Source organism: Arthrobacter sp. 24S4-2, from assembly GCF_005280255.1.
Lineage (GTDB): Bacteria > Actinomycetota > Actinomycetes > Actinomycetales > Micrococcaceae > Arthrobacter.
Map to the genome: position 1 here is coordinate 1,427,570 of NZ_CP040018.1, position 115,343 is coordinate 1,542,912.

Here is a 115,343-nt window from a genome sequence, read left to right on the forward strand (position 1 = left end):
ACAGGAGTGTCATGCCCACCCGCCGTCCCAAGGTTCCCCGGGCTACGCCCGCGGTGCGTCAGTCCAAGGACGCCGACGACGGCGCTGACGTCATCCGCGCGGATTTCGGCGCGACGCGGCACCTGCCCGCCGCCGAGGCCAAGCCGCCTGCTGCGCCCGGGAAAGCCACCACAGCAAGCCGCCTGGGGACGTCGGTCAAAGCCGGGGTTGCTGCCGGCAAGCAGGCCGCCGGCCGTCCGACTGGCAGCCAGCCAGCGGGCCAATCCACCCGGGCGTCCGGGAAAAATGCAGCGGATGAGAACCTCGATCCCGTCCCTGCCAAGGCGTTTTCCGGACGGATGCTGGCCCTGGCCGTCGTCATGATTGCCATCACCATTATGCTGGCCCCCACCGTCAAGATCTTTATCGACAAACGGGCCGAGATCGCCGCACTGCAGGCGGATATCGCGTCGCGGAAAGCCGAGCAGGACAACCTGAAGCTCCAGGTGTCGCGCTGGCAGGATCCGAACTACGTGAAGCAGCAGGCCCGGGACCGCATTAACATGGTTATGCCGGGTGAAACCGGCTACTGGGTGTTTGGCAGCGATCTGCCGGCCGGGACCACCAGTAGCCAGGCCGGTACAGGATCAGCAGAGGACCCGGCAAAACTGCCATGGGTGGACTCGCTTTGGGAGTCCATCAGGCGTTCGGCAACAGACTAGAGGCGGTGCCCTCCGCCGGCTGTCCCAGGGGACGGCCCACCAAGGGCAGGAAGGCGGCCGCGCCAGTGGACCAGAATTTAGTGGGCGAAAACGCTCCGGGCGGGAACCCGGCGGAAGGCGAAGCCACAGCCTCCCCGGCTTACAGCCACCCCTCGGCCCGGGACCTGGACGTCCTCAGCCGGCAGCTGGGGCGCCCCGTCCGCGACGTCGTCGAAATCCCGGCCCGCTGTGTCTGCGGCAACCCCCTGGTCGCGGCGACATCGCCGCGTCTCAGCAACGGAACGCCGTTCCCCACGACGTTCTACCTGACGCACCCGGTCATCACATCGGCAGTGTCGCGGCTCGAGGCCGCGGGCCTGATGAACGACATGAACGAGCGCCTCACCGAAGATTCCACCCTGGCTGCCCATTACCGGGCAGCCCACGAGGCCTACCTCGTTTCCCGGGCGGAGATCGGGGAACGGTCCGGCATCGGCGCAGTCCCCGAGATTGACGGCATCTCCGCCGGCGGTATGCCCACCCGGGTGAAGTGCCTCCACGTCCTCGTGGGTCATTCCCTGGCGGCCGGTTCCGGGGTCAACCCGCTGGGTGACGAGGCCATTGCCGCCATCAGCGAATGGTGGACGGCAGACCGCTGCTACTGCGACGGCGCCTGGGACACCGGGGGAGAGGCGCCCTCAAAGGACCTCAGCCGCCACGGACCGCAAGGCCTCCCCGACATCGTCGGCCGTCCTGCGCCGGTGCGCAAAACCCAGCAGCATGCTGAAAACTCCACGGAGGCAGCCCAGTGACGCGCGTTGCCGCCATCGACTGCGGCACCAATTCCATCCGGCTCCTGATCGCCGATGTTGACGGAAACGGGAGCAGCTCCAAGCTGACCGACGTGGTGCGTGAAATGCGGGTTGTCCGGCTGGGCCAGGGCGTGGACGCAACCGGTGAACTGGCGCAGGAGGCCCTTGACCGCACGTTCGCCGCGACATTGGACTACGCGGCACTGATCCGTGAACACGGGGCGGGAAAGGTCCGTTTTGTTGCCACTTCCGCCACTAGGGACGCCAGCAACCGGGACGTCTTTGTTGCCGGCATCCGCGAGATCCTTGGGGTCGAACCTGAAGTGATCACGGGCGACGAAGAGGCGGCACTTTCCTTCGCCGGCGCCAGCAGCGTGCTTCCGTCCCGCGGGTCGGACCCCGTGCTGGTGGTGGACCTTGGCGGCGGAAGCACCGAATTCGTGCTCGGCGACGCCAGCGGCGTCATCGCCGCCAAATCGGTGGACGTCGGCTGTGTCCGGATGACGGAACGCCACCTTCGCAACGATCCGCCGTCGCCGGAGCAGATCGCTGCGGCAGAGGCCGACGTCGACGCCGCCATCAGCGAGGCGGGACTGGCCGTTCCGCTGGAACGCACCGCCGCCGTCGTCGGCGTGGCAGGGTCCGTCACCACCATTACGGCCCACGCGCTCCGGCTGCCGGAATACTCGCCCGCAGCGATCCATGGCGCGGAACTCCCGCTCAGCGCCATTGACGAAGCCTGCACGGACCTGCTTGAGATGTCCAAGGCCGCCCGCGCCGGACTGCCCTACATGCACCCGGGCCGCGTTGACGTCATCGGTGCCGGCGGACTGGTCTGGCGCCGTGTCTTGGATCGCCTGGCCGAGGTCACGGACGGCAGGATCACCTCGGCCGTCGCCAGTGAGCACGATATTCTCGACGGGATTGCCTTGAGTATCAGCTAGCGAACGGGCTTCAGCCAGAGAATGGCCTCAGCCAGAATTCTTCCCGGCCGGTGCGCCCCCACGGAACCGCCGACAGCAGCCCTTCCGCGCTGCACCATCAGATGCAGACCCGATTGGACCCACATGACCAGAGCAACAGCCCGCCGGAGCCGGATAGCCCCTGCCCTGACGGCTATGGCCCTTGCCGCAGGAACCTTGGCGGTGTCGCTGATCGGCGCTCCGGAGGCCAGCGCCGATTCCTGGCGGGACAAGGAATACTGGCTGTCCGAGTCCGGCATCACCAAAGCCTGGGAAGTTTCCAAGGGCGCCAACGTCAAAGTCGCCGTCATCGACAGCGGAGTTGATGCCAAGCACCCCGACCTGAAGGGTGTGGTTGTTGGCGGGAGCGACACCTCGGGCGCAGGAAGCGCTGACGGGCAGAAAAGCATCGGTTCGAAGCCGGAGCACGGCACGCTGGTGGCAACCATGCTGGCCGGGCGGGGCCACCAGCCGCCGAAGTCCACCGCAACCCCGACACCAGGTGCTAAGCCGGCGCCCGGTCCCGACGGGATCGTGGGGGTTGCGCCCGAAGCGCAGATCCTTTCGGTTTCCACGTGGCTTGGATCGCAGAATCCCGGCGGCAAGACGGACCAGGAACAGATTCCTGCGGCAGTGCGCTGGGCGGTGGACAACGGTGCCCGCGTGATCAACATTTCGCTGGGCAGCACCTCGCCGGAATGGCCGCAAAGCTGGGACGCGGCATTCCTGTACGCAGAACAAAAGGACGTGGTGATCGTGGCCGCCGCAGGCAACCGGGTGGGCGGCAATGTGCAGGTGGGCGCCCCCGCCACCATTCCGGGCGTGCTGACAGTTGCTGGCGTGGACCGCAAGGGGTCCGCCAGCGTCGATGCCTCCTCCCAGGGCATCAGCATTGGTGTGGCAGCGCCGGCCGAAAACCTGGTCGGCGGCATGCCGGGCGATGGCTATGCGGAATGGGCTGGCACCTCCGGAGCCACACCGATCGTGTCCGGCGTGGCGGCGCTTATCCGCTCCAAGTGGCCCGAGATGTCAGCGAGCCAGGTGATCAACAGGATTGTCACCACAGCCAAGGACGCCGGCGCACCGGGCAAGGACCCGATTTACGGCTTTGGTGTGCTCAATGCAGAAGCTGCCCTCAAGGACGACGTGCCGGAAACCAAGGTGAACCCGCTGGGCACCGTCGCGGACTGGATCAGGGTCCATCGCCGCGGAGAGTCGGTCGCCACCACACCGGCCGCGGAGCCAGGCGACAGTCCCTCGAGTGCCGCGCCCACGCTGCCCAGCGCCGCCGTTCCGGTGGCTGAGGCGCCGTCCCCCTTGGACAGCGCCGTGCCGGCCATGGTGGTGATCGGCTTCGGCGTGCTGTTTGTGGGCATCATCGGAGGAGCTGTTTTCCAGCTTCGGAAGGCCTCAAGGAACCCGCGCGGATTGCGGGATGACCCCGAGACCGGAGTGCTCGACGCCGTGGACTCGAAAGGGCCGTAGAGACGCCGGTAATAGTTAGTGAAGATTTTCACAAACTACTGTATTCTTGAAGCATGGCAACAACCCCACAGCTCCAGGACCGTCCCAGGGTACTCGTCGTCGGCGGCGGGTACGTCGGCCTGTACGTAGCCCTCAAACTGCAGAACAAGATCGCGAATGCCGGTGGCATCGTCACCGTCGTTGATCCGCTGCCTTACATGACTTACCAGCCCTTCCTGCCGGAAGTTGCCGGCGGAAACATCGAGGCGCGCCACGCTGTCGTCTCCCACCGTCAGCACCTGAAGCAGACGGAACTCATCCAGGGCCGCGTCACCTCGATCGACCACGCCAACCGCACGGCAGTGGTTGCGCCGGCCGACGGCGGCCCGAACTTTGAGGTGCCGTACTTCGACGTTGTGGTTGCCGCAGGCGCAATTACCCGCACGTTCCCCATCAAGGGCCTGGCGGACAAGGGCATCGGCCTCAAGACCATCGAGGAAGCCGTTGCACTGCGCAACAAGGTCCTCGACCGGATCGAAGCCGGGTCGCTCATGACGGATCCCGTCGAGCGTGCACGCGCCCTGACGTTCGTGGTTGTGGGCGGCGGTTTCGCCGGCATCGAGTGCATCACCGAGATGGAAGACCTCGCCCGGGCAGCCGTCAAGAACAACCCCCGCGTCAGGCAGGAGGAAGTCCGCTTCGTCCTGGTTGAAGCCATGGGCCGCATCATGCCCGAAGTCACCGCCAAGCAGGCGGAATGGGTTGTTGAGCACCTGCGCAGCCGCGGCATCGAGGTGCTGCTCAACACGTCCCTGGACAACGCCGAGGGCTCCCTGAAGCTCATCAACCTGCCGGATAAGACCCCGGCCCAGGAATTCGAGTCGGACACCCTCGTCTGGACTGCCGGCGTGCAAGCCAACCCGATGGTTCGCTCCACCGACTTCCCGCTGGAGCCGCGCGGACGTGTCCGGGTCCTGGCGGACCTGCGCATCGCCGGTGACGAAGGCATCATCGAGAACGCCTGGGCAGCCGGCGACGTCGCGGCTGTGCCGGACCTCACCGGCAGCGGCCTGCCGGACGGTACCTGCGTACCGAACGCCCAGCACGCCCTTCGCCAGGCCAAGCGCCTCGCCAAGAACCTGTGGGCCTCCCGCTGGGACAAGGAGCTGAAGGACTACAAGCACAAGAACCTGGGCGCTGTTGCCGGCTTCGGCGAATGGAAGGGTGTCGCAAACATCAACCTCCTGGGCCGTATCGGACTCAAGGGCCCCCTGGCCTGGCTGGCGCACCGTGGCTACCACGGCCTGGCCATGCCCACGGTTGAGCGCAAGATCCGTGTGATCGTCGGCTGGATCCTTGCCCTCATCATGGGCCGGGACACCACCCAGCTGATGGACCTGGACAACCCTCGCGGGGCGTTCGTCACGGCCGCCACGCCGGCACCCAAGCCGGCTGCGGCTCCGGCCGCACCGGCAGCTGAGAAGCCGGCCGAGTCCGGGAATGCCGGCAGCAACAGCCAGCAGAAGCAGACTGTGTCGGCTGACAACAAGTAGCCGGCAATCGCCGTCGACGGCGGCCGTTCCCCGGGGAATGGCCGCCGTTGTTGTTTAATGGCCCAATGACTGGTGAAAAGGACATCCGGACCCTCTTGGCATCGATCCGCCCTGTAGTGCGGGAGGGCGAGTTCGTGTACGTCCTCTGGCCGTACGGCAGGCCGCTGGTTGCCGGCATTGAGGCTGCTGTCCGGGAAGCGGAGGGGCTAACGGCTGTCCTGCCCCGGGCCGAGGCGGACAGGCTGGAGCTGCCCTACGACTTCGTTGCCGCGTGGATCACCCTACAGGTGCATTCCCCACTCGAAGCGGTTGGGCTCACAGCCGCAGTAAGCGCAGCCCTCACCGACGCCCGCATCAGCTGCAACGTCCTGGCCGGATTCCACCACGACCATTTGCTGGTGCCGGTGGCAGACGCCGACCGCGCCCTGGAGATCCTGCATGAGCTTGCCGCGGAAAGCTCGGACCATCCTGCCCTGAGCTCGTCCTGCGCAGCGAACGGCCGGAGGACAGGCCGGCCATCCTGCAACTGACGGCGGCGGCCTTTGCGATATCGCCGGCCACTGGGCTTCCGGTCGACGGCGAACCCGCGGAAGTCGGGCTGCTGCAGCAGCTCTTCGAGTGCGAGGAGTACCTGCCCCAGTTCAGCATCGTTGCCGAGAAGGACGGCGAAGTGGTGGGCCATGTCATCAGCACCAGGGGCTGGGTGGGGGAACTGGAGCTGCTGGGGCTGGGCCCCATCGGGGTTGTGCCGCGGCTGCAGCGGCACGGCATCGGCTCGGCATTGATGCAGGAGACAGTATCGCGTGCGAATGCGGCGGGGGAGAGGGCTATCGCCCTGCTCGGCGGTCCGGAGTACTACTCCCGCTTCGGCTTCGTGCCGTCGGTCTCCCTGGGCATCGAACCGCCGGAGCCCAGATGGGGTGACCATTTCCAGTTGCTCCCGCTCGCCGTATGGCCAGGCGGCGTCCATGGAACGTTCCGGTACGCCGGGCCCTTTGAGCGGCTCTGACGGGATACCATTGACCGGGCGCCCCAGTAGCCCAATTGGCAGAGGCAGCGGACTTAAAATCCGCGTGTTCCGGGTTCGAGTCCCGGCTGGGGCACTTTCCTCCTGCGCTGCGCCGTCCTTCCGTGCGCCTTTTCCCGCCGGCTCCTTCGCAATTTCACGCCTCCGGCCCGTGGTTTCCCATATGCAACGACTGTTATGAGGATGTGACCATAGTCACTTATGTTCGCGGAGATTTTGCACTAGCTTGAAGTTAAATCAGGAACACCTGGTAATTCGCATCAAAGGCCGTTCGCACCTTTCGATCGAGGAGACTCTAAATGATTTCACTCCCCCAGGCGGCGCCGCGCATCGCTAAGCTGACAGCGCTTAGCATCGGCGTCGCCCTTCTGGCTACGGCTTGTGGCGGCTCGTCCACCCCGAGTTCGACAGGCTCCACCACCCCGGCAGCGTCCGGCATTGCCTGCCCGGCGCCCAGCGCCAGCGGTGGAAGCACCACTGCGGCGGGCGCGGGCGGTTCGGTTCCGGCCGCGACGACCACCACTCCCACCCCCCTCAAGATTGGATCGCTTCTGCCGACAACGGGGTCGCTGGCGTTCCTTGGCCCACCCGAAATTGCCGGCGTCAACCTTGGCATCAAGGAAGTTAACGACGCTGGCGGCGTACTGGGCAAGCCCGTTGAAGTTATCCACCGCGACTCCGGCGATACCAAGACCGACATCGCCACGCAGTCCACCACGGCGCTGCTTGGAAGCGGCGTCAGCGCGATCATCGGTGCTGCATCGTCCGGTGTTTCCAAGACCGTCATCAACCAGATCACCGGTGCCGGCGTTATCCAGTTCTCGCCCGCGAACACGTCCCCTGACTTCACCACCTGGGATGACAAGGGCCTGTACTGGCGCACGGCTCCCTCGGACGTGCTGCAGGGCAAGGTCCTGGGCAACTACATGGCCACCTGTGGTGCGCAGACGGTGGGCATGATCGTCCTGAACGATGCTTACGGCACCGGCCTGGCAAAGAACGTCAAGGCGGCCTTCGAAGCCGCCGGCGGCAAGGTGGTTGCGGAGGAGCTGTTCAATGAAGGCGACTCGCAGTTCAGCAGCCAGGTGGACAAGGTCATTGCAGCCAAGCCTGACGCCATTGCCCTGATCACCTTCGACCAGGCCAAGAGCATCGTTCCGCTGATGACGGGCAAGGGCATCAAGCCCACCCAGATGTTCATGGTGGACGGCAACACGTCGGACTACAGCAAGGACTTCCAGGCGGGCACGCTGAAGGGCGCCCAGGGCACCATTCCGGGCACGTTCGCCAAGGATGATTTCAAGAAGAAGTTGCTGGCCATCGACCCGGCCCTGAAGGACTACAGCTATGCAGGCGAGTCCTACGACGCCGTCAACCTGATTGCACTGGCAACCGAGGCCGCGAAGAGCACCAAGGGAACGGACATCGCCGCCAAGCTGAAGGAAGTTTCCGAAGGAGGCGAGAAGTGCAACGACTTCCCATCCTGCGTCACGCTGCTCCGCAACGGCAAGGATATCGATTACGACGGCCAGTCCGGTCCGGTGAGCTTCTCCGACGCCGGCGACCCGACGGAAGCCTACATCGGCATCTACGAGTACCAGGATGACAACACCTACAAGCCTGTCAAGGAAGAATTCGGCAAGCTGTAAAGCAGCCTCAACGTAGTCAGCACGAAAGCCCCCGTCCAACCGGACGGGGGCTTTCTGTTGCCTCGGGAAGCGGAGGCCGGCAGTAGGTCAGGAAATCGTCGTTCGGCAGCTTTCGACCGATGCTGACACGAAAGCCAAGGGGGCCGGAGGCAGGCACTTGTGAAAGCGCCGTTGTTGCGTGAGGAACGAGCGCAGGCGCCGAGCAAGTGGCTGCGGAGGCGCCCGGAGCCAGCACACGGCGGATCGGCAAGGCAGAAAGGCCCGGGCACGCAGAAGGGCCGCCACCACGCGGTGACGGCCCTTCTGCAGCTCCTGGACGGTGGCTAGACGCAGGCGGCTTAGACCTCGTCGGCCAAGGTGCCGAGGTACAGCTGGATCACCTTGGGGTCTTTCATGAGTTCCCGGCCGGTGCCCGTGTACGCGTCCTTGCCCTGGTCCAGCACATAGGCGCGGTCGCAGATCTGCAGGCAGCGGCGGGCGTTCTGCTCCACCATGATCACCGACACCCCGGCGCGGTTGATCTCGTGGACCCGCAGGAACGTCTCATCCTGCTTGACGGGGGAGAGGCCGGCGGACGGCTCGTCGAGGAGCAGGACGGCCGGTTCCATCATCAGGGCGCGCCCCATGGCCACCATCTGGCGCTCACCGCCGGACAGCGATCCCGCCCGCTGGGCGCGTCGCTTGCCCAGCTCGGGGAACAGACTGGTGACGAAGTCGAACCGTTTGGCGAAGTCCTTGGGCCGCTGGAACATGCCCATCTGCATGTTCTCCTCAATGGTCAGGGTGGCGAACACGTTGTTGTTCTGCGGGACGAAGCCCACCCCCTTGGTGACCAGCTTGTTGGCCTTGAGCCCGGTGATGTCCTGGCCGCGGACCACGACCGAACCTGAGTGGACCTTCACCAGGCCGAACATCGCCTTCAGGAGGGTGGACTTGCCTGCTCCGTTGGGTCCGATGATCCCGATCAGTTCGCCTTTTCGGGCCTCGATGCTGCAACCGTTGAGAATGTTTACGCCCGGGAGGTAGCCGGCCACCAGATCGGTGACCTTGACCACCGATTCCCCTGACGGTGATGCTGTGGCGGCCGCGGCCGCGCTCGTGGCACTCATTCGGTGTCCTTCTTCCTTGCCTCGGGCTCGTCCGACTCAGCGGCGACAACGTCGATGGCGATGATGCCGGCGTCTTCCGTACCGACGATCGACTCTTCGTCCGCCACCAGTTCGGCCGCCAGTTCCTTGATGCCCTCGGCGTCGCCCAGATCGACGTCGTGGTGCGCGCCAAGGTAGGCATCGATCACTGCGGGGTTCTTCATCACTTCGCCCGGCGGGCCCTCAGCAACGATCCTGCCCTCGGCCATCACCACCACCCAGTCGGCTATGTGGCGCACCATGTTCATGTCGTGCTCCACGAACAGCACGGTCATGCCTTCGGCTTTGAGGTTCTTGATGTGGTCCAGAAGCGACTGGGTCAGCGCCGGGTTGACCCCTGCCATGGGCTCATCCAGCATCACCAGCTTGGGCCTGACCATCAGGGACCGCGCCATTTCGAGCAGTTTGCGCTGGCCGCCGGACAACGATGCCGCGTAGTCGTCCTTCTTCGCATCCAGTTTGAACTTCTCCAGAAGAACATCTGCCTGGGCCGTGATCTCTTTCTCGCGGCCACCCCAGATGCCCTTGAACAGTGCCTTGGACAACCGTTCCCCGGGCTGTTCGGAGCCTCCCAGCCGCATGTTTTCCATCACGGTCAGTTTGCCCATGACCTTGGTCAGCTGGAACGTGCGCACCATGCCCATGCGGGCCACCTTGTACGGGGAGACGCCGGCGAGGCTGTTGCCTTCGAACTGCCACTTGCCGGAGTTCGGTGTGTCGAATCCCGTCAGGAGGTTGAAGAGGGTGGTCTTGCCGGCACCGTTCGGGCCGATCAGCGCGGTGATTTTGTGACGGGGGATCTCCAGGTACTCGACGTCGACGGCGTTGATGCCGCCGAAGCTGCGCGTCACGTTTTCGGCGACGACGATGGGGTCCCGCTTCTTGCAGCCCGGAGCCGTCTCGCCGGCCGCGATCGGCCGGGAGTCCGTCATGTAGTCAATTCCAGTTTCTTCACTATGCGTGCTCATGCGAACGCCAGCTCCTTCTTGTTACCGAAGACACCCTGGGGCCTGAAGATCATCAGCAGCATCAGCGCGACACCCACGAGGATGTACCGCAACTGGCCGGCCTGGACTGTGTTCAGCCAGGTCACGGCACCGGATTCGATCAGGCCGTAGAGGATGCCCTGGGTGAGCGAGAGCACCACCCAGAAAATCATGGCGCCTACCACCGGACCCAGCACCGTTCCCAGACCGCCGAGCAGCAGGCACGTATACAGGAAGAACGTCAGTTCGGTACCGTAGTTGGCCGGCTGGACTGCGCCGCGGGGAAGGGTGAAGATCATGCCGGCAAGGGCACCAAGGACGCCACCGATGATCAGGGCCTGCATCTTGTAGGCGTAGACGTTCTTGCCAAGCGAACGGACGGCGTTTTCGTCCTCCCGGATGCCCTTGAGGACGCGTCCCCAGGGGCTGCGCATCAGGAGCCACACGAGGGCGCAGCAGATGATGACAAGGCCCCAACCCACAACCCGGATGAAGAAGTCGCGGTTGTTCATGCCCAGGTAGGAGCCTTCGGGGAAGGGGTTCATGGCGTAGAACCCGCCTTCGAAGGCGGCAAGGCCGTTAGCTGAACCGGTCACGGAGGTCAGCTGGTTGGTGGTGACGATGTAGCGGACGATTTCCGCCGCGGCGATGGTCACGATGGCCAGGTAGTCGGCGCGCAGCCGGAGGGTGGGAATACCGAGCAGCATGGCGAAGATGGCCGAACAGACGACCGCGATGAGGAGGCCGACGAAGAACGGCACGCCGAAAGTAAGGGTGGAGACGGCGAAGCCATAGGCGCCCACGGCCATGAAGCCGGCCTGTCCGAAGTTCAGCAGGCCCGAGTAGCCGAAGTGAACCGCAAGGCCGAGGGCGGCGAGCGCGTACGCCGCCGTCGTCGGGCTGAACAGTTCACCGGCAGCGCTGGAAAGAATGAATCCAAAGTCCATGGCTGTCTCCTAACCCACACGCTCGCGGCGGCCCAGGATGCCCTGCGGCCGGAACAAGAGGACAACAATCATGATGAACAGTGCTCCCACATATTTGAGGTCGGCGGCGAGGCCGAAGACGGTGGTCAGCTCCACGAAGATGCCGACGATGACCGAACCGATCAGGGCACCGAAAACAGTGCCCAGCCCGCCGAGGGTCACGCCGGCGAAGATGAGCAGCAGGATCTGCGAGCCCATGTCGAAGGTGACGCCGGGCCGGTAGTACGCCCAGAGGATTCCGCCCAGGGAGGCAAGCATGCCGCCGGCGACCCAGACTATGCGGATCACGTTGTCGACGTCGATGCCGGAGGCAGCTGCGAGGGCCGGGTTGTCGGCCACGGCGCGCGTTGCCTTGCCCAGCCGGGTCTTGAGCAGGATGATGCCGATCAGGGCGATCACAACTGCACTGATGATGAGCGACCAGAGGTTGTTGGGCGAGATGGACACGGGCCCGATCTGGATTTCGGTGCTCTGTGCATAGGGCAGTTGCTGGGTGGAGCCGCCGAAGTAGAACTGGATGACGTAGCGGACTGCCAGGGCGAGGCCGATACTGACGATCATCATGGGCACCAGTCCCGTCCCGCGGCGCCGGAGCGGCTTCCATAGGCCGGCATCCTGGACGTATCCGAACAGGCCGCCGCCGAGGAGGGCCAGTATGATCGCCAGCCAGAACGGAAGGCCAATGGCATTGCAGGCGAACACAAGTACCGCTCCAAGCGTGACCATTTCGCCGTGGGCAAAGTTGGTCAGGCCCGTGGTTCCGAAGATCAGCGAAAGCCCGACGGAAGCCAGTGCCAGCAGGAGGCCGAAGCTAAGGCCGGCCACCAGCCTGTTGAGGAGGTTCTGGCCGAAGTCCTGCTGCTGGACGACGATGCCTTTGCCGAAGGCGAAAATCACCGAAAGGTTGGAGGTCTGGCTGAACGTGACTTTGCGTGGATTTTCCTGGCCGTCGGCGAGCTTGATGCCTTGGGGCAGGGTGGATTCGTCCAGCTCCACTTCATAGGTGCCCTGGACCGGGACTCCAATCGTCCAGGCGCCGTTGGCGCCCGACTTTGCTGTTCCGGTGAAATCACCGCTTTTGGCGGTGATGGTGACATCAGCGATAGGTGCACGGGCATCGTCCCGGAGGAAGCCGCTGATGCTGTTTTGGAACTGCTGGTTCGACGGGGATGGTGTCGGCGAGGGGGTGGTGGCCTGCGATGCCGGGGCGACGACAAGCAGAATTGCGATTACGGCGGCGAAAATAGCCCCCATAGCCCTAAGCAATCCGCCACGCCGTCTGTGCGGCAGGCCTCTCGGTGTACTTCTCAAAATGAAAACCTCCACATGGGGGTGGTCTGGGTTGCGCCTTTACAACCACTGCGAACGGAGCCGGGGATGCATCATGGTGCCAAATATGCGGTAGACAAACCGAACATCTTGTGATGTTTATCACCCTGCTTGCGCTTATGTTACAGCCAGCGGGTGCCAATGAACCCGCGGGCAGGCACGCCTAAGATAGCGATCGGATAACAACCGTGAAGCCCGGCCTCAGAATTAATTCAGTTCAGCTAAAGAAAACTTTTGTTGAGTCTGCGTGTTCCTAAACAGTCATTCTGGCGGCCAGCTCCGGGAAACACGTTCCGGACGCCGCCGGAACATGTCACGGTTGGGTTTCGGCTGACCGTGCGGGGGAACTATCCCTGCCTGCCGGACGTGGAAATTGGTACCTTGAACTATAAGGATCACCACTCACCCCCTTTATTTGGAGGACACCCGCAATGGCACTTGGCGGAAACCCGATCTTCAACGGAAAGAATTTCCGTGGAGCCACCCAGGCACCGCCTGTTCCGCAGGCCCAATACGGCCAGAATCCGTACGGACAGGCTCCTGGGCGCGCCCCCGGCCAGGTCATGGACGCGCAGGGTGGCCGGATGGCCCAGCAGCAGAACATGACCCATGACCAGCTGCAGCAGATGTACAACCAGCCGGCAGCCGGGCCCGCCGAAACCGGGCGGATGACCTTCGACGACGTCATCATCAAGACGGCGGCCTGCCTCGGCGTTCTGATGGCCGGCGCGGCCGTTACGCTCTTCGTGGCTCCCTCGCTTGCCATCATGCTCATGATCGTCGGCGCACTTGGCGGCTTCGTGCTCGCCCTCGTCAACACCTTCAAGAAGCAGCCGTCGCCCGCGCTGATCCTGGCCTATGCGGGGCTGGAAGGTCTCTTCCTCGGTGGGCTGACGCAGTTCCTCGACCGCCTGTACCCGGGCGTCGGCCTGCAGGCAGTGATCGGCACCCTGTCCGTCTTCGGCGTCACGCTGCTGCTCTTCAAGAGCGGCAAGGTCCGCGCGACCCCCAAAGCCATGCGGTTCTTCATGATCGCGATCATCGGCTACGCCGTCTTTGCCCTGATCAACATGGTCATGGTGATGACCGGTGCCGTAACGGAGCCGTTCGGCCTGCGCACCAGCGTTGAGATCTTCGGTATTCCGCTGGGCGTCTTCATCGGTGTGCTGGCCATCGGCCTCGCCGCATTCTCGCTGATCATGGACTTCACCAGCATCGAAGCCGGCGTCCGCAGCGGGGCGCCGGAACGGTTCTCCTGGACCGCAGCCTTTGGGCTCACTGTCACGCTGGTCTGGCTGTACGTTGAGATCATCCGCCTGCTGGCCATTATCCGCGGCGAGGACTAGGACCCAGGACGGCTAACGCCGTCGAACGTTAACTGAGAGTGGGTCCCGCCATACGGCGGGGCCCACTCTGCTTAAGTGAGGCGCTCCAGCACTATTGCCATTCCCTGGCCGCCACCGACGCACAGGGTTGCGAGACCCAGCGTGGCGTCGCGGTCGCGGAGTCCGTTCAGCAGCGTGGTGGTCATGCGGGCCCCGGTCATGCCGAACGGATGGCCCAGGGCGATGGCGCCGCCATGCACGTTGAGTTTGGCCTGATCGATGCCGAGTTCGCGCGCGCTGGCTACCACCTGCACGGCGAACGCCTCGTTGAGTTCCACCAGGTCGATGTCCCCGATACCCAGCCCGGCCAGGGCCAGCGCCCGGCGGGTTGCCTGGACAGGTCCCATGCCCATGAGTTCGGGGAGAGGGCGCTGACGCCCGTGGATACGATCCGGGCCAACGGTGTGAGCCCCAGTTCGCGGGCTCGGTCATCGCTCATCACCACAACAGCGGCAGCACCGTCGTTCAGCGGACACGCATTGCCGGCCGTTACCGTTCCTTCGCTGCGGAACACGGGCTGGAGTGCGGCCACTCCTTCAAGGGTGACTCCCGCGCGGGGGGAATCGTCGCGGTCCACCACGCTGCCGTCGCGGCGGGTGTACGGGGTGATTTCGCGGGCGTAAAATCCCGACGCTATGGCCGCTTCGGCACGGTTCTGGCTCAGGACAGCCCACTCATCCTGCTCGGCCCGGGTGATGCCGTACGTGGTGGCCACGTTTTCCGCGGTCTGCCCCATCGCAATATAGATGTCCGGCATGCGGCCGCCCAGCCGCGGATCCGTCCATGGCGTGTTGGACGCTGCCCGCGCCACGGTGCGCCGGCGGGCCGATTCGAACAGCGGGTTATGGGTGCCGGCGTCGGATTCCCCGGCACCGGTCCAGTTCGGATACCGGGACACGGCCTCGACTCCCGCAGCCACGAATGCGCTCCCTTCACCTGCCTTGATGGCGTGGAAGGCCATGCGGAGGGCCTGCAGGCTCGAGGCGCAGAAGCGGTTGATGGTGGCGCCCGGAACGTTGTCCAGTCCGGCCAGGACGGTGACCACCCTGGCCATGTTGGAGCCCGCCTCACCGCTGGGCTCGGCGCACCCCAGCAAGAGGTCGTCCAGGCCCCTGCCGCCTGGCTCAGCGGGGTCGAAGGCGGGGATCTGTGCCAGGGCGGCCGTGACCATGGCCGCGGCGAGGTCATCCGGCCGTTCGTCCTTCAACGAGCCCCTGAAGGCGCGTCCGATTGGGCTTCTCGCGGTAGAAACAATGACGGCTTCCGGCATGCGCCCAGCCTACGCCGGAGCTACGCGAGCCGCATTGCCCCGGCAGCCGGGGTAACGGTAAAGATGTCCGGCTTCCCGTACCCGGCCCGGGAAAAGGCCTGCTCGACGGCGGTGCGCACCTGCTGCTCCGCGGAAACCGGGGTGAGGGCAATGGCGGCGCCGCCAAAACCGCCTCCGGTCATGCGGGCGCCAATGGCGCCGCTTTCGCGTGACGCGTCCACGGCCAGATCCAGTTCGGGGCACGAAATTTCGAAGTCGTCCCGCATGGAGCGGTGGCTGGCGTCCAGCAGGGGGCCGATGGCGCCCGGCCCCGCCGTGCCGAGCAGTTCCACTGTCTGCAGGACGCGGTCGTTCTCGGTGACGACGTGGCGGACCCTTCGGAACGTGACTTCGTCCAGGAGCCCGCTCGCTTCGTCCAGGTCCTCAACGCCAACGTCACGGAGCGCCTTGACGCCAAGCACCTCGGCCCCGAGCTCGCACGAGGCACGGCGGGAGGCATACCCGCCGTCGGCGTGGGAATGCGACACCTTGGTGTCGATCACCAGCAGGACCAGCCCGGCAGGCTCCGTTTCGAACGGCACCAGGCGGACGCTCTGGTCGCGGCAATCGAGGAACACGGCGTGGTCTTTGGCCCCCGCAGTGAGGCCGACTGGTCCATGATGCCGGTGGGTGCTCCGACGAAGTCGTTTTCGGCGCGCTGCGTGGACAGCACCATTTCCTCGGCCTTCAGCCCGGCGCCGGTCAGATCGTTGAGGGCTGAGATGACCGCGCACTCGATGGCGTGCGAGGAGGAAAGCCCAGCGCCCAGGGGAACATCGGAATCCAGGAGCAGGTCAAGGCCCGGCACTTCAATGCCCCGTTCCTGCAATGCCCAGATGACACCCAGCGGGTACTTGGTCCATCCCTTGGCCAGTGAGCCGTCCAGTGATGAGGTGTCCGCCGTCGTCATGCCCTGGTCGCCGTAGGTGGACAGCAGCCGGAGTGTGGAATCGGGCCGGACGCGGACCGCCACCCGGGCTGTCCGATCGATGGCAAACGGGAGCACGAAGCCGTCGTTGTAGTCCGTGTGCTCGCCGATCAGGTTTACCCGGCCGGGTGCCTGCCACACTCCGTCCGGGGCAGCGCCAAAGGCGTCGTGGAATCGTGCTGCGAGGTCGCTGCTGCTCAGGTTGCCGTTGCTGAGTGGGGCGGTCATGCGTGTGCGCCTTCCGGGATTGGCTTGAGTGCTGAAGCCGGAACCGTGACGTTGCGCAATCGCTCGGCCACCAGCTCCGGGGTGGTGTCGTTAATGAATGCCCCCATGGCCGCTTCGGAACCGGCCAGGTATTTGAGCTTATCCTCCGCCCGGCGGGGGGAGGTCAGCTGGAGGTGGAGGTAGCCGGCCGGCCGCAGCAGTTCATCCAGGGGGGCCTGGTGCCACGCGGAGATGTAGGGCGTGGGCGTCGGGTAGAGGGCATCAAGCCGCTTCAGCAGGTTCAGGTACACATGCGCCAGCTCGTCCTTCTCTTCGCCGCTGAGTCCCGCGAGGTCCGGCACCTGGCGGTGGGGGACCAGATGGATTTCAAGCGGCCAGCGGGCAGCGAACGGGACGTAGGCGCTGAAGTTTTCGCCCTCGACCACCATGCGGCTGCCGTCCTCACGTTCGGACCGCAGCAGCGAACCCGTGAGCGTCTGCCGGCCGTCGGCGTCGTCGTAGAATTTCCGGGCAGCCGCCCCCATCACTGCTGCGCGGGGCGTGACGTACGGGTACGCGTAGATCTGGCCGTGCGGGTGGTGAAGGGTCACGCCGATGTCCGCGCCGCGGTTCTCGAACGGGAACACCTGCTGGATGCCGGGCAGCGCATTCAGCGCACCGGTGCGGTGCGCCCAGGCTTCAACGACGGTCCGTGCCCGGACTTCGCTCAGTCCGCTGAACGATCCGGTGTGGTCCGGAGTGAAGGACACAACTTCGCACCGGCCGAAGGCCGGGCCGGTGGTTCCCCAGCCGGCATCGTCCGGAACCGGCCCAAGTGCGGGCCCGAGCGACGGGAAGCGGTTCTCGAAGACGACGACGTCGTAGTCCGGTGCGGGGATTTCGGAGGGGTTGGCAGGAGTCGTCGGGCAGATCGGGCACTGGTCCGCCGGGGGCAGGTGGGTGCGGCTCTGGCGGTGGGCGGCGACGGCCACCCACTCGCCGGTGAGGGCGTCAAACCGGACTTCGCCGGGTTCGCTCCTGGCCGGCAGCTCGCGGCGGTCGGGGGTTTGCTCAGGCTTTCGGGTGTTGCCGCCGGCCGAAGCGTCATCGAAATAGATCAGCTCCCGGCCATCGGCGAGGTTGGTGCTGGTGATGTGTGTCATGCGTCTTGTCCTTTGCGAGCGGCGGCCTGTGAGCCCCGCCCCTGAGGGCGGAACAGCTGGCATTCCAATTCTCCCATAAAACGATCAAAAAGAAATAGTTTCGAACAAAAGTTAACACGATGTCTGGGATCCGGCAGGGTGCGGTAAGGCGTCAGCCGCGACCGGGTACGGTTAGCCCATGACTCCGAGCACCCCTGATTCCGGCCGGACTGACACCGACTCCGGCGTTACTGGCGCGACACCGCGCCGCTATGCCTCCGGCAGGCAATACGAGCTGCGGCGCGGCGACGCCCTGGCCGTGATCACGGAGCTGGCAGCGGGCCTGCGGCTCTTCTCCCGCGGTGGCGTCCAGCTGACGGAAACCTACGGTGACGAGTCCATCCCTCCGGGAGCCACGGGCATAACGCTGGCGCCCTGGGCAAACCGGGTCGAGGACGGCGTCTGGTACCTGGACGGCAAGAAACAGCAGCTGGACATCACCGAAGTGTCCCGCAACAACGCCAGCCACGGCCTGCTCCGTAATGCCTCCTACGAACTCGTGGACGAGTCCGAGTTTTCGGTGACGCTGGAAGCCCCCATCTTCCCGCAGCACGGATACCCGTTCCTGGTCCGGCACCGCGTCCAGTACATGCTGGCCGGCGACCTGGGCCTCGTGGTCCATCAGACGCTGCTCAATGATTCCGGTTCACGTGCCCCGTTCGTCCTCGGCTCCCACCCGTACCTCAGGCTGGGCGACGTGCCCGCGGGGGAGCTCGTGCTCACCGTGGGCGCCGCCAGCCGCCTTGTGGCGGACGAGCGGCTGATTCCCCGCAGCTCGGAGCCCGTCAGCGGGGACCTGGACCTGCGCAGCGGCCGGACGGTGTCCGAACTGGATATCGACGTCGCCTATACGGACCTGGCGTTCGACGGCGGTGTGGCGCGCCAAACGCTGCAGGCTCCCGACGGCCGGAGCGTCAGCCTGTGGCAGGACGAGAGCTGCCACTACGTCCATGTCTTTGTCACCGACCAGTTCCCGGGGCGCCCAAAGGCTGTGGCAATTGAACCCATGACGGGACCGGCCAATGCTTTCAACAGCGGTGATGGACTGCGCTGGCTGTCGGCAGGGGAGTGCTTCACCATGACCTGGGGCATCAGCGCGTCGCTTTAGGCCCGTATGCGGTGACCGGGCGCAAGGTGTTGGCCGGTGTTGGCCGGTGCTGCCGTGGCGGTTTCCCATCGGGGCCATGCTGGGGAAGTATTAGGCTATGACGCCAGCTGAGGACGCCACGCCAGACCATAGCCCCGATGCCCGGACCGGTGCTGCGTTTCCCGACACGGCAGCCGCGCCCACTTCAACGCCGGCTGCCGCTGCGCCGCTTCGGGTGATAACGGACCGCGAACTGGACCAGGACATTCCCTATGGTGTGCGGATTGCGGCGTCGTGGGCATGGCGGCTCGGGTTGATCCTGCTGGTCAGCGCAGCCTTGATCTGGTTGCTCAGCAAGGTCAGCTTCCTGATCATCCCGGTCATGGTGGCCGCTTTGCTGGCGGGGCTCCTGAGCCCGGTGGCACGGTGGCTGCGGTCCCGCCGCATCCCGAACGGCGCCGCTGTCGCCATCACGGTCGTGGGATTCCTGGGCCTCATCGTCGGGTCGCTGGCCCTCGTGGGCAGGCAGCTTGTTTCCGGGTTCGGCGAACTGTGGAGCGAGGCGCTGACAGGGGTCCAGCAGATCCAGGACTGGCTGGCTGACGGCCCGCTCCACCTGACGGCAGCCCAGATTGACGAGTATCTGCAGGAAGCCACGGCAGCCCTGCAGAACAACAGCAGCAGTATCCTCAGCGGCGCGCTGTCGTTCGGCAGTACGGCCGGCCACTTTGCCGCGGGGCTTGTCCTGTCGCTGTTCGTCCTGATTTTCTTCCTTCTTGAAGGCGAGCGGATCTGGGGTTTCCTTGTCCGGCTGCTGCCCAGGAAAGCCCGGGCCGCCGCGAGCGGTGCGGGCCGCAGGGGCTGGACCTCGATGGTCAGTTACGCCCGCATCCAGATGTTCGTGGCCTTCGTTGACGCGGTGGGAATCGGCGTCGGTGCCGCCATCATCGGTGTTCCGCTCGCGCTGCCGCTGGGAGTGCTGGTGTTCATCGGTTCGTTCATCCCCATCGTGGGTGCCCTCGTCACCGGCGCCGTGGCAGTGCTTCTTGCCCTTGTGGCCAACGGTTGGGTCAACGCCCTGGTCATGCTCGGCATCGTGCTGCTGGTCCAGCAACTGGAAAGCCACATCCTGCAGCCGCTCGTCATGGGCAAGGCTGTGGCGCTGCATCCGGTGGCCGTCATTTTGTCCGTCGCGGCAGGTTCGTACCTCGCCGGAATCCCGGGCGCACTCTTTTCGGTGCCCATCCTCGCCGTAGCAAACTCGGCGATTCGATATATTGCTGCCAGAACGTGGGAACATGAAGGAGAGCTGGCGGCGGCGGGCCCGGGCTATACCCGGGACTCCGAATCCAGCCGAGACAACACCTTCAAGGATGTCTACTTTCCCGGTGCGAATCCGGGCCGCGGCAATGGCGCCGCACAGTCATCGGGTGCCCCCGCCGGACATGCCGGCCCGGATGCCCCAGCCGAATTCCCCAAAGGAGAATAGTTCGTGAAAACCCTCAATAGCCTGCCCGTCACGCTGGACAATGTCCTGGAGGCGAAGAAGCTGCTTGAGGGGATTATTACGCGGACACCGGTGGAATCGTCGCGGGCACTGGGCAGCATGGTGGGCGGCGAGGTCTTCTTCAAGTGCGAAAACCTCCAGCGGGCAGGTTCCTTCAAGGTGCGCGGTGCCTATGTGCGCATGGCCAAGCTGTCTGCTGAGGAGAAAAAGCGCGGCGTAGTCGCGGCCTCGGCCGGCAATCACGCCCAGGGCGTCGCCGTCGCCGCCAAGAGCCTGGGAATCAAAGCGCGCATCTACATGCCGTTGGGCGTGGCGCTGCCCAAACTGGCCGCCACGCGCAGCCATGGTGCCGAAGTCGTCCTGCACGGGCACAATGTGGACGAGGCTCTGGCCGAAGCCCAGCGCTACGCCGACGAGTCCGGCGCCGTCTTCGTCCACCCCTTCGACAACGTGGACGTCGTGGCCGGCCAGGGCACGGTGGGCCTGGAAATCCTGGAGCAGGTCCCGCACGTGGACACCATCCTGATGGGAGTGGGCGGCGGAGGGCTCCTGGCCGGTGTTGCCGTTGCAGTGAAGGCGCGGGCCAGGGAACTCGGCCGGGAGATCCGGATCATCGGCGTCCAGGCCGAAAACGCTGCGGCCTACCCGCCGTCCCTTGCCGCCGATGCGCTGGTGCCGCTGAAGAAGGTCTCCACCATGGCGGACGGCATTGCCGTCGGCCGCCCGGGGCAGCTGCCGTTCAGCATCATCCGCGAACTCGTGGACGACGTGGTCACCGTCAGCGAGGATTCCCTGGCACGCGCGCTGATCTTCCTGCTGGAGCGCGCCAAGATGGTGGTGGAGCCGGCCGGTGCCGTGGGCGTCGCCGCCCTGATGGACGGCAAGATCGAGAACCCCGGCACCACTGCCGTGATCCTGTCCGGTGGCAACATTGATCCGATGCTGATGCTCAAGGTCATCCAGCGGGGTCTTTCCGCGGCCGGCCGCTATATGACGGTCCGCATGATGCTGGACGACCGCCCCGGTTCGCTGGCCACGATCGCCCGGATCATCGCCGAGAACGACGCCAACGTCACGGGCCTCGACCACACCCGGGTGGGCGGCTCGATCAGCATGGGCGACGTCTCCATCACCGTCAACCTGGAAACCAAGGGCCACGAGCACTGCGAGCAGGTCCTGGGTGCACTCCGCGCCGAGGGTTTCCAGCCGATCGTGGTCCACTAAGGGGGGCACCGATGCTGGACGTTCCTGGGCAACGCACGCCAACCAGGCACACGCCTGCTGCGCGGGCACAGGGGGGACTGCTTGTTCTGGGGCTGTTCGTGGCTCTGCTGTTCGGTATCGAACTGGTGAACGCCGCCACCTTCCATGCGCTGAACAGGACCTTCGGTTTGCGTCCCCGCAGCGCTGACGGGCTGCTGGACATCCTCACTTTTCCGCTGTTTCATGCCAGCCTCGGCCATGTCATCTCCAACGCGCTGCCGCTGGTCATCTTCGGCTTCATCGTCTTTATGTCCGGGCTCCGGGTTTTCCTCACCGCCGCTGCCCTCAGCTGGTTCGGTTCCGGCATCGTGGTGTGGCTGATTGGCGGCTGGGGAATCACGGTGGGCGCATCCGGGCTGGTCTTCGGCCTTTTTGCCTTCCTGCTGGTCCGGGGGTTCTTCAACCACAACTGGTGGCAGATTGCGCTGTCGGTGGTCCTGTTCCTCGCCTACGGCGGCATCCTGTTCGGTGTCCTTCCCAGCGTTGCCGGCTTCGTGTCGTGGCAAGCCCACCTGGGCGGCGCCATGGGCGGTGTTACCGCGGCCGTGCTGCTGCGGCCCCGCCCGGTACCGCAGGGAAGAACACCGAACAGGATGCCGGAGATTTAACCCACAACGCACGACGCCGGCCGTTCCCGCGGAGGGGACGGCCGGCGTCGTTGTTTAAATTGTGGGTAAAGCGTTAGTTGCCCGGTCCGGAAATTAGCCGACGTACGGCTTTGCGGAGATGATCTCCACGGCGATTTCCTTGCCGTTGGGGGCGGTGTAGCTGATTTTGTCGCCTTCCTTGTGGCCGGCGATGGCTGCGCCCAGGGGAGACTTTTCGCTGAAGACATCAATGGCTGCGTCGCCGGCGATTTCGCGGGAACCGAGCAGGAAGGTCTCTTCATCACCGGCGATTTTGGCAACAACCAGCATTCCCGGTTCGACGATTCCGTCATCCGCCGGGGATTCCCCGACGTGGGCATCCCGCAGCAGCACAGTGAGCTGGCGGATGCGGGCTTCGATCTTGCCCTGCTCCTCCTTGGCAGCGTGGTAGCCGCCGTTCTCCTTGAGGTCGCCCTCCTGGCGTGCAGCTTCGATCTTCTGAACGATTTCCGCCCGGCCGGGGCCGGAAAGGTGGTCCAGCTCTGCCTTCAGGCGGTCAAAAGCTTCCTGGGTAAGCCAAGCTGCAGGCGCGCTGTTGGTGGTAGACACGGACTTCTCCTCTTGTGGGTTTAACAAGCAAAAGACCCCGCCACGGTGGCCACTTGTGGGACTCAGTAACCAGCTCAGCGGGGTAAAGGTATTGATCCATTGTAGTCAATCCTGTGGACAAACCAAAGATGGCGTGCGGCGTGGGTCACAGGCGGCGGCTTCCGGGTGGCCGGAAATGGCTGCCGCTTACTTGTCCGCGTCCGGAATCCAGCAGCTGTCCACCACGCCGGACACTGACAGGGACTCGGTCCTGACCACGGCGCGGTGGACGGTGGTGCGTCCGCCGTCGGCGCTGGCGTCAGCCGGGTTCGGGCCCACGTCGACCACTTTCCATCCGACCACGGCGAACTTGGAGTCCAGGGCCTTGACCGCGCATTTGGCACCGGTTGCGGGCTCCTTGGTGACCTGGAAATCGATCTCCGCCTGCGTGGCGTCGGTGGTGCTGTACCCGATGTCCTTGAAAGACACAGTCTCATTGTTCAGGGAAGTGGAGATCCAGGCCATTAAGGCTATCCCGGCCGCGAGTCCCGCTATTCCGATGTTGCGCTTGGCCTTACGGGACAAGGCACGCTTTTGGCCCCCGTAGCGATTGGCTAGTGTGGTAGTTGCCGGCGCGGAAGCGCCCGGTTGATCCTCGGAAGTCACCATTCCAGTTTAGTGTGGATCCGACAGGGGTGAATTCCGCGCCCCGAAGCGGTAAATCCGCACCCCCCGGAATTCGAAGAAAGTGAGCCGTTTCAGATGACAGCGTCCGCAAGCCAGTCAAAACCGCTCCGTCTGCTGGCCGTCCACGCTCACCCTGACGATGAATCGAGCAAGGGCGCCGCCACCATGGCCATGTACGCCGCGGCAGGGGTCGACGTGCTGGTGGCCACCTGCACCGACGGATCGCGCGGCGGCATCCAGAACCCTGCCGTGGAGAACGAACCGCACCCCAAGCGCGACATGGCCGGTGCCAGGCGGCTGGAAATGAACAATGCAGCCCAGGTGCTCGGCGTCCGGCAGCGCTGGCTGGGATTCGTCGACTCCGGGCTGCCGGAAGGCGATCCGCTGCCACCGCTGCCGCCGGGATCGTTCGCCCTGCAGCCGCTGGAGCGGGCCGCGGCGCCGCTTGTGAGGCTGGTGCGTGAATTCCAGCCACAGGTGATCCTCAGCTACGACGAAAACGGCGGCTACCCGCATCCGGACCACATCATGGCGCATCGCGTCGCCGTGGAGGCCTTCGAAGCCGCCGGCGATCCGGGCCGCTACGTCGGAGCCGGTGAGCCCTGGGCTCCCAGCAAGCTCTACTATGACCGCGCCTTCAGCCCGGACCGGTTCCGCGCTCTGCACTTCGCGCTAGAAGAGGCGGGCCTGCAGTCGCCGTACGCGGAACGGCTGGCGGCGTGGCTCGAGACCGACGCTGAGGGCCACACGCCACCGCCGCCGACGCACGAAACCACCACCCAGATTGACTGCGGCGACTACTTCGAAGCCCGCGACGACGCGCTCCGGGCACACCGTACCCAGGTGGATCCGCTGGGATTTTTCTTCGCGGTTTCCCCGGAGATGCAGCGCCGTGCCTGGCCGTGGGAGGACTACTCGCTGATCCAGTCCCGGGTGCCCGCGGAGCTCCCGGAAAAGGATCTGTTCGCAGGGCTAAGATAGAGCCGAAGGACATTTCTATGCCCCGTAGAATTCAGGGCCAATAATCAGCTCCACAGAAGGTTTAACCGTGCATCACTTGCTCATCGCCCTCGCGACGGCGCCGGCACCCACCCCCACGCCGTCGCTGCGTCCCGGCCTCTCCGAGGACCAGGTGACCCCGGGCATGTGGGGCTTCATCATGACGGCATTCTTCGTGTTGGCCACCACGCTGCTGATCGTGGACATGGTGCGGCGCATCCGCCGGGTCCGCTACCGGGCCCAGGTGGAGGAAGAGCGCCTGGCCGCCTTTGGGGCCGCCAACCAGGACAACCTGGAGACACCCGGCGCCGGCGATTCCGGCGCGAACGGTGCGGACACCGGTCCTGGTACTCCGGCTCCCAATGTGCCTGCCTCCGGTGCCCGGGGCCCCGGCACACCGGGCAGTGAAGGGCTCCGGACGGAACCCAACGGTGATGAAGGCCGCGGACAGCGCTGACGGCGGAACCGGCGAAGCACGGTCCGGAGCAGCCAACGCCCTCGGCGGAGAACCGTCCGCCTACCTGAGGCAGCACGCGGGCAACCCGGTGCACTGGCGGCCGTTCGGCGATGAGGCGTTCGGCTTCGCGGCGGACCGCGATGTCCCTGTGTTCCTGTCCATCGGCTACGCCGCATGCCACTGGTGCCATGTCATGGCGCATGAATCGTTCGAGGACCAGGAAACAGCGGACTTCCTGAACACCAACTTCGTGTCCATCAAGGTGGACAGGGAAGAGCGCCCCGACGTCGACGCCGTCTACATGGCCGCGACCCAGGCCATCAGCGGCGAGGGCGGCTGGCCGATGTCTGTGTTCCTGACACCGGACGGGCGCGCCTTCCACGCCGGTACGTACTTCCCGCCCCGGCCCGTGCCTGGCCGTCCTTCGTTCCGCCAGGTGCTCGAGGCGGTCCGTGAAGCATGGCTTGAACGTCGCGAGGGCGTGGAGCAAAACGCGGAATCGCTGGCCCGGGGGATGGCCGAGTCCCAGCTTGCGGCGGCTGTCCGGTTGACAGGTTCGCCGGACCCCGTCGACGCCGGCCTGCTCTCCGAGGCGGTAGGGGTGCTGGCCCGCTCCGAAGACACGCACGACGGCGGCTTCGGCTCCGCGCCAAAGTTTCCGCCGTCGCCGGTGCTGGAATTCCTGATGCGGCACGCCGCCGTTGCTTCCGATACTGCTGAAGCCGCCAAGGACATGGCCGGACGGACCTTGGCCGCGATGTCCCGGTCAGCCCTTTTCGACCAGCTCGGCGGCGGGTTTGCCCGGTACTCGGTGACACGCGACTGGTCCGTCCCGCACTTTGAAAAGATGCTCTACGACAACGCCCAGTTGCTGCGTGCCTACGTGCACTGGGTCCGGCTCGGCGGGGATGCCGTCTACCCGGCAGGCGAGGCGGCTGACGTAGCCGCGCGCACCGCGGACTGGATGGTGGGGTCCCTGGGCGTCGGCAGTGCAGCCGGCAGCGTCCAGGCCTTCGCGTCGTCGCTGGACGCGGACACAGTGGTGGACGGCCAGCACCACGAGGGCGCCAGCTACCTTTGGACGCCGGCGGAACTCACGGAAGTCCTGGGGGCGGAGGACGGCGGCAGGGTTGCGCGGCTGATGAATGTCCGGGCCAAGGGTACCGTGACGGCGTCGGCTTCTCCGCTGCATCCGGGGCGGGTCCTGGGCTACGCCGACAGCGTCGTGTGGGACCAGGTCCGGCCTCGCCTGCTGGCGGTCCGTTCCGGGCGTCCGCAGCCCGCCAGGGACGACAAAGTGGTGGCGGGCTGGAACGGGCTGGCCGTGGCCGCGTTGGCTGAAGCGGGGGCAGTCCTCGACCGCCCTGACCTCGTTGCCGCCGCCGAGCAAGCGGCGGCCTACCTCCAGAGTGTGCACTGGCAGGCTCCGGGCGGGCAGGCACCTCGCCCGGCGCCCGGGCAGAACGCAGAACCCGGCAAACTGGTGCGCGTCTCGCACAGCGGCAGAGCCCGGGGGATCGGCGGCCTGCTCGAAGACTATGCGTTCTGCGCTGACGGGCTCCTGGCCCTGTACGGTGTCACCGGAGCTGAGCGGTGGTACCGGCTGGCCGAAGACATCCTGGCCGCAGCCCGCCTGCGGTTCGCGGCCGACGGGACACTGGTGGACACCGCCGGTGAATCCGGGCAGGTGTTCAACGCCCAGGGCCGGCGCCCCGGCCTCGAACCGTTCGACAACGCCACGCCCAGCGGGGCTGCCGCCTTCGCCGGAGCCCTGTTGAGCTATTCCGCACTGTCCGGATCCACGGACCACCGGATCATGTCCGGCAACATACTCTCGCTGCTCCCGCCGCTGGCAACGCGCGCGCCCAGGGCGGCGGGCTGGCTGCTGGCCACCGCGCAGGCTGCGCTGGCAGGCCCGGTGGAGGCCGCCGTCGTCGGACCCGGTTCTCCGGCGCGGGCGGAGCTGCACCATGCCCTGATGCTCTCCGCAAGCCCGGGCCTGGTTTTGGCGATGACGACCGACGCCGGGACGGTGTCCGGGGCGGGCGTCCACTCCGCGGTGCCTTTGCTGGAAGGCAGGACCCCCGCAGCTGACGGCTCACCCCAGGTGTTCCTCTGCCGCGGAATGGCGTGCCACCGCCCGGTAGGTTCCGTGGCTGAACTGCTGGACCAACTGGCTACCATGGCCTGATGACCTCCGCTACGCATGGTGCGTTCCAGGTTCCTGCGGTTCGGCGCGCTTTTGGGCTCGTGATTTTCGACTGCGATGGTGTCCTGGTTGACTCCGAGAGCATAGCCATCCGGGTGGACCAGCAGGTGCTCGCCGACCTGGGCTGGGAACTTGGCCTTGACGAGATTGTGGAACGTTTCGTGGGCAAATCCGACGCGCACTTCGTCGCGGAGACGGAACGGCACCTGGGCATCAAACTGGACGCCGACTGGGAGCAGAAGTACGAGCAGTGGTACCGGACAGCCTTCGCCAGGGAACTGAAGGCAGTGGACGGCATCGAGGACGCCCCGGCCCGGCTGCAGCTCCCGGATTGTGTCGCGTCCAGCGGAACCCACGCCAAGATACGGCGGACGCTCGGCCAGACGGGCCTCCTGCCGCGGTTTGAGGGCCGCATCTTCAGCGCCTCGGAGGTTGCCCGCGGCAAGCCGGCTCCAGACCTCTTCCTCCAGGCCGCCCGCGCGGCCGGGATGCACGTCTTCGCCTATGGCCGGGGAGTCACCCCGGCGGCCAGGCTTGCGGGTCCGGGCACCACGGTGTTCCGGCATATGGCGGAGCTGCCGGACCTCATCGCGGCGGGCCGCCCCGGGCGGACTTAGGCGGGTCTGCCGAGGACCGCGATGGCGATGGCGATGAAGTGGGCGGCGAAGGCGAACACGGTAAAAGCATGGAAGAGCTCGTGGAAGCCAAAGTGCTGATAGCTGAAGTTCGGTTTCTTCAGCGCGTAAAAGACGGCCCCCGCGATGTAGAGGGCGCCGCCCACGCAGATCAGGACGGCGGAGGCAACGCTGGCCGCAAAGAAGTCGGGCAGGTAGAACAGCGAACCGCAGCCCAGGGCAATGTAAATCGGCACATAGAGCCAGCGGGGCGCATCTGTCCAGAGCAGCCGGAAGAGGACACCCAGAATGGCGCCCGACCAGATCACCCAGAGCAGCACGACAGCTTTGGGCCGTTCCAGCAGCGCCCAGGCCAGCGGTGTGTAGCTGCCGGCGATTACCAGCATAATATTGGTGTGGTCCAGGCGCTTGAGGACGATCCTGACCCCGGGGGACCAATTACCGCGGTGGTACACGGCGCTGATGCCGAACAGCAGCACACCCGTGACCGCGTAGACGGCCGAAGCAATTTTCAGGTCTGCCGTGGGTGCCAGCAGGATCAGCACCAGACCCGCGGCGAAGGCCAGCGGTGCGGTTACCGTGTGGATCCAGCCGCGCCACTTGGGCTTGATCATCAGCAGCTCGGCGATGCGGACTGCGGCATCGTCCATCGGACCCGATTTGCGGCCGCGGCCTGCCCTCGGGCCCGGCTTGGGAGAGTTGCTTTCCATTGCTCAAGAATAAACTACGTTTCGGTAAGTTACTGATGAGTAGTGCGCGCGGGTGCCGATTTGTGGAAGTCCGCTGCACCGTGTCCCGGTTGCGGGCGGGTAGCCTAGGAATGCACTGCCGTCATACATCAAGGAAGTCAGGTGAGTCTCCGGATGGAGTTGCCCGGGATCCTCTATGGCTTCTATGAACGCAAGCTTCTGCGCTCGCTGGACAAGGACCGCATCCCCAGGCACATCGGCGTCATGGTGGACGGCAACCGCCGGTGGGCCAAGCAGTTCAATGCTCCCACCAGCCAGGGACACCAGGCGGGGCCGACAAGATCCATGAGTTCCTGGGCTGGTGCCAGGAACTGGGCGTCAAGGTGGTCACGCTCTACATGCTCTCCACCGACAACATGAACCGGTCCGGCGAGGAGTTGGACCTGCTGATGGGCATCATTGCCAACACCCTCGACCGGCTGGACGAAGATGCCAACATCTCAGTGCATGCCATGGGCGCCCCCGAGCTGCTGCCGGACTATCTGGCTGAACGGCTGAACAAGCTCACTGCCAGGACCCCGGTGCGCGAAAAAATCCACGTCAACGTGGCGGTTGGTTATGGCGGGCGGCGGGAAATCGTGGATGCCGTGCGTGAACTGCTGCACGACGCCGTGGCGAAGGGCCAGGACATCGGCAGGCTTGCGGACGAACTCAGCGTGGATGACATTTCCCGGTTTCTCTACACCCGCGGGCAGCCGGACCCGGACCTGGTCATCCGAACGTCCGGCGAGCAGCGGCTGTCCGGATTCCTTATGTGGCAGAGCGCCTACAGCGAGTTCTATTTCTGTGAAGCGCTCTGGCCTGCCTTCCGCAAGGTGGACTTCCTGCGGGCCCTGCGGGACTACGCCGGCAGGCAGCGGCGCTTCGGCTCCTGAGAGCACCCAGGCCGCCGGATGGCCCGGCCGTCATGGCCGGTTCACGAGGAGTTCACGTGCCCGCAACAAGAATCGCCGACGAATGGTTTGGGAAACAAAGCCGGGGGGAATTACGTTGATTCCATTAGCAGGCAAATTGTCGGCTAATCGGGGAGGCCAGTACATGGAGCGGATTTTCGCACCGGATGTATGGGAGGCCGGAACCGGCCTCGTGGCCGATCCGCCTCACCAATAAAATATCCGGGCGTGCGCCCCGGGGCTGGAGTCGATGTGGCTACTTCTGAACAACTGCCCGACGTCATTTCCGACCAGGGAGAGAAAGCTACCTCTCGCGCCAAGCGAGGCACCTCACAGACCGGTGCAGCGAACCATCATGCTGCGGCCGGTCTTGCTGTATCCGGCGAAAATGGTGCGTCAGAGGACACTCTGTGGAGCTTTGTCATCGACACCTCGGTATTGCTCTCGGACCCACGCGCGCTGCTGCGCTTCGCGGAGCACGAAGTCATTGTGCCGATCGTCGTCATCACGGAGCTCGAGGGCAAGCGGCACGACCCCGAGCTGGGATACTTCGCCCGGAAGGCGCTGAGGCTCCTGGACGACCTACGCATCCAGCACGGCGGACTCGACCGTCCCATTCCCCTGGGCGACGACGGCGGCACCCTCATAGTGGAGATGAACCACATCTCCACCGGGGTGCTTCCCGCGGGATTCCGCGGAGCAGACAACGATAGCCGCATTCTCGCCGTCGCGAAAAACCTCGCCAACGAGGGGCGCAACGTCACGGTGGTCTCCAAGGACCTGCCGATGCGCGTTAAAGCCTCGGCGATGGGACTGCTCGCGGACGAGTACCGGAATGAACTGGTGAAGGACTCCGGCTGGACCGGTGTGGCGGAGGTCGAAGCCAGCGAGGAGGAAGTCTCCACGCTCTACGGCCACGAGCCCGTCTTCATCCCGGCCGCGGCAGAGATGCCCGTCAACACCGGCCTGGTGATCCTCTCGAACCGGGGTTCCGCCCTGGGCCGTGTGGGCGCGGACAAGCAGGTCCGGCTGGTCAAGGGGGACCGTGACGTCTTCGGCCTGCACGGGCGGTCAGCGGAACAGAGGCTGGCGATCGACATGCTGATGGATCCTTCCGTCGGCATCGTGTCGATCGGCGGCCGTGCCGGCACCGGCAAGTCTGCGCTCGCGCTTTGTGCGGGCCTCGAAGCCGTGCTGGAGCGCCGCGAACACCGCAAGGTGATCGTCTTCCGCCCGCTCTACGCCGTGGGCGGCCAGGAACTCGGCTACCTGCCCGGTTCCGAAGCGGAGAAAATGAACCCCTGGGCGCAGGCCGTCTTTGACACCCTCGGGGCCCTGGTCAGCCAGGAAGTGGTGGAGGAGGTCATGGACCGCGGAATGCTTGAGGTCATGCCGCTGACCCATATCCGTGGCCGTTCGCTCCACGATGCGTTCGTGATCGTGGACGAGGCGCAGTCGCTCGAGAAGAACGTCCTCCTCACCGTGATGAGCCGGATCGGCCAGAACTCCAAGATCGTCCTCACCCACGACGTCGCCCAGCGCGACAACCTGCGCGTCGGCCGGCACGACGGCGTTGCCGCCGTCGTCGAGACCCTCAAGGGACACCCGCTCTTCGGGCACATCACCCTGACCCGCTCCGAGCGCTCGCCCATTGCGGCGCTAGTTACGGAACTGCTTGAAGGGGCGGAAATCTAAGCGGACCCATGCGTTTGGGGGCCGTGGCCGGGTTCGTCCGGCCACGGCCCTTCAGAGCCCCAGATATTTGGCCGTGGCTTCGTGGCCTTCCACTTTTAGGGTCCAGTCCGGGCGTTTGAAGGAGTCCGGGGTGACGCGGACTCTCTGGATGTCCTGCCGGATGCCGCCCCAGGAGGCCCGGGTGACGCCGTTCAGTTCGTAGCCGAGGGCGCGGGAGACGCCCAGGGATTTTTCGTTCCAGGCGGCCGCCTCGGATTCGGCGACTTCCGCCTTCAGATGGTCGAAGGCGTAGCTGACGACGGCGGCCCTCATCTCCTTGCCGAGGCCCTGGCCGTGCGCGGACTTCCTGAGCCAGGAGCCGGTGGTGACCGTCTTGAGCGTCGCGAAATCCCTGGCCTCAATGTCCTGGCAGCCGATGAAGTCGCCCTGGTGCCAGATGCCGAAGAGCATCATCCAGGCTTCCGGGGAGACCCCGGCACGGCAGCGCCAGTACCACTGCGCCATGTTGGGGCCCAGCTTCTCGGGAGGGAATTCGTTCCACGGCGTGCTGAACGGGCTGCGGCCCGGTTCGCTGATGCCGGAGAGGGCTGCTTCCACGGCGGCGGGGATGTCGTCGTCGCGGATCGGCCTCAGCATGAGCCGGGGTGTGGTCAGGGTGAGGCCCAAGGGCGGCCAGATGGCGGAGAGCTCGGTCATCAGGGAAGCCTACCGCCGGTCCGGCGCTCAGCCAGTCGCGCGCCCCCGGGAGATGTCCCAGCTGATGTGGCGGCGGACATCGGTCAGGTTCATGGACTCGGCAAGGAAGAGGTCGTCCAGCATGTACTCGTCCACGGCCAGGATCCGGAGCCAGTGGCCAAAATCCCTCGATTCGTCCTCCAGCCAGCGGCTTGAGACGCAGATTCCGGTGCCGAGGTCAACCCTTATCAGGTTGCGTCCCGGACGGCACAGCGGGCCCCCGGGGTCCGGCGGCGCATAAGCGGCGTTCGGGATCACGATTGTTTCCAGGGCGGGCCGTCCCTCGTGGTCCACTGCCGTAATGGTGCCCAGTTCCACCGCATTGGTGCCCGGGAATTCGATGGGGACGGGTGCATTGCCGGCCAGCTCCACCGGATCCAGTGCCGCGGCGAAGCGGCCGTTTCCGAAGCAGGGTTCGCCGTAGGCGGCCTCCGGGCGGCGGCGGACCAGCCCGCCGTCGTCATAGACCGGGGTGACCAGCTGCGGCGGCAGGAGCCACGACTTCCGGGTGGAGCTGACATAGAACCCGTCCTTGGAGTCATTGATGCCGGTGGTGCTGTGCAGCACCACGCCGGCCGCGGACTCGAGCCGCAAGGCGCCCGGGCGGCGCAGCCAGGCACGGACTGTGTTGTCCGGGTCAGGGGCGGGGCTGTCGGCGTACTCGAACCGGAGGCTTTGCCATTTCCAGGGCGAGGACCGGCAGAGGTTCCGGAACTTCGTGGCCATATCTGCGGGCCTGTTCTGCTGACCGGTTTCCCCCTGGCGCCTCGCGTCCCATGTCGACATATCCACAGTTTACGCGCGGGCTCAGCTGCGGGTCGGGAATATCCAGTAGCATCCGAGTGTGATCCAACGACTGGGCGAACTTTGGGAAGCAACCCCGCTGGCGTTCTGGCTCCTGCTGGCGGCCTGCGCCTATTTCGGCGTGATGGCCGTACGCCTTACGGTCATCGATGTACGGCACCATCTGCTGCCCAACAGGATTGTCTTCCCGTCCTACGCCGTGGGCGGCGTGCTGCTCGTGGCGGCGGCAGTCGCCGTGCTCGCCGTCGGCGCGGACGCCCGGGCAGTGCCCGACGGCGCCGCCCGCCTCTTCGGGCTCCCCGGGGTCCGGATTCCGGCCGGGGGAGCGGTGCTGTGGCTTTTCTATTTCATCCTGCGCATGGTCTATCCGCCGGGGATGGGATTTGGCGACGTGAAACTCGCCGGAGTGCTGGGAATGTACCTCGGCTACCTTGGCTGGGGGCACGTGTTCGCCGGGACTTTTGCCGCTTTCCTCCTGGGCGGCCTGTGGAGCCTGGGCCTGCTCGCCGCCCGGCGCGGGACGCTGAAATCGGACATCCCGTTCGGCCCCTTCATGCTGGCCGGCTCCGCCGCCGCAATGTTGCTGCTGCCGGCGGGCTGAGGGCCTGCGCCGGACTTGCTGCGATTAGGCTGAACGTATGCCAGCACCAGATTTCGTCCTCAAACTCCGCGAAAAAATAGGCCATGACCCGCTATGGATTCCCGCCGTGCGGGGTGTGGTGTTCAACGACGACGGCCACGTCTTGCTGGGCCAGCGTTCAGACAATGGCCGCTGGGCACTGATCTCCGGAATGCTGGAGCCGGGCGAGCACCCCGCGCCCGGCCTGATCCGCGAGATCTTCGAAGAGACAGCGGTGGTGGCCGAAACAGATCGGATGGTGCAGGTCGGCGTTGTGGGCCCGGTGACCTTCCCCAACGGCGACGTGTGCGACTTCCTGGACATAGTGTTCCGCTGCCGCCACGTTTCCGGTGAAGCGCGCGTGAACGACGACGAATCCCTGGCAGTGGGCTGGTTTGCCCTGGACGGCCTGCCGGAGCTCAGGCCCGGGGACCGCGAGTGCATCCGCAGGGCGCTGCAGCCGGAGGATTCGGTCCACTACGAACCGTAAACCCCCGGCAGCGCGCTTCTTGCCTGCGGTTTCCCAACCGTCCACGTCTAGACGGTGGTCTTCTAGACGGCGGCGGACTGCCGTTCCGCTTCGAGACGCTCAGCTTCCGCGCCGCCCACGGCCTCGCCCCGGGCCACCATGCCGGCAGTGCCCGACAGTGGGATCTGTTTCAGGGTCAGCGCCAGCACTAGCGCGATGCCCAGGAACGGCAGCAGGTACCAGAACACCGGTGCCAGCGAATCGGCGTAGGCGTTCACAATCGCGTCGCGGAGCTGCTCCGGGAGCTGGCTCAGCGCCTGTGGGTCCAGGGTCCGGGTGGACTGCGCGGCCTGGTCGGCGGAGGCGCCGGCCCCGGTGAAGGCGTTGGTCAGCGACTCGGCCAGGCGCGAGGTGAAGATGGAACCGAACACTGCCACGCCCAGGGACGCACCTACTTCCCGGAAGTAGTTGTTGGTGCTGGTGGCCGTGCCGATCTGCTCCGCGGGCACGGAGTTCTGCACCACCAGGACGATTACCTGCATGATGGAGCCCAGGCCGGCGCCGAAAACGAACAGCTGGACGCAGATGACCCAGATGGGGGTGTCGGCAGTCAGGGTGGTCAGCCAGAGCATCGCACCCATGGTCAGGGCGGCGCCCATGATCGGGAACATCTTGTACTTGCCGGTCTTGGAGATCCGGATACCCGAATAGATGGCCATGCCCATGAGGCCCGCCATCATGGGCAGCATGAGCAGCCCGGATTCGGCGGCGGAGGTGCCTGAGGACATCTGCAGGAACGTGGGGACGAACGCGATGGCGGCGAACATGCCCAGGCCCAGGGTGAAGCCGATGGCCGTGGAGTTCACGAAGATCCGGTTCCTGAACAGGCTCAGCGGAATGATGGGATCCTCGGCCCGGCGTTCCGCCATGACAAACGCGGCGGCGGCGAGCACCAGTCCGGCGCCGAAGGCCCAGGTCAGCGGCGAATCCCAGCCCTCGTCCTTCTTGCCGCCGAAGTCGGTGAAGAAAATCAGGCACGTGGTGGCCGCGGAGAGGAGCAGCACGCCCAGGATGTCGATCCGCTTTTCGGCCTTCTTGTTTGGCAGAGTGAGGGTGAACCAGGCGATGGTGAACGCGGCGATGCCGATGGGGATGTTGATGTAGAAGGCCCATTCCCAGGTCAGGTGGTCCACGAAGTAGCCGCCCAGCAGGGGTCCGGCGACGGCGGAGAGGCCGAATATTGCGCCCAGCGGGCCCATGTACTTGCCGCGTTCCTTGGCCGGAACGATGTCGGCGATGATTGCCTGGGACAGGATCATCAGGCCGCCGCCGCCCAGGCCCTGGATGGCGCGGAAGACCACGAAGCCCCAGAAGTCGGTGGCGAAGGCGCAGCCCACCGAGGCGAGGGTGAAGAGCCCGATGGCGACGAGGAACAGGTTCCGGCGTCCCAGGATGTCGCCGAACTTGCCGTAGATGGGCATCACGATTGTGGTGGCCAGCAGGTAGGCAGTGGTGATCCAGGCCTGGTGTTCCACGCCGCCGAGCTTGCCGACGATGGTGGGCATCGCGGTGGAGACGATGGTCTGGTCCAGGCTGGAGAGCAGCATCCCGGCGATCAGGGCCGAGAAAATGATCCAGATGCGTTTCTGGGTCAGCAGCAGCGGTTCGGCCGCTGCCTTGGGACTGACGGTTGTGCTCATTGTGGTCCTTCTGCGGAATGGGGTTCAGGGAGATTCAGGGGCTGTGAGAAAAGCAGGCGCGCGGCGGAGATGTTTTCCAGCAGCAGGTCCTGGTAGGACCGGGCATTGCCTTCGGAGAAATAGGCCATGCTGGTGTGCCGGGCAATGCTGCCCATGGCCACGACCGCCATCCGGACCACCGGATGGTCCGGGGCCACGCCTTCGCGGGCGGCGAGCACGCGGGCAAAATGGGCTTCCCGTTCCTCCGTGGCGCCGATGATCTTGAGCATCAGCTGGGGCTCTTTCTTGATGACCCCGATCAGCTGGCGGGTCTCCTCTTCGGAGGAACTCATCCGTTCCGACATCTTCAGTGCCAGCTCCACCAGGTCCTGGAGGAGGGTGTGGGAGATCCCGCTGGAACCGGAGCCGGAACCGGCGCCCCCGCGGATGAAGTCGGTGAAGATCTCCTCGGGGAGCCCGTCGTCGACGTGGCCGAGGATGGCGTCCTCTTTGGACGGGAAGTAGTTGAAGAACGTTCGGCGTGAGATGCCGGCCTGCTCGCACACTTCCTCCACGGTGTAGCCGTTGAGGCCCCGTTCGGCCGTCAGCGACCGGGCGATGGCGCTGATGGAACCGCGCGTGGCTGCCCGCTTGCGCTCCCGCAGGCTGCCATCACTATTTGCACTATTGATCATAAAGTGAAGTTTTGCATCAATCTAAGAATAGTGCAATTTCTGCCCTGAGCACTCCGGGCCGACCCGCACCGCCGACGGACACTCACGCCCCTGACCCGCCACGGCTTCCTTAAACGCCAACGGCCGCCCGCCTTCACGGGGAAGGTGGGCGGCCGCCGTCGTAGGCGGTGGGGACCTATGCCTTGTGCGGCGGGCGGGTCATGGACATGACGTCCAGGGCGGTGTCCAGCTGCTCTTCGGTCAGCTCGCCGCGCTCCAGGAAGCCCATGGCGACGACGGTCTCACGGATGGTGAGGCCCTCTGCCACGGCCTTCTTGGCGATCTTGGCGGCGTTTTCGTAGCCGATGTACTTGTTCAGCGGGGTGACGATGGACGGCGAGGCCTCGGCGAGGAAGCGGGCGCGCTCCACGTTGGCGGTGATGCCGTCGATCATCTTGTCTGCCATGACACGGCTGGTGTTGGCCAGCAGGCGCACTGATTCGAGCAGGTTGGCGGCCATGACGGGGATGCCGACGTTGAGTTCGAAGGCGCCGTTGGTGCCGGACCAGGCGATGGCGGTGTCGTTGCCGATCACCTGTGCGCAGACCATGATGGACGCCTCGCAGATGACCGGGTTCACCTTGCCGGGCATGATCGAGGAACCGGGCTGCAGGTCCGGGATGGCGATTTCGCCGAGGCCGGTGTTGGGGCCCGAGCCCATCCAGCGGAGGTCGTTGTTGATCTTCATGAAGGAGATCGCAATGTTGCGCAGCTGGCTGGAGGCTTCGATGAGGCCGTCGCGGTTGGCCTGGGCCTCGAAGTGGTCGCGTGCTTCGGTCAGCGGCAGGCCTGTGTCGGTGGCGAGCAGTTCGATGACGCGCTCCGGGAAGCCGGCCGGCGTGTTGATGCCGGTGCCCACGGCGGTACCGCCAAGCGGAACTTCGGCCACGCGGGGGAGGGAGGCGTTGATGCGCTCGATGCCGTAGCGGACCTGAGCGGCGTAGCCGCCGAACTCCTGGCCCAGGGTCACCGGGGTAGCGTCCATGAGGTGCGTGCGGCCGGACTTCACGACGTCCTTGAACTCGACGGACTTGCGGTCCAGCGAGTCGGCCAGGTAGCCGAGGGCCGGGATGAGGTCGTTGATCAGCGCGGACGTTGCGGCCACGTGCACCGAGGTGGGGAAGACGTCGTTGGAGGACTGCGAGGCGTTGACGTGGTCGTTCGGGTGGACAACTTTGTCGCTTCCGGCGGCCTTGAGGGCGCGGGAAGCAAGCTCCGCGATGACCTCGTTGGTGTTCATGTTGGAGGACGTGCCCGAACCGGTCTGGAAGACGTCGATGGGGAAGTCGCCGTCGTACTTCCCGGCAGCAACCTCATCGGCGGCATCCGCGATCGCCTTGGCCAGCTCGCCGTCGAGCACTCCAAGTTCTGCGTTCGCCTGGGCGGCAGCCTTCTTGACCCGGGCGAGTGCCTCAATGTGCGCGCGTTCCAGGGTCTTGCCGGAAATGGGGAAGTTTTCAACTGCACGCTGCGTCTGGGCACGGTACAGGGCGTTCACGGGGACGCGGACTTCGCCCATCGTGTCGTGTTCAATGCGGAATTCTTCAGTGGAAGTCATGGGGCTAGCTTAGGGCGATTGGTGGCCGCTTCGAAAACCGTGAAGGCCTTGCGTCGGCGCCGGATGGCGCCAACTGCGGTAGTCCCTTAGAGCTCGCCGATTCCGGAAACGAGGTCCGCCCGGCCCTGCGCGAGGCTATAGGAGAGTCCGATGACGGCGGCCGTCCCGGTTTCAATTGCGGTGGAGATCACACGCGAGCTGTCAACCAGCCGCTGCGACGTCTGCTTGACGTGCTCCACCACCATGTCGTTGACCTCGGTTTCGTTGTTGCGCAGGGAGGTCAGGACGGATGGCGTGATGCGTTCGACGAGGTCACGGATGAAACCGGTGGGCATCTGCCCGGTTTCCACTGCGGTCTTCGTCGCGCTGACGGCGCCGCAACTGTCATGCCCGAGCACCACGATCAGTGGCACGCCGAGAACGCCGATGCTGTATTCCAGCGAGCCGAGGACGGCGTCGTCGATGACCTGGCCGGCGGTGCGGACCACGAAGGCGTCGCCCAGGCCGAGGTCGAAGATGATTTCGGCAGCGAGGCGGGAATCCGAACAACCGAAGATCACGGCGAAGGGGTGCTGGTTCTCGACCAGCGAGGAACGGCGCGATGCGTCCTGGTTGGGGTGGGAGGATTCTCCGGCGACAAAGCGTTCATTTCCTTCGCGCAGTTGCCGCCAAGCCAGCGCGGGAGTCAGGTAAGTAGCCACGGGGCTACTTTACGGGGAAGGCGTGGCCGAGGGTGAAACTGTGGCGGCCGGGTTACTTTCCAGTGACTTCACGACGGCGTCTGCCAGGACCGCGAACTCGTCCAGTTGCGCCGTGCCCGTCAGCACAACGGTTGTGCCCTTGTGCGTGAGGACCATGCTCTTCTCACCCTTGCCGGCGTCCCGGAGTTCCCAGTCCAGTCCGCCGGCCTTGCGGCTACCCGTCACGGGAGCGTTCTTGGTCTGCTGGAGCAGCCACGTCGGGTTGGCCCGGGCAGTCTGGACGAGCCCGATGAAGGACTCCTTCGGTGTGAGGTAGCCGACCTCCCACGTAGGCACGCCATTGGCGGTTCCGGACTCCCAGCGGGCGTAATTCGCACTGAATGTGTCGCCGGTCCCGGGCGCCACGGGTGTGAATCCCGCCACACCGGCGGCGTTCTGCGCCACCGCGCTGACGTTAACGTTCGGCCGGTAACCGTCGGTCTTCGGGGAAGGGTTCATCAACACGATGGGGAGAAACGCGGCCACGCTAACGACCAGCGCGATGATCATCCCGATGACCGAGGCATTCGCCCTTTTTGCCGCAGCAGCGCGGATAATGGGCTTAACCACGGGCGCGTCGGGGGTGCCCGGGGCGCCCGCGGGGGAGTCCGGGCTTGCCGTCTGGGTCTCGGGGGTGGACTTGTCCTGCGTTTCGCTCACGCTTCTATAGTCGCCCATGTGAACGCAGTTCTCACATTCCGGCTGTCACCCCGGTGAGGAATCGCCGCGTTTCACGGGGTGGTCATCCCATGACCTTCGGATGCTGCCGCGACTATGATCAGTAGCAGAGGAATCACCGTGACGGACTGATACCGGCCGTACGGGTTCAATGATCGCCACTCGAAGAAGAGGTTCACGTGTCACCAGCGCCTATGACCCAGCAGTACTCCACGATTTCCCCGTCGCTTGCCGTTGGCATTGACGAGCCGGACCGCAACCTTGCCCTTGAACTTGTCCGCGTCACCGAAGCCGCGGCAATTGCCGGCGGCCACTGGGTGGGCTTCGGCGACAAGAACAAGGCTGACGGCGCAGCAGTCGACGCCATGCGCTCCTTCCTCCAGACCGTCCACTTCAATGGTGTTGTGGTTATCGGTGAAGGCGAGAAGGACGAAGCTCCCATGCTTTTCAACGGCGAGCACGTGGGTGACGGCACCGGCCCCGAGTGCGATGTCGCCGTCGACCCCATCGACGGAACCCGCCTGACCGCCCTGGGCATCAACAACGCCCTCGCCGTTCTGGCTGTCGCCGAGCGCGGCTCCATGTTCGACCCCTCCGCCGTGTTCTACATGGAGAAGCTCGTCACGGGCCCGGAAGCTGCGGACATGGTCGACCTGCGACTCCCCGTCAAGCAGAACCTGCATTTAATCGCCAAGGCGAAGGGCGTTAAGGTCAACCAGCTGAACGTCATGATCCTGGACCGGGACCGCCACCGTCCCCTCGTGGAGGAAATCCGCGAAGCCGGTGCCCGGACCAAGTTCATCATGGACGGCGACGTCGCCGGCGCCATCGCGGCAGCCCGTTCCGGTACCGGCGTTGACGCGCTCATGGGCATCGGCGGGACGCCGGAAGGCATCGTTGCTGCCTGCGCCATCAAGTCCCTCGGCGGCGTCATCCAGGGCCGCCTCTGGCCCACCAGCGATGACGAGAAGCAGAAGGCCATCGATGCCGGGCACGACCTCGAGCGTGTCCTCTCCACCAACGACCTCGTCTCCAGCGACAACTGCTACTTCGCAGCCACGGGCATCACGGACGGCGACCTCCTCAAGGGCGTGCGCTACTCCAAGGACAAGGTCCTGACCCAGTCGATCGTCATGCGCTCCAAGTCCGGCACCATCCGCTTCGTGGACGGCGAGCACCAGGCCAGCAAGTGGGAAGGCTACGCCCGCAAGAGCTAGTCCCTCCGTTGCACCCCTAGTTCAGCGCGAACTGGCAGCAAATGCCCTCGGATCCAACTTCTGAGGGCATTAGCTGCCAGTTCGCGCTTAAGGCTGGATCCCGTCCTGTGGATAACCGTTAGCGAGTCGGATCTCGGTTGAGAATGGACCATGTCCCGGACGCCGGCGCGCACCTGGCTGGACCTCGCGTCGGTGTTGGGCTTCGACGCACTGGTCGCGGCCGGCGACTCGGTCGTCGTCGAACACGGCGAAGATTTCCCGCTGCCGCGGCAGCCGCTGACCGCGGTCCCCGACTTACAGCGGATAGTCCGCCAACACCCGGGGATGCGGGGTGTGAAGAGGGCACGGCTGGCCCTGGACCTGGTCCGCGCCGGAGCTGACTCCGCACCGGAGACCATGTTGCGCCTGCCCTGATCGGGGCCGGACTTCCCGAGCCTGCCTTGAATGTGGTGCTGCGCAATGGTCTTGGCCATCCAGTGGTCTGGCCCGATGCGGCCGACCCGGAGCACCGGATCGCCCTTCAGCATGACGGTGTTCACCACGGCGATCCGGACCAGTACCGCCGCGACATCAAATGATGATTTTGAGGGCATCTGCTGCCAGTTCGCGCTCGGGTAGTCACCAAGGGGAGGGGTCAGCTGCGGAGGGCGCGGAGTTTTTCGCGGACCTTGCGGGCCAGCTGGTAGGCGCCGTACCGGACTTTCTTCACGGGGAGGTCCCAGGTGCCCGGGTAGGCGATCTCACGCCCGCCGAATGACTTCTTGAAGGCCGTGAAGCCGGCCCATTTGTGGTTCGGCTGGTCTGCCGGAGCCACCCCCAGAGATCCACGTATTTGAGGCCCTTATCCTTGGCGTCGGCCATGAGCGTGACCAGGAGGGGTATTCCGGCGCTGAGTTTGCGGTGGGAATCGTCCAGTGCCGCATGGGCGTAGGTGCGGGTGTCGGCTGAGTCGTAGGCCAGGGCCGCGGCTATCGGACCGCCGTGGCGTTCGGCGATGAACAGCGTGGCCGCACCAGCCGGCATGAGCGAACGGGCCACCTGGCTGAGGTACTCATCGCTCTGCGGCTTGAATGCGCTTCGTTTCGCGGTCATGTGCAGGAAGTTCAGGAGCACCCGGATGTCTTCCGGATCCTGCGACGTCCGGAAGGTCACGTCCTTCTTGTGGATGTTCCGGTACAGGTTCCGGTTCACCGGCTTCATGGCAGCCAGGACGTCCTTGAAGTCCTGTTCCAGGTCCACGATCCAGCTCAGTTCCGGCTGCTGGTTGACCGGAGCCGGCCGCAGGCCGCGGCTCCGCAGCAGGGTTTCGGACGCAGCAGCTTCGAATCCGGCACTGACCGGCTCGATCCGGACAAACGCTGCCCCGCTCTTGCGGGCCAAAGCCACGAGAGCCGCCAGCGCGGCGTCGAACGCTTCCAAGGAAGCCGCCACGGGACCGTACGGGGCATAGAGAACCTTCCCTGCCGGATTCTTCTCCTCCACGGCGAGGAAGCTCCAGCCGGGCCCGGACTGTTTGTGCACCGTGCGGCCGAGCGAACGCTGGAAGTCCGCCCAGGGTGCGGTCTGCAGGAAGTACTCCACCGGTCAGGCTTCCACTGCAGTGGTCACGGCGAAGGCAACGGCGGGTTCCGTGGAGCCGGCGGCACCGTGCACGTTGACGGGTGCCTCGGCGGCAGGGAGGAAGGCGCTGGCGCCGCGGTCCAGGTGGAGATCGCCCTTGGGGGAGTCCAGCAGGACGGAGCCGGACACCACAATGATCACGGCGGCACCGGACTGGGCCAGCGGGACCGGGGCCGCGTCGGGCTCCAGCACTATCCGCTGCAGCTGGAACTCGCGGAACGGCGGCCGGTAGAGCTCCTGGCCCAGCGCGGACGTTTCCGCCGCCAGCATCGGCACTCCCACCGACTCGAATTCGATGGTGTTCAGCAGTTCCGGAACGTCCACGAACTTGGGTGTCAGGCCGCCGCGGAGCACGTTGTCGGACGACGCCATGACCTCGATGCCGAGCCCGTGCAGGTAGGCGTGGACGTTGCCGGCGGGCAGGTACACGGCCTCACCGGGGGACAGGGAGATCCGGTTGAGCAGCAGCGAAATGAGCACGCCGGGGTCGCCGGGGTAGTGGCCGTGCAGGCTGACGGCCGTGGATAGCTCGGCCTGGTACGGGTCCGTCGGCAGGCCGGCTTTGAGGGCTGCCACGAGCTCGCGCACGGCGTGGGAGACGGCGTGCCCTCCGCCGATAAGCCTGGTGAATGCAGCCTTCAGGGCGTCGTGCTCAACCGGCGCGGACAGGTCCTCCATCACCTCCAGGAACAGGTGCGGGACTTCAACGGACATTTCACGCATTGACGCCGCAAGGTGCTCAAAAAGGGCGCGGGACGACGCAGCCGGGCGGAAGCCGCACAAGGCCTCGAACGGCGTCAGCGCGAAGATCATCTCCGGCTTGTGGTTGTTGTCCTTGTAGTTCCGTTCCGCAGCGGAACGGTCGACGCCGGCGGCCTCCTCGCGGTCGAAGCCCGCCCGGGCCTGTTCCAGCGTCGGGTGGACCTGGAGGGACAGCGGGCTCTCGGCCGCCAGGACCTTGAGTAGGAACGGCAGTCGGGGACCGAACTCCGCCACACTGGCACTGCCCAAATGGTGCTCGGGAGCGGAGCTGATGAGCACATCCAAAGGCAGCGGACCGCCGTCGGCCGCGACAGCCACGGACGGCGAGTCCGGGTGGGCGCCTACCCACAGTTCAGCTTCCGGCCCGCCGGACACCTGCCGGCCCAGCAGGCCGGCGATCGCGGTGGTGGAGCCCCAGGCGTAGGGCCGGAGGACGTTCTCAATTTCGTACACAGCCTGGTGTCCTTATCTCGTTGCAGCAGTCGGGCTGCCGCAGGTTCGTGGATGCGTGCTGGCGCCGTGGAGGGCGGCAGGCGGTTGGTGCCGGACGGTTAGAGCGGACGGCACTGGCCGTTGGTGGCCACCAGATCGCGGATCGCCTGCTCGTTTCCCTCGCGCTTGAACTGGTTGAGCATCTCTTCCGTGATGGGCTCGCCGTCAGGCGTTGTGGTCACGGGAGTGAAGTCCGACGACGACGTTGGCGACGGCGCGGGCTGGGTGAGGGGGGCAGCCGCGGCTGCCGCCATGAGACGGCCGGCAGAGGCTCCTGGCTGCACCACCGTGTCCCCTGCGGCACCGGCCGACTCGGACTTGGGTGCCAGCAGCTTGTCAACCTTGTCGTGGATCTGGTTGAAGTCCGGCACTGTGGAGAACGACGCATCGAAGTCCGGCGGCCCGATGGTCAGCCGGCTGACTTCCTGGCCCTTGGCCTTCATGGCCAGGTCCACGAAGCTGCCGAGCTGGCTGGCGGAAATGTTGGAATCCACCACCTTGGTACCCGCGTTGGCGATGTCCTCAAACTTGGAGAGCAGGGTCGCCGGGTCCAGCTGTTTCAGCATGGCCTGCTGGACGCACTGCTGGCGCTGGATCCGGGCGTAGTCGTCCACGAATTCGCGGGAGCGTCCGTACCAGAGCGCGTGGTAGCCGTCCAGATGCTGATCGCCGGCCGGGATCCAGCCTTCCGGCATGCCGTGGATGCCATTGGCCTCATCGGTCACGGGGCCGCTCAACGGCACCCAGCCGCCGGCCTTGATATCGATCCCGCCCATGGCGTCGATCAGTTTGGCGAACCCGTCCATGTCCACCAGCACGTAGGCCTGGACGGTGATGCCGAGAGTCCCGGAGACAGCCTCCAGAGTGGCCTGGGCACCGGGGTCGGCGACACCCGGATACAGGTCCTTGTGCTCGTTGGTCACTTCCGTGTTGATGGCGTTGATGAGGCATTCGTCGCCACAGTTGTAACCGTCAGGGTAGATCTTCCGCATCGGGGAGCCCTCGCTGAACTGGGCGTTCTGCAGGTTTCGCGGTACGGAGATGATGGCCGTGTGGCCGGTCTTGGCATCGACGCTGAGGACGGAGAGGCTGTCCGGACGCCGGCCCGTGCGGTCGTCGCCGGCGTCGCCGCCCATCATCAGGAAGTTGTAGCGGCCGTCCACGGGGTCCATCGCGGGACCTGCGGAGAAGATGCTGCCGATGGCGTTCCGGCCCACGTTCAGCACATAGGCCGCATAGCCCAGGGTGCCGCTGCTGAGCACCATGGCCAGGACCAGGGCAGCACCGACTATGGGCCGCATTCCGGGTGCCAGCAGGACAGGCCTGATGAGCCGGAGCGTGTTGATGAACAGTGCGGCCCAGCCCAGTGCGAGGGCGACGAGGATGATGATGATCAGCAGCGAAGCCACTGCGTTGGTGACGATCCCGATCAGGAGCGTGCGGTTGACCATCAGCAGCACCAGGGCCAGGACCACGAGTCCCCAGACGGCGAGCGTTACCCGGAGCGCAATCCTGCCCAGCTTGCGGTCGCCCGCCACGATCTGGGCACTGCCCGGAACGAACAGCGTCAGCAGCAGCAGGACGAACGCGCGTTTGGTCCTGACCGGCGCCGGTGCGGTCACTGGATTGCGGACGGGATCTGTCATGGCCGGTTGCGGCGCCTGGGAGCGGGAGTGGCTGGTGGTCATGTGCTGATTCCTAACGGCTACCCCGGGGAACGACGTTGCCGTCGGAGAACACTTCGCTTACTTTTTGCCGCAGGCTGGCACCCTTGCGGGTGGCGACGTCGTTGAGCTCCTGGGCGAAGTCGATAAGGTCATCGCGCAGGCTGAGGGCCAGTTCATCCGTGCCGGAGGCGAGCATCCGGACGGCAAGCAGGCCGGCATTGCGTGCGCCGGCGATCGAGACAGTGGCCACTGGAACGCCTGCCGGCATCTGCACGATGGAGAGCAGGGAGTCCATGCCGTCCAGCGTTTTCAGCGGGACGGGAACGCCGATGACCGGCAGCGGAGTGACGGACGCCAGCATCCCGGGCAGGTGTGCGGCTCCGCCAGCGCCGGCAATGATGACGCGCAGTCCGCGCTCGTGTGCCGTCTGGCCGTACCGGATCATTTCGGTGGGCATCCGGTGGGCTGAGACCACATCGGCTTCAAACGGGATGCCGAACTCGGCGAGGGCCTCCGCGGCCGCCTCCATCACCGGCCAGTCCGAATCGGACCCCATGACCAGTCCAACGATCGGCGCCGCCGGGTCAGCCCCTGCGGCGTGGATTGAAGCTGTGCGTGTGGTGGTCATGCGGTCTCCTCGGAGTTCCCTGGTGAGGTTCGGGCCGGCGCCCGGCCGTCACGGATGATGCTGGCGACGGTGGTGGCACGCTGCCGGACCGAATCGACGTCGCCGGCCGATGCCCCCACCAGGTTCACGTGGCCGATCTTCCTGCCCGGCCGGACGGCTTTGCCGTAGCAGTGGATCTTGGCGGCGGGCTCTGTGGCCATGGCCTGCGGAAAGGCGGAAAAAAGCTCCTGGTTCTCGCCGCCGAGGAAATTCTTCATCACAACCACCGGGCCCAAGGCGTCCGTGGCGCCGAGCGGGAGGTTCAGCACTGCGCGCAGGTGCTGTTCGAACTGGCTGGTTACCGAGCCGTCCTGGGTCCAGTGCCCCGTGTTGTGCGGACGCATTGCCAGTTCGTTGATCAGGAAGCCGGAGCCGGTGCCGGGGGTTTCGAAGAGCTCAACGGCCATGACGCCGGTGACTCCGAGTTCGTTGGCGATCCGGACTGCGGCGTCCTCGGCCGCAGCGGCCACCTCCAGAGGAATGTCCTGGGCGGGCGCAATCACCTCGTCGCAGACGCCGTCCACCTGGATGGTGTGGACCACCGGCCAGGCGCGGCATTCACCGTCCGGAGTCCTGGCGACAAGCGCGGCCAGCTCACGGCTGAACTCCACTTTGGCCTCGGCCAGCAGGGGAGCCATGGCCTCGAACCACTCGGCGGTTTCTGCGGCGTCCGCGGCGGATCCGACAATCCGGACACCCTTGCCGTCATAACCTCCGCGGGGCATCTTCAGGACCACCGGCCAGCCCGTGTTCTCGCCGAAAGCCACCAGGGCGTCGACGTCGGCAACCGAGGCCCACACCGGATTCGGGAGTTCCAGCCGGTCGATCGCTGCGCGCATCACGAGCTTGTCCTGGGCGTTGACCAGGGCATCCGGGCCGGGCTGGACGTTCACCCCCGCTTCCTGCAGGGCCCGCAGGTGCTCGTTGGGGACGTGTTCATGGTCAAACGTCATGACGTCCAGCCCCTTGGAAAACTCCAGGAGGGCGTCAAGGTCCTTGTAGTCGCCCACGGGCGACGTCGGCACTGCGGAGACCGCAGAAACGTCCTCCCCTTCGGCCAGGACGCGGAGTTCAAAGCCCAGGGCCGTTGCGGCGGGGGCCATCATGCGGGCAAGTTGGCCGCCGCCAACTACGCCGATTACTGGAAAAGTCACAAGAGCCAGCCTACAGAAGAGCGCGGGAGTTCCGGGCTTTCCGACCGTTTCGGGCAGGAAATTGCTTCATGTCGGCGGCAGCAGGAGGCTGCCGCGAAGGCACGTCGGGGCGGCTCCCAGCTTTCCGGGCTAAAATGGATTCTCGGCCCTGGTGGCCTGAAATCTCAGACGGCCATGGAGGGTCATGATTAACACACTTGCAGAACGTCTGCGCGGACTTGCCTCACTTTTCTGGCGTGAGGTGGCCAAGTTCGGTGCCGTCGGCGGTGTTGCCTTCGTTATTGACAACGGCTTGACCTATTACCTGATGCACGGCGCCATGTCTGACAGCGAAGCCAAAGCAAGGTTCGTTGGAGCTACGGTGGCCACTATTTTCTCGTGGATCGCGAACAGGTTCTGGACCTTCCGCCACCGCCGCCAGGACAACGTGATCCGCGAGTTCTTCATGTTCATCCTGATCAACGGCATTGGCATCGGCATTTCCACTGGGTTCACGGCCCTGGCCAAGTATTCGTTTGGCATCACGGACAAGAACATGTTGTTCCTGGCCGGCGTGGCCGGCATCCTGGTGGCCACCGTAGTGCGCTTCTTCGCCTACAGGTTCCTCGTGTTCAACAAGGAACTCGACGAAGAGCCGGCATTCTCGCACGACCACGAGATCATCGAGCTGCACCACCACCAGGGAAAGCACCCGGTTCAGGTTCCCAGCGCGGTTTCCGGGGAAGTTTCCGAGGAAAAGGTTGCGGATCCGGAGCTGCCGGGCCCTCCCCGCAGCTAGCAGCGGGCGGGGCCGTTTACTTTCCCTGCACGCGTTCGTCGTTGCGGAGCTTGTCGGTTACTTCGACATCGGGGTGGACCAGCACCACGGAACCGTCGCTGTTCCAAGCACCAAGTGACTGGACCAGGGCGGCTTCCAGGCCGTCCCCGGCCTGGACCAGCAGCCGCACGCCGGCGTCGTGGGTGGCTGCGAAGCCGCTGAGCAGGCCGGAGTGCGGATGGGCGGCCCCGGTAGCTGAAATGATCGCCCGGGCGGCCCCTTCCGGGTCCCCATGGGCCATGAACACGTCGCCGTGCGAGCGGACCTCTGCCGCGTAATCCACGACGCCGGCAGGCAGCTCTCCCGGCCAGCGCATGGCGAGCGCGGGCAGCGGTACGGCGATGACGGCGTCGAAAGCGGAGCTTTCGGGAAGGGACCCGGGTGCTCCCGTGGCGAGCAGCTCGGCTTCGCCGGCATCAAGGACAACTTCCATTCCAAGCTGCCAGGCCGCAAGGGCCAGGACCACTGACTTCCAGTGCGCCGGAAGATCCAGGCGCAACCGCATGCCGGGCTCGGCGTCGAGCTCGTCCTGGAGCAGGTTGCTGGTCTTTGCCACCCAGTTGTCCAGAACGCGGCCGGACAGCTCCACCCTCTCGGAGTCCGGCCCGTACCAGGTCAGTCGGGGGGATGTGGAGTGGCCGGACCGCAGGGCACTCATCAATTCGATCGCCGGGATGCTCATGCCAACATCTTGCCACGGGGGCCAACTGCGCGTCAGGACGGCCGCAACGCTGCCCGGCGGGCCAGGGTTGCGGTGGGATGTGTGATCTCCGACACCCCGGTTTTACTAACTTTGCTGGCCTAATGCGGGCGGCGGTGACGATTTCCCGCGGATTCCCGGCAAATACACAGGAAACTACTCAGTATGCTGTCAAATTTCCCGCGGCTGCGGCGAGTCGGCCCAAAAAACCCGGGCGTGGCGTGGCGGAGTATTCCGGCTGATGTTGATTATTATCCCGGCTGCCGCTTGACTCCCAACGACTTACACAAGTGTAATTAGTTATCGAACGCCATTGCGCTAATACAGGGCACACAACCGAGTGTCCAGGTATTCAGGCAGGGGCAGCAATTTGGGGAGGGACGCCATGGGGCAAGTTGAGCGTATCCATGAAAATGCCGTCGTCGCCGGTCAGGCGTCGGCAAAATATCGTTCTCGCGGCGTGCCAAGTGATTGGTACGTAGATCCGGCCGATCCGGATGCCGCAGAGCGCTACAACCAAAGCACCAACGATTTACTGCAGGACCAGGCCACGGCCTTCCTGGCAGCACATGAAGCGCTGCTGGCAGGCAGCCCGGACCAGGACAACGATCTGCATGATCCTCCGATGGAACTGCAGACACTTCATTCGGGAACCACCGCGCAGCCGGTATGGATCGGGCTTCCCTTCGAGCAGGACTTCGACGACGAAGGCGAGCTCGGATGGCAGACGGACGCATTGTGCGCCCAGACCGATCCCGAGGCCTTCTTTCCTGAAAAGGGAGGCTCAACCCGCGACGCCAAGAAAGTCTGCGGCGCGTGCAACGTACGCTCACAGTGCCTCGAGTATGCACTGTCGAACGACGAACGCTTCGGCATTTGGGGAGGCCTCTCCGAGCGCGAGCGCCGTCGGCTGAGGAAGCGGGCAGTCTAATTCTTCAAGTAGTACATGTCACCGCCGTTGTGGTCGCCCACAACGGCGGTGCCTATCTCCCCAGGACCCTGGCGGCTTTGTCGGAGCAGACCCGGCCCGTGGATGCTTTCATCGGCGTTGACACCGGTTCCCGCGACGATTCCGCGGCCCTGCTGGACAGGGCATTCGGCGAGGCCAACGTCACCACCTTCCAGCAGGGGAGGAGCGGGATGGGGGACGCGGTCAAGGCAGGCCTTACCACCTTGGCCCCCTGGGATCCGGACCGGACCGGCTCGGACGCCGAGTGGATCTGGCTGCTGCACGACGACGCAGCGCCGGCGCCCGAAGCCCTCGCCGAACTGCTGCACGCCGTGGAGCGCGCACCTTCGGTAACGGTGGCGGGTTGCAAGCAACTCGACTGGAACACCACGCGCCGCCTGATCGACGTCGGGCTTTCCACCAGCCGGTGGGCCGAGCGGCTCACGCTGATCGATGCGGACGAACTTGACCAGGGGCAGTACAACGGCCGCAGCGATACCTTCGCAGTGAACTCCGCCGGCATGCTGGTGCGCCGGGACGTGTGGGAGGAGCTGGGCGGCTTTGACCCGGCCCTGCCCGGAACCGGCGACGACGTCGACTTCTGCTGGCGCAACCGGCTTGCCGGACACCGTGTCGTGGTGGTTCCCACCGCGCGGATGTTCCACGTTTCACACCGGCCCGACGGGCTGGGTACCGCCGGCGCGGCGCGGAAGGCGCAGGTTCATCTGCGACTCAAGCACACCGTCTGGTGGAAGCTCCCGCTGCATGCCGCGGGGGCGCTCCTGGGCAGCCTCTTCAAGCTGGTGCTGAGCATCGCCGTCAAGGATCCGGGACACGGGTTCTCGCAACTCGCTGCGACGTTCGTGGCCCTCGGACGTCCCGGTGCGGTGCTCCGCGGACGCCGCGAGGCGGCACGGACGCGGAAGATCAGGCGCTCGGTGATCAAAGGCCTCCAGACGCCTCGCCGCGAGGTGTGGTCCCACCGGCGTTCCCTCATCGAGGCACTCGGTGCCGACGACACTGCCGGCGATTCAGCAGCCCCGGATCCGCTGGCTGAACAGCCCAGCGGAGACTCCACCGACGACTTTGCCGCACTGACCACGTCTGAGCGGGGCTGGGTGGGCAACGGCGCCCTGCTCGCCGTGCTCGTCACCATGGCCGCTTCGGTGGTCGGGCTCGTTGGGCTGTTCCGCGCCGAGGCCGTGGCCGGCGGGGCGTTGATCCCGCTCTCCTCGCAGGTTTCAGACATCTGGCACCACGCCACCACCTGGTGGATCGGGCTAGGCGCCGGGCTGCCCGGCCACGGCGATCCGTTCGCTTTTCTCCTCTGGATCCTCGGCCTCGCCGGCGGCGGGGATGCGAACGGCGCCCTGGCATGGCTTCTGCTGCTGGCCATGCCGCTCTCCGCGCTGACGGCATGGTTCGCCGCCGGCGGGCTGACCACGCGGCGGCGCTTCCGGCTTGTGGCTGCCCTTGTCTGGGGCGGGGCGCCTGCGCTGCAGGTTGCGCTGAACCAGGGCCGCCTGGGCGCACTCGTTGCCCACATCATGATTCCGCTGCTCGCGCTGGCCCTGCTTCGTGCCACCGGCACCGCGCGTGGACAGGGCCGCTTTGCGGTTCCCGAACCGGGTGACCGGCGATTCGCCGAGAAGCCGCCCGCGAAGCCCGGCATCAACGGCACCCCGTCCTGGACAGCCGCTGCGGCCGCGGGCCTGGCGCTTGCAGTGGTGGCAGCCGCTGCGCCGTCACTGCTGGTTCCGTCCGTCGTGGTGGTTGTCCTGTCCGGTATCCTGCTGGGCCGGCGGGGGCGCACCGTCTGGTGGGCGCTGCTGCCGAGCGCAGCACTTTTTGTCCCCTTCGGTGTTTCCGTGCTGGACCGCCCGCGTGCGCTGCTGGCGGATCCCGGCGTTCCGCTCGGGTTCGACGCCGCGCCGCTGTGGCAGCAGGTTCTGGGTCAGCCCCTCTACTTTGATGCCGACGGCGGAGTGGCCGGCCTTCCGCTGTTCGACGGAACGGCAGTCCCGTGGGCCCTCCTGCTGGCCCTGCTGATCGGGCTCCCGGTGCTGGTGCTTGCGACGGCGGCTCTGTTCGTTCCGGGCAAACGCACCCGGGTAGCCCGCGCCTTGTGGGTGGCCGGGCTGATCAGCCTGGCCGGGGGCTGGCTTGCGGGCCATGTCGCAACGGCTGCCAGCGCTGACGCACTCGTCACACCGTTCTCGGGACCCGCCGTCTCAGCAGGCGGTTTCATGCTGCTGGGTGCTGCGATGATCGGCGCCGAAGGGCTGCTGTGTTTCTCGGAAAAAGGGGCCGATGCCCCCGCAACCCGCAGGATCGTGCTCAGGTCCGCTTCCGTCCTTGCCATGGTGCTGCTGCTGGCGGGCCCCCTCGCCGGCATGACTGCGTGGGCTGCCCAGAATATGTTGCAGTCCACTGCGGGAGCGGCCCCGGTGTCGGGGGCCGTGCCGCTGGGGACACCGCGCCAGATCGCTCCCACCGCGCCCCGGACCTTGCCCGCAACAGCCATCGACCGCGGCGAGGGCCCGGAACAGACCCGGACGCTGGTGATCGACACGGGGGAGGACGGCACCTTTAGTGCCGCCTTGGTGAGGGGCGCCGGGACCACCCTGGACGGGCTGTCCACGATCGCTGCAGCCCGCAACATCCTGGGCGACCCTGGACAGGAAACTGTCCGGGACGACGACGCCGTCACGGCCGCCTTGCGCGGCGTTGTGGCCACCGTCGTCGCGGGCCAGGGCGTGGACCCGCGTCCGGAGCTGGATCGCCTCGGGGCAGGGTTCGTAGTCCTGAGGGCCACGGACACTGCCGCCCAACTGACCGCGAGCCGGATGGATGCCGTGCCCGGCCTGGTCGCCGTAGGCCAAACCGACGTGGGCTGGCTATGGCGCATCAGCCCGCTGAACCAACCGGTCATTGAGGCCGCTGATGTCGCGCACCGGGTCCGGATCGTTGACGGCACCGGCGCGGCAATCGGACTGTTGCCGTCCGAAACGGAAACCGTTGACGCCGCTGTCCCGGAAGGCCCCGAGGGCCGGCTGGTGGTTCTCGCCGAACGGGCCGATCCGGGCTGGTCTGCGTGGGTGGACGGCCGGCGCCTGACCTCCACGACCTCAGGCTGGGCCCAGGCCTTCACCCTTCCCGCCCAGGGGGCCAGCTGACCATCCGCTACGAGAATCCGTGGGCAGTCTGGACGGCAGTCGTCCAGGCAGTGGTCATCGGGCTCACAGTGTTGCTGGCGATTCCCATGCCTGCCCGCCGGCCGAACACCGGCCTCTCCCGCGACGAAGGCTCCTTGCGTAAGGAACATCAGCATGCATAACGACGAAAACGACGGCGTGCCGGAAGTCCGGCGGGCAAACGTGCCTGCCGTCTCCGGAAAGGCTTCCCGCGGATTGTCTGCCCGCGGAATGTCCGTTCGCGGCGCCGTGGCCGGCGTTGCCTCCGCGGTGGTGATTGTTGCCGCTGCCGCGGGCCTGGTCGCCGCATCGTCTATGGCTCCGCCCAGTGCCGGCAGCCGCCAGCTTGATGCACCGCTGGCGGCAGTTCCCGCCGGAAGCAACGTGGGGATCTGTCCCGGGCCGGCCAGGCTCCTGGAAGGCACGCCCGTGGGCACGGACCCGCAGTTCAGCCCGGAGTCGGCCACCGCCAAGAGTGCCGTGAATGCCGCAGTACTGAGCACCGGTGCCGGCCTGCTGCCGGCCAGCCGGCTGGCCGAACTGAAGGGCCAGTCCCTTGCGGAAATCGCCAAGGACCCCGGCACGCCCACCGCCTCAGCAGCTCCTCCGTCCTTGTTGGCCGGAGTGGTTTCGGAGCGTGCCGTGGACTCCGTCAGCGTCCTTAGTGCGGACGCGGTGGGCGACCAGCAGGCCACGGCCGGCGGCGTCATGAGGTACACGGCAACGGACGGCGACCTGCAGGGCTCGGCTGCTGCCGGCTGCCAGCAGCCTTCGAACGACCTGTGGCTCGTTGGAGCGAACACCTCTCTGGGCCGGACGGCGGTGCTGAACCTCAGCAACGCCTCGAGCACGCCGGCCACCGTGAGCCTTGACCTGTACGGCGCCAAGGGGCAGATCCAGGCGCCGGGAAGCCGGGGACTCCTGGTGGCCCCGGGGGCCACCCGTTCCATCGTGCTGGCGGGGCTGGCTCCGGAGCAGGACAAGCTGAGCATTCACGCGCGCAGCGCAGGCGGGCCGGTATCCGCCGTCATCCAGCAGAGTGTCCTCCGCGGACTAACACCCGGCGGCGTGGACTTCATCGTGCCGGGGTCGGCGCCGGCTACCCGGCAGGTGATGGCGGGACTCGATATCCAGGACCCGTCGTCGGCGAAGGCACTCACGGCCAAACAGGGATTCGCCGATGCCACTGCCGCGCTCCAGATCGCGGTACCCGGCCCGGCGGACGCCGTGGTGGAGATCAAGCTCTACGGACGCGGCGGACAGAGGGCGCTGCCGGGCGGTGGAGTGGTCACGGCCAAGGGGGGCTCGGTGACCGAAGTTTCCCTCGCCGGTGTCCCGGCAGGGTGGTACACCGTGGCGGCCACGTCGGACGTGTCGTTTGCCGCCGCTGCCCGGGTGGCCCGCGGCCAGAAGTCGGAGGGCCCCACGGACTTCGCGTGGTCACCGGCGTCCGCCAGGCTTGGCAGCCAGCACGTGGTGACGGTGCCGCGGGGCGGGGAGAGGTACCTCGTTTTCGGTGCACCGGATGACCGGGCAAAGATCAGCTACACGCCCATTACGGCTGACGGCAAGGTCCGGACAGCAGCGACTTTGGACATTGCCGGCGGCACCACAGCGGTCATCAAGGTTCCGGCGGAGGCCGCCGGATCAGCGGTGCTGGGCTACATTGTGTCGGCGTCGGGCGACGCCGCGTACGGCACCGTGCTGCTCGAACAGGACGGCCGGGCTGATATTTCCACGGTGGCGGTGGCCCCGGGCGCGGCGGGCCAGGAACAGGTTGCGGTGAGGCTGGGCTACTAGCGGCCGGTGCTGTTAGCGGCAGTTGCTATTGCCAGCCGCTAGGAGCGCGGGTCAGTAGTCGGCCGGGTTCTTAAAACGCCGTGTGAATTGCCGGGGTGCGGGAGGAGTGGCTGGAAGAATCGGGAGTATGAATTCCGGTTCCCAGGATGGCCTTTTTGATGAAGCTCTCGTGGAGCGGGTGGAGCGTTTTGATGACGGGATCGTTGAGGCCGGTGCTGGTGTGAAGAAGCGGTTCAAATCCTTTGAGCCGGACGCGGTGATGCTGGTCCCGCCGTCGCTGGATGAGTGGTTGCCGGGCAATCATCTGGCCCGGTTCATCGCTGATCTGGTGTCCCGGGAGCTGAATCTGTCCCGGTTCTACGGCTCGTATGGGAAGACGAAGGGCCAGCCGCCGTATGATCCGCGGTTGATGGTCCGGGTCCTGCTTTACGGTTACTGCGTCGGGGTGCGTTCCTCCCGGGAGTTGGAGCGGGCGTGCGTGGACGTGGTCGCGTTCCGTTGGCTGGCCGGGCAGCAGGCACCGGATTTCCGGTCCATCGGCCGGTTCCGCAAACGCCATCTCGCGGCGTTGGGGAACGTGTTCCTGCAGGCGCTGGAACTCTGCCGGGCCGCGGGCATGGTCTCCTTGGGCCGGGTTGCCCTGGACGGGACGAAGGTCCGGGCCAACGCGTCCCGGCGAAAGGCGATGAGCTACGGACGGCTGACCGAAAAACAGAGGATCCTCGCCGCGGAGGTCTCGGACATGCTCGCCGACGCCGAGGCCGTGGACAGGGAGGAGGATGCCCGGTTCGGGGCGGATACGCGCGGCGATGAGCTCCCGCCGGACCTGGCCGACCGGCAATCGCGGCTGGCGAAGATGGCCGCGGCCCGCAAACAGCTCGAAGAGGACGCGGCAGCCAAAGCACGCCAAGAGGCGGAGCAGAAAGCCCGGGACCGCGGCGATGACGACGGGGCGGCTGCGGCCAAGGGCGAGGAAGCCGCGGCCAAAGCGGAGGTCAGACCGAGGGCCCAGCGCAATTTCACGGACCCCGACTCCCGGATCATGAAGACCGCAGACGGCTCGTACCACTATTGCTACAACGCCCAGGCCGTGGTCGACGCGGACCATCAGGTCATCGTCGCCACCGATCTGAACAACACCGCGGTGGACGTGCAGCAACTGGTCCCGATGACCGAACGCACCGCCGAAACCCTGGGCCGGATGCCCGCCCAATGGACCATTGATGCCGGATATTGTTCAGCAGCCAACCTCGAACACGTGAAGGAAATCGAGGCCGCCGGCGGGACCGAGTTCTTCATCGCGACCGGCCGGCTCAAACACGGCGAAAAGGTTCCCGAGACGCCCCGGGGCAGGATCCCGGCCACCGCCACACTCCGGGAACGGATGGCGAGGAAACTCAAAACCAAGAAGGGCCGGTCCGTTTACGCGCGGCGCAAGGCGATCATCGAACCGGTCTTCGGGCAAATCCACACCCGCCAGGGCAAACACGTACTCCTGCGCGGCCTCGAACAGGCCAAACACGAGTGGGAACTGATGGCAGGCTGTCACAACCTGCTGAAATTGTTCACTTTCAAAGCCAAAGCCGGTCTCAACGCGCCGGCCGGAGCCTAACCCACGGGCCAAGGCGGCCACGGCTGCCCGGCCATCAAGATGGCAACGTGTCACCGGTCAGTAGACAGGACCACCCCTGGATGACGGAAACCACTACCGCCCCACGCTCCTAGTAGCGGCGGCGGTAAACCGGGTCCAGCGTCTCCGGTGCGACTCCCAGCATTTCGGCCGTGCGCTCCACCACAACATCGTGCACCAGATCCTGGAGTTCCTCCCGGCTTGAACACGCGTTCTCGATGACACGGCGGAAGAGCGTGATGACCGGGCCTTCGTCCGGCGTGGCCGGTTCGTACAATCCCATCGGCGCGGGGGTCCGGTCAGCAACCAGCTGTTCCAGGCCCTGCGGGATTTCGTCCACCGCAAACCGCACCCCGTCCAGGGGCTTGCCCCAGATGTCATGGAGCCGCTGGGCGGAATCCATCACCATTTCATCGAACCGGTCGGAACGGGTGCGGTAGCCCGGCAGCGTAGGCAGCATCAGCTCACCGCGGAGTCCGCGGCCATGGCGGTTCCTGCGCCGCTCGCGGAAAGTTCGCGAGCGGGCGCCCCGCGCAGGCGCGGAACTTTCCACTGGCTGGCCGGCTCCGGGCTCAGCCAGCCGGATCGTGAAGCCCGGAATATGGTGCGATGACTGCATACATTGACTCTAAACCTGCCGCCAGAAATCCGCGACAAAACGTGAAACGCCACACTGGCCATCCGGAAACACCTTCACTTCACGGGACAACTTCACGGGACGCCACAGTGCGTTGCCGGCCGGAATGCGCGGCTCTTCAACAAACGGGGAGTAGTCTGTGATGTCGTGGGTGCTATTCGTCAATGTTCAAGATCAGCCTGCCGCAAGTCCGCGGTGGCAACTCTGACGTACGTGTACGCGGACTCCACCGCTGTGCTGGGCCCGCTGGCTACGTACGCGGAACCGCATTGTTACGATTTGTGCGAACAGCACGCCGGGACGCTGACGGTGCCCCGCGGCTGGGAAGTCCTGCGCCTGGCCATGCCGGCAACTCCGCCGCAGCCGGGTCCTGACGACCTGCTGGCCCTCGCCAACGCGGTCCGGGAAGCGGCTTCGCGGCCGGCTGCAGCGGACCCTGCCCCGGGCCAAAGGTCCGTACATGCCGCACTCGAGGCGCCCCCGGTTGCGGAAGGCACACGGCGGGGACACCTTCGCGTTCTCCGCGAACCATCCTGAGGCGCGTCCGTCGCAGACCGCGGTCACACCTGGAAGCTTGTAGGCTGGAAGCTGCAAATCCATCGGCCACCGGCGCCTGCTGCGGCGCCCATCAGGGAGCATCCACCATGCCAAAGATCAGTCCTGACCTGTTGTCTGTCCTGCGTTGCCCTGTTACCGGCTCCACCCTGGTGCAGGAAGGCGACGAACTCGTTTCGACCGCCGCAGGGGATTCCGGGGAAAAGCTGCGCTACGCCATCGAAGACGGCATCCCGCTGCTGCTGCCGCCCGAGCTCATCTCCGCCGCGAATGCCGCGTCCCCAGACCAGCATGACGCCAGGCCCGGCTCCGCAGAAGGATAACCCGGCTCGGCAGAATAACCCGGGCCTCCGGCCCATCGCGCGTTCCGTCCGCGCCGAACTTCCCGTAGTTGCCGGAACGGCCTGCGCACATCCTCCGTTCCAGAATTTCCCGGTACAACACAAGGACTCACATGACTTTCGATTACAAGGTTGCCGACATCTCCCTGGCCGAGGCCGGGCGCCACCAGATCCGCCTCGCGGAGCACGAGATGCCCGGACTCATGTCCCTGCGCGAGGAATTCGGTGCGAGCCAGCCGCTCAAGGGTGCCCGCATTGCCGGATCCCTGCACATGACGGTCCAGACCGCCGTGCTGATCGAGACCCTTACTGCGCTCGGCGCCGAGGTCCGCTGGGCCTCCTGCAACATCTTCTCCACCCAGGACGAAGCCGCCGCCGCCGTCGTAGTCGGCAACGGGACGGCCGAGGACCCGCAGGGCGTTCCGGTGTTCGCCTGGAAGGGCGAGACCCTCGAGGAATACTGGTGGACCGCCGAGCAGATCCTCACCTGGCCCGGAGCGGACGGCAACCCGGACCTCGGCCCGAACATGATCCTCGACGACGGCGGCGACGCCACCATGCTGGTGCACAAGGGCGTCGAGTTCGAGGCCCTCGGCTCCGTCCCGCAGGCAGCGGAGGACGAGTCCGAGGAAGGCCGCGTCTTCCTCGACGTGCTGCGCGCATCGCTTGCGCAGGACGCGCAGAAGTGGACCCGCGTCGGCTCGCGCCTGCTGGGTGTCACCGAAGAGACCACCACCGGCGTGCACCGCCTGTACCAGCTGGCGGAGCAGGGCAAGCTGCTCTTCCCGGCCATCAACGTCAACGACTCGGTGACCAAGAGCAAGTTCGACAATAAGTACGGCATCCGCCACTCGCTGCCGGACGGAATCAACCGCGCCACCGACGTCCTGATGGGCGGCAAGGTCGCCGTCGTCTGCGGCTATGGCGACGTCGGCAAGGGCGCCGCGGAGGCATTCCGCGGCCAGGGCTCCCGCGTGATCGTCACCGAGATCGATCCGATCTGCGCACTGCAGGCAGCCATGGACGGCTACCAGGTGGCCAAGCTTGAATCTGTGCTCAGCGAAGGCCACATCTTCATCACCACCACAGGCAACAAAGACGTCATCATGGCCGAGCACATGGCAGGCATGCGTGACAAGGCGATCGTGGGCAACATCGGCCACTTCGACAACGAAATCGACATGGCCGGGCTCGCCCGGATTCCGGGGATCAAGAAGGTCGAAATCAAGCCGCAGGTGCACGAGTGGGTATTTGATGCAGACGCTGACACAGGAAAGGGCAGCCGCTCCATCATCGTCCTCTCCGAAGGCCGCCTCCTGAACCTGGGCAATGCCACCGGTCACCCTTCCTTCGTGATGAGTAACTCGTTCGCCAACCAGACGATCGCCCAGATCGAACTGTTCACCAAGCGGGACCAGCCCGAGGGCGAGCGCGAATACGAAAAGCAGGTTTACGTGCTGCCGAAAATCCTCGACGAAAAGGTAGCCCGGCTGCACCTGGACGCACTCGGTGTGGAGCTCACGGAACTGTCCAAGGAACAGGCCTCGTACCTGGACCTCGACGCGGCAGGTCCGTACAAGCCCGACCACTACCGCTACTAGGCAACCGACGGGCCCAGGACCCCTGTTCTGGGCCTGCCACTTGTCCACCCGAAGGGCCCCGGACCGAGATCCGGGGCCCTTCGCTGTGACCGTTGCGTTGCAGGTTTCCCCGCGAACTCCAAGGAGTTTGGCATAAGCTGGGCCCATGATGACTGCAAAGGCCCCCACGCTGTGACGGCACGGGAACGCTGGACCACGGGCCGGAAGGTCTTCCTGCTCGGAGCCGTCTGCCTCCTCGCTGCCGGCGGCGGCGTTTTCGCCGCCGTGGCCCCCGGCGCCGCCCGTGCCGCCTTCGAATCGGAAGCGGGTTCGGCCGAGCGTACGACGCCGGGACTCGCGGCACCGGTGGTGGCACCCGTGCAGCTGGCGGCGTCGCCGGCAGACGGCGCGCAGCAGGTCAATCCGGCAGCTCCGGTATCGCTGAAGGTCACCAACGGAACCGTGGAACGCGTGGCCCTCACGAGCGGCGACGGCGCAGCAATCGAGGGGAGCCTGAGCCCGGACGGAACCGGCTGGTCAGCCTCCGGGCCCCTGCAGTTCAACAGCAGCTACACGTACAGTTTCGTGGTGACCGACGCTGCCGGCCGCAAGACAAACACCACGCGCACGTTCACCACGGTGTCAACCGCCAACGAGGCGGATGCCGCCGTCTACCCGCTGGACGGGATGAAGGTGGGCGTCGCGCAGCCGCTGCAGATCACGTTCAGTGAACCCGTGCTGAACAAGGACGCGGTGGAGAAAGCCATCAAGGTCTCCTCGACGTCCGGCCAGGTGGGCGACTTTCACTGGTTCAGCGACAGCATGGTCCGGTACCGGGCCGAGAACTTCTGGGCCGCCAACAGCACGGTGACCATGGACATGCAGCTCTTCGGCGTCGATTTCGGCAACGGCCAGATCGGAAACTTCAACAAGAAGGTCACGGTCCACATCGGCGACAAGAAGGTGGCTGTGGCCGACGCCACGGCGCACACCTTTTCGGTGAGCGTCAATGACAAGCCGGCCGGCTCATGGCCCGCCACCATGGGTGACACCCGGTTCCCGTCGGCCCGCGGCTTCCTCGTGTTCATGGAGAAATACCGCGTGGAGCACATGTCTGCCTCCAGCATTGGGCTGAAGCCCGGCGACCCGGCATACTACGGCGAGCTTGACGTTAACTACGCCACCCGCCTCACGCCCAGCGGTGAATTTATCCATCAGGCGACGGACTCCGCGATGCCCTACATCGGCGTGACCAACCTTTCGCACGGGTGCATCGGCCTCGGCCCGGACGCCGCCAAATGGGTCTTCGACAACATGACCACCGGGGACGTCGTGCAGGTGGTCAACACCGACGGCGAGAACGCCAACTTCGACGACGGATTCGGTGACTGGAACATCCCCTGGGCCCAGTACGCGAATTGACCGGCCCGCCGTACGGTAAAATCGTCTGGTCAATGCTGGGCATTGAACGAGACTGAACACTGTATTGGGGCTACGCACAGGCCTGTCGGGGGACATGGAGAAGGTCATGACTGAAGTCCGCAAACGCAAAACCATGAAGATTATTGGCGTGGCCGCAATCTGCGCCGCGGTGGCTGGCGGCGGCATCGGCGTCGCTACGGCACCCAGCTGGGCGGAGTCAGTGTTCCCCTCGGAATCGGCCAGCCCGGTCCGCAACGAGCCCGGACTGGCTGCCCCGGTGGTCAAGGCCGTTGAGCTTGGTGTGACCCCCACCGATGGCGCCGCGGCCGTCAATCCCGCCGTTGCCCCGTCCGTCAAAGCCGTAAACGGAACCGTAAAGGACGTCGTCCTGGCCACTGCCGACGGCGGCGAGCCGGTCAAGGGCACCCTCAGCGCCGACGGCTCCGCCTGGACGGCGCTGGACCCGCTGGAGTTCGACGCCGCCTACGCGTACGCCTTCACGGTGGTGGACCAGACCGGCCGCGAAACCAGGAAGACGCAGACGTTCACTACGGTGGCGAAGTCGAACGAAGCCGACGCCGCCGTGTACCCGCAGAACGGGGCAACCGTGGGCTCCGGCCAGCCGATTGAAATCGTTTTCTCCGAACCGGTCCTGAACAAGGAAGCCATGGAGAAGGCCGTCACGGTCACCGCGTCCTCGGGCCAGGCAGTCGCCTGGCGATGGTATTCGGACCAGCGCGTGCGCATCCGGCCGGAAACCTTCTGGGCGTCCGGGAGCCAGGTCACCGTGGACATGAAGCTGTTTGGCATCGACTTCGGCAACAAGATGATCGGCAACATCGACAGCAAAGTCAGCTTCAAGGTAGGTCCGCAGCGCGTTGCCGTCGTGGACGACGTCACCAAGACCATGAACGTATATTTCGACGGGCAGCTTGTGCGGACGGCCCCCGTTACGCTGGGCGATGCGGAGTGGCTCTCGCCCACAGGTTTCGCCGTGATCATGGAACAGGAACGCCACTCCAAATTCAACGCCGGAAGCATCGGCCTGAAGCCAGGCGACAAGGGCTACTACCCGCCGCTGACCGTAGAATACGCGAACAGGCTTACGTCCTCTGGCGTTTACGTTCACCAGGCGCTGGAATCCGCCTGGAGCTACGTCGGCAAGGCCAATGTCTCACATGGCTGTGTTGGCCTGCTGCCGGCCGACGCTTCCTGGTTCTTCAACAACATGAAGACCGGGGATGTGGTCCAGACCCTCAACACCGGTGCTCCGCCGGTGGAGCCGCTTGAGGGCTACGGTGACTGGAACATTCCGTGGGCGCAGTACGCCAGGCGCTAACCGCCGTGCCCTAGGGGGTTTCCCTGCCGAAGGGGAGACGGTTCAGGCGTTCGCCCACCCTGGTGCTGCGTGCCCGCGCCCGGGTCAGCCTGGCAAGCTCCCGTTGACGGCGCTCCACCAGCACCGCTGCCAGGTACTCCTCCGGGCCCGTGCCGGGCGGTGGTGGCGGGGCGACGCTCGCGGACACTTCCGTTGCCAGTGAAGCCGCCAGTGAGGCACGCGATGCCGGCGACATCCGCCCGGCCTGGCGGATGAACTGGGCTGCGCGGCGCGCCACGGCGTCCGGAATGCGGCCGATGTCGGCAAGCGCGGACCAGGACCTCAGGTGCGGGGGAACGAACGGGACAAACGGCGCTTCCGCCGGCACCCGGCGTCGGAGGGAATACGTTCCGGCAACAACATCGCCGAGCCGCTTGGATTTGTCGTTGAAGAGCGCGACGGCGATCGCGAGCCCGCCGAACGTCAGGTAGATCTCCAGGAAGCCGATCAGGCCGCGGATCACTGCATGCCGGAACCGGATGGCGCCGCCGTCGTCACGCACGATCCGTAGCCCGGCAGCGAGCTTGCCCAGTGACAGCCCGCGGGTAAGGGTTTCCACTGCCACCGGGAGGATCACGAAGCAGAACACCACACTGACAAGCACCAGTGCCCTGGCAGCGGCCCCGTCGAGGTCACGGTAGGCGGAGGCTATGACCGACATCATCACTACGAGAAGGACGATGTTGGCGACGACATCCAGCAGCAGGCCCAGTGCCCGCGCGGCGAACGAGGCAGGCCGCAACTCCAGCACAACCGCTTCGCCTGTGATGATTGAACTCAAAGCCGGGTCCCCGTCCCCTACACGCCACCTATGGACGCTCACAGTCTAATCCGGGCACGCTAGGGTAGTGCCGTGGACATGGATGCGTTCTCCGCGGTCAACGGAGACAAGTGGGCGCGGCTTCACGTGCTGGCCTACAAACGGCGGCTGAACGGAAGCGAGGCCGACGAGCTGCTGCGCCTGTACCAGACCACTTCGTCCCACCTCTCGCTGCTGCGCTCTGTTGCCCCGGAAAACGGGCTCTCCTCATCGCTTTCCGCCACGCTGGCCCAGGCCCGCACGCGGTTCACCGGGGCGCGGTCCAACTTCATGGACGACCTCGCCCGGTTTTTCGTCGTGGCGCTGCCTGCGGCCTTCTACCGCGTCCGCTGGCTTACGGTCTGGTGCGGCCTGGCGTTCTGCCTGATCGCCGGCGCCTACGGACTGTGGATTGCAACGTCACCGGATGCGCTGCGTGCCCTTGGTTCGGACGCCGCCATCAAGCAGTACGTCGATGAGGACTTCATCGACTATTACTCCGAGAACCCCGCGGCGTCGTTCGCCGGCGCCGTCTGGACCAACAACGCCTGGATTGCGGCGCAGGCGGTGGCCCTGGGGATCACCGGCTTCTGGGTGCCCATGATCCTGTTCAGCAACGCCCAGGGGCTGGGCGTTGCCGCCGGTGTGTTCGCCGCCGCCGGAAAGTCTGATGTCTTCTTCAGCTACATCCTGCCCCACGGGCTCATGGAACTGACCGCGGTGTTCATCGCCTGCGCGGCCGGCCTGAAAATCTTCTGGGCCCTGGTTTCGCCGGGCCCGCGCACCAGGGGGCAGGCCGTGGCTGCGGAGGGACGCTCCCTCATTACGGTGGCCCTCGGCCTGGTCCTGGTGCTGTTCGTGTCCGGGCTGGTGGAAGGCTTCGTGACGCCCAGCAGCCTTCCGGTCTGGGCCAAGATCAGCATCGGCGGGGCCGTTCTGGCCGCGTACTGGACCTACGTGCTCGTCTGGGGCAGGAGGGCTTACCATTCCGGGGCCAGCGGCGACCTGGACAGCGCTGATGCGGGGTACACGGCGTTGTCCGCCTGAATACAATCCGGACCGGGGTGGCACCTCCCGCCATGCGGTGCCTGACTGTAGGCTCATCTGGAGATATGTAGCGTTGCCGGCGGTGTCCGGCGGCGCGGACGCCTACGGAAGTGAAGCTGCAGTGACTGAGAAGACTCCCACCCCGCCGAATCGGCCGGATCCGCACCTGGATCCTGCCGGCGACACTGACGAACCTGCCTTCGACTGGATGAAGCCCGCCGCCAAACCGGCGGCTACCCCGGCAGCCGCACAGGGAGCAGCCCCGGCGCGGAACACATCTCCTGACGCAGGCAAGGACCACCCGGCAGCGTCCGCCGGCACTCCTGCGCGCCAGGCGGGCACTTTTGCGGCCGGCACGTCGCCTGCCGGCACGTCGCCTGCAGCTGCGTCCCCGACGCGCACGTCCCCGGCGGCCCCGTCCCAGGCCGCGGTTGCCGCGCCGCAGGCGGGGAGCCGGGCCGACCGCAAGGCCGCGGAAGCCGCCGTCGAGCCCGCCCCCGAGCCGCAGGGGAGGGGCACGCACTTCAGGGAGCCGCTGCCCACCTCCGCCCTGCAGGTCCGCCCGCCCCAGGATGAGGTGGAGCGCAGGAACGCCGAGCGGGAGCTGGCTGCCAACACCAAGCCGGTGCTGCCCCGCGTGATGCAGGTGCTGCTGGCAGCCTTCTACCCGGTAATCCTGCTTGTTCTTGCCGTCCGGGCCGTCACCAGCCCCCTGTTCCTCTGGGTGGAGTACAATCGTCCCGGCTTCCCGGGCGACGGCTACGGCTTCAGCACGGACGACCGCATGACCTACGGGTCCTACGCGGTGGACTACCTCAGCAACTGGTCCGGTCCCCGGTACCTCGGCGAGCTCGTGAACCGCAGCGGCGACCCGCTGTTCCAGCAGGGCGAAGTCAGCCACATGGCCGACGTCAAACTTGTTATCCTGTCCGCCTTCGGCGCCGGTGCCCTGCTGATCCTACTGAGCATCGTCGCCATGATCTACCTCCGGCGCCGGAGCACGGGTGGGGTTCGCCGAGGCCTGTTCGCCGGCTCCATCGTCACCCTGGTCATCATCCTTGGGCTCGGGACGCTGGCGGTGCTCGGTTGGGAGCAGTTCTTCACCGAGTTCCACCGGATCTTCTTCGCCAACGGCACCTGGACCTTCTCGCTGGAAGACACCCTGATCCGCCTGTTCCCCGGGCAGTTCTGGGTTGATGCGGGCATCGTTATCGGGGCGCTGGTGCTGATTGCATCCATCGTGACGCTGATCCTTACCTGGCCCACCAGGAAGCGCCGCGGCGTTGCGGGGGAGGGCGTCGCCCAAGCCGGGACGCCCGGGCACGACACCGCCAAGGACGCCGGCAGCCGGGACACCGCCGCCGCCCCCCACCAGGGGAAAACCGCCGCGGTTTAGGGATAGAGGGCGTTGATGTGCGCCTCGAAATCACGCACGACGGCGGCCCGCTTGAGTTTCAGCGATGGAGTCAGGTGACCTGACTCGACCGTGAAATCGGCGTCCAGCAGCGCGAAGCTGCGGATCGATTCCGCTTTCGAGACCAGCAGGTTGGCCTGGTCGACTGCACCCTGGACGGCCTCCCGGACCCGGGCATCCGAGGTTGCTTCGGCCGGCCCCAGGACCGGAATCCGCTGGGCCGAGCACCAGTTCGCCAGGCCCTCCGGATCCAGGTTGACCAGCGCCGAGACGAACGGCCGGCCATCGCCCACCACCACGGCCTGGGCCACGAGCTGGTGCTCCCGGATCTTTTCCTCCAGCGGTCCGGGGGCCACGTTCTTGCCTCCTGCAGTGACGAGGATGTCCTTCTTGCGGCCCGTGATGGTGAGGAAGCCGTCCGCATCCAGCGAACCGAGGTCCCCGGTGCGGAAGAAGCCGTCCGCGAACGCCTCGGCATTGGCTGCCTCGTTGGAGTGGTACCCCTTGAAGACCCCGATGCCCTTGACCATGATCTCGCCGTCGTCGGCCACCCGGATGGTGGTGCCGGGCACGGGGATCCCCACCGTGCCCACTTTTGTCCTCGACGGCGTATTGGCGGTACAAGGGGCCGTGGTCTCGGTGAGCCCGTAACCTTCCAGGACAGGAATGCCGGCGCCGCGGAAGAAGTGCGCGTCGGTGGAACTCAGCGGGCTGGCACCGGAAACGGTGTATTGGAGCTCCCCGCCGAACGCCTGGCGGAGCCTGGGGTAGAGCAGCCGGTCAAAGAGCGCGTGCTTGGCCCGGAGCATGGGACCGGGGCCGGTTCCCTGGCCCCGGGCGGCGTCATCGAGCGCCTTGGAGTACCCGATGGCGGCAGCCGACGCCGCGGCGAACAGCCTTTCCTTCCCGGCCACGGCAGCCTTGTGGCCGGCACCGGCGTAGACCTTCTCGAAGATCCGGGGGACCACCAGCAGGAAGGTGGGTTTGAAGGTGCCCAGATCCTCCAGCAGCTGGGCCGTGCCGGACGCATGGCCAAGGGTGGCGCCGGCATTGAGGCACACCACCTGGACGGCGCGGGCCAGGACGTGGGCGAGCGGAAGGAACATCAGGGTCCTGGCGCCCTCCCGACGCAGGAGCTCGGGCAGGAACGCCACAATGTTGGCGGCAACGAGGGCAAAGTTGCCGTGCGTGATTTCGCAGCCCTTGGGCTTGCCAGTGGTTCCGGAGGTGTAAACGAGCGAGGCGACGTCGGACAGTCCGGCGGTGCTGCGGTGCCGCTCAAGCTCGGCGTCGGTGACCCCGGTCCCCGCAGCGGCGAGGCTCGCCAGGTTGGGTGCGCCGCCGTCGTCGTCCATCCGCACAACCGACACCACAGCGTTGCCGAGCAGCTCGGAGTGGGCCAGGACGCCGCTCACGAGTTCTTCCTTGGACCGGTCCTCGACGAAGATCCGGCGCGCACCGGAGTCGTGCAGGATCCATTCGACCTGGTTTGCCGAGGAGGTCTCGTACACGGGAACGGTGACGCCGCCGGCGAACCAGACTGCAAAGTCCACAAGTGTCCACTCAAAGCGGGTTCCGGACATCACGGCCACGGTGTCGCCGGGCGCCAGGCCGCCGGCGATCAGCCCCTTGGCCAGTGCCGTGACCCTGTCCAGGAACTGCTGGGCGGGAACATCAACCCAGCCATTGGGACCCTTGCGGGAATACACGGCGTGGGAAGGGTCCTTGGCGTGCTGCGCGAGCAGCAGGTCCGTCACATTGCTGTCCGGGTCCAGCGCAACGAGCAGTTCCGTACTTGCTTCCCTCACAGCCAGTCTCCGTTCCGGGTCCGTGCTTTCATTTCCTGGTACTCCGTCTCAGTTTCATCGCCGCCGGCACCTTTGCCATCCTGCCCTAGATCCAGGAAGGCATCCACATTCGGAACCGCCACTCCTGGTACGGAATGATCTCCGCGGTCCAGATGGGGTAGAAAAACGCCGAGAGCAGCACCGCTCCGACCACAAAAAGTGCCACCAGGTAAAGTCCGGAACGGCGCCGCCAGGGCGGATCCGACCGCCGTCCCAGGACCAGGCCCAGGCAGTACGCCAGTGCAAGCACCAGGAACGGTTCGAAGGACACGGCGTAGAAGGTGAACATGGTCCGTTCCGGATACATGAACCACGGCAGGTAACCCGCGGCAACGCCAGCGAGAATGGCCTCTGCCCGCCAGTCACGCCGGCCTGCCCACCAGAACAGCAGGATGACGAGCGAAATGGTGGCGCTCCACCAGATCAGGGGATTGCCCACCGAGAGTATGGCCGAGGTGCAGCTGGCCACGTCGCAGCCGGGGCTGCCCTCTTTGGGGGACACATAATAGAAGGACGTGGGGCGGCCCATCACCAGCCAGCTCCAGGCGCTTGCCTCGTACGGGTGGTCGGAACTGAGCCCCTGGTGGAAGTTGTACGCTTCCAGGTGGTAGTGGGCCAGCGAACGCAGGGAACCGGGAATCCAGCCCCACTGGGCGGACGGGTGTGTATCGGCCCAATGCCGGAAGTACGCATCCTTCGACTGGAACCAGCCCGCCCACGTGGAGAGGTACACGAGCCCTGCCACGGGCACGATGCTCAGGAACGCGGGGATTCCGTCTTTGATGATGCCGCCGCTGATCCAGCCCCGGATGCCCGCGATCCGGCGCGCGCTCAGGTCCCAAAAGACGGTCAGGAGCCCGAAGCCGGCCATAAAGAACAGTGCAGACCACTTGGTGCCGACGGCAAGCCCCAGGCAGACTCCCGCCGTGACGCGCCACCACCGGACGCCCAGCCAGGGGCCTGAAACCAGCTGCACCACGGAAGGCCTGCCGTCGGTGGCAGCCGCGGCCTGGCGCGCCAGCCTGGCGGCCAGCCGCCGTCGGCCGTCGTCGCGGTCCATGAGCAGCGCCCCAAAGGCGGCAAGGATCCAGAACATCAGGAAGATGTCCAGCAGGGAAGTCCTGGACATGACCAGGTGGTGGCCGTCGACCGCGAGCAGGACACCGGCAACCGCCCCCAGCGTCAGCGAGTGTAGGAGCTTTTGCGCAATCAGGGTTAACAGCAGGATGGACAGGGTGCCGGTCAGCGCCGCGCTGAACCGCCAGCCGAAGGGATTGTCCGGGCCGAACAGCCACATGCCGGCCGCGATCATCCACTTGCCCACGGGTGGGTGCACCACGTACTCGGGGGAGGAGAGGAGGACTCCCGGGTTCCCGGCGACGAAGGATTCGTTGGCTTTGTCCGGCCAGCTGCGCTCGTAGCCGCTCACCAGCAGCGAATAGCCGTCCTTGACGTAGTAGGTTTCGTCAAAAACCAGGCTCCGCGGAACCTCGAGGCGGACGAAGCGCAGGATGCCGCCGATCGCCGCGGTAATTGCCGGAATGAGCCAGAACCACAGCCGCAACGACGGCGGATAGTCCCGCCAGCTGCGGATGCTGCCCACCAGCCGCTCCAGCAGGGCGTCTTCGGTGAACGCTTCCCGCGGCCGGCGGACCCAGCGGTGCCCCTCGAGGTTGCGTCCCCTGGCTCCGGAGGTCCACGAAGTCCCGGAAGTCCCCGAACCCGCGGGCGGCGGGTTGGGCGGGTCGGCCTCGACAGGAGGTACGGAGGTCTGCGTCACGTGCCCATGCTACCTTTTGGCGCTGGACGTGCCTGCCAGCAGTAGGCTGGTCGTGTGGACCAACAACCAAGCACTTCCCGCCCGAACGGCTCCGATGGCGCCAGCAGCCCCGATGACATCGTCACTACCGGCGATGCCGACTGGGCGCCGGACGTCGCGGCCGATGCCACGGACGAGGACTGGAGCAGGGATTCGGCTGCGGCATTGGAGCCGGCGGGCCGCTCCATGGACGGGCAGCCCGGCCGCATCGTGCTCGCGGCGACGCCCATTGGGAACGTCGGGGATGCGTCCCCCGGCTGGTTGAGCTCCTCACCACCGCCGATATCGTCGCCGCCGAAGACACCAGGAGGCTGCACCGGCTGGTGCAGAACCTCGGCATCACCGTGGGCGGGCGGGTCATCAGCTACCACGAGCACAACGAAGCCGTGAAAACCGCGGAGCTGCTGGACCAGGTACGGGCTGGCAAGACCATCGTGATGGTGACCGACGCAGGAATGCCGGCCGTCTCGGACCCGGGGTTCCGGTTGGTGGAAGGCGCAGTGGCGGCCGGGCTCACGGTCACTGCGGTGCCGGGCCCGTCAGCAGTCCTGACGGCCCTCGCCCTCTCAGGCCTCCCCACGGACCGCTTCTGCTTTGAAGGCTTCCTGCCCCGGAAGGCTGGTGAACGCGCCTCCCGCCTCTCGGAGCTCGACGCCGAACGCCGCACCATGGTTTTCTTCGAAGCTCCCCACCGGCTGGAACCCATGCTGCGCGCCCTGCGTGAACGCTTTGGACCGGACCGTCCCGCCGCTGTGTGCCGGGAGCTGACCAAGACCTATGAAGAGGTCATCCGCGGCTCGCTGCGCGAACTCCTCCTGTGGGCCGAGGGCAACGAAGTGCGCGGTGAAATTGCCGTGGTGGTGGGCGGCGCCCCGGAACGCGAGCCCGGCAAGCCGGAGGACCACGTGGCGGCCGTCAACGGCCTCATTGAACAGGGAATCCGCCTCAAGGAAGCGGTGGCCGCTGTTGCCGAAGACGCCAAAGTGAGCAAGCGGGAGCTCTACTCCGCGGTCCTTGCTGCCCGCTAGGAAACTTGTGCAGCTGCACAGCAACAACCGAACCGCGTAGTGCACGCATGCATAGACTGCGCTGAGCGCCCGGCAGTACCGTGGCATTAAACCAGCCGAAAGCTGATTACACCCCAACCCCAAATTGCTGACGAGGGAGTCATCGTGACTGTAACTGCACAGCCCACCGTTACTGCGGAGCGCGAGAGCGAGCTGCTCGCTTCTGTTCCCACCGGATTGCTGATCAACGGGCAGTGGCGCCCGGCGGCGTCCGGTAAGACGTTCGACGTCGAGGACCCCGCCACGGGCAAGGTCCTGCTCAGCATTGCCGATGCGGGCCCCGAGGACGGCATGGCCGCCCTGGACGCAGCCGCTGCCGCGCAGGATTCCTGGGCGAAGGTTCCGGCCCGTGAGCGCGCGGAGATCCTGCGCCGTGCCTTCGAAATGGTCACGGCCCGGGCGGAGGACTTCGCTTTGCTGATGACGATGGAGATGGGCAAGCCGCTGGCCGAGGCCCGCGGCGAGGTCACCTACGGTGCGGAGTTCCTGCGCTGGTTCTCCGAGGAGGCCGTCCGTGCGTTTGGCCGCTACTCGGTGTCCCCGGACGGCAAATCCCGGCTGCTGGTGACCAAGAAGCCGGTGGGCCCGTGCCTGCTGATCACGCCGTGGAACTTCCCGCTGGCGATGGCCACCCGGAAGATCGCCCCGGCCGTGGCGGCCGGCTGCACGATGGTGCTCAAGTCCGCGAACCTGACGCCGCTGACCTCGCAGCTGTTCGCGTCCGTGATGATGGAAGCCGGCCTGCCCGCCGGTGTCCTGAACGTCATCCCCACGTCCACGGCCGGTGCCACTACGGGCCCGTTGGTCAAGGACGCCCGGCTGCGCAAACTCTCCTTCACCGGGTCCACCGAGGTGGGCCGCCGGCTGCTCTCGGACGCGTCCGAAACCGTCCTCCGGACCTCGATGGAACTCGGCGGGAACGCCCCGTTCGTGGTGTTCGAGGACGCCGACGTTGACGCCGCGGTGGCCGGGGCGATGCTGGCGAAGCTGCGGAACATGGGCGAGGCCTGCACCGCGGCGAACCGGTTCATCGTGCACGAGTCCGTCGCGGCCGAGTTCGCGGAGAAGTTCGCCGCGAAGATGAAGGACATGACCACGGCCCGCGGCACCGAGCCGGAGTCCAAGGTGGGCCCGCTGATCGATGCCAAGAGCCGGGACAAGGTCCACGAACTCGTCACCGACGCGGTGGCTTCCGGGGCTGTGGCCGTGGCCGGCGGCGGGCCGGTGGACGGCCCGGGGTACTTCTACCAGCCCACCATCCTCACCGGCGTCACCGAAGGCACCCGGATCCTGTCCGAGGAAATCTTCGGCCCCGTCGCCCCGATCATCACCTTCGATACCGAGGACGAGGCAATCCGGCTGGCGAACAACACCGAATACGGGCTGGTCGCCTACGTCTTCACCCGCGACCTGAACCGCGGCATCCGGATGGGCGAACGCCTCGAAACCGGCATGCTCGGCCTGAACGCCGGCGTCATCTCCAACGCGGCCGCACCCTTCGGCGGCGTCAAGCAGTCCGGCCTGGGCCGCGAAGGCGGCCTGGAGGGCATCGAGGAATACCTCTACACCCAGTACATCGGCATCGCCGACCCGTACGCCAGCTAGCAGTTCGCCGGCCAGGCAGTTCCTGCCAGGCTACCCCTGCCGCAACCGTCGCAGGCCGTCGCGCACCGTCCGCCAGGACAGCGCGGCGGCCTGCCCCAGTTTGGCAGCGGGACGGGCGGCTGCGCGGAACGGCGCGGAGGCCACCTGCCCCCATCGCATCATGACCGACGGCGGGAACCATTCCGCCCGGAACCGCTTCGCCGGCCGCGAGTGGCTGCGCAGGGACGCCTGGACCCGGGCGATCCTGTCGGCCGCCGAAATGCCGGCAGCCGGAACGCCGGCCGCCCAATTTCCGGCCGCCGCGGTGTGCCCGGGCGGCCGGCCGTACTGCTGCCGTTCGAAGTCCGCGGTGAGCGAGGCCACCGCGCGGGCACCGGCGTCGTCTGCTTCGTCCGGCCCGCCCAGCGCCCCTGACCCCCAAACCGGCCGGAAAAGTGTCTTGGCGTTTCGCTGATACCGGGGGCACCCCGTAATCGGTGGCCAGGTCCTGGAGCTCCGACCAGGCTGATTCCGGTGAACGCCCGCCCGAGGCAGGCGTGCCCCGGAGCCGGCGCGAACGCAAGCTGACCCGCACCAGCCGTGGTGTGGCGGCGAGGAGACCCAGGAACAGGACGCCCAAGGCGCCGTAGAGCGGAAGTGCCAGCCGGTTGCCCGCAGCCCCGGAAGAGTCCAGGCCCGGCAACGGCGCGGGCGTGGGGCTCGGCGTCACGCCGGGGGTGGCGGCGTTGGACGGGATCAGGCCATCGTTGTTTTCGTTCGTGCTGGCGCCGCCCGGAGTGGAGGGCTGCGACGCGTAGTCCGGAACGAAGCCGCGCGAGGGCGTGGGCTCAAACGCTACCCAGCCGAGGCCCTGGAAATAGAGTTCGGGCCAGGCATGCGCGTCCCGGGAATCCACCTCGTACTCGGGCAGCGCGCCTTGCCCGGGGACCGAGACCGTGGCACCTGTGGAGCGGCCAGGGGCGTAGCCCACCGCGATTCGGCTGGGGATGCCTTCCAGCCTGGCCATCACGGCCATGGCGGAGGCGAAATGAATGCAGTAACCGCTCTTCTGCGTGAGGAAGTCCGCGAGCACGGAGAGCCCGTTGCCGTCATAGCCGCCCTGCACCGGGGACTGCAGCGAGTACGTGAACTCCACGGACCGCAGGTAGTTCTGAATGGCCATGGCCTTGGCGTACGCCGTCCGGCTTCCCTCCGTTACCTTGTCCGCCGTGGTGCGCACGATGTCCGGCACATTGTTGGGCGGCCGGATGAATTCCTCGGAGATGCCACGGACCGGTGCCGAAGACTGCGAGAGCAGTTCCGGGGTCAGTTTGGGAACGGTGGACTGCACCACGTACTGCTGGTTCCGTGAGTTGGTGTCCACGCCCTTGATGCTCAGGGTGGCCGGATCCCAGCTCCACCGGCCGTCCAGGCCGTTGACGGCGTCAGGGGCGTACGGCACCGGCAGGTACGGGCTCGTGAAACGGCCGGTGTTGATGGCCGTGACCAGGCGGACCTGCTCGTCGGCCAGGATCTCGTACCCTGGGTCCATCCTGCCCACCCCCACCCGGCGGGAAGCCTCACGGTCGTCCGGGGACCAGGAATCGCCGTCGAAACGGTCCACCGTGACGGACCTCAGGTACTGGGGACTGGTGGCGTTGGAGGCATAGGTGATGCGCCCGTCACCGGTGGGGCTCCGCAGGCTGTTGCCCAGGCTGATCATGGGATTCAGCCCGGTGGATGAGCCCAGGGGTTCAGCCGGGAACCCTGCGGGAAGGTGCCCTGATCGAAGCCCGGGATGGCCAGGGGCAGGACAAGCGTAACGACCAGTGCCACTCCGCCCGTGAGGGCGGCGCGGCGGAACTGCCCGGGGTTGCGTGCGGTGTCCGCCGTGGTCCGGCTGTCCGGGGCGAACCACTGGCTGCAGGCGAGGATCATCAGGTAGCCGGCGCCTGCGGCCGCAAACCCCCAAAAGCCCACGCTTTGCGGTTTGACCATGGCCGGCACCACCAGGATCGCCAGGAGGCCCAGCCCGCTGGTGGCCGGCATTGCCAGCGGCACAGCCAGTGCATCGACCAGGATCACGACGAGCCCCAGCACTGCGCAGGTCACCAGTACGATGCCCGCGTTTGGTGCCACCGGGGAGCTCTCGGCGAGGACGGTCTCGCTCGCCCGGCGCAGGTATCTCCCCAGTTGCGCCATGGTGTCGCCGGACGGAATGAACCCGGCAATGCTTTCCTTGCGGAAGAACGTGAAGGCCAGAATGAAGACCAGTGACGCAAAACCGCCCAGCGCCACGAGGAACGGATGGGCGCGCAGGGACCTCAGGGCGGCTATCGCCAACGCAACGACGCAGACAGTGGTCAGCACCGGAGGATACCAGGCCCAGCCGCGCAGGACCCCGTTGAGGGCAACGGCGGTACCTGCCACCGACACGGAGACGGCACCGGCCATGACCCATGGCTGCGGCCCCACCCGCCGTGACCGGGCGGCGGGGTCCTGTGGCGGGGCCAGGAGCTGTGGCGCGAGGCCGGTGGCCGGACCGGCGCCTGCATCCCGGTGGGGACTGAGAGTCATCGGCTGACCCCTGTGCCGCGTCGGACATCCGCGGCGGCTGTTGCGGCCGCGGCATCACGCTGGTCGAAATAGGACCAGGCGGCCGGCAGCGAAGTGCCGGGGGCAACCGCGACAGCCCGCCAGCCCCCGGACCGCAGCGACTCAAGGGCGGCGTGGCAGTCGCCCGGGTGTTCGGTGACGATGATCGCAAACGCGTTGGCCCCGAACACGGCCGCGGCGGACAGCGAGCGGGCGTCGGCGTCCTGGAGATGCCCGAGGATGGCCATGATCGGTCCTCTCTGGCGGTGGGCCGAGAGCTTGTCCATGAGCCGGTCGTCGAAGGGGTGCAGTCCCGATTCGGGCGCCTGGGCGTGGTGGGCGTGGTGGGCGCCGGTCAGCTGGATGGCGGCCAGACTCTCGGCAATGGACTGCAGGCCGCCGGAGCCGGTGTATTCCTCCGACCCGGGTTGGGGGCCGACGGGGAATGCAGGAAGGCCGGTTCTCCCGAAGGGTCCAGCAAACGCAGCGCATAATTGCGTTCCGCCAGGTGGGCACTGACTGACATGGCCGCCGTGACGGCCCATTCGAAGGTATCGCTGGTGATCAGTTCGTGGCCGTCTTGGCCGGACGTGCCGGAAAAGGCAGCCCCCGGCCCCCGCGCAAAGGATGCCCACCGCTGGTCCAGGATGATGGTGGCCTCCGGCGTGGTGACGGATTCCTCCTGCCGCACCATCAGGGCACCGTGCCTCGCGGTGGCCGGCCAGTGCACCCGCCGCATCGGATCCCCGTGGCGGTATTCCCGGGTCATGACGTCGTCGTCGCTCGGATTGGCACGGATCCGCGTCGCGGTGACGCCGTCGTTCCCGCGCGCGCCGGCAAGTCCCGTCGCGGGGAGCTCGACGGCGGCGGGAGTCACGGTCAGCGTGTCGCCGTCGTCGATCGCGTGGCGGTGCAGCGACAGGCCGAAGGGGTCCGTGAATTCGGCGGTCACCGGGCCGATGACAAACTGTCCCCGCTTGCCGGAGCGGAGGTGGTACTCGTACCGGCTGGTCCCGCCGACGGCAGAGCGCGCCGGGAATCGGAATGCCGGTGATTCGCCGAACCGCGGCGGCAGGTGCTCCTCCATGATCACCTGTCCCGTGGCCGTGCCGGTCCGCGCCACGGCAAGCCGCACGGTGGTGGTGGACGAGGTTTCGACGCTGGCCGGGTTGAACTCGCGGTACACCTTGAAGCGGGGTTTGAGGACTCGGATCCCGGCGAGGGACACGAGCGGGAGGACCAGCATGAGGATGCCGAGGGTGAGCAGGTCACGGCGGCCCATCACCTGGGCCGCCAGCAGCGACACCACGCCGGCCGCCAGCAGCCCCCAGCCGCGTGTGCTGAAGAGGTGACCGGGAATCCTGTCCGTCACTGCCATGGTGGCCGCCGCCGGCTAACGCGTGTGCCGCTGGTCCGGGCCGCCGCGCTGGCCCCCGGCACGGGACGGTACAGCGGGCACCTCCTGGGCCACAGGCAGCTTGGCCAGGATGCTGCGGATGACGCTGTGCGGGGTCTCGCCTGTGCTGGCGGCCTTCCGGTCAAGGATGATCCGGTGGGCCAGGACGGCTTCGGCTACGTTCACGACGTCATCGGGGAGTACAAAGTCCCTTCCCTCCAGCGCAGCCGTGGCCTTGGCGGCCCGCAGCAACTGCAGCATGGACCGCGGGCTGGCACCGAGCCGGAGCATGGCACTTTCGCGTGTGGCACGGCCGAGGGACACCGTGTATTCCTTGACCGCCTGCGAAACATAGACGCGCTGGACGGCGGCGATCATGGCCGCCACATCGGCGGACGTGACGACGGCGGTCACCTTCGTCAGCGGCGACGTCGCCTGGTGGGTCTCCAGCATTTCGATCTCGGAGTCCTTGTCCGGGTAGCCCATGGAGATCCGGGCCATGAACCGGTCCCGCTGCGCCTCCGGCAACGGGTAGGTTCCTTCCATTTCGATGGGGTTCTGGGTGGCCACCACCATGAAGGGTTCATCCAGCTTGTAGGAGTTCCCGTCGACAGTGACCTGGTGCTCTTCCATGCACTCCAGGAGTGCGGACTGGGTTTTGGCCGAGGCACGGTTGATCTCGTCACCAATGACGATGTTGGCGAAGACGGCACCGGGCCTGAACTCGAAGAGCCGCGACGCCTGGTTGTAAATCGACACGCCGGTGACATCCGAGGGAAGGAGGTCCGGGGTGAACTGGATCCTGCTGACGGAGCAGTCGATGGTGCGGGCAAGCGTCTTCGCCAGCAGCGTCTTTCCGACGCCGGGAACGTCCTCGAGCAGCAGGTGCCCCTGCGCCAGCAGAACCGTGAGGGCCAGCTTCGCGGCCTCGGCTTTTCCGTCGATCACGGTATTGATGGCGGACAGGATGCGTTCACTGGCGGCGTGGAAAGCCTCGGCGTCCATCGCCGGAGGCTTGTGCCCGTTGAGTTGGTTTCCGACCACTCCCGCACCGCCGGGGAAGCTCTGCCCTTCCGGAAGTGCTTCATCTACTGTGGTGCGTCTGTGGGAGTCCATCGGCAGCCTTTCAGCCCTGGGTGGAAGCCTGGCACGGGTTGGCAAACAGCTGCGGCGCCCGCCGTCGGGCATTCGCCCGTATGCCTACCAGACTACTAACACAACCGCTGGACCCGACAGGGAGTTCCGGTAATTCCCGGCGGCATCCGCAACCGGGAGGGAGGCTAGGGTAGAAGGATGATCACCCCGTTGACGCCAGTTCCGTTTCGCGCGCCCGGAAGCGACGGCTCGGGCCGGCATGGCTATCCGCCGGCACCGGAGCCGCTCCCCGTCCCGGTGATGGACAACCACACCCATCTGGACTTTCCGAACGCCGACGTCAAAGTGGACATTGCCGCCGCGCTGGACACGGCCGCGTCGGTGGGCGTCCGGGGAGCCGTGCAGGTTGGCTGCGACCTTGAGTCCTCGAGGTTCACCGTCCAGGCAGTTGACCTGGATCAGCGGCTGCTCGGCGCCGTGGCCATCCACCCCAATGACGCGCCGGACTACGCCGCCCGCGGGGAGCTGGAGGACGCCCTGGCCGAAATCGAGGCCCTTGCCGCGCATCCCCGGATCCGGGCCATCGGTGAGACGGGCCTGGATTTCTTCCGCACCGAAGGAGAAGGCCTGAAGCATCAGCGGTATTCGTTCCGACGCCACATTGACATCGCCAAGCGCCTGGGCCTGACCCTGCAGATCCACGACCGAGATGCCCATGATGACGTGGTCCAGGTCCTCCGCGAGGAGGGGGCCCCGGAGCGGGTGGTGTTCCACTGCTTCTCGGGCGACGAAGAGCTGGCACGGATCTGCAACACCGAGGGCTGGTACATGTCCTTCGCGGGGACCGTCACGTTCAAGAATGCGGCCAATCTGCGCGCCGCGCTCGCCATCGCCGAGCCCACCCGGATCCTGGTGGAAACCGATGCTCCTTTCCTGACCCCGCATCCCTTCCGTGGCCGGCCCAACGCGAGCTACCTGATCCCGCATACGGTCCGGTCCATGGCCGAATTGACAAGCACAGACTTGTCCGAGATTTGCGCGCAAATAGCCCAAAATTCCCTGCGGGCGTACGGATCCTGGGACTGAACGGGCTTCTGCCCAGAGCACGTTCAGGAATACCAGGTATGCACAGAATCTTGGTTGCTTTATAACGCTTCGGTTACAGTGGATAACTATTAGCCGGGGTCGGGGAAGGCCTTCGGATAATTTCACTCAGTTCCGGGCCTGCCGAGAGGCGGGTCTGCGGAGTCCTGAGTATGGCGGCGCACACGTCTGCTGCAAACATCCGGACCATGTCCGGAGTTGCCCTGAGGGTGTTTGCGTCGGTGGGTGATGTGCGTTTTTCCCCGTGCCCGGATGGTCCTAGAGTTACGGGCAATCGTGGTCAAGTTCTTCACTTCGGACGGTAAATTCAGTTTCGTCAAGGTCGGCGCCCAGCTGGTTGTGCTTTCCGCACTCGTGCTGGGCCTGGTGGCCTTCGTAGGCAACAACAAGACAGTCACCCTCAACGTGGACGGAAAAGTAAGTTCCGTCCAGACCTTCGGGGGACAGTGGGCCAAGTGGTCAAGAGTGCCAAGGTGGAGCTGCAGGCTGCGGACCGGGTATCCCCGGCGGCGGACGCCCGCGTGGAGGATGGCTCTGTCATCAACGTCAACCTCGCCAAGGCTGTGAAGATCAGCCTCGACGGTGCCGAGAAGACGGTCAACACCACTTCGGCGAACGTCGAGGGGCTCGTTACTGAACTGGGTGTCGCCAGCGCCTCCGAGGTGTCCGCACCGAAGGACGCCCAGCTTGCCGTGTCCGGTTCCTTCGTGGCCATCTCCACCCCTAAGACAGTGAGCGTCCTCGCGGACGGCAAGGCTTCAAAAGCCACCACCACCGCGGCCTCCGTGGCTGAGGTCCTCAAGGAGACCGGGGTTGCGGTTGGTGCCGCCGACCGCGTCTCCCAGCCCGGAAACGCCCATGTCGTCAACAACATGGTGATCAAGGTTTCCAGGGTTGATGCCTCGAAGACGGCGGCCACTTCCGAAGAGGTTCCGTTCGAAACCCTGAGCTCCGAAAGCGCCGACATGTTCGTGGGCGAGAAGAAAGTCACCCAGGCCGGCGTGCCCGGCAAGGTGGACAAGAACTTCAAGCTGGTGCTGGTTGACGGCCGCGAAGCCTCCCGGACCCTCGTCTCCGAGACCGTTTCCGTCCAGCCGGTGACCGAAAAGGTCACCGTCGGCACCAAGGAAAAGCCCAAGGCGGAAGCGGCGGGTGCAAATACCGGAGCGTCAGCGCCCGCCATGATGAACGAAGCCATGTGGGACAAGATTGCCCAGTGCGAATCCACCGGCAACTGGTCCATCAATTCGGGCAACGGCTACTACGGCGGACTGCAGTTCGACATCCAGACCTGGGTTAGCGCCGGCGGCGGTGCCTATGCACCCAATGCCAGCCTCGCGACCAAGGCCCAGCAGATCGATATCGCAAACCGCGTATACGCGCAGCGCGGTCTTTCGCCCTGGGGCTGCGGCTGGGCAGCAAGCAGCTAGCAGCCGTCCCACAGTCCAACACCCCTCGCGGCAGCTGACCACCGCCAGCAGGGAACTCTGAGGGTAATCAAAGGCCGGGTCCGGACCGCCGGACCCGGCCTTTGCCGTCCCTGAAGAGGCGCTTCGCCGGCGCGGCCGGCGCAGGCCGACGGGATAGGATACCTAGGTGACTGAACCGACCCCCGCCGCCCCCGGCACCGCGCCCGCACCCCTGCTGGGCGCCTCCGATGTCCGCCGGCTCGCCGAGGAGGTCGGGGTCCGCCCCACAAAAACGCTCGGCCAGAACTTTGTCATCGACGGCAACACCATCCGCAGGATCGTTGCCGCGGCGGACATCCACGCCGATGAGACCGTACTCGAGGTCGGTCCCGGGCTGGGGTCCCTCACGCTCGGACTGCTGGACGCCGCCAAGTCTGTTGTCGCCGTCGAAATCGACCCGGTGCTGGCCGGAAAACTGCCGGACACCGTGCAGCAGTGGCGCCCCGACGCCGCCAAGGATTTCCACCTGGTGCTGGCGGACGCCATGAGGGTGACCGAACTGCCCGTTGAGCCGACAGCGCTCGTGGCGAACCTTCCCTACAACGTGGCGGTGCCGGTGGTGCTCCACCTCCTGCAGCACTTCCCGAGCCTTCGGCACGGACTGGTCATGGTCCAGGACGAGGTGGCGGACCGGCTGGCTGCCGGTCCCGGATCCAAGACCTACGGAGTGCCGTCGGTGAAGGCAGCCTGGTACAGCAGCATGCGCAAGGCCGGCGTGATCGGCATGAATGTCTTCTGGCCGGCGCCGAAGATCCATTCCGGGCTCGTGGCCTTCACCCGCCGTGAGCCGCCGGTGACTTCGGCCACCCGCGAACAGGTATTCGCAGTCATCGACGCCGCTTTCGCGCAGCGCCGGAAGACCCTGCGGGCAGCACTTGCCGGCTGGGCCGGAAGTGCAGCGGAAGCTGAGAGGTGCCTGCGGGCCGCGGGTGTGGATCCCACCGCTCGGGGTGAAGTGATCGATATCGCAGCGTTCGCACGCATTGCCGAAGCCCGCCAGTCGGCGCTGGGTTGAGTCCGGACAGAGCTTCCGCTTTCCGCGTCACCGTCACCTCGCATGGTTGGAGCCGGACACCGCCATGCCATAGCTTGTACTCATGAACGCAGTGAGAGGGCGCTTTGCCGCGAGGACGGTCCGGGTCAAGGCGCCCGGCAAAATCAATGTCTCGCTGGATGTGGGCCCGCTGCGTGGGGACGGCTACCACTCCGTTGCCAGTGTCTACCTCGCGGTTTCCCTCTACGAGGAAGTGGCCGCCACCAGCTCCGCCGCGGAGGGCATAACGGTAAGCATCAGCCCGGCCAGCACCCTGGACCTGTCCGACGTCGACATCCCGCTGGACGAGCGGAACCTCGCCTACCGGGCGGCCGCGATCATGGCCGACGTGTCCGAGCACTCCACCGGCGTCCACCTGGAAATCACCAAGCGCGTCCCGGTGGCCGGCGGGATGGGCGGAGGTTCCGCCGACGCGGCGGCCACCCTGCTCGCCTGCGACGCCCTGTGGAACAGCGGGCTGTCCCGGGATGAGCTGGCGCACCTGGCTGCTGAACTCGGCGCCGATGTCCCGTTTTCGCTGCTCGGCGGCACCGCCGTCGGACTGGGGGTGGGTGACGAGTTGTCGCCCGCGCTGGCCAAAGCGCAAATGGACTGGGTCCTGGTGACCGCTGACTACGGGCTGTCCACCCCGGATGTCTTCCGGACGCTGGACCGGCTCCGCCTGGCCGAGGGAGTGGCCGTCGAGGAGCCCACCGCCGTGGACCCGAAGATCCTGCAGGCGCTGCGCAGCGGCGACGCCGACGCCCTCAGCCGGGTCCTGGTCAACGACCTCCAGCGGGCCTCCATTGAATTGGCACCCGGGCTGCGGGATACCCTTGGACTCGGTGAATCCTGCGGGGCCATCGCCGGATTGGTCTCCGGCTCCGGCCCCACGATCGCCCTGCTCACGCACAGCCCGGCTGCGGCTGCCGGGCTGGCCGAAGACCTCGGCCACCACGGCCTGACCGCCCTGGCCGTCCACGGACCGGTGCACGGCGCGCGCATCATCTCCGATACGCTCCTTTAGTAGCTTTTGACCCAGGTCAGCTCCCAGCTCCTGACACCTAAAGAAATTTCCACCGAAGAAAGCAGTTCCCAGTGGCCCACCTGCTCGGCGGCGAGAACCTCACGGTCTCGTATGCAACCCGCACCGTCCTCGACGGCCTCACCCTCGGACTCGAAGAGGGCGACCGGATCGGCATGGTGGGCCGGAACGGCGACGGCAAGTCCACGCTCATGCGCCTGCTGGCGCTGCGCTCCACCCCTGATTCCGGCCGGGTGACCAAGCGCGGCGACGTCAACATCGGTTACCTCGACCAGAGCGACGTGCTCGACGGCGACCTCACCGTCGGTGCCGCCATCGTCGGCGACCAGGCGGATTACGAATGGGCACGCAACCCGCAGATCCGCGAGGTCATGGGCGGGCTCGTCTCCGACGTCGACTGGCACGCCAACGTCCACGCCCTGTCCGGCGGGCAGAAGCGCCGCGTGGCCCTTGCCAAGCTCCTCATCGAAGACCACGACGTCATCATGCTCGATGAGCCCACCAACCACCTCGACGTCGAGGGCGTGGCCTGGCTGTCGCGGCACCTGAAGACCCGCTGGCGGGCCAACCAGGGCGCGTTCCTCGTGGTCACCCACGACCGCTGGTTCCTTGACGAAGTCTGCAACAAGACCTGGGAAATCCACGACGGCATCATGGACCCCTTCGAGGGCGGCTACGCCGCGTATGTCCTGGCCCGCGCCGAACGCGACCGTTCGGCATCGGTCATGGAAGGCAAGCGCCAGCAGCTCGTCAAGAAGGAACTCGCCTGGCTGCGCCGCGGAGCCCCGGCCCGCACTGCCAAGCCCAAGTTCCGCATCGAGGCCGCCAACGCCCTGATTGCCGACGTCCCCGAACCGCGCGACTCGATGGCACTGAGCAAGATGGCTACGGCACGCCAGGGCAAGGACGTGCTGGACCTCGAGAACGTCACCCTGGACTTCCTGGGCGGCGAGCCCGGGCAGAAACTCTTCAATAACATCACCCTCCGCCTCGCGCCGGGGGAGCGGCTGGGGCTGGTCGGCGTCAACGGCGCCGGCAAGACCACCCTGCTGAAGCTCCTCAACGGCGAAATCCAGCCATCTTCCGGCAAGGTCAAGCGCGGCAAGACAGTTGTCACCGCCGTGCTGACCCAGGAGGTCAAAGAGCTCGACGACGTTGCGGACCTGCGCGTCATCGAGGTCATCGAGCGGGAAAAGCGTTCCTTCAACGTGGGCGGCAAGGAATTCAGCGCCGGCCAGCTCGTTGAACAGCTTGGCTTCACCAACGAGAAGCAGTGGACCCCGGTCCGTGACCTTTCCGGCGGCGAGCGCCGCCGCCTCCAGCTCCTGCGCCTCCTCGTGGGCGAACCGAACGTACTGATGCTAGACGAACCGACCAACGACCTCGACACCGACACCCTGGCCGCCGTCGAAGACGTCCTGGACGGCTGGCCCGGCACACTGGTGGTGGTCAGCCACGACCGCTACCTGCTGGAGCGCGTCACCGACCACCAGATGGCACTGCTGGGTGACGGCAAGATCCGCGCCCTGCCGCGGGGCGTTGACCAGTACCTCGAACTGCGCGAGTCGGCGCTGGCCGGTTCCACGATTACCGGTGGCGGAAACCCGGTCACCGGGTCAACCGGCGGTTCGGCCCCGGCCGTTGCCGGCCCGTCCGAAGCCGAGAAGCGCGACGCACGCAAGGCCAAGAACCGGATCGACCGCCAGCTGGGCAAGCTGAAGCAGCAGGAAGACAAGATCCACGCCCAAATGACCACCGCGGCCGCCGACCCCTCAGCGGTGGGCAAGCTCGCCGAGCTGAACAAGAAGCTCAAGGACCTCGCCGAAGAACGCGAAGGCCTGGAACTCGAATGGCTGGAAGCCCTGGAAGTCCTCGGGGAGTAAGCGTCGCAGCTGGGGTGCCGGACGGCGCCCCTGCTGGGGTGCCGGACGACGGCTCTTCCGCGTCGCTTAGACACATCACATAGGGAGCGCTCCGGTCGCTGGGCGACCTGCGCGCTCCGATGTGCTGCGATGCGCTCCTTTCGGAAGAACCGCCGCCCGGCGCGGGTAGTCACCTCACCTCTGTGGAACTGTGGGCATCCCGGAACCTTCGGCAATTGCGGAAGTTGGTGATCCCCGAACGGAACTGTCGGCAATAGCGGTGCGGGGGACCTTCGCGTAGGAGCGCATCGCGAGCCATCGGGCCCCCAAGGTCGCTCAGCGACCGTTGGGCCCCTATGGCTCGTGTCTAAGCGACGGCGAAGGGCGGCTGCACTGCGAAGGTGGGCACGGACGACGGCGAAGGGCGGCTGCACCGCGTAGGTGGCCAGACTAAGCCTCGGACTTCAGCTCGGGTTCCTTCTCCAGGCCGGTGAGGCCGTTCCAGGCGAGGTTCACGAGGTGTGCTGCCACGGCGCGCTTGTCCGGCTTGCGGCTGTCCTGCCACCACTGCCCGGTCATGGCCACCATCCCCACCAGCATCTGCGCGTACATGGCACCGTCGGCAGCGCTGAATCCGCGTCGGGCGAATTCGTCGGACAGGATGTGCTCCACCCGGGCGGTGACGTGGGAGAGCAGCGTGGAGAAGGCCCCCTCGGGCTGGGACGGCGGCGCGTCGCGCATCAGGATCCGGAAACCGTCCGTGCGGTCCTCAATGTATGTCAGGAGCGCCAGGGCGGCACGCTCCACCTGGACCCGGGGCTTGGCCTCATCCGTGATGGCATCGTTGATGGCCGCCAGCAGGATCCGGAACTCGTACTCCACCACCTGGGTGTAGAGGCCTTCCTTGGATCCGAAGTGCTCATAGATCACCGGCTTGGAGACACCGGCAGCGGCGGCAATCTCCTCGATCGTGGTGCCGTCCAGGCCGCGGATGGCGAACAGGCCGCGCCCGATTTCGATCAGCTGTGAGCGGCGCTGCGGCCCGGTCATCCGTGACCGGGGAACGTATCCGGCAGCTCTGGCGGGCCTGCCCGGAAGGTTTGCGGCACCGTCGGGTGCACCGTTGATCTTGCTCACCGTCCAATCATGCCTTAACGGGAATGCCTTGGGAGGGGAGCCCCGAGTCGCAAGTGCGCCGACCTTCGTGGCAGAATTGGTTCTCGTGCCGCGGGGCTTCGGGTCCGGGCACGGTCCGCCCTGGTGTAATGGCAGCACCCCGGCCTTTGGAGCCGTGGAGTATAGGTTCGAATCCTATGGGCGGAACTGCCGCTGTTGACGGGTGACGTATCCGGATCAGGCTGGCAGGGTGTGAAAGTGCGCGCAACTGAGATCCACCAAGCAAGGAGAGCCTGTACGTGAGCCCCGAGACAACCGGCCCGGCCGCCGTCATCGTCCTAGCTGCAGGTGCGGGTACCCGGATGAAGTCCCGGACCCCCAAGATCCTTCACGAAATCGGTGGCCTGTCGCTTGTCGGCCACGCCCTGCGGGCAGCCCGCACCATTGATCCCCGGCGGCTTGCCCTGGTGGTCCGCCACGAACGCGACCTTGTGGTGGCCCACGTTTCCCGGCTCGACCCTGCAGCCCTGATTGTGGATCAGGATGAAATCCCCGGCACCGGACGTGCAGTGCAGGCGGCGCTGGAAGCGCTCGACGCCGGTGGCCCGCTGGGCGGCACCGTGGTGGTCACGTACGGCGATGTGCCGTTGCTCTCCGCGGAGCTGCTGGCCGAACTGGTCCTGATCCATGAGCACGAACGCAATGCGGTCACCGTCCTCACCGCCGTCCTGGACGACGCCGCCGGCTACGGACGCATCCTGCGCGCCGCAGACGGCACCGTCACCGGAATCCGTGAGCACAAGGACGCGTCCGATGAAGAACGCGGAATCCGGGAGATCAACTCCGGAATCTACGCGTTCGACGCCGCCGTCCTGCGTGACGCCCTGGCCCACGTCACCACCGACAACGCCCAGGGCGAGATGTACCTCACCGACGTGCTTGGGCTGGCGCGCTCTGCCGGGGGCCGCGTGGCCGCGGTTGTCACCACCGACCGCTGGCAGGTTGAGGGCGCCAACGACCGCGTCCAGCTCTCAGCCCTCGGCGCCGAACACAACCGCCGCACCGTCGAAGCCTGGATGCGCGCGGGAGTAACCGTTGTGGACCCGGCCACCACCTGGATCGACTCCACAGTGACACTGGCGGAGGACGTCCGCATCCTGCCCAACACCCAGCTGCACGGCACCACGACGGTGGCGCGCGACGCCGTCGTCGGCCCCGACACCACGCTGACCGACGTTACTGTCGGCGAAGGCGCCAAGGTGACCCGGACGCACGGCTCCGGTTCCACGATCGGCGCGAACGCCAACGTGGGTCCGTTCACGTACCTCCGCCCGGGCACGGTGCTGGGGGAGACCGGCAAGATCGGCGCGTTCTACGAGACGAAGAACGTCACGATCGGCCGCGGCTCCAAGCTGTCACACCTCGGCTACGCCGGCGATGCGGAGATCGGCGAGGACACCAACATCGGCTGCGGCAACATCACGGCCAATTACGACGGCGAGAACAAGCACCGCACCGTGATCGGCTCGGGCGTGCGCACGGGCTCCAACACAGTGTTCGTTGCTCCGGTCCGGGTGGGCGATGGCGCCTACAGCGGTGCCGGCGCAGTGATCCGCCAGGACGTTCCCGCGGGCGCGTTGGCAATCTCCGTGGCCAAACAGCGGAACGCAGAAGGCTGGGTCGTCTCGCACCGCCCTGGCTCCATCTCAGCAGTACTGGCCGAAGCCGCGGGGGCAACGGCGCCGGTCAGCGAAACAGCCGCGGCACAGCCGCCCCTGGATTCCCCAAGCACCCCGGCACCTACAGAAGAAGGCACGCAATCATGACCGAAATTACGGCACGCGGCGAGAAGAAACTGGTTCTCGCCGCTGGGCGGGCACACCCCGAGCTTGCGCGGGAGATCGCCAAGGAGCTGGGTACTGAACTGCTGCCGGTGGATGCCTACGATTTTGCCAACGGGGAGATCTACGTGCGCGCCGGAGAAAGTGTCCGCGGCACCGACGCTTTCGTGATCCAGGCCCACCCGGCACCGCTGAACAACCACCTCATGGAACAGCTGATCATGATTGATTCGCTGAAGCGGGCATCCGCCAAGCGCATCACCGTGGTGTCGCCGTTCTACCCCTACTCCCGCCAGGACAAGAAGGGCCGCGGCCGCGAGCCGATTTCCGCCCGCCTGGTGGCGGATCTGTACAAGACCGCCGGTGCCGACCGCATCATGAGCGTTGACCTGCACACCTCGCAGATCCAGGGATTCTTCGACGGCCCCGTGGACCACCTCATGGCCATCCCGCTGCTTGCTGACTACATCCGCACCCGCGTCGCCGCGGACAACATCACTGTGGTTTCGCCGGACACCGGCCGCGTGCGCGTGGCCGAACAGTGGGCCGAGCGCCTCGGCGGTGCCCCGCTGGCGTTCGTCCACAAGAGCCGCGACCTCACGGTTCCGAACCAGGCCGTGTCCAAGACCGTGGTGGGCCAGATCGAAGGCCGCACCTGCGTGCTGATCGACGACATGATCGACACCGGCGGAACCATTTCCGGGGCCGTCCAGGTGCTCAAGAACGCCGGCGCCAAGGATGTCATCATCGCTGCTACCCACGCCGTCTTCTCCGACCCGGCCGCCCGCCGGCTCTCCGAGTCGGGCGCCCGCGAGGTGGTGGTCACGGACACGCTGCCCATTCCGGCCGACAAGCGCTTCCCGCAGCTGACAGTGCTGTCCATCGCGCCGCTGATTGCACGCGCCATCCGTGAAGTGTTCGACGACGGATCCGTCACCAGCCTGTTCGACGGCAACGCCTGACTTCCGCAGCGTGGCTGGCCGGTAACCTGGCCGGCCGGCGTCGGGCCCGTTTTCAGTACCGGGCCCGACGCTGGTAAGCTGTTCAACGAAACCTTGGCGAGGGAGAGCACTGGAGAGCCGGAGGTACGGGAAACCGTATCCACGGAAAACCAGGGCAGGTCTCCGTTATCGACTGGGTCTGAACCTCCCTTCTTGAAGGGCCGCCTACGGGCCGCCCGGCGTTGAAGGTCGCAACAGACCTCCGCCCTTGCTGAACACCGTTTAGTCTTCAAGGAGAAACACATGTCTGAGCAGAAGCTCGCAGCAGAAGTACGCACCGAATTCGGCAAGGGCTTCGCCCGCCGCGCCCGCATGGCCAACCTGATCCCGGCCGTCATCTACGGCCACGGCGCCGAGCCGATCCACATCACCCTGCCGTCCAAGGCCACCACCCTGGCCGTTCGCACCGCCAACGCCCTGCTGACCCTGGACATCAACGGCGAACAGCACCTGGCCCTGGTCAAGGACATCCAGCGCAACCCGATCAAGCAGATCATCGAGCACCTCGACCTGCTGACCGTCCGCACCGGCGAGAAGGTCACCGTTGACGTGCCCGTTCACCTGACCGGCGAACTGGCTCCGGGCAACGTGTACAACCAGGAAATGACCACCGTGTCCCTCGAGGCCGAGGCAACCCACCTGCCCACCGCCGTCGAGGTCAGCATTGAGGGCCGCACCGCCGGCGAGCACATCCACGCTTCCGACCTGGTCCTGCCGAAGGGCTCCGTCCTGCTGGCCGACGCCGAGGCTCTCGTCGTTCACATCTCCGAGGCCACCGAGGTCTCCGAGGAAGCGGCTTCGGCCGACACCACCGAAGGATCCTCGGTCGCCGCCGAGTAGTTCCGACGAATTCTCCGGCGGCCGGGTCCCTTTGGGGCCCGGCCGCCGTCGTCTCCGGCGCCGCGCGCCGCTCCGGAGCCAGCATCCCCCCTGCGCCGAACCGCGCCGGCTTCCCCGCCTAAGGCGTCCCGCCCTGACTTGGCCCACCGAAGGACTGATCCATGACTGACACCTGGCTGATCGTAGGGCTTGGCAACCCCGGCACCGAATACAGCAACAACCGGCACAACGTCGGCCAGATGGTGCTGGACGAACTGGCGCGCCGGATAGGCGGCAGCTTCAAGGTGCACAAAGCGCGGGCACACGTCCTGGAGGGCCGTTTGGGCATCGGCGGCCCCCGTGTTGTGCTGGCCAAGCCCATGAGCTACATGAACGTCTCGGGCGGACCCGTGTCGGCGCTGGCGAGGTTCTACGACATCGGTGCCGACCGGGTGGTTGCGGTCCACGACGAAATCGACATTCCTTTTAACACAGTCAAGCTGAAGATCGGCGGCGGCGAAGGGGGCCACAATGGCCTCCGCGACATTTCGAAGGCCCTGGCCACCAAGGACTATCTGCGCGTACGCGTGGGGGTGGGGCGTCCGCCCGGCAGGATGGACACCGCAGACTTCGTCCTGAAGGACTTCGCCACCGCCGAGAAGAAGGAATTGCCGTTCCTGCTGGACGACGCGGCGGATGCGGTGGAAACTGTGGTCAGGGACGGACTCCCTGCCGCGCAGCAGAAATTTCACACCGCTGCTCAGTGACTCGTTTCTGCGCCGGGGGAGGGAGCCTGACGAACACCCAGGCAATTGGTTAACCAATTCAATTTAGCCGCCTAATTGTTTAGTCATATCTGCTATGGTAATTTTCAGATTCAAGGTCTTGATGCCTCGTTTGGCGGCATCGGAAAACTTAACACCCGACGGCTCACCCAAGTCGCATCAGCTGGAGCCACGAAGGTAGCGTGATCGATCGTGTTTGCATCACACGGCTCTGAACATGGGGGGCTGCTGGAGACTGAACGCCGGGGCATGGGCGCCTCAGAGCGGCGTAAGTGGTCGTCGTTGGTGCGGCAGGACGTCCAGGCCTCAGTTGTTTCCGTCCTTCGGGAGAGCGACCTTCACGGCGTCGTTGTGGTCGGTGCGCAAGGCGTCGGCAAGTCCACCTTCGCGCGGGCCGTCGAGGCCAAACTCGTGGCGCAGACGCATATTATCCACCTTCACGGAACCACCACGGATCCTGCAATTCCCTTTGGGCAATTGGCGTTCCTGGTTGCCCGGTTGCCGGGGCATTCCCTTGAATCAGCCGGCGAAATTGTGCACGGCATTTCCCGCCTGATACGGGAAGACGCCGCCGGACGTCCGGTCCTGGTGGTCCTGGAAGATCTGCCGTCAATCGACAGCATGAGCACGGCAGTCCTCATGCAGCTCATCCTGAGTGGTGCCGCCAAGATCATGGTCACCGTCCGGAACGTTACGGACATGCCCGAAGACCTGATTCGGCTACTCCGCAACAAGTCGCTGGAGGAAGTGCGGCTCGAGGTCTTCTCGCGCGCGGAGGTCGGCAAATTGCTTGCGGGAGTCCTGGGGCGCCCGGTGACGGCCACGGCAGCAAGTTCCCTGTACGCGGCCAGCGGCGGAAATCCCCTGGTGCTGCAGGCCATTGTTATCGAGCAATTGCGCTCCGGTAACCTCCACCTCGCCGGGAAGGTATGGGCACTCAAAGGCGGAATTAACCTCGCGGAAGCGGACGCCCTCGTGGACCTTGTCCGGTCCAGACTGGCCAGGGAGACCCCGAAGGTCAGAGAGGGGCTGGAGTGGCTTGCCCTGATCAGGCGCGTTCCATTGTTCGTCCTTATGGACGTCCTCGACCCCGCAGTGGTGGCGGACCTGGAAAAGGCCGGTTACCTGCAGGTTGCTGAAACAGGCCGGCGCTGGGTCAGCCTGAAGGACGAATACGTCGGCGAAGTCATCCGGGGCTGGATGGACCTGCCCAGGCGCAAGGAACTGCACCGGCTGGTGGACAGGGTGGTCGGTGCCACCCCGGCCGAGATGGACGTCGAGGAACTCCTCGGCTACGTTGCCTGGACGCTTGACTGCGGGGAGCCCGTGGAGCCGGCCTTTGCCCTGGCCGCTGCCGCCGCGGCGAACCGGCTTTTCGACCCGATGTTCGCCCTTGAGTCGTTGGCGCAGATCCGCATCGAAGACCCGTACTGGGCCGAAGCGGCCCAGCAGAGGGCCGCCGCCTACATGACGCTCGCCGAGCACGAATCGGCAGTCGCCGTGCTCGAGGACGTCACTGCCGAGCAACTGTCGGAACTCCCGGCGGCCGCCTACGCAAACTACATTCTGGACTTCTGCAGTTCGCTGCTGTGGATCCACGGCGGTTACGGCAGAATCGGCGGGATACTTTCGACGGCCCGGCACGAACTGGCCCGCCGGGAGAGGGCCTCCATCGGCAACGAAACCCCAGCCGACTTCGCCCGCGCCCATGAGCTGATCCGCCTCGCCGAATTCGAACAACTGGTCCACCAAGGCGATTACGAAGCCGTTGCCGAAGACCTGGAACGGGCTTACAAGGAAGAGGGCGATCCGCTTTACGTCCTGAATTGCGGCTGCCTGCTGACCATGGCATGGGCCATCCTCGGCAGGGAAGCGGACGCAGTCGCCCTGGCGGCCGAAGTCCAGCAAAAAATGGAACAGTCCAACGCCGTTCCCGGAATGCTGAGCTGGCGGGCTGAAGGGTTGTTCGCTGCCCTCCTTTGCAGCGGCCAGTGGGAAGACTGCGTCCGGATCCTCACGGAGGCATTGGACCAGAAGCCCAAGATCATGCAGTACCTCGGCGGGGCAGCGGAACTTGCGTTGGGAGTGGCATACACGTACGCCGGAAGGGCCGACCTGGCGATTGACACGCTGCTCGGCGCCCAGGCCCAGCTGGAGATCCGGCGGAGTTACTATGGCCCGTCACTTGCCTGCTCCGCCTTGGCCTTTGCGTACGCCCAGGCAGGCGACATCCAGGAGTCGCGCAACTTCCTGGACCTGGCAGCCCAGGAGGACCAGCACGTCGCGTGGTTCACCTCCTGGATGGCAGATTTCTGCGTCCGGATGGCCAAGCGCTGGCTCAAGGACCCGGGCGCCAAGCAGAAGCTGATCGAGTCCGCGCACGAAGACATTTCCAAGGGTCGGACAACCACTGCATCCATCAGCCTGTTTGGTGCTACCGTGCATGGAACGGAGGAAGAGCTGATCCTGCTGACCGAGGTTTCCTCCCGAAGGCAAGGAAAAATGGCCGGAGTGAACCGTCTGGTCGGGGAGGGGAGTAGAAAGAAAGACGCCAAAGTCCTGCTTCAGGCGGCGGCCCTGGCCCATGAACTCCACCTCGACGCCGTGGAGTCACGGTGCGTAGTGCTGGCACTGGATATCGCCAGGGAAAAAGGGGATTCCCAATCCGCACGGGCAGCCCAGCACCGTCTGGACCGGCTGGTGGAGACACTGCCGGTGCTGCCGCTGATGCCGCACACGGTGGGACCGGAACTGACTGAACGGGAACGGCAGGTCGCCAGGATGGCCAGCCAGGGCTTGAGCAACAAGGAGGTTGCCAACCGACTGCAGCTTTCCATTCGTACTGTGGAAGGCCATCTCTACCAAATCTTCACGAAAATGGGGATTTCATCGAGGAGTGAGCTTGAAGGATCCGCTCAAGTCTGACGGGAAGTCCCAGGTGCGCCCGCGCGCCGGAGCCCAGCGCCAGGATACCGGTGAGCCCTGGATAGACCGGGGTGACATGCTGATCTCAGTAAACGATGCCCTGGCCTCGGACGACTGCTGGGCCGTGTTTGTGGTGGGAGAGGCCGGGCTCGGAGCGTCCTCGCTGCTCGCCCAGCTAAACAACGCCAGGAGCGGCAACACGGCGGTCATGACTGTCCACGGAAGCCCGTCCCTTGCGCCGGTTCCCTATGGGGCGCTGTCACCATATCTGGCTGATCTCTCGGTGGAGGATGTCACGTCCAAAGTTGCCGTGCTGAGGGAACTGTGGACGCACCTGGAAGCCGCCCGAAAGAACCCGGGACCCGCCTTGCTGCTCGTGGATGATGCCCACGACCTCGACACCGCGACCGCGGAGATGATCTCTGAGCTCGTCCAGGCCGGATGGGCCAAGCTCGTAGCCACCTGCATCCCCCGTCCCGGCATACCCCAGCCGCTGCTCCGGCTATGGCACGACGGCACCGCCGAGCGCTTCGATATTGCCCCGCTGACCCTGGAGCAAGGGCATCACCTCTGTGAGGCACTGCTCGACGGCAAAATCCTCAACAGCACGTCGCGTGAATTCTGGCAGGAAGCCGGCGGCAACACCCTGCTACTGAAGACCCTGGTCCGGGAAGCCCAGCGTTCCGGCGATCTTATCCAGCGGAACGGAATCTGGCTCAATGCCGGGTCATCCCACGTGCGCACGCTGGAGCTCACCGCCGTCGTCAAGGTCCAGCTCATGCGCATCTCGGCCGATGGCCGGGAGGCGCTGAACCTCATCGCCCTGGCCGAGCCGGTGGACAGGTCGCTGGTGGGAGAAATTGCCGGAGAACCGGCCGTCAAGGAACTGCTGGACCAGCGGCTGGTGGTGCAGTCGGTGGACAGCGAACCGACGCTCCGCCTCGTCAGCCCGGTGTACGGGGAGGTGCTGCGGCGCATCGTCCCCGCGGCCCGTAGCCTCCAGCTGCACAGGGAACTCGTGGCCCGCATGGAACTATCCACGGACAAGCCGGAGTCACTGCTTCGCATGGTGTCGTGGTCCCTGGACTGCGGGGCTGAAGTCCCCGGCCGCCTGCTGATCCGGGCCGCCGTGCTCGCCTGCAAGCTCTTCCAGAGCGAGACGGCCCTGCGCATCGCGTGGGCGGTCCGGGACCCCGAACTGCAACAGACCGCCCGCGCCGTGATGGCACGGTCGCATTACAACCTCGGGCACTATGACGAAGCGGCCGCCCTCCTGAACGAAAACGTGGACGCCGTCAACGGAGTCAGCCACATGGTCTTCAACAGCCTGCTGAGGTCGGCCACGCGGACAGCGCTTGGACATCCCGCCTCGGAAATCGCCGGCGACGCCCGCCGGCTCCGGCAATGGGGAGAAGAAGAAGCCGCGGCCAAGCCCGCGGAGGCACCCGGCATCCTCGCCGCCACGGCCCACCGGGCATCCCTCGTGGAGCTCATGGCCCTCTCTTTGCAGGGCGACTACCGGCGGATGGGCCCCCTCCTCTCGGACCTGCTGGACCCGGGTGTCCCACTCGATGAACCCGACGGCGCCGTTACCCGTTCCATGGCCATGGCACTGCAGGCCGAGCGGCTTTGTGCGCTGGGCTATCCGGTGCAGGGCCGCCAACTCGCCGTGGATGCCTCCAGCCAGGCGCAGTCTCCCGACAACGACATCTTCTTTCTTCCGGAGTTCATCGTGGTCCGCCTGGTCGCCTGCGACCTTGCCGCCGGGGAATGGGCCGAGGCGCACCAGCTCCTGGACGGGTATGCGGAGACCTCCTTCGGCTCCGCCATGGTGTCCTTCAGCGGAGCCGCGTACGTCGTGATGGGGTATGTCGCAGTCCGGCAAGGCAAGCTTGCCGACGCCTTCGAGCTGCTGACCACCGGCCTCGAAGCCCTCCGTGACAGCGACCCCCAGCAGATGTTCCGCTTCTGCGCGGCGATGGCCTACTACGTTGCGGCCGCCCAGGGACAAAAGCAGGAGGCCGAACGGCTGCGGTCCGACTACGAGGCCTGGGGCGAGCGCGGCATGCACCTGGTCACCGCGCACGCCCGTGCCTTCCTGGCTGCCGGCGACGAGCACCTGCGCGGCGACGGAACCGGAATCGCGGCACTGCACAAGAGCGCCGAGCATGCCTCGGAACAGGACGCCCTTTTCCTGGAGCTAAACGCGCTCGCCTTGGCCCTCGGCCTGGGCGACACCACCAGGCTGGAACGGTTGGCAGCCGTCGCCGGCGTCGTGGAAGGGAAGTGGGCTGCGGCCCTGGCGGAATACTGCGCCGCGCTGTCCGACGGCGGGGCCGAACTCTACCTCCGCGCGGGGGATGCACTATTCGCGGCCACAGCATTCCAGCTGGCCTCGGACGCCTATTCGGCCGCGATGACCTTCGTGGACCGCAGCAGGAACCGGGACCTGGCCGCGCTGGCCCGCTCCGGCATTGCCCGGTGCAACGAGGAGCTGGGCCATGCCGGCAGCGAGGCGCAGCCGGACACCGTAGCCCCCATCCTGACCAAACGGGAACAGATCATTGTCGGACTCGCTGCAACCGGCCTCAGCGACCGCATGATCGCGGACAAGCTGCAGATCTCGGTCCGCACCGTGGAGGGACACCTGTACCGCTGCTATCTGAAGCTTGGCATCGCGGGACGTGACGAGTTGGCGGGGGCTGCCGGGCTCGGAGGGGACGCAGCAGTATCAGGCAACGCGCCACCCCGGCGATAGGTACCTGGCCCGCAGGGCGCTACTCGCAAAACGGGCCCGGGGTCCCGGCACGTCAGCTTGTTAACTAGTTTTTGTGGCGGCTCAGGTGTTGATTCCGCCCGTTCGGTCCGGCCAATCCGGCCCCCTGCGTACATTCGCGGGGTGATCGAGGGTACCTGCCTTCCAAGTGCAGGTATGAGTAACGGGCAAAATCGAGTACTCACTACTGGTGCCCGGGGGCGTGCCAGCTGGTTAATTTGGGTTACCAGGAATCGCTCTTAAATACAGAGGTCTCGCTCATGTTGACAGCCGATAACGTGGCCAGTTCACACGCCACCAGGTCCGCCGGAATGACACGGGGCGCTGCATGGCCTTTGATCGGGCGGAAACAGGCTGTCAGCGATATCACCAGGGCCCTGGCCGAGTCCACCGGGGGAGTACTCGTAACCGGAACCTCGGGCACCGGCAAGACCTTCCTCACCACCCACGCCCTCAAACAGTTCCGCGAGGATTCCCTGGTGGTGACGCTCCGGTGCAGCGCAGCATTGTCCCGCTCACCCTATGGAGCACTCAACATGCTGTTGGGCGACCTTGAGCCCGGGTACCTGAACCACCCTGTGCTTGTGCTGTCCGGACTCATGCGGCTGCTGCGTGAACGCGCGAACGGGAAGACGGTGTACCTGTTCGTCGATAACGCCGGCGAAGCCGACGAACTCACCGCCGTGACTATCGCCCAGCTTGCCCGCAACCGCGCGGTGCGCCTGGTCCTGACGTGTGCGGATCCGCTGCGGTTGTCGGCCGAGATTTCGGGTCTTTGCGACGGCGGCTTCCTCACACGCGTGAACCTCGAACCGTTGTCCTTCCGCGAAGCCGTCAGCTGGCTGGAGGAAGGGCTCAGCGCCAAAGTTTCGCATTCCGCCGTGCAGTCGCTGTGGGCCGCGAGCGACGGCAATCCGCACTACCTGAAGATGCTCGCGATGGAGCTCGCAGATTCAGGTTCGCTCGTGCTTCGCGACGGCGTGTGGGTCCTCACGGCAGGGCATCACATTCACGGGCGGGCGATCACAGACCTCATCGCCACACGGCTGGGCCGGATGGGCGAGGCGGACCGCCGGATCCTTGAGATCCTGTCGCTGGCAGAAACATTGCCCCTGGATACGCTGCTCCTGCTCGTTGAAGCTGATGACGTGGACGCCCTTGAAGAACGCGGCGTGCTGGCGGTCGAAGACTCCCTGCCCCGCCGGGTCAGGATCCAAAGCCAACTGGTGGCTGATGTGGTGCGCGAAAACGTCCCGCCGGGACGCAGCAACGAGCTGCGCGAAATGGTTGTCGCCGCAGCGGACCCTGCGCTCCGGACACCGGCAACGGAACTGCCGTTCGCAGTCTGGGCCCTCGACTGCGGGGCGGTGCTGCCGGCAGGGGGCGCCCTTTCGGCAGCGAGGCTGGCCAACCGCCGACTGGACGCCGCGCTGGCCCTGCGGTTTGTGCGCACCATCGAGGGACACGAAGGCCTGGCTGCCGCAGTCACAGAGGAAGTGGCGGCCCTCATGACCCTCGGGGAGGTGGACGAGGCCCTGGACGTCGTCCGCCGACATCGCAAGGCATCACGGGGGGACCCCGCGCTGGCGGAATGGATCGGGCTTCTGCTGGCAGAGAGCTCGGTTTTCCTTGCCACTCCGGAGGCATGGCACGAGGCCCCGGACTCCCTGGCCCGGGCCAGGAAGGTCCTTTATGAGGAAATCACAGGACCCGCGGCCGAACTGTCGGGACCGGAGCTCAGGCGTATCCGCGAACAGCTGACCCTGGCCGAGGCGGAAGCGGCAAGCTACACCGGCGCCTACCCGGAACTGGCCTCCAGCCTTGTCGAGGTGCTCGACAACACGGAATTCCACAGCGCGGAATTCCGCCTGCAGGCAGGCAGCTGGCTGTGCGAAGCCTGGGCGGTGACAGGCCGCCAATCCGATGCGGCTGAGCTCGCCGAACAACTGAAGCTGCAGTGCCTGCGGCCGGAAATCCCCGTAGCCATCGCCCAATCCGTGATCTCCCGGCTCCGGTTCGCCTATCTCATTGCCGGCCGATGGGACGAAGCGACCGAAACCCTGCCGACAGAGGACTGGCTCCCTTCCTCCGTGATCTACCGCCGGTTCAGCGCCACCGAAGTACCCGAAGCGATTAGCGCCTGCATGCAGGGCCGGGGACGCGACGGCCTGGACCTGCTCGTGCCAGGCATCAGCCAATTACGGATTCAGGACAGCGACGGCGTTTTGACGCTTGCCTGTGCTGCGGCGGCCTATGCTTCGGCGTTGCAGGGCGAGCGCGAGCAGGCGATGGCCTATCTGGCAGAAACAGCCGAAGGTGCCCGACGGAAAACGTGGAAAGTGTCACGGGCGGAGGGCTACTTTACCGCGCTGGCCAGGGCAGAGCTCGAGGGCCCGCGGACAGGAATAGAGCAACTGCTGCGCCTCGCGGACGAGGACCTCGGCACCGGCACAGTCGGGCATGAGCTGCTGTGCCTCAGCTCGGCCGTCAGGCTAGGGGAATCCGCTGTGGCGCCCAGGCTCCTGGAGACTGCCGCCAACAGCCAGGGACCCTTTGCGGAACTGTGTGCGCAGTACGCGCAGGGGATCATTTCGGGTGAAGCAGACGAACTCATGGCCGCTGCGAACCTGGCGGCCCGGCTGCACAACGACAGGTTTGCCCTGGACATCGCCGAATCGGTGTTGACGCTCGACCAGGCACACCTCGAACGGAGCCTCATCCGGCAGGCCAAGCACTTGGCGGAAAGCTGCCGCAGGCGCCTGCGCACGCCCCAGGACGGAATGCACGACCGGCTTACGCTGACAGCCCGCGAACTTCAAATAGCCCAGCTGGCCGCTGCCGGAGCCAGTAACAAGAGCATTGCCGCGCAGCTGCACGTTTCGGTGCGGACCGTTGAGGGCCACCTTTACCAGATTTACGGCAAGCTGAAAATTGAAGAGCGCTTGGAGCTTCCGGTCGCCCTTGGCAGTACAGGAGATGACTAGCCATGACTGAAACCATTACGGCGGAGCGGCTGATCGGGCGCTTCGGCATAGTTGCCTCGGTTGTCGATTGCCTCTCCGACGCCAACGGCCCCGGTGCGCTCATCCTGGGCGACGCCGGCATCGGCAAGACCGCGCTCACCAACGAAGTGATACTTGAGCTCGGCAACCGGATCCGGCCCTTCTACGTCTATGCCGGTCCATCGCTGTCCGAGGTTCCCTACGCAGCCCTTGCGCCCCTGCTGACCGCCCTGACACCCGGCCAGACAGACCAGCCCCGTGCCGTTCTGAAGGCACTGGTGACCGAACTGAACCCGGACGGCCACCGGGACCAGTCGCAGGCCGTGCTGGTGGTGGAGGACGCACAACACCTGGATGACAGCAGCGCCGCCGTCATAGCGCAGCTGGCCGCCGCGGAAGCCGCCAGGGTTGTCCTGCTCTGCCGGCCGCACCCTTCGCCGCCGCCGGAGGTGCTGGCAATGTGGTCGGAGGGGCTGGTGGACCGCTTCGAGCTGCAGCCACTGACCACGAATGAGGTCGATGAGCTTTGCGCCCGGGTTCTGGGCTCGCCGCTCGTGCCCAGTGCCAGCGCGGTCCTGTACAGGTCCTCGGGTGGAAACCCGATGTTCCTGCTGGAGCTGATAGCCCATGCCAGGAGCCGGGGCCACCTATTGCGCCGAAACGACACCTGGGTGCTCGTGGGCGAGCCCGGAGCGGCCACAGTCCGGCTGATGGACCTGGTCAGGAACCAGATCATGCAGCTGAACCCGGCCCAGCGGCAGGCTTTGGAATCAGTGGCGCTCGCTGAGGCGATCCCCCTGAGCGTTCTGCAGCGCGCCAGTGACAGTCATGCGGTGGACGAACTCAAGGAGCTGCAGTTCATCGCGATCTCCGCCGACCCCGCCCGCCACGTCCGCCTGGCACAACCGCTGATCGGGGAAGTGATCCGGCAGCTGGTCCCGACGGCCCGCAGTGTGACCATTCGCCGGCGTATCGTGGACCTTCTGGACTCCCGGCCTGAGACCCTGGACGGGAGGCTCCGCCACGTCACTTGGGCCCTGGAATCCGGGGCAACAGTTCCCGACGCCGATATCCTGGAGGCCGCGCAGCTGGCCAACCGCCTGTTCCTTCCCGACTATGTGGAACGCGTGGTGGGCGCCATCAGGGAACCGTCCCTGAAGCTTGCCGCGCAGGTGGAACTGGCCCGCGCCAAGTTGTACGGGCGCGATCCGATGGGCGCGGGCCTCTGCCTCGAGGGCGTGGTGGAACGGGCAACCGATTTACGCACGGTCCGGCAGGCATCCATGCTGGCGGCGCAATTGGCCGCCGGCCAGCGCAACGGCCCCGAGGCCGTGCTCCGTGCGGCCGATGCCTGGGCTGAAGCCGTCTCCAGGCTGGAAGAGGCCGATCTGGGGTTCGACCCGGCGGAGCTGGAAACATCCCGTATTGGCAGCAGGCTGCTGGCACTGGAAGGATACCAGGCGGCGGGCCGCCATGTGGAGGCAGAACCCGAACTGCAGGAGATCTGGGAGTCCACCGACGACGACGAGTGCCGGCTGCTGGCCGGCACGCTCCTGGCTGAGTCGCTGGCCCTGACCGGACGCGCCGTTTCGGCGCTGCAGATCGTGATGGTGGTGGAAGACATTCTCGCCGCCAGCGGTGACCGGCGACTCGAGTACGCCGAGTTTGTGATGCGGCGCTACCTGCTGGCACTGCTTCATGCCGGCGAGCTCGACGTCCTGGAGCACTACCTGCAGAACCACATAGCCCAGGCCTCCAACTCGCTCATCTACTTCGGCGGGATGCTGCATCTGGCCGCAGGGACCGCAGACCTCCGCCGGGGAACAATCGGATTGGCCCTGCCGAAACTGAGCCAGGCCGCCGAGGTGCTTCGCCTTTCCGACGCCGGCGGTGACTTGCCTGACGCGCTCGCCGCCACCGCGTATTCCGCTTCCATCCTCAACAGGACCGACACCGCCAAAGCGAATGCCGACGCCTATGACGCCCTGGTTTCGGACCATCGGCACGCATCTCTCCTGGGGCGGGCCTACGCCGTCGCGGCCCGCGCCGAGCGCGTGGGCGTCTCCGCGGCCGTGTCCAAACTGATGGCCCTTGCCGATGCCGCAGAAGCCTCCGGATTCCTCAGCTATGAGGTCGAAATCCTTTCACTGGTGCTCAGGCTGGGCGACCTGACAGTTGTGCCGCGCCTTGCCAGGGCTGCGGAGGGCTGCGAAGGCCGCAGCGCGGAATTTGTGGCCGCCTACTGCCGTGCGCTGGCCGCCAAGGACGTCAACCGCCTCGTGGAAATGAGCGACGCCGCGGCACGGGACGGATTGGACCTGGCCGCCGCGGAGTGCGCGGCCCATGCCCTTCGCATTTTGGAGACCCGCGGGGACAAACCACGACAGTTCGAAGCCCAGAAGCTGGTCAAGCAGCGCAACGCCGCGCTCAACAGGTCCGGGACGTCCGCCGCGGAGATCGCGCCCGATCTGCACAAGCTGACCCGGCGGGAACAGGAAATCGCGGCGCTTGTCCAGGCCGCCGCCAGCAACCGGGAAATCGCCCTTCAACTCGGCCTTTCGCTCCGGACGGTGGAAGGACACCTGTACCGGATGTTCGCAAAACTCGGAATCAGCCACCGCGAGGACCTGGCCATGGTGGCGTATGGCGCCCGGCACGCCGGCGGTTCCGCGCCGTAACCATTTCGCTCAACAGCCACTTTTCCTGGGCCGGCCCCGGTAGAACCGGGCCGGCCCAGGGCCGCCCAGGCAGCACCTGCGTGGCCGCCCTGACGGTAGCCAGCCCCGCGCTACCTGCCGGAATTTTCCCGTGCCCTGACAGCGGCGGCGCCGCTCGGGCCACCCTGCCCCCAAACGAGTACCCATGCGAGTGGTGGGGGCTGAAGGGGCGGGTACCCGCCCGTTGCGGCCAGTGATGCACCCGCAAAGACGGGTAGAGCCCACTCGCGCCCCGGCAGGTGGTTGGTTAATACGCTGTAGCTTGTTGGGCCGCAGGCAACTATTGGGGAAAGAAGTGGGTCTTTAGATGCATCAATCAGCTGACACTTGGTTTTCGGAACTTCAGGTGGCATTCCACCCGGACCATTCCTCCATGGCGACCAGCATCCCGCCGATCGCGGGTACCCCATTCGAGCCGGCGACGACCCGGGCAGCGTCCTTTGAGACCGGGAGCTGCCATCCTTCGTCGCCGGCTTTCTTTCAAAGGGACAAATCGAATACCGGGAGGTCGGTCTAGCATGACACCGAACACCAAGCTAAAGACGCATAAGGCACCCCTGGGCAGGCCGGCCCTTTCGCCGCTTCAGGAGGAACCCAGGCAATGGCCCCAGGGCGGATCGACGGTGCCCGAACTGGAAGCGGACTCCGCTGACGCGCAGCCGGCAACCGGCGAAACCCCGGCGCAGGACCAGACGTTCACCTTCGACGTCGCGATTGTGGGACTCGGCTACGTTGGCCTTCCCACCGCGCTGGCCATCAATGCTTCCGGACGGCGCGTCCTGGGACTGGATGTTTCCGAATCCCGGCTGGCCGTCATCCGGTCCCAGCAGGCAGACCTGCTGGACTCCGACAAGGCCCGCCTGAACAGCGCCCTGGATGACCCCACGTTCATGATCAGCACTGACCTGTCATTGCTGGCCAGGGCCGCGGCAGTTGTGGTCTGCGTTCCAACGCCGGTGGACCCGTACCTCGTGCCGGATCTCGGGATCCTCCGGGCGGCATGTGCTTCCGTGGTCGAATTCGCCGTGCCCGGCCAGCTGCTGATGCTGACATCCACCACCTATGTCGGATCCACCCGGGACCTGCTGGCCGTTCCACTGGCCGCCAAGGGGCTCATCCCGGGCCGGGACGTGTTCGTGGCGTTCTCACCGGAACGCATCAACCCCGGCGTGGACGCTTTCTCCCACGAAGATGTTCCCCGGGTCGTCGGCGGGGTGACACCGGCCTGCGGTGAGGCCGCGGAGGCGTTGCTGCAGGCCAGCACCAAGCTGGTGCACGTGGTGCCGTCCGCCGATGTGGCGGAGATGACCAAACTCGTTGAAAACACCTTCCGGGCGGTGAACATCGCCCTGGCCAACGAGTTCGCGGATATCTGCCACGAGCTGGGGATGGAGGTCATGGACGTCATTGACGCAGCCTCCACCAAGCCCTACGGCTTCATGCCGTTCACCCCCGGCCCGGGCGTTGGCGGCCACTGCATTCCGTGCGACCCGCACTACCTGCTGTGGCAGCTGCGCAAAGCCAGGGTTACCGCACCCGTGATCGAGCACGCCATGGCAGGAATCGCCGGCAGGCCCCACCAGGTGGTGGAAAAGGCACGGCGCATCCTCTCGGACCGCAACCACGGCATCTCGGGCGCCCGCGTCCTGGTCCTGGGAGTGGCCTACAAGCCCGACGTCGAAGACCTCCGTGAATCTCCGGCACTGGAAATCATCGCGGAAATGATCGCCGACGGCGCCGAAGTTGCTTACCACGATCCCTGGTGCCCCACGGCTCCGGACGGTCAGGGCGGCGCCCTGGTATCCCTCGCCGATCCCACTGTGTGGGAGGCGGACCTGGTCATTCTCCATACGCGGCATTCCGTGATGGACCTCGACTGGCTGGGCGACGCACAGGCTGTGCTTGACACGACCTATCGTCTGCCCGCCGCCACCAACACCACCCGGCTTTGATTCCAGCGGCTTCGCTGGTTGTCAGAAGAAAGTAGGAGCAGTGAAAACAGCAATCACCGGCGGAGCCGGCTTCATTGGGAGTCACCTCGTGGAGCACCTCCTCGCGGCCGGAGACAAAGTCACCGTGTTGGATGACCTCTCAACCGGCCGCCTGGAAAACCTCCGGACCGTGATTGGCCACCGGGATTTTCACTTTGTCGAAGGCAGCATCCTCGACCGTGCGGCAGTGGACAAGGTGGTGGCCGGCGCTGACCGGGTCTTCCACCTGGCAGCCGCCGTGGGCGTGAACCTGATCGTGGAGCACCCGCTGGAAAGCCTGCGCACCAACATCCACGGCACCGAAGTGGTCCTGGATGCCGTCCTGGCCTCCGGCGCGAGCCTCCTGCTGGCGTCCACCAGCGAGATCTACGGCAAGAACACCTCGGACAGCCTGTCAGAGGAATCGGACCGGATCCTTGGCTCTGCCCTTAAGTCCCGGTGGACGTACGCTGCGGCCAAAGGCATCGACGAGGCATTTGCCCACGCCTACTGGCGGCAGTTTGGCCTTCCCGTGGCGATCGTGCGGCTGTTCAACACCGTGGGGCCGAGGCAAACCGGCCGGTACGGGATGGTGGTGCCGCGCCTGGTCAAGCAGGCGCTCGCCGGGGAGCCATTGACTGTCTACGGCGACGGACGCCAGACCCGGTGCTTCTCGTACGTCGGAGACATCGTCCCGGCCATCACCAGGATTTCGGAGGAGAAGTCCGCCGTCGGCAATGCGTACAACCTGGGCGGCAGCTATGAGATTTCGATCCTGACCCTCGCCCGGCGGATTGTCGAGCTGCTGGGCAGCGAAAGCCCCATCACGCTGGTGCCCTACGAGCAGGCATACGCCGACGGCTATGAAGACATGCGCCGCCGCGTGCCGAACAACGGCAAAGCCAAGGCGCTGGTGGGTTTCGATCCAAAGACCACCCTCGACCAGATCATTTTGAATGTGGCGGCTGACCACCGCCCGGTTAAAGCGCCCGATCCGCTCGGGTGGAAAGTCACGTTGGCGGCCAACTAGCCGTCCGTGAGGTGCCGCGCCGGACGGGGGGCGGCAACCGTCAAAAGTTATGTGCACCTTCGACGAAAGAGTTGAGTTCCATGACGCTTCTGCAACGCTCTACTGCGGTCTCAGAGCCCCGCCACAGGGCTGAACGGCCCCCAGGCCGGCGCAGGTCCCGCTGGCTGGCAGCCTCCACCACGGTTGCCGTCGCCGTCTCACTGTTGGGGCTCACCGCCCCCGCGGCCAACGCTGCGCCCAACACAACCATTACGCTTACCTTCGATGACGCCAACGCGGATCAAATCGCCGCTGCCGCAAAGATCAACGGGCTTGGAATGCCCGGCACGTTCTTCACACCTTCGGGTTTCATCGGTGCCACCGGATACATGACGGTGGCGCAGGTATTGGCCCTCCAGGCTGCCGGGAATGAAATCGCCGGCCACACCGTAACCCACCCCGATCTGGCTCAAATGGGGACCGACGAGGTCAAGCGCCAGGTGTGCAACGATCGGGTGAACCTGACCAACATGGGCCTGAACGTGACCAACTTTGCCTACCCGTTCGCGTCCCTGACGCCGGAGGTTCAGACCATCGTCCAAGGTTGCGGATACAACAGCGCGCGCGGCCTCGGCGACCTCGAAAGCAAAGTGGCGGGTACCGCCGGCTTCGGCTTCGCCGAGGCGGTTCCCGTCCCTGCAGCGGACCTCTATGACACCAAAGCGCCCGACGAGGTGGACAACACGTGGACCCTGCTGGACATGCAGAACCTCGTCACCAAGGCCGTTGCGAATGGTGGCGGATGGGTCCAGCTGACCTTTCACCACATCGGCGCCGGCACCGATCCAACTTCGGGCAGTGCTGATCCCCTCACCGTGTCCACGGATCTGTTCAATCAGTTCGCTGACTGGTTGGCCCAGCAGAAGGCGGCGGGCAGCATCGACGTCAAGAACGTCCGGGACGTGATCGGAGGCGCGAGCCAGCCGGTCGTCGCCGGTCCGGCTGCACCGCCGGCCGTCACCACCGGCAACCTGGTCAAGAACCCGAGTCTGGAGACCGACGGGCCAGCGGCAACCGGACTGCCGAAATGCTGGGCACAGGGAGGCTACGGCACTAACACGCGGACGTTCACGAAGGTGGCGCCCGGGCATGCCGGGACGGCAACGGCCGCCCAGCAGATGGTTATGTCCGCTTGGACGAGCGGCGATGGAAAGCTGCTGCCGACGCTCGACCTTGGCGAATGCGCCCCGAGCGCCATCGCCGGGCATACCTATCAGATGAAGGCCTGGTACAAGTCCACCGCACCGACTCAGTTTGAGCTGTATTACCGCACAGGCCTTGGCACCTGGACTTATTGGACGGCCAGCCCGTTGGCCAACGCAGCCACGGGTTGGACCCAGGCCACATTTACTACCCCGGCAGTGCCTGTAGGAGCCTCAGCAATCAGCTTCGGCCTGAACCTGATTAGCACCGGAACACTGGTCACCGATGACTATGAACTGTACGACACGGTCAGCGTCAAGACGTTCAGCGACGTCGCCACCACCAACCAGTTCTACAACGAGATCAGTTGGCTTTCGAACAACCTCATCACCCAGGGCTACCCTGACGGCACGTTCAAGCCGCTGACGTCCATCAACCGTGATGCCATGGCCGCGTTCCTCTACCGGTTGGCCGGCAGCCCGGCGGTCCCGGCCAATGCTCCGACCTTTACGGATGTGGCCCCGAGCAACCAGTTCTACAACGAAATCCGCTGGCTGGCTGCACAGGGAATCTCCACGGGATATCCGGACGGCACGTTCCGGCCCCTGGATCCCGTGAACCGCGATGCAATGGCTGCGTTCCTTTACCGGTACAACGGAAAGCCCGCAGTCCCCAGCACCGCACCGACGTTCCCGGACGTCAGCACCGGCAATCTCTTCTACAACGAGATCCGCTGGCTCGCGGCAACCGCTATCACCACCGGGTACCCGGACGGCACTTTCCGTCCGGTCCAGGCCATCACCAGGGACGCCATGGCGGCCTTTATCTACCGCTACAACCTGAACTTCCCCAAGGGAATGTAACCAGGGACAGCAACCGTTAGGGCAAAGCCCGGGCGGCTGCGCATCCGGAGGGATCCTCCGGGTGCGCAGCCGCCCGTGGCGCTGTCCGTGCCGCAGCCGCGCTAATTCAATGTTTCGGGGGATCAGAATGAAAACTCCAGCCTCCCTGTTCGTCCGTCGCCTGAACGGACTTGCAGCGGCGGCGCTAGCTGTGGCACTGGCAGCCACCGCCTGCACGCCTCCGCCGCCGGAGCAAAAACCGCAGGGCAAGTATCCCTGGCATACGAACATTGTGGCCACCACCTTCTGGGTGGGCGAAATCTTCAACCCCAACGCAGAGGACGGAAGCCAGGTCACCTCCACCTATGACTCCAGGTGGATGGGGAGCTATGGCGGCTGTGACGGGCGCATCACCTCTGAAGGATGCCAGACCGAAGCACGATCGGGTTCGAACGGCTATGCGCCAAGCGGCGTGAAGCCCAAAGAAAACCCCTTCTACCTTGACCTTCCCTATGACGACATCCACAATGCAGCCGCATTCCGCGAACGGGCCACGGTAATCCCGTGGGCCAATGACGAGGGGTACAAGGGCCAGGACACGAACAGTTCCTTCAGCTACATGAAGAACCGCTGGGTCAAAATCCGCAAGGACGGCAAGGAGTGCTACGGCCAGATCCAGGACGCGGGCCCGGGGGAATACCAGGACAAGGAATACGTTTTCGGCACCAACGACGCGCGGCCGGCCAACAAGCAGTTCAACGGCGCCGGCATGGACGTTTCGCCTGCCCTCAACGGTTGCCTCGGCTTCGGCGACCTGGACGGAGAATCGGACAAGGTCGACTGGCAATTCGTGGATCAGAAGGATGTTCCGCCTGGCCCCTGGCTGGACGTGGTCACCACCAGCCAGGTGAAGTAGCGGCCGCGGACCGGGATTCAGCCCATCCGGCCGGGAAGGCCGGAACCGAGCAGGTCCGAGAAGCGGATACTGTCCTGGTCCACTCCGCTGCAGACGAAGCTGGCGTTTTGCGCCTGCGCCCCGGACGCACAAGGGGCGTCACGGTTCAGCGACCACATCGACAGACGCTGGATGCCCAGCTCCAGCGCGTAGTCTTTGAGCCCCTTGGCCGCGTCCAGCCCGAACACCTCACCCGGCAGGTCATTGCGGCCGATCATGGGCGTTAACCCCAGCTTCTTCCACACCTGTTCCCTGCTGAGGTTCGTGCCCGCGCGCTGGTACAGTATGCTCAGTTGGTCGTGCGCGGCGCCGGCGGCTGATTTTGCCGCGTCCAGCATGCTCTGGGAGATGTCGCGGCTTGCGCCGTAGTTCATGGTCATAAGGTTGACGCCGGACAGCTGGACGCCCGCCTGGAGCATCTGTTCGACGGCGGCGATCCCGGCGTCGGTCAGGCCGCGGGGCGAGGCGGGCAGGGTAAGCCAAACGGCGAGCTTATTTCCCGACGCATTGCGGTCGCCCTGCAGGGCGGCCACAGCCTTGGCCCGTCGTTCGCCGCCTGCCGTGTCGAGGAGGTCGGCGCCCTCGAGGTCAAAATCGATGAAAGACGGATCGTAGCGTTCCACAACGTCCCGGTACGCCGTGCGGAGCTTCGACTCATCCTGGCAGGTGGTGGCCAGCTCGTTGTTCCGGGCGCCGCCAAAGGACACCGCAGCGGATCCGCCGCGGGACCGCAACACGGAAATCCGCTTGTCCAGGCCCAGCGCCGTGCCCGCCTCCGCAAGGCCGTAGCTGGCACCCCAGCTGGCGACGCAGTAGTCCTCGGGGAGGCTACCAGGAACGCCAGCACGACGTCCTTGGTGGCGGCTGTGGAAGCCTGCTCAAAGGGGTCCGGCGGCGAAACCGTGACGTCCACGTACCCGGCAAACCACGTTTGGTTGGCGGCCCCGGTGGCTAAGCCGGACCGCCAGGTCCAGAAGAAAATCACGCAGGCCAGAATGGTGGCCACCGCAACCCCGGCCATCACGGTGGGGGACGGGCGGTGCAGCGGAGGAGGCAGCCGGCGGGCGCGGGATCGGCGAGGTGCCAGCGACGGTTCAGCCGTGTCCCGGGCCTGGGCGGCCGGCAAGGCACCGCGGTTCATTGCTGTCATCCTGGCCCACGCCCCCATCTGCTGTGCTTAGACACCATTTCACCATGGTCAGCCTGTCCATGGGGCCCTCCAGCCGGACAACGCGGGTGTCTTCCGCCGTCCAACGAGTACCGAATCGGGTAGTGGGCGAGTGGCGCCGGGGCTGCCTGGCGCTTCCCCCGGGAAAGACGGGTAGGCACCACTCGTGCCGACAAACTCCCGGCTTAATAGGCTGTGGATGTCGGATAGAAACAGAGTTCCGGGGGAGAATCGGGTCTCAAAATGGGAATGGACGGACTTTTGCGGGCGAAAGCACGCAACCATGCCCCTGAACTGCAGTTCGAAACAGTACCGCCGGCAGGATTGCCCGGGCTGTCTGGACGGGCCGTTCACTTCTCACCTAAGCCTGCCGACACCGCTGCCGGAAGGCAGCCAGCCCCAGAGCACACGTCCGGGGCCCAAGAACGGGGGTCGGTGGCGAACAAGCCTTTGAGACCAAGGCTTCCCCCCAGTCGTCACCGACCCCTTCGGGGTGTCAACCCATGAACTATCGCGGCCTGGGGGGATCCTCTTGCGGCCGAGGAGTACGGATGTAAGAGGGGATATCTGTCATGAGGCAAAGGCCGGAACCACCGGGAAGCCTGGACGACCCGCTCCGGTCCGGGCTGACTAAGCAGCGAAAGCGCACCACCCTCTGGGCCGTCTCGTGGGTGGCCGCACTTGCCCTCCTGACAGGGTCCGCCGCCCTGATGCCCAAGCAGGGATCCGGGCCGGCCGAAGGAACAGAGACGTCTCCGTCCGGGGTGCCGGTGGATACCAGCCTCACACTGACCACCATCACCCTGAGTTTCGACGGCGGCAGGGCCAGCCAGCTGGCCGCCGCCCGGGTGCTCAAGGGGCACGGGTTCAGGGGGACTTTCTTCGTCAACTCCGGCTTCATGGGCGCCAAAGACTATATGACAGTTGAGGATCTGCACTCCCTGGCGGCCGATAGCAACGAAATCGGCGGCCACACTGCAACCCTCGCCGACCTGACGGCACTGGATTCTGATGAGGCCAAGCGACAGGTCTGCAACGACCGCACCAACCTGACGGACTGGGGCTTCAAAGTCACCTCGTTCGCCTATCCTTTCGCGGCGAAGTCGCCGGCCGCCGAGGCCATGGTGGCGGCATGCGGGTACAACAGCGCCCGCAGCCAGGGCGATCTCCGCAGCCGCCTGGGATGCGCCGATTGTGCCGTGTCCGAAACCGTGCGTCCGGCAGACCCCTTCAGCACGAGGTCGACGCCGGAGGTCGGCCCGGCCTGGACCATCACGGACCTGCAGCAGTCGGTCATGGATGCGGAAGCGGCCGGTGGTTGGCTGCAGTTGAGTTTCTATGACATCGACGACAGCGGCGGGCCGCGGGCAATCAGCCCTGCGCTGTTCGGCGATTTCGTCGAGTGGCTGGTGACCCGCACCGAGACGGGAACCACCGCCGTCCGCACCGTCCATGACGTCATCGGGGGAGGAGCCAAACCTGCAGTGGCGGGACCGTCTGCTCCGCCCGCACCGGCCGGCGTCAATGCGCTGCGGAATCCGGGGCTGGAAACGGCGGGAAAGTACGGCCTTCCCGAGTGCTGGCAGGTCTCTACCTACGGCGAGAATTCACACGTCCTGAGTACGCTGACCCCCGGCCACAGCGGGGGCATTGCACGGCGGCTCGACGTAACAGGCTACGCGTCCGGTGACGCGAAGCTGCTTCCTGTCCTTGACCTGGGGGCCTGCGCGCCAAGCGTTGTCCCCGGCCACAGCTACATGCTGCGGGCCTGGTACACGTCCACGGCATCCACGCAGTTTGAGTTGTACTACCGCAACAGGGTTGGCACCTGGACCTACTGGACCGCCAGCCCATGGTTTCCCGCCAGTTCTTCCTACCGGCAGGCTGAGTGGACTGCACCGCCGGTGCCGGCAGACGCCGTCGGCATCAGCTTTGGTTTGAATCTGTTCAGCGACGGGGAGCTGGCCACAGATGATTACGAGATGTTAGACACGGGGGCGCCGGCCGCCCCGTAGGCTCCGCCCGTCCAGCGCAGATGCTCCACGGGCTCGAAAAAAGAATCGAGTCGATACCCATGAGGTTGAAAACTTCCGGGCGAGCAGGAATCCAGCTTGACGTGGAGGCCGTGCGGCGCAAGCTGAGAAAACTGGCGCGGACGGCCGTGACAGCCGCGGGCATTGTGGCCCTGGCGGCGTCGGGCGTGGGCGCGCTCGCAGTGCCGGCCCAGGCTGCGGCGCCCACCGCGGTGACGCTGACGTTCGACGACGGCAACGCGGACCAGCTGAACGCTGCCCAAATCATGAACAACTACGGGCTCGACGGGACGTTCTACATACCGTCAGGGGTCGTTAACACTCCCAATTACATGACGCTGGCGAACCTTCAGGGGCTGGCCGCGAGCGGGCATGAAATCGCGGGCCACACCGTAACCCACCCAGACCTCGTCACGTTGCCCACGGACGAAGCCACCCGACAGGTGTGCAACGACAGGGTGAACCTCACCAACTGGGGGTTTGCCGTCACCAGTTTTGCCTATCCGTTCGCCTCGTCCAATGCAACGACGGAAGGGATCGTGAAAAACTGCGGGTACAACAGCGCGCGGGGCTTGGGCGACATCCAGACCCGGTTCAGCTGCGCAGGATGCCCGCTTGCCGAGACGATCCCGCCAGCTAACCCGTACAACACCGCCGCACCGGACGAGGTCGACAACACCTGGACGCTCGCGGACCTCCAGCGATCCGTTACGCAGGCCGAATCGGTGGGCGGCTGGATCCAGCTGACATTCCACCACATAGCTGCATCCAGCGCAGATCCGCTGAACGTCACGCCCACGTTATTCCAGCAGTTCGCGGCCTGGCTCAAGGCACGTCCATCTACTACGACTGTTAAAACCGTCAACCAGGTGATCGGAGGCACTGTTAAGCCCGCCGTGTCCGGACCGGCAGTTCCGCCGCAGCCCAGCAGCGGAAACCTCGTGAAGAATCCCAGCCTTGAAACACTCGTAAATGGCGTGCCCCAGTGCTGGCAGGCCGGTGGCTACGGAACCAATTCACCCACATTCACTACAGTGAGCCCCGGGCGCACGGGGTCCAGGGCAGAGCGCCTGGTGGTCACGGGCTATGCCAACGGCGACGCCAAATGGTTGCCGTCGCTGGACCTGGGCGGCTGCTCGCCGACGGCGACGGCCGGGCACACCTACACACTGGGGGCCTGGTACAAATCCACTGCCAATACGCAGTTCGCGGTCTATTACCGGACCGGTCTTGGGTCATGGGTCTACTGGACGTCGAGCCCATGGTTTGCCCCTGCCACAACATTCCAAAAGGCCAGCTGGACAACACCGGCGCTGCCCTCGGGTGCCAGCGGCATCAGCTTCGGACTCAACCTCTTCAGCAACGGCACCCTCATCACGGACGACTACGAAATGTTCGACACCTCGTCGTCCACACCGCCTCCTCCGCCACCGCCGCCGCCGGCCGGAACTAACCTCGTGCAGAATGCCAGCCTTGAAACGTCCGGGGCGGGGTCCACGCCGCAGTGCTGGCAGTCCGCCGGATACGGTTCGAATACGGCATCCTTCAGCACCGTCTCAACCGCAAGGACCGGGACCAAGGCGGAACGCCTCGTGGTGAGCGGTTACGCCAACGGGGACGCCAAACTCCTGCAGACGCTGGACTCCGGATCGTGCGCGCCACCGGCTGTCGCCGGGCATACCTACTCACTCCGCGCCTGGTACACCTCGACGACGGTGACACAGTTCGCCGTCTACTACCGGAACTCAGCGGGCACCTGGGTTTACTGGACGTCCAGCCCGTGGTTCGCCGCCGCCGGCGCCTACACGCAGGCCAGTTTCACCACCTCCGCATTGCCCTCCGGCGCAACCGCGATCAGTTTTGGGCTGAACCTCTTCAGCAACGGCACCCTGACCACGGATGACTACGCGATGTACGACACGATTGGAGCGCCGTCGCTGTGATAGCCGTATACGTTGTCCTTGTCCTGGGAATCAGCACCATCTTCTGGTCGGTCGTGGGCCTGTTGCGCCTTGGCAACGAACAGTACATCCGGCGGGTGACACTGGGGCCGCCGCTGAGCGGACGCGCACTCCGGATCCTCCAGCGGTGGCCGCTGGCCAACCGGATCGGATCCGGCGCCCATGGTGCCCACACACTCCCGGGACCACGGACACACCGCGGACAGGTGCAGCAGGAGCATGGCCGCCACCGGGCCAGGGATCCCAGGATCCTTCCTGCTAATGTCGCCATCCTGATTGCCGCCCACAACGAGGCACTGGTCATCCGGGAAACCATCCGCGCCGCCGCCGTGCTGGTGCCGATCAGGAACATCCACGTGATCTCCGACATGTCCACGGACGACACCGCGGCAATCGCACGCTCTGCCGGTGTCAAGGTGCTGGAACTCGAACCGAACCGGGGGAAGGCCGGTGCTTTGGCTGCCGGGATCGCGCATTTCGAGCTGTGCCGGAAGTTCAAAGTGGTCATGATGCTGGACGCTGACACGAGGCCGACCCCCGATTATTTGGAAACGGGACTGCCGCTATTCCTTGACCACGACGTGGTTGCCGTCGCCGGCCGGGCCAAGTCCATCATGACCCCGCCGGCTCCGACCGCCCTTGGCCGCTTCCTGGTGGCCTACCGCGAGCGCCTGTACATCGTGGTGCAGCTGCTGCTCAAGTACGGCCAGGCAGCCAGGGGTGCCAACGTAGTCTCCATCGTGCCGGGCTTTGCCAGCATGTACCGGACAACCGCCCTTGCGAAGATCAAGGTACTGGCTCCCGGCCTGGTGATCGAGGACTTCAACATGACCTTCGAGATCCATGCAAAGAAGCTTGGCCGGATCGCCTTCCACCCCACGGCGGCCGTGGCTTACACGCAGGATCCGGACAACCTGCAGGACTACACCAGGCAGGTGCGCCGGTGGATTCTCGGCTTCTGGCAGACAGTCCGGCGGCACCGCCTCCAGGCCGGAAAGTTCTGGTTCGTGCTGGTGTTCTACATCATCGAGCTGGTTATCAGCTGCTTGTTCTTTGCGCTGCTCATACCCGTGTTCCTGCTGTCCCTGGTCGCATCGATGCAAATTTCCGCCTTCGGGGACAACGGTGAATCCTTCGTCTACCTCTCAGGGCTCATGCGGCCGCAGGACGTCCTTCTGGGCGTCCTCATTCCCGACTTGCTGCTGACTATCATCGCGGCTCTGGCACTTCGGCGGCCCGGCATCCTGCTGATGGCGCCGCTGTTTCCGCTCATGCGGATCCTCGATTCAGTCATTTGCCTGATGGTGCTGCCCCGTGCGTTTTCCGCGTCCTCATCGGGGGTGTGGGTCAGCCCGATACGGCGTGTCCAGGGTGAGGGACTGGAACTGGAAGAGGCAACGGCCGGGGCCGGGATCACCCGGTAGACCCGGAACAGAAACGGACCGGCACGCAAAGCGCCCCCGCTGCAGGACACTGTGGTCCTGCGGCGGGGGCGCCCCGTTGCTCAGCCTGGAACTTGTTCAGCCTGGAACGTTGCTCAGTCTGGAACTTGTTCAGCCTGGAACGTGTTCAGCCTGGAACGTGCTCAGTCTGGAATTTGTTCAGCTCGGACTGTTAGCCCACGCCGGACGTCGTCTGGACGTTCAGCCACGGTCCGGCCGGGACGTTCGCGCGGTCAACGAATGCCCAGGAGACGTGGTCGCCGCTGCCGTCCAGCTCGGCGAAGCCGAGGCAGCCGTTCAGGGCCGGTGACACATCTGCCCCGGCACCCTGGGTGCCGTCGGCGGAGAAGTCGGCGTTGGCCGGACGGGCGTCGGCGGCACCGAAGACGTAGTTCGAGTCGTGGTACGCGGAACCGCTTGAGGGGCCTGCGTCTTCAACCTGTCCGTAGCAGACGTTTCCGTTGGGGCCGGTCAGCTGCACCCAATGGTTCTTCATGTACGAGTAGTTGCCGTCCGCGCAGTGGTTGACACCCGTGGCAGCGTTGTCCGCGGCAGCCCACGGGATGACCTGGCAGCGCTGCTGGAAGGCGACAGTGTCGTTAACGTCGTCGTAGGGAAGGTCGAGGTAGAACGGGTTCTCCCGCGGGGTGGGCTGGTTCTTGGGGAAATACCCGTTGGAGGCATCGCGTGCCTCGGTGGTGCAGGTGAATGAGCCACCGGAACCGGAGCTGACGCCATCGCAGCCGCCGTAGATGCTGCCGGGGCAACCCGAGGCAGACGCCGGCGTTGTGCCCGCGTTGACGCCGGTGTGCTTGAAAGCCCACTGGCCGTTGTATGTGGAGCAGACCTGCGATCCGTCAGCCAGGTTGGCGTTGAAGATCTCGCCCACCCAGAATGTGGTGCTCACGACGTTTGTATGCAGAGGGTATTTGCTGGCCGCCGGGGCAGCCGCGGGTGCGGCGGCAACTGCCACGGGTGCGGGAGCCGCTGCCGCGGGTGCGGGGGCAGCAACTGCCGCTGGAGCAGGCTTCTCGACGGGGGCTGCGGCCGGCGCCGAACTTGGTGCGGGTGATGCCTTCGGTGTTCCAGTGGCCGATTGCGCAGTGGCTGGCTTCGCGCTGGCTGACAAAGGGCTGGTGGAGGCCGACGGGCTGGGCGCTGATTGGGCGGCGCAGCCGGCGGTCAATACTCCGACAAGGAGGATCAACACAGCCATGATTGGTGTGGTCATGTGTTTCATTTTTGGGATACATATCTGTTGGGGACATTAACAGGGTTGGCGGGTACCGGATGAGGGGCACGCCAAGCACGGGTCATGACCGCCAGATTGCCGCAGCGATAGCCGCGCACAGAATCAGTGCTGATAATGAAACCAGCTGTAGCCGCTTACTCCCCAGAAGCAGACAGCGAGACCGTCAAGAGACCCGTAGAGACCGTTAATACCCGCCCCACTTTACACGGCGGCCTCTGAGTAACCAGAGCCGGCCTGCGTGCGGGCGTCACAGATATTCAAGTAGTCACTACTCGCGCCAGCGTGAACGTTGGCTGGGTAGCGTAGGACTAGCTAATGCCGGCAGATGGTTGGGGGCGGTCCGGAACTTCGCGCTCCGCGGCTTAGGAAGCGACGCAACCATGGACGTTTGGGCAGAAAATTCACCTTTCCACCCGGTCATTCGTGCGGCCGAACTGAAGGCGGCCCTCGACGCCTTGTCCGGCCCGGGGAGCTCAGGCGTCATCGTGACGGGGGCGGCCGGCTCCGGCCGGAGCAGGCTCCTGGCTGCGGCCGGAGAGTCACTCTCCGGACAGCTGGCCGTCATTGCGCACAGCATCCCCGAGTCCTGCCGCCGGATGAAGTTCGGCATTGGCAGCCTGCTCGCGCCCGCCCTGCCGGCAGGGTACAAGGTGTCACCGCTGACGATCGTGCGGGCCTGCCGCGATGCCCTGCGGAGCCAGGATCCGGGAGCCGGCGGAATCCTGATGGTCCTGGACAATGTGGATCACCTGGACGGTACGTCGCTGTGGGTCCTGAACCAGCTGCTCGCGGAGCCTGACATCAGGATGCTGGCCAGCCACCGTTCGGACCGGCAACTTCAGATGGAGCTGATGGAATCGGTGGTGGCCCGGCAGCTGACCGTGGTGACCCTTGAAGACCTCACTGTCGAGCAGCTCCGGACCTTACTGGAGCACCGTTTGCCGGCCCGGCCCGGCCGCAGCCTGGTGCGCGAAATCCATGCCGCCTCCGGTGCCAACGCCCTGACGGCCAAGTGGCTCGTCGAAGAGGCACTTGCGGGCGGCCGGATCGTGGAACGGGCCGGGAGCTGCATGCTGGTCCGCCCGCTGGGGCCGGAGGATGGGCGGCAACACGAGCTGGCGCGGCGGCGGATTGAAACACTGCCCCGGGAGCAGCGTCAGGTGGTGGATTTCCTTGCGGCTGCTGAGCCGGCCCCGCTCTCTGTCCTGGCCCAGGCGGTTCCGCCGGAAGCCCTGAGCGCCCTTGAGAAGCGCAACATGATCCACTTTCAGATCAGGTGCGACGGCGGGGCCGATGTCACGCTGAGCCACGAGGTGGAGGGCAACGTGGCCCGCCATCTTCGCGCCGAAGCGCAGCCGTTGGATCTGAGTGGCATGATTTCCCGTCATCCCGCATACCAGGCTGACTCGTCGCTGTGGGCCCTCCTTCGCGGGGTGGAGGCCGCGCTCGACGCCGGGACGGCTGTTCCGGACCTGGACCTCCTGGCCGTGGCAACCACCGCCAATAACCTCTATGACAGCGACCGCGCACTACGGGCAGCCGAAGCCGTCAAGGCACCTGAGCTCAAGCTGAAGGCGCAGACCGAGGCGGCGCGGGCGTTGTTCCATGCCCGGAACTACGGGAAGAGCGCCGGCCTGCTCCAAGGCCTCGTGGAAACAACGCCGGCAGTCCTCAGCATCGAGTTCGCACGTGCCGTGGCGCTGCTGCTGCAGGTCCTCTTGCCCACCAACCCGGGCCGTGACGCCCTGCAGTCCGTCCTGGACACGGCA

At 65.9% G+C, this 115,343-nt stretch carries 85 protein-coding genes, 2 tRNA genes and 9 pseudogenes (1 of these 96 cut by a window edge); 62 read left to right on the forward strand and 34 right to left on the reverse strand.

All coding sequences use genetic code 11. From position 1 onward, the window contains the following. Positions 1-11 precede the first annotated feature (11 nt). From FCN77_RS06690 to FCN77_RS06725, 9 genes are all read left to right on the forward strand, one after another. Positions 12-701, forward strand: a complete 690-nt coding sequence (locus tag FCN77_RS06690) for a septum formation initiator family protein (RefSeq protein ID WP_137321635.1) — start codon at positions 12-14, stop codon at positions 699-701. Between the two features lie 164 nt (positions 702-865). Further along, positions 866-1,492, forward strand: a complete 627-nt coding sequence (locus tag FCN77_RS06695; protein ID WP_175417424.1) for a DUF501 domain-containing protein — start codon at positions 866-868, stop codon at positions 1,490-1,492. Further along, the gene (locus tag FCN77_RS06700) at positions 1,489-2,436 is read left to right on the forward strand and encodes a Ppx/GppA phosphatase family protein (protein WP_137321637.1); all 948 of its coding nucleotides are present in this window, start codon (positions 1,489-1,491) and stop codon (positions 2,434-2,436) included. The genes FCN77_RS06695 and FCN77_RS06700 overlap by 4 nt, the downstream gene beginning before the upstream one ends. Before the next feature lie 123 nt (positions 2,437-2,559). Continuing rightward, the gene (locus FCN77_RS06705) at positions 2,560-3,939 is read left to right on the forward strand and encodes a S8 family serine peptidase (protein WP_137321638.1); all 1,380 of its coding nucleotides are present in this window, start codon (positions 2,560-2,562) and stop codon (positions 3,937-3,939) included. Positions 3,940-3,992: 53 nt separating this feature from the next. After that, positions 3,993-5,471, forward strand: a complete 1,479-nt coding sequence (locus FCN77_RS06710; protein ID WP_137321639.1) for an NAD(P)/FAD-dependent oxidoreductase — start codon at positions 3,993-3,995, stop codon at positions 5,469-5,471. A 65-nt stretch (positions 5,472-5,536) separates the two neighbouring features. Further along, positions 5,537-6,001, forward strand: a complete 465-nt coding sequence (locus tag FCN77_RS27580) for an ACT domain-containing protein (RefSeq protein WP_368074320.1) — start codon at positions 5,537-5,539, stop codon at positions 5,999-6,001. A gap of 17 nt (positions 6,002-6,018) precedes the next feature. Then, a complete protein-coding gene (locus FCN77_RS27585) occupies positions 6,019-6,480 on the forward strand; it encodes a GNAT family N-acetyltransferase (protein ID WP_368074335.1) in 462 nt (153 codons plus the stop codon). A 20-nt stretch (positions 6,481-6,500) separates the two neighbouring features. Then, positions 6,501-6,574: transfer RNA gene (locus FCN77_RS06720), tRNA-Leu, on the forward strand. 223 nt (positions 6,575-6,797) lie between these two features. Beyond that, positions 6,798-8,147 (forward strand): ABC transporter substrate-binding protein, encoded by a 1,350-nt coding sequence (locus tag FCN77_RS06725; RefSeq protein ID WP_137321640.1) that lies wholly within the window; start codon positions 6,798-6,800, stop codon positions 8,145-8,147. A gap of 338 nt (positions 8,148-8,485) precedes the next feature. On the opposite strand, the gene FCN77_RS06730 is transcribed toward FCN77_RS06725, so the two are convergent. Genes FCN77_RS06730 through FCN77_RS06745 form a run of 4 tightly spaced genes read right to left on the reverse strand, consistent with a single transcriptional unit; the run spans position 8,486 to position 12,521 of the window. After that, entirely contained in the window at positions 8,486-9,256 is a 771-nt protein-coding gene (locus FCN77_RS06730; protein ID WP_137321641.1) for an ABC transporter ATP-binding protein, read from the reverse strand. Then, positions 9,253-10,263, reverse strand: a complete 1,011-nt coding sequence (locus FCN77_RS06735; RefSeq protein WP_137321642.1) for an ABC transporter ATP-binding protein — start codon at positions 10,261-10,263, stop codon at positions 9,253-9,255. The genes FCN77_RS06730 and FCN77_RS06735 overlap by 4 nt, the downstream gene beginning before the upstream one ends. After that, on the reverse strand, positions 10,260-11,228 hold the full coding sequence (locus tag FCN77_RS06740) for a branched-chain amino acid ABC transporter permease (protein ID WP_137321643.1): 969 nt from the start codon (positions 11,226-11,228) through the stop codon (positions 10,260-10,262). Before FCN77_RS06740 ends, FCN77_RS06735 begins: the two co-directional genes overlap by 4 nt. Before the next feature lie 9 nt (positions 11,229-11,237). Then, the gene (locus FCN77_RS06745) at positions 11,238-12,521 is read right to left on the reverse strand and encodes a branched-chain amino acid ABC transporter permease (protein ID WP_137321644.1); all 1,284 of its coding nucleotides are present in this window, start codon (positions 12,519-12,521) and stop codon (positions 11,238-11,240) included. 506 nt (positions 12,522-13,027) lie between these two features. On the opposite strand from FCN77_RS06745, the gene FCN77_RS06750 reads away from it, so the two are divergent. Beyond that, positions 13,028-13,942, forward strand: a complete 915-nt coding sequence (locus FCN77_RS06750) for a Bax inhibitor-1/YccA family protein (protein ID WP_137321645.1) — start codon at positions 13,028-13,030, stop codon at positions 13,940-13,942. Between the two features lie 71 nt (positions 13,943-14,013). Here the strand turns inward: FCN77_RS06750 and FCN77_RS06755 are convergent. The 3 genes and pseudogenes from FCN77_RS06755 to galT form a co-directional block, all read right to left on the reverse strand. Continuing rightward, a pseudogene (locus FCN77_RS06755) lies at positions 14,014-15,251 on the reverse strand (acetyl-CoA C-acetyltransferase). 20 nt (positions 15,252-15,271) lie between these two features. Next, positions 15,272-16,446 (reverse strand): annotated as a pseudogene (gene galK / locus FCN77_RS06760) (galactokinase). Then, on the reverse strand, positions 16,443-17,588 hold the full coding sequence (galT, locus tag FCN77_RS06765) for a galactose-1-phosphate uridylyltransferase (RefSeq protein ID WP_137321646.1): 1,146 nt from the start codon (positions 17,586-17,588) through the stop codon (positions 16,443-16,445). The pseudogene galK and the gene galT overlap by 4 nt, the downstream one beginning before the upstream one ends. Positions 17,589-17,766: 178 nt before the next feature. On the opposite strand from galT, the gene FCN77_RS06770 reads away from it, so the two are divergent. The 4 genes from FCN77_RS06770 to FCN77_RS06785 all read left to right on the forward strand — a co-directional run bounded on the left by FCN77_RS06770 (position 17,767) and on the right by FCN77_RS06785 (position 22,092). Then, the gene (locus tag FCN77_RS06770; protein WP_137321647.1) at positions 17,767-18,735 is read left to right on the forward strand and encodes an aldose 1-epimerase family protein; all 969 of its coding nucleotides are present in this window, start codon (positions 17,767-17,769) and stop codon (positions 18,733-18,735) included. 97 nt (positions 18,736-18,832) lie between these two features. Next, a complete protein-coding gene (locus FCN77_RS06775; protein ID WP_137321648.1) occupies positions 18,833-20,203 on the forward strand; it encodes an AI-2E family transporter in 1,371 nt (456 codons plus the stop codon). A gap of 3 nt (positions 20,204-20,206) precedes the next feature. Then, on the forward strand, positions 20,207-21,445 hold the full coding sequence (ilvA, locus tag FCN77_RS06780) for a threonine ammonia-lyase (protein ID WP_137321649.1): 1,239 nt from the start codon (positions 20,207-20,209) through the stop codon (positions 21,443-21,445). A gap of 11 nt (positions 21,446-21,456) precedes the next feature. Beyond that, on the forward strand, positions 21,457-22,092 hold the full coding sequence (locus FCN77_RS06785) for a rhomboid family intramembrane serine protease (RefSeq protein ID WP_137321650.1): 636 nt from the start codon (positions 21,457-21,459) through the stop codon (positions 22,090-22,092). Between the two features lie 93 nt (positions 22,093-22,185). Here the strand turns inward: FCN77_RS06785 and greA are convergent, their stop codons facing one another. Both greA and FCN77_RS06795 read right to left on the reverse strand, forming a co-directional pair. After that, positions 22,186-22,680, reverse strand: coding sequence for a transcription elongation factor GreA (greA, locus tag FCN77_RS06790; RefSeq protein ID WP_137321651.1), 495 nt, complete (start codon positions 22,678-22,680; stop codon positions 22,186-22,188). A 186-nt stretch (positions 22,681-22,866) separates the two neighbouring features. Further along, on the reverse strand, positions 22,867-23,184 hold the full coding sequence (locus FCN77_RS06795; RefSeq protein ID WP_254678886.1) for a DUF4307 domain-containing protein: 318 nt from the start codon (positions 23,182-23,184) through the stop codon (positions 22,867-22,869). Positions 23,185-23,421: 237 nt separating this feature from the next. Here FCN77_RS06795 and mca point away from each other — a divergent pair, with 237 nt between their 5' ends. From mca to FCN77_RS06815, 4 genes are all read left to right on the forward strand, one after another. Then, complete coding sequence (gene mca / locus FCN77_RS06800; protein ID WP_137321653.1) at positions 23,422-24,327, forward strand: mycothiol conjugate amidase Mca; 906 nt, start codon at positions 23,422-23,424, stop codon at positions 24,325-24,327. 67 nt (positions 24,328-24,394) lie between these two features. Then, entirely contained in the window at positions 24,395-24,802 is a 408-nt protein-coding gene (locus FCN77_RS27590; RefSeq protein ID WP_137321654.1) for a hypothetical protein, read from the forward strand. Further along, positions 24,780-26,993 carry a thioredoxin domain-containing protein gene (locus FCN77_RS06810; protein WP_137321655.1) on the forward strand — a complete coding sequence of 738 codons (2,214 nt, stop codon included), beginning with the start codon at positions 24,780-24,782 and terminating at the stop codon, positions 26,991-26,993. Before FCN77_RS27590 ends, FCN77_RS06810 begins: the two co-directional genes overlap by 23 nt. Continuing rightward, the gene (locus tag FCN77_RS06815; RefSeq protein WP_137321656.1) at positions 26,993-27,628 is read left to right on the forward strand and encodes an HAD family phosphatase; all 636 of its coding nucleotides are present in this window, start codon (positions 26,993-26,995) and stop codon (positions 27,626-27,628) included. The genes FCN77_RS06810 and FCN77_RS06815 overlap by 1 nt, the downstream gene beginning before the upstream one ends. On the opposite strand, the gene FCN77_RS06820 is transcribed toward FCN77_RS06815, so the two are convergent. Beyond that, a complete protein-coding gene (locus FCN77_RS06820; RefSeq protein WP_175417173.1) occupies positions 27,625-28,296 on the reverse strand; it encodes a hemolysin III family protein in 672 nt (223 codons plus the stop codon). The genes FCN77_RS06815 and FCN77_RS06820 overlap by 4 nt on opposite strands. A 213-nt stretch (positions 28,297-28,509) precedes the next feature. On the opposite strand from FCN77_RS06820, the pseudogene FCN77_RS06825 reads away from it, so the two are divergent. Together FCN77_RS06825 and FCN77_RS06830 are read left to right on the forward strand one after the other, a co-directional pair. Further along, a pseudogene (locus FCN77_RS06825) lies at positions 28,510-29,270 on the forward strand (isoprenyl transferase). Positions 29,271-29,540: 270 nt separating this feature from the next. Then, positions 29,541-30,983 carry a PhoH family protein gene (locus FCN77_RS06830; RefSeq protein WP_137321657.1) on the forward strand — a complete coding sequence of 481 codons (1,443 nt, stop codon included), beginning with the start codon at positions 29,541-29,543 and terminating at the stop codon, positions 30,981-30,983. Positions 30,984-31,034: 51 nt separating this feature from the next. Here the strand turns inward: FCN77_RS06830 and FCN77_RS06835 are convergent, their stop codons facing one another. Both FCN77_RS06835 and FCN77_RS06840 read right to left on the reverse strand, forming a co-directional pair. Next, complete coding sequence (locus tag FCN77_RS06835; protein ID WP_137321658.1) at positions 31,035-31,679, reverse strand: GNAT family N-acetyltransferase; 645 nt, start codon at positions 31,677-31,679, stop codon at positions 31,035-31,037. A gap of 27 nt (positions 31,680-31,706) precedes the next feature. Next, positions 31,707-32,504 (reverse strand): hypothetical protein, encoded by a 798-nt coding sequence (locus FCN77_RS06840; protein WP_175417174.1) that lies wholly within the window; start codon positions 32,502-32,504, stop codon positions 31,707-31,709. Positions 32,505-32,562: 58 nt separating this feature from the next. On the opposite strand from FCN77_RS06840, the gene FCN77_RS06845 reads away from it, so the two are divergent. Together FCN77_RS06845 and FCN77_RS06850 are read left to right on the forward strand one after the other, a co-directional pair. Continuing rightward, entirely contained in the window at positions 32,563-33,123 is a 561-nt protein-coding gene (locus FCN77_RS06845; protein WP_137321659.1) for an A24 family peptidase, read from the forward strand. A 37-nt stretch (positions 33,124-33,160) separates the two neighbouring features. Next, positions 33,161-33,631 (forward strand): NUDIX domain-containing protein, encoded by a 471-nt coding sequence (locus FCN77_RS06850; protein ID WP_137321660.1) that lies wholly within the window; start codon positions 33,161-33,163, stop codon positions 33,629-33,631. 62 nt (positions 33,632-33,693) lie between these two features. On the opposite strand, the gene FCN77_RS06855 is transcribed toward FCN77_RS06850, so the two are convergent. From FCN77_RS06855 to FCN77_RS06875, 5 genes are all read right to left on the reverse strand, one after another. Further along, complete coding sequence (locus tag FCN77_RS06855) at positions 33,694-35,310, reverse strand: MDR family MFS transporter (protein WP_137321661.1); 1,617 nt, start codon at positions 35,308-35,310, stop codon at positions 33,694-33,696. Beyond that, the gene (locus tag FCN77_RS06860) at positions 35,307-35,984 is read right to left on the reverse strand and encodes a TetR/AcrR family transcriptional regulator (RefSeq protein WP_137321662.1); all 678 of its coding nucleotides are present in this window, start codon (positions 35,982-35,984) and stop codon (positions 35,307-35,309) included. Before FCN77_RS06860 ends, FCN77_RS06855 begins: the two co-directional genes overlap by 4 nt. Positions 35,985-36,159: 175 nt before the next feature. After that, positions 36,160-37,581: a class II fumarate hydratase gene (locus FCN77_RS06865; protein WP_137321663.1), complete on the reverse strand. Its 1,422-nt coding sequence runs from the start codon at positions 37,579-37,581 to the stop codon at positions 36,160-36,162. Between the two features lie 86 nt (positions 37,582-37,667). Next, positions 37,668-38,282, reverse strand: coding sequence for a carbonic anhydrase (locus FCN77_RS06870; protein ID WP_137321664.1), 615 nt, complete (start codon positions 38,280-38,282; stop codon positions 37,668-37,670). Between the two features lie 9 nt (positions 38,283-38,291). Next, positions 38,292-38,981, reverse strand: a complete 690-nt coding sequence (locus FCN77_RS06875; protein WP_254678887.1) for a DUF4245 domain-containing protein — start codon at positions 38,979-38,981, stop codon at positions 38,292-38,294. 212 nt (positions 38,982-39,193) lie between these two features. Here FCN77_RS06875 and glpX point away from each other — a divergent pair, with 212 nt between their 5' ends. From glpX to FCN77_RS25870, 3 genes are all read left to right on the forward strand, one after another. Next, on the forward strand, positions 39,194-40,216 hold the full coding sequence (glpX, locus tag FCN77_RS06880) for a class II fructose-bisphosphatase (protein WP_175417425.1): 1,023 nt from the start codon (positions 39,194-39,196) through the stop codon (positions 40,214-40,216). A gap of 150 nt (positions 40,217-40,366) precedes the next feature. Continuing rightward, positions 40,367-40,630 carry a hypothetical protein gene (locus FCN77_RS06885; RefSeq protein ID WP_137321666.1) on the forward strand — a complete coding sequence of 88 codons (264 nt, stop codon included), beginning with the start codon at positions 40,367-40,369 and terminating at the stop codon, positions 40,628-40,630. Between the two features lie 26 nt (positions 40,631-40,656). Next, positions 40,657-40,794 carry a hypothetical protein gene (locus FCN77_RS25870; RefSeq protein WP_175417175.1) on the forward strand — a complete coding sequence of 46 codons (138 nt, stop codon included), beginning with the start codon at positions 40,657-40,659 and terminating at the stop codon, positions 40,792-40,794. Between the two features lie 56 nt (positions 40,795-40,850). Here FCN77_RS25870 and FCN77_RS06890 read toward each other — a convergent pair. From FCN77_RS06890 to FCN77_RS06910, 5 genes and pseudogenes are all read right to left on the reverse strand, one after another. Beyond that, positions 40,851-41,797 (reverse strand): annotated as a pseudogene (locus FCN77_RS06890) (lipid II:glycine glycyltransferase FemX). A 3-nt stretch (positions 41,798-41,800) separates the two neighbouring features. Next, positions 41,801-43,051 carry a mannose-6-phosphate isomerase, class I gene (gene manA / locus FCN77_RS06895; RefSeq protein ID WP_137321667.1) on the reverse strand — a complete coding sequence of 417 codons (1,251 nt, stop codon included), beginning with the start codon at positions 43,049-43,051 and terminating at the stop codon, positions 41,801-41,803. Positions 43,052-43,149: 98 nt separating this feature from the next. After that, positions 43,150-44,778, reverse strand: a complete 1,629-nt coding sequence (locus FCN77_RS06900; protein WP_137321668.1) for an LCP family protein — start codon at positions 44,776-44,778, stop codon at positions 43,150-43,152. Positions 44,779-44,788: 10 nt separating this feature from the next. Next, entirely contained in the window at positions 44,789-45,385 is a 597-nt protein-coding gene (purE, locus tag FCN77_RS06905; RefSeq protein ID WP_137321669.1) for a 5-(carboxyamino)imidazole ribonucleotide mutase, read from the reverse strand. Beyond that, on the reverse strand, positions 45,382-46,530 hold the full coding sequence (locus FCN77_RS06910; protein ID WP_254679001.1) for a 5-(carboxyamino)imidazole ribonucleotide synthase: 1,149 nt from the start codon (positions 46,528-46,530) through the stop codon (positions 45,382-45,384). Before FCN77_RS06910 ends, purE begins: the two co-directional genes overlap by 4 nt. A 232-nt stretch (positions 46,531-46,762) precedes the next feature. Between FCN77_RS06910 and FCN77_RS06915 the strand changes: the two genes are divergently transcribed. Then, positions 46,763-47,356 (forward strand): GtrA family protein, encoded by a 594-nt coding sequence (locus FCN77_RS06915; protein WP_137321671.1) that lies wholly within the window; start codon positions 46,763-46,765, stop codon positions 47,354-47,356. A gap of 16 nt (positions 47,357-47,372) precedes the next feature. Here FCN77_RS06915 and FCN77_RS06920 read toward each other — a convergent pair whose 3' ends face one another. Then, positions 47,373-48,077 (reverse strand): TIGR03089 family protein, encoded by a 705-nt coding sequence (locus tag FCN77_RS06920; RefSeq protein WP_137321672.1) that lies wholly within the window; start codon positions 48,075-48,077, stop codon positions 47,373-47,375. Between the two features lie 403 nt (positions 48,078-48,480). Between FCN77_RS06920 and FCN77_RS06925 the strand changes: the two genes are divergently transcribed. The 4 genes and pseudogenes from FCN77_RS06925 (at position 48,481) to FCN77_RS06940 (ending at position 55,650) form a co-directional block, all read left to right on the forward strand. Further along, entirely contained in the window at positions 48,481-49,026 is a 546-nt protein-coding gene (locus FCN77_RS06925; RefSeq protein WP_137321673.1) for a WhiB family transcriptional regulator, read from the forward strand. A 29-nt stretch (positions 49,027-49,055) separates the two neighbouring features. Continuing rightward, positions 49,056-52,381 (forward strand): annotated as a pseudogene (locus tag FCN77_RS06930) (glycosyltransferase family 2 protein). Next, positions 52,374-54,038: a DUF5719 family protein gene (locus FCN77_RS06935; RefSeq protein ID WP_137321674.1), complete on the forward strand. Its 1,665-nt coding sequence runs from the start codon at positions 52,374-52,376 to the stop codon at positions 54,036-54,038. The pseudogene FCN77_RS06930 and the gene FCN77_RS06935 overlap by 8 nt, the downstream one beginning before the upstream one ends. Positions 54,039-54,165: 127 nt before the next feature. Next, on the forward strand, positions 54,166-55,650 hold the full coding sequence (locus FCN77_RS06940; protein WP_137321675.1) for an IS1182 family transposase: 1,485 nt from the start codon (positions 54,166-54,168) through the stop codon (positions 55,648-55,650). 109 nt (positions 55,651-55,759) lie between these two features. On the opposite strand, the gene FCN77_RS06945 is transcribed toward FCN77_RS06940, so the two are convergent. Next, the gene (locus FCN77_RS06945; protein WP_137321676.1) at positions 55,760-56,287 is read right to left on the reverse strand and encodes a metallopeptidase family protein; all 528 of its coding nucleotides are present in this window, start codon (positions 56,285-56,287) and stop codon (positions 55,760-55,762) included. A 165-nt stretch (positions 56,288-56,452) separates the two neighbouring features. Between FCN77_RS06945 and FCN77_RS06950 the strand changes: the two genes are divergently transcribed. The 5 genes from FCN77_RS06950 (at position 56,453) to FCN77_RS06970 (ending at position 61,542) form a co-directional block, all read left to right on the forward strand. After that, entirely contained in the window at positions 56,453-56,842 is a 390-nt protein-coding gene (locus tag FCN77_RS06950; RefSeq protein ID WP_137321677.1) for a DUF3499 domain-containing protein, read from the forward strand. A 107-nt stretch (positions 56,843-56,949) separates the two neighbouring features. Then, positions 56,950-57,183: a Trm112 family protein gene (locus FCN77_RS06955; RefSeq protein WP_137321678.1), complete on the forward strand. Its 234-nt coding sequence runs from the start codon at positions 56,950-56,952 to the stop codon at positions 57,181-57,183. Between the two features lie 131 nt (positions 57,184-57,314). Further along, a complete protein-coding gene (gene ahcY, locus FCN77_RS06960; protein ID WP_137321679.1) occupies positions 57,315-58,802 on the forward strand; it encodes an adenosylhomocysteinase in 1,488 nt (495 codons plus the stop codon). A 171-nt stretch (positions 58,803-58,973) separates the two neighbouring features. Next, a complete protein-coding gene (locus tag FCN77_RS06965) occupies positions 58,974-60,203 on the forward strand; it encodes an Ig-like domain-containing protein (RefSeq protein ID WP_137321680.1) in 1,230 nt (409 codons plus the stop codon). 106 nt (positions 60,204-60,309) lie between these two features. Beyond that, the gene (locus tag FCN77_RS06970; RefSeq protein WP_254678888.1) at positions 60,310-61,542 is read left to right on the forward strand and encodes an Ig-like domain-containing protein; all 1,233 of its coding nucleotides are present in this window, start codon (positions 60,310-60,312) and stop codon (positions 61,540-61,542) included. A gap of 10 nt (positions 61,543-61,552) precedes the next feature. Here the strand turns inward: FCN77_RS06970 and FCN77_RS06975 are convergent, their stop codons facing one another. Further along, positions 61,553-62,362 carry an RDD family protein gene (locus FCN77_RS06975; RefSeq protein WP_137321681.1) on the reverse strand — a complete coding sequence of 270 codons (810 nt, stop codon included), beginning with the start codon at positions 62,360-62,362 and terminating at the stop codon, positions 61,553-61,555. 72 nt (positions 62,363-62,434) lie between these two features. On the opposite strand from FCN77_RS06975, the gene FCN77_RS06980 reads away from it, so the two are divergent. Beyond that, the gene (locus FCN77_RS06980; protein ID WP_217496245.1) at positions 62,435-63,427 is read left to right on the forward strand and encodes a stage II sporulation protein M; all 993 of its coding nucleotides are present in this window, start codon (positions 62,435-62,437) and stop codon (positions 63,425-63,427) included. 121 nt (positions 63,428-63,548) lie between these two features. Further along, complete coding sequence (locus tag FCN77_RS06985) at positions 63,549-64,823, forward strand: TIGR01906 family membrane protein (protein WP_254678889.1); 1,275 nt, start codon at positions 63,549-63,551, stop codon at positions 64,821-64,823. Here the strand turns inward: FCN77_RS06985 and FCN77_RS06990 are convergent. Next, positions 64,820-66,649, reverse strand: coding sequence for a long-chain fatty acid--CoA ligase (locus FCN77_RS06990; RefSeq protein ID WP_137321682.1), 1,830 nt, complete (start codon positions 66,647-66,649; stop codon positions 64,820-64,822). The two genes, FCN77_RS06985 and FCN77_RS06990, sit on opposite strands and share 4 nt — an antisense overlap. An 85-nt stretch (positions 66,650-66,734) precedes the next feature. After that, positions 66,735-68,468 (reverse strand): dolichyl-phosphate-mannose--protein mannosyltransferase, encoded by a 1,734-nt coding sequence (locus FCN77_RS06995; RefSeq protein WP_137321683.1) that lies wholly within the window; start codon positions 68,466-68,468, stop codon positions 66,735-66,737. Between the two features lie 225 nt (positions 68,469-68,693). On the opposite strand from FCN77_RS06995, the pseudogene rsmI reads away from it, so the two are divergent. Both rsmI and FCN77_RS07005 read left to right on the forward strand, forming a co-directional pair. Further along, a pseudogene (gene rsmI, locus FCN77_RS07000) lies at positions 68,694-69,535 on the forward strand (16S rRNA (cytidine(1402)-2'-O)-methyltransferase). A 144-nt stretch (positions 69,536-69,679) separates the two neighbouring features. After that, positions 69,680-71,179 carry an NAD-dependent succinate-semialdehyde dehydrogenase gene (locus tag FCN77_RS07005; protein ID WP_137321684.1) on the forward strand — a complete coding sequence of 500 codons (1,500 nt, stop codon included), beginning with the start codon at positions 69,680-69,682 and terminating at the stop codon, positions 71,177-71,179. On the opposite strand, the gene FCN77_RS27595 is transcribed toward FCN77_RS07005, so the two are convergent. The 4 genes and pseudogenes from FCN77_RS27595 to FCN77_RS07020 form a co-directional block, all read right to left on the reverse strand. After that, on the reverse strand, positions 71,082-72,341 hold the full coding sequence (locus FCN77_RS27595) for a transglutaminase-like domain-containing protein (protein WP_368074336.1): 1,260 nt from the start codon (positions 72,339-72,341) through the stop codon (positions 71,082-71,084). The genes FCN77_RS07005 and FCN77_RS27595 overlap by 98 nt on opposite strands. 201 nt (positions 72,342-72,542) lie before the next feature. Then, positions 72,543-73,735 (reverse strand): annotated as a pseudogene (locus tag FCN77_RS27600) (DUF3488 domain-containing protein); the annotation flags it as partial. Next, positions 73,732-75,131 (reverse strand): annotated as a pseudogene (locus FCN77_RS07015) (DUF58 domain-containing protein). The pseudogenes FCN77_RS07015 and FCN77_RS27600, both read right to left, overlap by 4 nt. 15 nt (positions 75,132-75,146) lie before the next feature. Next, complete coding sequence (locus tag FCN77_RS07020; protein ID WP_137321685.1) at positions 75,147-76,265, reverse strand: MoxR family ATPase; 1,119 nt, start codon at positions 76,263-76,265, stop codon at positions 75,147-75,149. Between the two features lie 177 nt (positions 76,266-76,442). On the opposite strand from FCN77_RS07020, the gene FCN77_RS07025 reads away from it, so the two are divergent. From FCN77_RS07025 to FCN77_RS07045, 5 genes and pseudogenes are all read left to right on the forward strand, one after another. Further along, positions 76,443-77,330 carry a TatD family hydrolase gene (locus FCN77_RS07025; protein ID WP_137321686.1) on the forward strand — a complete coding sequence of 296 codons (888 nt, stop codon included), beginning with the start codon at positions 76,443-76,445 and terminating at the stop codon, positions 77,328-77,330. 294 nt (positions 77,331-77,624) lie between these two features. Then, positions 77,625-78,778: pseudogene (locus tag FCN77_RS27345) on the forward strand (transglycosylase family protein). Between the two features lie 166 nt (positions 78,779-78,944). Beyond that, a complete protein-coding gene (gene rsmA / locus FCN77_RS07035) occupies positions 78,945-79,832 on the forward strand; it encodes a 16S rRNA (adenine(1518)-N(6)/adenine(1519)-N(6))-dimethyltransferase RsmA (RefSeq protein ID WP_137321687.1) in 888 nt (295 codons plus the stop codon). 82 nt (positions 79,833-79,914) lie between these two features. After that, the gene (locus tag FCN77_RS07040) at positions 79,915-80,877 is read left to right on the forward strand and encodes a 4-(cytidine 5'-diphospho)-2-C-methyl-D-erythritol kinase (RefSeq protein ID WP_137321688.1); all 963 of its coding nucleotides are present in this window, start codon (positions 79,915-79,917) and stop codon (positions 80,875-80,877) included. Positions 80,878-80,948: 71 nt separating this feature from the next. Continuing rightward, positions 80,949-82,778, forward strand: a complete 1,830-nt coding sequence (locus tag FCN77_RS07045; protein WP_137321689.1) for an ABC-F family ATP-binding cassette domain-containing protein — start codon at positions 80,949-80,951, stop codon at positions 82,776-82,778. A gap of 429 nt (positions 82,779-83,207) precedes the next feature. Here FCN77_RS07045 and FCN77_RS07050 read toward each other — a convergent pair whose 3' ends face one another. After that, positions 83,208-83,807, reverse strand: coding sequence for a TetR/AcrR family transcriptional regulator (locus FCN77_RS07050; RefSeq protein ID WP_137324681.1), 600 nt, complete (start codon positions 83,805-83,807; stop codon positions 83,208-83,210). Positions 83,808-84,008: 201 nt separating this feature from the next. Between FCN77_RS07050 and FCN77_RS07055 the strand changes: the two genes are divergently transcribed. From FCN77_RS07055 to FCN77_RS07115, 13 genes are all read left to right on the forward strand, one after another. Further along, positions 84,009-84,080: transfer RNA gene (locus FCN77_RS07055), tRNA-Gln, on the forward strand. Positions 84,081-84,172: 92 nt separating this feature from the next. Then, the gene (glmU, locus tag FCN77_RS07060) at positions 84,173-85,699 is read left to right on the forward strand and encodes a bifunctional UDP-N-acetylglucosamine diphosphorylase/glucosamine-1-phosphate N-acetyltransferase GlmU (protein WP_137321690.1); all 1,527 of its coding nucleotides are present in this window, start codon (positions 84,173-84,175) and stop codon (positions 85,697-85,699) included. Then, complete coding sequence (locus tag FCN77_RS07065; RefSeq protein WP_011691079.1) at positions 85,696-86,676, forward strand: ribose-phosphate diphosphokinase; 981 nt, start codon at positions 85,696-85,698, stop codon at positions 86,674-86,676. Before glmU ends, FCN77_RS07065 begins: the two co-directional genes overlap by 4 nt. 282 nt (positions 86,677-86,958) lie before the next feature. Then, positions 86,959-87,555, forward strand: coding sequence for a 50S ribosomal protein L25/general stress protein Ctc (locus FCN77_RS07070; protein WP_137321691.1), 597 nt, complete (start codon positions 86,959-86,961; stop codon positions 87,553-87,555). 161 nt (positions 87,556-87,716) lie between these two features. Next, entirely contained in the window at positions 87,717-88,301 is a 585-nt protein-coding gene (pth, locus tag FCN77_RS07075; protein ID WP_137321692.1) for an aminoacyl-tRNA hydrolase, read from the forward strand. A 210-nt stretch (positions 88,302-88,511) separates the two neighbouring features. Continuing rightward, on the forward strand, positions 88,512-91,244 hold the full coding sequence (locus tag FCN77_RS07080; protein ID WP_175417176.1) for a LuxR family transcriptional regulator: 2,733 nt from the start codon (positions 88,512-88,514) through the stop codon (positions 91,242-91,244). Positions 91,245-91,320: 76 nt separating this feature from the next. Next, positions 91,321-94,002, forward strand: a complete 2,682-nt coding sequence (locus tag FCN77_RS07085; RefSeq protein ID WP_217496246.1) for a helix-turn-helix transcriptional regulator — start codon at positions 91,321-91,323, stop codon at positions 94,000-94,002. Between the two features lie 278 nt (positions 94,003-94,280). Further along, a complete protein-coding gene (locus tag FCN77_RS07090) occupies positions 94,281-97,004 on the forward strand; it encodes a LuxR family transcriptional regulator (protein ID WP_137321695.1) in 2,724 nt (907 codons plus the stop codon). Between the two features lie 2 nt (positions 97,005-97,006). Next, positions 97,007-99,700, forward strand: a complete 2,694-nt coding sequence (locus FCN77_RS07095) for a LuxR family transcriptional regulator (protein ID WP_137321696.1) — start codon at positions 97,007-97,009, stop codon at positions 99,698-99,700. Between the two features lie 557 nt (positions 99,701-100,257). After that, positions 100,258-101,691: a nucleotide sugar dehydrogenase gene (locus FCN77_RS07100; RefSeq protein ID WP_137321697.1), complete on the forward strand. Its 1,434-nt coding sequence runs from the start codon at positions 100,258-100,260 to the stop codon at positions 101,689-101,691. Positions 101,692-101,731: 40 nt separating this feature from the next. Then, the gene (locus tag FCN77_RS07105) at positions 101,732-102,739 is read left to right on the forward strand and encodes a dTDP-glucose 4,6-dehydratase (protein ID WP_137321698.1); all 1,008 of its coding nucleotides are present in this window, start codon (positions 101,732-101,734) and stop codon (positions 102,737-102,739) included. Between the two features lie 80 nt (positions 102,740-102,819). After that, positions 102,820-104,784, forward strand: coding sequence for an S-layer homology domain-containing protein (locus tag FCN77_RS07110; protein ID WP_137321699.1), 1,965 nt, complete (start codon positions 102,820-102,822; stop codon positions 104,782-104,784). Between the two features lie 127 nt (positions 104,785-104,911). Then, positions 104,912-105,679, forward strand: coding sequence for a hypothetical protein (locus FCN77_RS07115; protein ID WP_137321700.1), 768 nt, complete (start codon positions 104,912-104,914; stop codon positions 105,677-105,679). Between the two features lie 17 nt (positions 105,680-105,696). Here FCN77_RS07115 and FCN77_RS26685 read toward each other — a convergent pair whose 3' ends face one another. Continuing rightward, positions 105,697-106,455, reverse strand: a complete 759-nt coding sequence (locus FCN77_RS26685; protein WP_254678890.1) for a chitinase — start codon at positions 106,453-106,455, stop codon at positions 105,697-105,699. A 120-nt stretch (positions 106,456-106,575) separates the two neighbouring features. Between FCN77_RS26685 and FCN77_RS26690 the strand changes: the two genes are divergently transcribed. The 4 genes from FCN77_RS26690 to FCN77_RS07135 all read left to right on the forward strand — a co-directional run bounded on the left by FCN77_RS26690 (position 106,576) and on the right by FCN77_RS07135 (position 112,304). After that, positions 106,576-106,899 carry a hypothetical protein gene (locus FCN77_RS26690; RefSeq protein ID WP_254678891.1) on the forward strand — a complete coding sequence of 108 codons (324 nt, stop codon included), beginning with the start codon at positions 106,576-106,578 and terminating at the stop codon, positions 106,897-106,899. A gap of 559 nt (positions 106,900-107,458) precedes the next feature. Next, positions 107,459-108,901: a polysaccharide deacetylase family protein gene (locus tag FCN77_RS07125; protein ID WP_137321701.1), complete on the forward strand. Its 1,443-nt coding sequence runs from the start codon at positions 107,459-107,461 to the stop codon at positions 108,899-108,901. 59 nt (positions 108,902-108,960) lie between these two features. After that, the gene (locus tag FCN77_RS07130; RefSeq protein WP_137321702.1) at positions 108,961-110,862 is read left to right on the forward strand and encodes a polysaccharide deacetylase family protein; all 1,902 of its coding nucleotides are present in this window, start codon (positions 108,961-108,963) and stop codon (positions 110,860-110,862) included. Then, positions 110,859-112,304 (forward strand): glycosyltransferase family 2 protein, encoded by a 1,446-nt coding sequence (locus tag FCN77_RS07135; protein ID WP_137321703.1) that lies wholly within the window; start codon positions 110,859-110,861, stop codon positions 112,302-112,304. The genes FCN77_RS07130 and FCN77_RS07135 overlap by 4 nt, the downstream gene beginning before the upstream one ends. Positions 112,305-112,494: 190 nt before the next feature. Here the strand turns inward: FCN77_RS07135 and FCN77_RS07140 are convergent, their stop codons facing one another. After that, positions 112,495-113,553 carry a hypothetical protein gene (locus FCN77_RS07140; RefSeq protein ID WP_254678892.1) on the reverse strand — a complete coding sequence of 353 codons (1,059 nt, stop codon included), beginning with the start codon at positions 113,551-113,553 and terminating at the stop codon, positions 112,495-112,497. 401 nt (positions 113,554-113,954) lie between these two features. On the opposite strand from FCN77_RS07140, the gene FCN77_RS07145 reads away from it, so the two are divergent. Continuing rightward, a protein-coding gene (locus FCN77_RS07145) for a LuxR C-terminal-related transcriptional regulator (protein ID WP_137321705.1) crosses the window boundary here: on the forward strand, positions 113,955-115,343 show its 5' portion. Its footprint extends 1,212 nt past the window's final position; the window shows 1,389 of its 2,601 coding nt (coding positions 1-1,389); it begins with the start codon at positions 113,955-113,957; its stop codon lies beyond the right edge, outside the window.

What these genes read in the sequence shown, in the direction of transcription:
- FCN77_RS06690 (WP_137321635.1), top strand. Translation starts at nt 12, where the DNA reads ATGCCCACCCGCCGTCCCAAGGTTCCCCGGGCTACGCCCGCGGTGCGT.
- FCN77_RS06705 (WP_137321638.1), top strand. Translation starts at nt 2,560, where the DNA reads ATGACCAGAGCAACAGCCCGCCGGAGCCGGATAGCCCCTGCCCTGACG.
- FCN77_RS06710 (WP_137321639.1), top strand. Translation starts at nt 3,993, where the DNA reads ATGGCAACAACCCCACAGCTCCAGGACCGTCCCAGGGTACTCGTCGTC.
- FCN77_RS27580 (WP_368074320.1), top strand. Translation starts at nt 5,537, where the DNA reads ATGACTGGTGAAAAGGACATCCGGACCCTCTTGGCATCGATCCGCCCT.
- FCN77_RS06725 (WP_137321640.1), top strand. Translation starts at nt 6,798, where the DNA reads ATGATTTCACTCCCCCAGGCGGCGCCGCGCATCGCTAAGCTGACAGCG.
- FCN77_RS06730 (WP_137321641.1), bottom strand. Translation starts at nt 9,256, where the DNA reads ATGAGTGCCACGAGCGCGGCCGCGGCCGCCACAGCATCACCGTCAGGG.
- FCN77_RS06735 (WP_137321642.1), bottom strand. Translation starts at nt 10,263, where the DNA reads ATGAGCACGCATAGTGAAGAAACTGGAATTGACTACATGACGGACTCC.
- FCN77_RS06740 (WP_137321643.1), bottom strand. Translation starts at nt 11,228, where the DNA reads ATGGACTTTGGATTCATTCTTTCCAGCGCTGCCGGTGAACTGTTCAGC.
- FCN77_RS06745 (WP_137321644.1), bottom strand. Translation starts at nt 12,521, where the DNA reads ATGGGGGCTATTTTCGCCGCCGTAATCGCAATTCTGCTTGTCGTCGCC.
- FCN77_RS06750 (WP_137321645.1), top strand. Translation starts at nt 13,028, where the DNA reads ATGGCACTTGGCGGAAACCCGATCTTCAACGGAAAGAATTTCCGTGGA.
- galT (WP_137321646.1), bottom strand. Translation starts at nt 17,588, where the DNA reads ATGACACACATCACCAGCACCAACCTCGCCGATGGCCGGGAGCTGATC.
- FCN77_RS06770 (WP_137321647.1), top strand. Translation starts at nt 17,767, where the DNA reads ATGACTCCGAGCACCCCTGATTCCGGCCGGACTGACACCGACTCCGGC.
- FCN77_RS06775 (WP_137321648.1), top strand. Translation starts at nt 18,833, where the DNA reads ATGACGCCAGCTGAGGACGCCACGCCAGACCATAGCCCCGATGCCCGG.
- FCN77_RS06785 (WP_137321650.1), top strand. Translation starts at nt 21,457, where the DNA reads ATGCTGGACGTTCCTGGGCAACGCACGCCAACCAGGCACACGCCTGCT.
- FCN77_RS06795 (WP_254678886.1), bottom strand. Translation starts at nt 23,184, where the DNA reads ATGGCCTGGATCTCCACTTCCCTGAACAATGAGACTGTGTCTTTCAAG.
- mca (WP_137321653.1), top strand. Translation starts at nt 23,422, where the DNA reads ATGACAGCGTCCGCAAGCCAGTCAAAACCGCTCCGTCTGCTGGCCGTC.
- FCN77_RS06810 (WP_137321655.1), top strand. Translation starts at nt 24,780, where the DNA reads ATGAAGGCCGCGGACAGCGCTGACGGCGGAACCGGCGAAGCACGGTCC.
- FCN77_RS06815 (WP_137321656.1), top strand. Translation starts at nt 26,993, where the DNA reads ATGACCTCCGCTACGCATGGTGCGTTCCAGGTTCCTGCGGTTCGGCGC.
- FCN77_RS06820 (WP_175417173.1), bottom strand. Translation starts at nt 28,296, where the DNA reads ATGGACGATGCCGCAGTCCGCATCGCCGAGCTGCTGATGATCAAGCCC.
- FCN77_RS06835 (WP_137321658.1), bottom strand. Translation starts at nt 31,679, where the DNA reads ATGACCGAGCTCTCCGCCATCTGGCCGCCCTTGGGCCTCACCCTGACC.
- FCN77_RS06840 (WP_175417174.1), bottom strand. Translation starts at nt 32,504, where the DNA reads ATGTCGACATGGGACGCGAGGCGCCAGGGGGAAACCGGTCAGCAGAAC.
- FCN77_RS06850 (WP_137321660.1), top strand. Translation starts at nt 33,161, where the DNA reads ATGCCAGCACCAGATTTCGTCCTCAAACTCCGCGAAAAAATAGGCCAT.
- FCN77_RS06855 (WP_137321661.1), bottom strand. Translation starts at nt 35,310, where the DNA reads ATGAGCACAACCGTCAGTCCCAAGGCAGCGGCCGAACCGCTGCTGCTG.
- FCN77_RS06860 (WP_137321662.1), bottom strand. Translation starts at nt 35,984, where the DNA reads ATGATCAATAGTGCAAATAGTGATGGCAGCCTGCGGGAGCGCAAGCGG.
- FCN77_RS06865 (WP_137321663.1), bottom strand. Translation starts at nt 37,581, where the DNA reads ATGACTTCCACTGAAGAATTCCGCATTGAACACGACACGATGGGCGAA.
- glpX (WP_175417425.1), top strand. Translation starts at nt 39,194, where the DNA reads ATGACCCAGCAGTACTCCACGATTTCCCCGTCGCTTGCCGTTGGCATT.
- FCN77_RS06885 (WP_137321666.1), top strand. Translation starts at nt 40,367, where the DNA reads ATGTCCCGGACGCCGGCGCGCACCTGGCTGGACCTCGCGTCGGTGTTG.
- FCN77_RS06900 (WP_137321668.1), bottom strand. Translation starts at nt 44,778, where the DNA reads ATGACCACCAGCCACTCCCGCTCCCAGGCGCCGCAACCGGCCATGACA.
- purE (WP_137321669.1), bottom strand. Translation starts at nt 45,385, where the DNA reads ATGACCACCACACGCACAGCTTCAATCCACGCCGCAGGGGCTGACCCG.
- FCN77_RS06910 (WP_254679001.1), bottom strand. Translation starts at nt 46,530, where the DNA reads ATGATGGCCCCCGCCGCAACGGCCCTGGGCTTTGAACTCCGCGTCCTG.
- FCN77_RS06915 (WP_137321671.1), top strand. Translation starts at nt 46,763, where the DNA reads ATGATTAACACACTTGCAGAACGTCTGCGCGGACTTGCCTCACTTTTC.
- FCN77_RS06920 (WP_137321672.1), bottom strand. Translation starts at nt 48,077, where the DNA reads ATGAGCATCCCGGCGATCGAATTGATGAGTGCCCTGCGGTCCGGCCAC.
- FCN77_RS06925 (WP_137321673.1), top strand. Translation starts at nt 48,481, where the DNA reads ATGGGGCAAGTTGAGCGTATCCATGAAAATGCCGTCGTCGCCGGTCAG.
- FCN77_RS06935 (WP_137321674.1), top strand. Translation starts at nt 52,374, where the DNA reads ATGCATAACGACGAAAACGACGGCGTGCCGGAAGTCCGGCGGGCAAAC.
- FCN77_RS06940 (WP_137321675.1), top strand. Translation starts at nt 54,166, where the DNA reads ATGAATTCCGGTTCCCAGGATGGCCTTTTTGATGAAGCTCTCGTGGAG.
- FCN77_RS06945 (WP_137321676.1), bottom strand. Translation starts at nt 56,287, where the DNA reads ATGCAGTCATCGCACCATATTCCGGGCTTCACGATCCGGCTGGCTGAG.
- FCN77_RS06955 (WP_137321678.1), top strand. Translation starts at nt 56,950, where the DNA reads ATGCCAAAGATCAGTCCTGACCTGTTGTCTGTCCTGCGTTGCCCTGTT.
- ahcY (WP_137321679.1), top strand. Translation starts at nt 57,315, where the DNA reads ATGACTTTCGATTACAAGGTTGCCGACATCTCCCTGGCCGAGGCCGGG.
- FCN77_RS06970 (WP_254678888.1), top strand. Translation starts at nt 60,310, where the DNA reads ATGACTGAAGTCCGCAAACGCAAAACCATGAAGATTATTGGCGTGGCC.
- FCN77_RS27595 (WP_368074336.1), bottom strand. Translation starts at nt 72,341, where the DNA reads ATGGCCATTCAGAACTACCTGCGGTCCGTGGAGTTCACGTACTCGCTG.
- FCN77_RS07020 (WP_137321685.1), bottom strand. Translation starts at nt 76,265, where the DNA reads ATGGACTCCCACAGACGCACCACAGTAGATGAAGCACTTCCGGAAGGG.
- FCN77_RS07025 (WP_137321686.1), top strand. Translation starts at nt 76,443, where the DNA reads ATGATCACCCCGTTGACGCCAGTTCCGTTTCGCGCGCCCGGAAGCGAC.
- FCN77_RS07040 (WP_137321688.1), top strand. Translation starts at nt 79,915, where the DNA reads ATGAACGCAGTGAGAGGGCGCTTTGCCGCGAGGACGGTCCGGGTCAAG.
- FCN77_RS07050 (WP_137324681.1), bottom strand. Translation starts at nt 83,807, where the DNA reads ATGACCGGGCCGCAGCGCCGCTCACAGCTGATCGAAATCGGGCGCGGC.
- FCN77_RS07065 (WP_011691079.1), top strand. Translation starts at nt 85,696, where the DNA reads ATGACCGAAATTACGGCACGCGGCGAGAAGAAACTGGTTCTCGCCGCT.
- FCN77_RS07070 (WP_137321691.1), top strand. Translation starts at nt 86,959, where the DNA reads ATGTCTGAGCAGAAGCTCGCAGCAGAAGTACGCACCGAATTCGGCAAG.
- pth (WP_137321692.1), top strand. Translation starts at nt 87,717, where the DNA reads ATGACTGACACCTGGCTGATCGTAGGGCTTGGCAACCCCGGCACCGAA.
- FCN77_RS07085 (WP_217496246.1), top strand. Translation starts at nt 91,321, where the DNA reads ATGCTGATCTCAGTAAACGATGCCCTGGCCTCGGACGACTGCTGGGCC.
- FCN77_RS07090 (WP_137321695.1), top strand. Translation starts at nt 94,281, where the DNA reads ATGTTGACAGCCGATAACGTGGCCAGTTCACACGCCACCAGGTCCGCC.
- FCN77_RS07095 (WP_137321696.1), top strand. Translation starts at nt 97,007, where the DNA reads ATGACTGAAACCATTACGGCGGAGCGGCTGATCGGGCGCTTCGGCATA.
- FCN77_RS07100 (WP_137321697.1), top strand. Translation starts at nt 100,258, where the DNA reads ATGACACCGAACACCAAGCTAAAGACGCATAAGGCACCCCTGGGCAGG.
- FCN77_RS07110 (WP_137321699.1), top strand. Translation starts at nt 102,820, where the DNA reads ATGACGCTTCTGCAACGCTCTACTGCGGTCTCAGAGCCCCGCCACAGG.
- FCN77_RS07115 (WP_137321700.1), top strand. Translation starts at nt 104,912, where the DNA reads ATGAAAACTCCAGCCTCCCTGTTCGTCCGTCGCCTGAACGGACTTGCA.
- FCN77_RS07125 (WP_137321701.1), top strand. Translation starts at nt 107,459, where the DNA reads ATGAGGCAAAGGCCGGAACCACCGGGAAGCCTGGACGACCCGCTCCGG.
- FCN77_RS07130 (WP_137321702.1), top strand. Translation starts at nt 108,961, where the DNA reads ATGAGGTTGAAAACTTCCGGGCGAGCAGGAATCCAGCTTGACGTGGAG.
- FCN77_RS07140 (WP_254678892.1), bottom strand. Translation starts at nt 113,553, where the DNA reads ATGACCACACCAATCATGGCTGTGTTGATCCTCCTTGTCGGAGTATTG.